This window comes from Streptomyces pseudoechinosporeus, assembly GCF_054783935.1.
This window is the reverse complement of sequence record NZ_BAAGPS010000069.1, coordinates 1-85,246: the sequence shown is the minus strand read 5'-3', so window position 1 is coordinate 85,246 and position 85,246 is coordinate 1. Positions and strand designations below refer to the sequence as shown.

Below are 85,246 nucleotides of genomic sequence, written 5' to 3'. Positions count from 1 at the left end.
GCCGGTGCGTCGTATGCCCGTCGCTTAGGTTCTGTCTCAGGCCACCAGGACCGTGTACCAGCAAAGGGCCGTATGCCCCGCCTGCGACGGGCTGACGCACCGGCCCACGGCCCCGACCCACCCACCGGACCCAAAGGGGCGCAGGGAACGACGCGAGCAACCACCCACAACCGACCGGCAGCCGACAACGAACCCACCCGCCCAACCGCCGGAGGCAACCCGTATGACCACCCGTCCGCAGGCCGGAAACGGCGAGGGCCCGTCCGCCGCGGCGGCCCGGCTCACCGGTCGCCCGGTCACCGGTGAGCGCCGACTGTCCGGCGCACTCGCCGAAGTCACCCTGGACGGTGGACAGTTGGTGGTGGTCAAGCGCGGTGACGCCCCGGACGCGGTACGGGCCGAGGCCGCGGGGCTGCACTGGCTGACAGACGCCGGCACGGTCCGCATCCCGGCCGTGCACGGCCACGACGGGCGCTGGCTGGTGACCGACCGCGTCCCGTCCGGGCGCCCGAGCGCGCAGGCCGCGGTCCGGTTCGGCCGCGACCTGGCCGCCCTGCACGCCACGGGCGCGCCCGAGTTCGGTGCCCCACCACCCGGCGGCCCCGAGGACGCGTACATCGGCCTCGCCCCGATGCGCAACGTCCCCGGCACCGACTGGCCACGCTGGTACGCCGAGCACCGCGTGCTGCCGTATCTGCGCCGAGCGGTCGACGACGGCACGCTGCACCGGGCCGAGGCGACCGTAGTCGAGCGCGTCTGTGAGCGACTGCCCGAACTTGCCGGCCCCGCCGAGCCGCCCGCCCGACTGCACGGCGACTTGTGGAACGGCAACGTGCTGTGGGGCGCCGACGGACACGCCTGGCTGATCGACCCGGCCGCGCACGGCGGCCACCGGGAAACCGACCTGGCCATGCTCCACCTGTTCGGCTGCCCCCATCTGGACCGAGTGCTGGACGGCTACCAGGACGCGGCGCCGCTCGCCGACGGCTGGACGGACCGCGTGGGCCTGCACCAGCTCTTCCCCCTGCTCGTACACGCCGTACTGTTCGGCCGCGGCTACGCCGAGCAGGCCCTCGCGGCGGCCAGGTCGACCCTGGCGGGGTGACCGGCCACCGCCTGCATCAGGCCGACCAGGATCATGTACGAGACCCCGGTCAGCCGGCCGCCTGGCTGCTGTCCCGGAGGTCGCCCCAGCCGTGCCAGCGGTCGATCTCGATCCAGGCACTGACCCGGGCGCGGGACCGTTGCGGATACGGGCGCCCGCCGTAGTGCCGGGACAACCGGTCGATGTCGGCCAGGCCCTCGTCGTCGTGCATCTCCATCACCCGGCCGATGAGCGTGATGTGTGTGTACCAGTTGCCCTCGTCGAGCACCGTCAGCGTGACGCGGGGATCGTTGCGCAGATGGTCGAGCCGCTTGCGGCCCTCGTCCATGTTGACCAGCACTCGCCCGTCGTCCCAGAGGTACCAGGTGGCCGTGGACACCGGCTGCCCGTCGGACCGCACTGTGGCGATGACAGCCGGGTTGGGCTTCTTCAGCATCTCGACGGCGGCCCCGGGGAGTGGCGGCTTCGACATGAGCTCTCCTCTGCTTTCTTCGGCGTAGCGATCTTCGCGTTCCTCATATGGTGCACGGCCACGTGATGCCGATCCACGGGCTGCGGCCCCACGCTGCCACCACGTTTGCCTCCCGCGCAGGGGGAACGCGTCACGGTGACGGAGCCAGGAGAGGAGCCGATCATGAGTAGTGCAGCCGGACTGCGGGTCGTCGTCACCGGTGCCACCGGGAACGTGGGCACCAGCGTGATGCGTCTTCTGAGCGAGGATCCGCAGGTGGACTCTGTACTCGGCATCGCGCGCAGGCTGCCCGACGGGCCGTCGGTGCCGTCGGCCGAGTGGGCCGCGGTGGATCTGACGGCCGAATCCGAGTTGACCAAGCGCTTCGAGGGAGCCGACGCCGTCGTCCACCTGGCCTGGAAGCTCCAGCCCGCCCGGGACCCGGCGGTCACCTGGCGCACCAATGTGCTCGGTAGCGTCAAGGTGTTCCACGCGGCGGCCGCGGCCAATGTGCCCGCGCTGGTGTACGCCTCCTCGGTGGGCGCCTACTCGCCGGGCCCGAGGGAGCGTGCCGTGGACGAGTCCTGGCCGACGCACGGCTGGCCGGAAGCGGCGTACTGCCGTGAAAAGGCCTATGTGGAGCGCGTGTTGGACACCTTCGAGTACGAGCGGCCGGAGACCCGCGTCGTCCGTATGCGGCCCGCCTTCCTCTTCAAGGAGGAGTCGGGGAGCCAGCAGCGCCGTCTGTTCGCCGGGCGCTTCAAGCCCGGTCCGCTGGCCCGGCCCGAGCTCCTTCCCGTGCTGCCCGACGTCCGCGGTCTGCGCGTACAGGCGCTGCACACCGAGGACGCGGCTCAGGCGTACCGGCTCGCCGTGACGAGCGATGTCCGTGGCGCGTTCAACCTGGCGGCCGAACCGCCGCTGGACGCCGAGGTGTTGGGTGAGCTGTTCCACTCCCGGCTGGTGCGGATGCCCCGCAAGGCGGCGCGTTCCGCGCTCGCCGCGGCCTGGGGCCTGCACCTGGTGCCCGCCTCGCCGCAGCTGTTCGACGCGGTGCTGCGGCTGCCCCTCATGGACTGCACCCGGGCCCGCCACGAACTGGGCTGGCGGCCGCAGTACACCGCGATCCAGGCGGTCGAGGAAGTCCTGCAGGGCATGCGCGAGGGCGCCGGCGAGGAGACCGCTCCGCTGGCCGGCCAGAAGGTCGGCTGACCCGGCCCGCCGGCGGGTGAGCCTCGCGAAGGCGGGTACTCGGCGAGCGCCCGGGGCGACGACGAGCAGCCCACGACCGAGCAGCCGACGAGCATCGGTGAAGGGAGCGCACGATGAGGGCCGTGACCTGGCAGGGCAAGCGCGAGGTACGGGTGGAGACCGTGCCCGTCCCGGAGATCGAGGAACCGACGGACGCGATCGTACGCATCACCTCCAGCGGACTTTGCGGTTCCGACCTGCATCTGTACGAGGTGCTCACCCCGTTCATGACACCAGGGGACATCCTCGGGCACGAGCCCATCGGCGTGGTCGAGGAGGTGGGCTCCGCGGTGAAGGGGCTGAAGCCCGGCGACCGGGTCGTCGTGCCCTTCCAGATCGCCTGCGGGCACTGCTGGATGTGCGGCGCCGGGCTGCCGACGCAGTGCGAGACCACCCAGGTGCACGACTCGGGCATGGGCGCGGCGCTGTTCGGCTACACCAGGCTGTACGGCGGCGTGCCGGGCGCCCAGGCCGAGTATCTGCGGGTCCCGCAGGCCCAGTTCGGGCCGATCAAGGTACCGGACGGGCCGCCCGACGACCGCTACGTCTATCTCTCGGACGTCCTGCCGACGGCCTGGCAGGCCGTGCAGTACGCCGACATCCCGCCCGGCGGCTCCGTCGCCGTCCTCGGCCTCGGACCGATCGGCGACATGTGCTGCAGGATCGCCCGGCTCCAGCGGGCCGAGATCGTCATGGGTGTCGACCTGGTGTCGGAGCGGCTGCGCCGGGCGCGCGAGCGGGGCGTGGAGACGTACGACCTGCGGCGGTACGAGGGACGCAAGGAACTCATCGAGGAGATCCGCGACCGGACCGACGGCCGTGGCCCCGACGCCGTGATCGACGCCGTGGGAACGGAGGCCCACGGCAGCCCCGTCGGACGGACCGCCCAGCAGATGTCCTCGATGCTGCCCCGCGCCTGGGCCGCCCGGCTCGCCGAACGGGCCGGCACCGACCGGCTGGCCGCGCTTCTCACCGCCATCGAGCTGGTGCGACGCGGCGGCACGATCTCGCTGAGCGGTGTCTACGGCGGCATGGCCTCGCCGCTGCCGCTGATGACGATGTTCGACAAGCAGATCCAGCTGCGGATGGGCCAGGCGAACGTACGGCGCTGGGTCGACGACATCCTGCCGCTGCTCACCGACGAGGACCCCCTCGGAGTCGACGGCTTCGCCACCCACCGGCTCCCGCTGGAGGAGGCCCCGCACGCTTACGAGATCTTCCAGCGCAAGCAAGAGGAAGCGGTGAAGATCCTCTTCCAGCCGTGAACCCAGCCGTGAATCAGGGAGCCGGGCGGTAGATCAGGACGGCTGATCAGGACGCCGCCGAGCGTACGAGCCAGTCGTACGCGGCGCGCGCCGTGAACTCGCTCTGGCCGTCGCGCAACAGCAACCCGGCCGTGGCGAACGCCGGGTCGTCGGCCTGCGCGGCCAGGTACGGGACCGCGATGCAGCGCATCCCGGCCGCGTGCGCCGCCGCCGCGCCCGGAGCGGCGTCCTCGAGGACCACGCAGTCCGCCGGGGCCGCGCCCAGCCGGCGTGCCGCCTCCAGGAAGACGTCGGGAGCGGGTTTGCCCCGGGCGACCTCGTCGGCCGAGACGACGGTGCGCAGCGAGGCGTCCAGGCCCGTGCCCGCCAGGATCGCCTCGATGGCCTCCCGCGTGGAACCCGAGGCTACGGCCATACGTACGCCCTCGGCGGCCAGCAGCTCGACGAACTTCCGCATCTCCGGATAGACGTGCGTGGCGGTGCGGGCCAGCGCCAGATAGCGCCGGTTCTTCTGCGCGAGCAGTACGTCCCGCGGGGCCTCGATGGCGTACCGCTCCTTCCAGAGCGCGACCGTCTCCGCGGTGCTGATGCCGACGTACCCCTCGAAGTCCGTCCAGGTGAAGTCGGTGACGCCGTGCTCGGCGAGGGTCTGCCGTCCTGCCTCGTAGTAGTTGGGCTCGCTGTCCACGAGCGTGCCGTCGAGATCGAAGATGACCGCGGTGCCGCCGAGAGAGCTCATGGCCTCCAGGATGCCAAGGGCGGGTTATCGGCTGTTGAACTGTTCTCGGCCGCCGATCGGTCTTTTGGCGTCGCCGGTCACTTCCTGGCCGCGCGTCCGACCGCCGCCACGAGCGGCAGCAGCCGGTGCGGCACGCGCTCGCGCAGCGCCACCTCCGTACGCGTGCGGACGACGCCCGGCAGGCTGATCAGCGCCTGGATCACATCCTCCAGATGGGCGTTGTCGCGCGCGACGACCCGGGTCAGCAGGTCACCACCGCCGGTGATCGAGAACGCCTCGATGATCTCCGGTACGGCGGCCAGGGCGTCGCCCACGTCGTCGAGATGGCCCTGGGTGACCTCGATGTGCACGAAGGCGAGCACGGGGTGGCCGAGCGCGGCGGGGGAGAGCGAGGGGCCCGTGCCGGTGATCACGCCGTCCCGTTCCATGCGGTCGAGCCGGGCCTGGAGCGTGCCGCGGGCGATGCCGAGGATGCGGGCGTACTCGCGCACGCTGGTGCGCGGTTGCTCCAGGAAGAGCCGCAGGATCCGGGTGTCGAGTTCGTCCACGGCCATGGTCCGTTGGCTTCCCTGTGGTCTTGGCTGATCGCTCCCGACTGTACCAATGGCCCAGCCGACCACGAGCCTGTTGAGCCACTGTCCTTCTCTTGCTTACCTTGTCGGTATACATGGCGCCGCGAAGCGCCGGACGGCAAGGAAGCCGGATCCGGACCCGCGGCGCCATTCCCATGTGAAAGAAAAGAGGGGGCGGGCTGCCGACGGTGAAGAAGATGTTCATGGCTCCGGATCCGGGCCTGGTACGGCTGCGGGTCTCGCTGCGGGCGGTGCTCGGCGTCGGCCTCGCGGTGACCGCCTGCGAACTCGCCGGGCTGTCGCTGCCCGCCTCGATCACGGGCGGGCTCGCTGCGCTTCTCGCGCTGTTCACGGTCGGCGATGCGACCGTGCGCGGCCAGGCGGTTACCACCGCTCTGCTGCCCGTCGTCGGCTTCCCCGTGCTGGCCCTCGCGACCCTGCTGCACTCGGTGCCGGCCGTGCGCGACGCGAGCTGGCTCGCCGTGGTCTTCTGCGGGGTGTACGCCCGACGCTGGGGGCCGCGTGGTCACGCGCTCGGCATCTTCGCGTTCATGACCTTCTTCATCACACAGTTCCTGCACGCCGTACCCGGTCAACTGCCGCAGCTGTACGCCGCGATGGCGCTGTCGCTGGCCGCCTCCTCGGCCGTGCGCTTCGGCGCGTGGTGCATCGAGCGACGCACCCCGCCGTCGGCGGTTCCCGCCCCGCTCGACGGCCGCGGGCTCGCCCGGCCGACCACCCGGCAGGCCTTCCAGGCCACGGCCGCCTGCGCCTTCGCGATGGCGGCGGGCCAGCTCCTGTCGCATGAGCGCTGGTACTGGGCCGTCGGCACCGCCTGGTGGATCTTCGTCAACACGGCCTCGCGTGGCGAGACGCTGGTACGCGGCTTCCGACGCCTCGTCGGCACGGTCACCGGAATCGCTGCCGGCCTGCTGATCGCCGTACCGCTGCACGGCGCCCCGACGCCCACGGCACTGATCGTCGCCGTGTGCGTGTGGGGCATCTTCTACACCGCGGCGCTCTCGTACAGCTGGATGATGTTCTTCGTAGTGTCAACCGGGCGGATCGCGGCGGTACCGGGCCAGGGGCGTGTTTACGCAGATCAGGCGCGGTTTTCTCAGTGTCGCTTGATGCGCGGGTGTGGGCATCTTCGACAGTCTGTGGGCGGACTGATGCTGACCCATTGCTGACTTTCCTGACTGTGTGTCAGTTTCGTGGGTTGATCGTTTTGGGTGTCAGGGAGATGTCGTGTTGAAGAGGGTGTTCGTTGCGCCGGATCCGGGGCGGCTGCGGTTGCGCAGTGCTGCGCGGGGTGTCCTGGGTGTCGGTCTGGCGGTGACGGTGTCGGACCTGGCCACGCAGTCGCTGCCGGCGGCGATCGCTGGTGGGCTTGCCGCGCTGCTTGCTTTGCTCACGGTGGCCGATGTGTCGGTGCGGGGGCAGGCGGTCACGACGGCGCTGTTGCCGGTGGCGGGTGTCCCGGTGCTGGCTCTCGCGGCTGTATTGCATGATTTCCCGTGGGTGCGGGACGCTGCGTTCGTCGCCGTTCTTGGTGCGGGGATTTATGCCCGCAGGTGGGGGCCGCGGGGGAACGCTCTGGGGATATTCGCGTTCATGATGTTCTTCGCCGCGCAGTTCCTGCACGCGGTGCCGGGCCGGCTTCTGGAGCTTTATGCGGCGGTGGCCCTTTCCCTGCTGGCGTCTTCGGCGGTGCGCTTTGGGCTGTGGTGCTATGAGAGGCGGCTGTCGCCTGCTGCTGTTTCGGTGGTGGCGCCGGACGGTACGGGTTTTGCCCGGGTGACCACGCGCCAGGCGATCCAGGGGATGGCGGGCGGCGCCTTTGCCCTGCTGGTGGGACAGCTGGTGTCGCACGAGCGCTGGTATTGGGCTGTGGGCGCGGTGTGGTGGATCTTCGTGAACACCGCCTCGCGCGGCGAGACTCTGGTTCGGGGCTTCCGAAGGGTCCTGGGCACCGTCATCGGTATCGCCATCGGCCTGGTTCTCGCGGTTCCGCTGGATGGAGCTGGTGCTCCGACCGCGGGGCTCGTCGCGGTCTGCGTGTTCGGCATTTTCTATGCGGCCGCGGTGTCGTATACGTGGATGATGCTGGCGGTGACGGTGATGGCGGGCCTGCTGTATGGGCTGCTGGGGGTGCTCGATCCGGGTCTGCTTGTTCTGCGTGTGATGGAGACAGGGGTGGGGGCGCTCGGCGCGGCGCTCGCTGTGCTGTTGGTGCTGCCGGTGACCACGCATGCCACCACCGATGCGTGGATCCAGCGCGCGTTGCACTGTGTCCATGCCTGCACTTCTGAGGCTGCCGCCCGCCTGGCCGGGTCCCCGGCCGCAGACCCGGCCCGGTATGTCGCTGAGCTGGAACTACTGTTGGGCCGGGTGCGGCTCTCGCTGGCCCCGCTGATACATCCGCTCACCCCGCTGCGGGCCCGCAAAGCGAGGGCCCGCCAGGTCATTGAGCTGCTTGACCAGTGCGCCCAGGAGGTGCGCGGCCTGGCATCGGTTGCTGCGGATCCTGATGCCTCCCACGACGCGAGGCTCGCTGCCGCCTGTTGGCGGGTGGAAGCGGCGGTGGAGGCACTGACCATGCCTGATGCGGTCCGGAGTGAGGTCGACGTGCCCGTTGCCGCAGTGCACCCTTCCGGTGGTGAGCTGGCTCTGGCTCATCTGCATGGTCTGGAGCAGGCGCTGAAAGCACTCGCAGTACCGTTGCGGTGACGCCGTGGCCCGTGGACGCATTGATGCCTGCCGGCTGCGGCGGGCACTGGCCGAAGTGCCACTGCCGCGGGCTGCCGACGGCCGACTGGTCCTGGCCGTCGACGTCACCTGCCGGCTGCGGCCCGACGCCAACACCTCACCGGACCAGGTCTTCGGTCTGGTCCGCGGCGTCACCTGAAGAAGATCTGTTCCCGGCGGCTCGCTGTCGAGGGTGAGGATGAGGCCGGTTTCCCGGTGGGCCTGTTGCTCGCCAACCTCGCCTTCCTGTTGAGCAGGCACACGCTCGATGACAATTGGGCCTGGCGTGTGCCGTTCCTGCTCAGTGCCGTCCTGATCGCCGTGGGCATCTTCATCCGGCTCAAGATCGACGAGTCGCCTCAGTTCGAGGAGCTCAAGGAGTCAGGCCAGGTCGTCAAGAACCGGCTGCTGGAAGTGATCAGGAAGGACTGGCGCAACGTCCTGCGCGCCTTCTGTCTGCGGATCACGGAGACCGCGGGGTACGCCGTCTCGGTCACCTTCGTCCTGTTCTACCTGGACGACGACGAAGCGCCCGACGTCTCCGGCACCACCAGTCTCACCGCCCTGGTGACCGCCGCGGTCCTCGGCGTCGCAGCGACCACGCTCTGGGCCCGCCTGTCGGACCGGGTCGGCCGCCGCCCGGTCTACCTCTTCGGCTGCGTCGTGAGCGTCCGAGGGAACGAGATGTTCGACCACGGCGAGGGGAAGCCGCCGGGCGTGGTGCCGGTGTGGCGGGTTGAACGAGCCGAAGTTGGTGGGCTGGGAAAAGCCGGGGGCTCTTCCCAGCGCCAGGAGACAGCCCAGCATCATCGATCGTTCGTCGGTGGTCGTCTCAACGCCCTTTCGTCATACGGCGGGTGGCACGGAAGGTGCCTGCCGTGGCGGTCTCGGTGGTTTTCGAAGCGAGCGCACTGTGAGCAAGGCAAAAACTGGCGGCCCGTATGGCTCGGTCGGCGACGCCTGCGACAACTGATGGAGTCGCCGATCGGAACACGACCGGCAGAGAGACCTGACGGAGTCCTACTGGTCGGCCTTCCGCCAGCGAGCGCGCAGAGTGAACGCCGCGCCCTTCGGTCGGCGTTCGCGGGTGAATACTCCCTTCTTGTTGCCGTCGACACGGAAGACACCGGGCGCCGTGGCGAAGTCGGCGAAGTTCCAGACCTGCTCGCCGACGACTGCGTCGACACGGTCGAACACCCGGTGATACACGTCGAGTAGTTCGGTCTGATACTCCTCGGTCCACGGGCTGGGTACGACGTTGCGCAGTCCGGGGTAAGCGTCCGCTCCGTACTCGGTGATGACGATGGGCTTGTCGTGCGCGGCCCACTGCCGCAGTTCCGCCTCCAACTCCGTCTCGGCCGCCGCCAGGTCGTTGGGGCCGAAGTACCAGCCGTAGTAACGGTTGAGGAGCACGACGTCGAACAGGTCGGTGACCACGCACTGGTCCGGTTTCCCCATGAGCGCGTTGACGTAGGCGACGGGCCGTGAGGGATCCAGCCGGCGTGCCTCGGCCGCCAGTGGTGCGAAGTAGTCGCGCGCCTCCGGTTGGACGTTGTCCGGCTCGTTGGCGATGGACCACAGCACGACACTCGGATGGTTCTTGTCGCGGGTCACGAGCTCCCTTACCGCCTGCAAGTGCGTCCGAAGGGTGCTCTCACCCACGGTGTCGGGCGAGAACGTGGACACCTTCCGACCGGAGCCGAAAACACCTCCCGCGATGTTCAGGTTCAGGCCGACGGCCGCCGTCTCGTCGATGACCACCACACCCTGTCGGTCCGCGTGGTCCAGGACCTCCTCGGCGTAGGGGTAGTGCGAGGTGCGGAACGAGTTCGCGCCGGTCCACTCCAGCAGGGCGAAGTCGTGCACCATCAGGATGTTGTCGTGACCCCTGCCGCGCACGGCGGCGTCCTCGTGTTTGCCGAAACCCTTGAAATAGAACGGGATTCCGTTGATCAGGAACTCCTTGCCCCGTACCTCCACAGTGCGCACGCCCACGGACTGCCGATAGCTGTCGACAAGGTCGTCGGAGTTGCTCCACAGCGTGGCCTCGAGTTCGTAGAGGTAGCCGTCGCCGGGCGCCCAGGGGTGCACGTCCGCGACCCTGAGGGTCCCCACCGCCCCGATGGCGGCATGGACCTCGGCCCCGGAGGCATCGCGCAGCGAGACCCGCACCTCGTGCTCCTCGGCCTGCGCGGTGCTGTCCACGCGGTAGGTGACGAGGCCGGTCGTGTCGTCGAAACCGGTGGTCACGGTGATGTCGGTGATGTGAACGGGGGGCGTGGTGTACAGCCACACGGGCCGGTGCAGGCCCGCGTAATTGAAGAAGTCATGGAAGTAGTGCTGCACACGGCGGCCGTCCGCGCGTTCCTCCACTCGGCCGGGTGGTATCGACTCCCAGGTCAGTTCGTTGTTGACCACGACGGTGACACGGTTTTCGGCACCCGGCCGCAAGTGCGCCGTGACGTCTGCCTCGAAGGGGGTGTAACCGCCTTCGTGCCGGACGACCTCCACATCGTTGACCCAGGCGGTCGCGCGATGCGTCGCAGCGTCGAAGCGGAGCACCGTCCGTTCCCCCGCCCACCGGGCAGGAACCCATACCTGCGTCTGGTACCAGACGTCGCCGACATGGTCACGGACGGTCGCGTCCGGGAAGATGTCGTTGTAGCTGGCGGGCACCGGGATGTCCACGGCGCCCGCGAGCTGCGAGCGCCACCAGCCCTCGGCACGGCCGATGCCCTCCGCGTCCAGGCGGAAGCTCCACAGGCCGCCCAGGGAGCGGCGTTCACGAGTGGGGCCGTCCTGAGGACGAAGCATGGTTGGTTCTCCTGTTCGTTGTGCGCGTGTCGACGCAGTGGTCGAGAAGGCAGGTCTGCGACGGTCGAAAGAGGGTTACTTGATGCCGGTGTTGGCGATGCCCTCGACGAAGTGCCGTTGCAGGGCGAGGAAGAGCAGGATGATCGGTGTGACGACTGTGACCGCCCCGGCCAGCAGCAGGCCGTAGTTGGTGCCGTTGGCTCCCACGGAGAAGAGGGCGAGAGCGACCGGCAGCGTGTAGTGGTCCTCGGTCTGTGCGATGACGAGCGGCCACAGGAAGTTGTTCCACTGCGCGAGGAAGGTGAGGATCGCCAGTGTCGCCAGCGCGGGCCGGGTCAGCGGAAGGATCACCCTGAGGAAGATCCGGGATTCGCCCGCACCGTCGAGGCGCGCCGCCTCGACGAGGGCGTCCGGGATGTCCCGGATGAACTGCCGCATGATGAACACGCCGAACGGTGTCACAAGGAAGGGCAGGATGAGCCCGAGGTAGGAGTTGCCCAGGCCCATGTTGCTGACGAGCACGAACAGTGGGACGAAGGTCGTGACGCCGGGGATGATCAGCATGGTGAGGACGAGGCCGAACAGCAGACGCTTCCCCGCGAACTCGATCTTCGCGAAGGCGTATCCGGCCATCGAGCAGAACAGCAGATTCCCCAAAACACAGGACACCGCTACGAGTGTGCTGTTCAGGAAGTACAGTCCGAAGTTCTGCTTCGACAGCAGTTGTTCGAAGTTGGCCAGGGTCGGGGACTGGGGAAGCCAGGCACTCGGGTGGGCGACGATCTCACCCGTGGGTTTCACCGAGCCTAGGAACATCCAGGCAAAGGGCGCCAGCGTCGCGAGGAGGCCCAGCACGAGGGCGCAGTAGAGAACGACACGAGTCGTAGGGACGCGCCGGGACGGACGCCGGTCACGGGAGGCCGGGTCTGTCGTTGCGGTGGTGGCCGGTCCTGTCGTTGTGGTGGTGGCGGTCATGTCAGGCCTTCGCTCGGAAGATGCGGAACTGCAGAAAGCTCAGCAGAGCGATCGCGGTGACCAGCACATAGGACGCGGCCGAGGCCAGTCCGTAATTCCCGAAGCCGAATTGCTCGTAGGCGTAGTAGCTGATCGATGTCGTGCTGTCCAAGGGGCCGCCGCTCGTCATGACGAACGGTTCCTCGAAGAACTGGAGGTAGCTGATGCTGAGCAGAACGGCGACGACCAGCGTGGTGGGCCTGAGCAGCGGCAGGGTCACGCTGCGGAAGGCGCGCCAGCGGGACGCGCCGTCAACAACGGCCGCCTCGTGTACTTCGGGAGGTATCGACTGCAGGCCCGCCAGGAAGATCACCATGGGGATGCCGAAGTGCCGCCAGACCGCCATGAGGATGAGGGCGGGCATGGACCAGTTCGGATCGTTCAGCCAGTCCGGACCCGAGATCCCCACGACGGACAGGACTGAGTTGATCATCCCGTCCGGCTTGTAGAGGTACCTCCATACGACCGCTATCGCCACAATGCTCGTCACGACCGGGGCGAAGTAGGCGACCCGGAAGAAGCCCTTCGCGCGCTGGATCCCGGAGTTGAGTGCGACGGCAATCGCGAGGGAGATCACCATCGTCAGAGGGATGCCCACGGCGACGAAATAGAGCGTGTTCAGAGCGGCGCGGACGAAGGTGGGATCGGCGAACAGCGCGGTGTAGTTCTCCAGGCCGACGAAGTTGACGCTGAAGGGCGTCGCCACGTCCCTGCTGGTGATGTCGGTGACGCTCATCGACAGGGACGAGAAGACCGGCCAGACGCCGAACGTGGCGAACAGCAGGACGAAGGGCGAGCAGAAGGCCCAGGCGACCAGTGTGCGCCGCAGGCGTCGGGAACCGCCCCTCGACCGCTGAGTGCTCTGCTTGGTGGAGGACCTCTCACGTGTGGGTTCCACGGAGGTGGTCGTGGTCATCGGGACTGTCCCGTTCCGATCGAGGACGCCTTCGCCTGGACCCGTTCCAGAGCGTCCTTCGGCGACGAGACACCCTTGGCCACCTTCTCGATCTCGGCATCGAGGACCGCCGTGACCTGCTTCCAGGTGGTGACGCTCGGGCCGGGCAGCGCGGTCTCCAACTGGGACTCGAAGACGGACAGCACCGGGTCCGACTTGAGCTTCCCCTCACTCCAGGCCGACTGCACGGCGGGCAGGTCTCCGGACAGTTCGTACCAGTCCTGCTGGACGTCGGGCCCGGAGAGCCACCGGATGAACTTCCAGGCACCGTCGCGGTTCTTCGCGTCCTTGAAGACCGTCCAGTGCCCACCCCCGATGTAGCTGGCGTTGGACTTCGGCCCCTTCGGGAGCGGGGCGATCCCCACCTTGTCCTTGACGAAGTCCGCTCCGCCCGCCTCCTTCAGCAGTGCCGTCTCCCAGGGGCCGGAGATGAGTGCGGCGGTGGAACCGTCGACGAACTGCGGCTCGATCTCCCCGAGGGCCACCGCCCCGTTGCGGGTCGAGGTCTTCGACGTGAAGAACGACTGGTAGAACTCCAGTCCCTTGAGCGCCTCGGGAGTGTCGAAGGTGAATTCGGTGCCGCTCTTGTTCATGAGATCCGCGCCGGCCTGCCACATGAAGGGCAGGACGCCCTGCCAGCTCGCCGCCACGCCGGTGGGCAGCGACAGGCCCCACTTCGAGCCTTCCTTCTGGAGGGCCTTGAGGAATGGGAGGTACTCCTGCCAGGTCTTCGGCGCGGACACTCCGGCAGCCTGTGCTAGGTCCTTGCGGTAGAAGAGGGAGCGTGTCTCCACATACCAGGGGACGCCGTACGTGCCTCCCTCGAAGGTGGTGCTCCGGGCGGCGCCGCTGTAGAAGGACGAGGTGTCGACGAGGCCGGCCGGTACCTGCTCGAGTCCGCCCGTCGAGGCGAAGTTCGTCAGGTCGGCGGCTCCGACGAGGGTGGCGTCCGGTGTGTCCTTGGAGGCGATCGCCGTTTCGACCTTCTTGGCGTAGTCCTGCCACGGGATGGCCGTGACCTTCACCTTCGCGTCCGGGTTGGCCTTCCGGAAGCGCGCGGCCAGCTCGGGCAGGTGCTCACCCTCGGTGCCCATGGCCCACACGTTGATCTCGCCCTTGGCCGGTGAGGTGTCGACGGGAGCGCTGGTGGCGCCCCCACTTCCTTGCGTATCGGACCGGCCGCAACCGATCAGGAGCAGTGCGGCGGTCAGTCCGCCGATGAGTGCTTTCGAGACATGTGAGGTGAACATCGTTGTCCGTCTCCTCTCCACCCGGTGGATGCGTGAGCGGCTCTACCGCACGCCGTGGTGTGGGTGAGCGAGACCGTACAGCGAAAACCGAACAGGTGCCATAGTTTCAGCAAGGGCAATGGTGGCGGACGGGTGGCCGGACACTGTTGCGCACCGCCACCCGGGTTCGGGGGCATGCTTAGGCTTGGGGCATGACCGAAGAGACGACGGCCCGTCCGGCCACCCGCCGAGGCCCCTACGCCAAGAGCGCACAGCGCAGGGCCGAGATCGTCGCTTCAGCGACTGCCGTGTTCGCGGCGCGCGGCTACCGCGGAGGGTCCCTGAGGGAGATCGCCAAACAGCTCGGCATGAGCCTGACCAGCGTCGTGCACCACTTCCCCAGCAAGAGCGCGCTCCTTGTGGCCGTCCTCGAGAACGCCGACTCCGCGAGCGGCGACTCCTTCGAGTCGGACAGCCGGGACAAGGGTGTGGCCTACGCGGTACTGCGGTATGTGCGCCGCAATCTGGAACGACAGGAGATGCTGCGGCTCCTCGCCCTGATGGCCGCGGAGGCGTCGGCTCCCGATCATCCGGCGCACGAGTGGTTCCGTGACAGGTACGAGCAGGTCGTCACCTTTCTCGCGACCGCGGTACGCAGGGACCAGGACGAGGGTCGTATCTCGAACAGGAGGCATCCCGAGCTGATCGCGGCGGCCCTTGTCGCGATGTGGGACGGGCTCCAGCTCCAGTGGCTCATCGACCCGCGGCGTGATCTCATAGCCGGGATATCGGCCGGGTTGGAGGATCTGTTGGGTGATCCTTCCGTCGGCAGCCGGCACCCGTAGCAGCACCTGGCGCCCTCCTGACCGGACATCACTGGCGGCGCCCGCCCGGGCTTCCGGCCTGCCGGGTGCGGAAATGCGACGCAAGCCGCTCACTGCCTTGCTCAAGTGCGCCCGGCCCTGTCCACCTCGGCTCCCCACTCGGATGTGTACTGGTTGGCTTCGGTCTCCAACGTGGCGGCGATCGGTGCTCGAGTGGTCTTTCCGTATCTCTCAGGGCCTCTCAGGCAGGCTGCGAAGTTGTCATGTCCTGCGCGCCGATGACGGAGAGCAGGCTCAGCTGGGCCGCGCCCTCGGTGCCGGGTGCGGAGATTCGCTCGTCGTGACGACGTCGGTACATCTCCCGAGAACGCGCGGTTGGCTGACGCGGTGAGCACACCGCTCTGTTCGATCCGCACTGCGCAGGTTCAAACCCCCGGGATGATGCGGGCATCCGCAGGTCGATCAGATGGTGGTCAGACCTTGGAGTTTCTGCCGCAGTGATTCCTGGGAGTGCCGATCCATGATCTCGTAGGCCTGCTCGATGTCGAGGCGTCTCATGGCTGCCACAAGGTCCCGATGGTCCTTGATCTCGGCTTCCTCCGTGAGCCTGTTGCGGAGGCTGGGCACGAGATAGTGCATTCGGCGGACCTCGTCGCCCAGGTTGACCATCATGCGTTCGGCGCGCCGGTTTCCGGAGAGTGTGGCGATGTCGACGTGGAAGGCCGTCGCCGCGTTCAGCGCGGCCTCCGTGTCGGTCGCCGCCTCTTGGTCGTCGATGTGACGCTCCAGGGCGTCGAGTTGCTCGGGAGTGCTGCGCTTGGCGGCCTCGACCGCCAGCGTCGGCTCGATCATCTGGCGTAGGGCGAAGACCTCACGCACGTCCTCGAACCGAAGAGAGCGCACCAGGTAGCCCTTGCGGGGCAGGACCATGACCCAGCCCTCGTGGGCGAGAAGCCGCAGTGCCTCCCGGATGGGCGTCTTGGAGACCCCGTACTCCTCGGCGAGCTCCTGCTCGATGAGCAGACTCTCCGGACGTCGGCGGGCCTTGAGGATGTCCTCCTTGAGGAGGGCATGCGTCCGCTCGGTCAATGACAGGCGCATGTCGCGCGCCGAAGCCATGGAAGACCCTGTGTCTCTGCTGCTCACTGATGTGTGCCTCGCCTCTCGCCCGACGAGCCGACAGATCCTGCCGAGCTGAAAAATACCACGTCCTTGACAGTGATTCAGCCCACCAGCATACTCGGCGAACATCTAGAGAGTATCTCAGATATATCAGGCTCTTCAGCTGGCCTTTCGGGTGAGAAGCAGTGGTCGCGTGCCCAGCTACTCCGCAGCGGACGAGCCACGTGCATCACTCTGCGGAAGGGACGCCGCACGATGGCAAATCCGACACTCGACCTGTCTCGTTCCGGGCCGCTCCAGATCGCCGCGAGGCTCGATCGCCTCCCGGTGTCCCGATGGCACTGGAAGCTAGTTCTGCTGGTGGGCCTGGCGGCCTTCTTCGATTCCTACGAGATCTACATGAGCGGTGTCCTCGGCAGTGTGCTGGAGGAGCCGTGGCACCTGACCTCGTTCACCAAACCCCTGCTCGTGGGGGCACCGTTCTTCGGGATGATCTTCGGTGCGATCTTCCTCGGGATGGCCAGCGACCGCTTCGGGCGGCGGCAGATGTTCACCTACAACCTCGCCGCGTACTCGCTGCTCGCGCTCGCCTCGGCCTTCGCGGTCAACATCGAGATGCTCGTAGCTCTGCGTGTCGTCTCCGGCGTGTTCCTCGCCGCGGAGCTCATCCTCCTCGACACGTACCTGAGCGAGTTCCTGCCGGGAAAGGCCCGCGGTCGCCTGATCGCGGTCGCCTACGCGATCGGCTTCCTCGCCGCCCCGGTCGTCGCGGGCTTCGGCGGCCTGCTCATCGTCAAGGTCCATTTCCTGATGGACGGCTGGCGCTGGATGCTGGTCGGCGGTGGCATGGGAGGACTGCTGGTGTTCTGGCTGCGCCGCAACCTCCCCGAGTCCCCCCGGTGGCTCGCCGAGCGCAACCGCCCACAGGAAGCGGAGGCGATCGTCGCCGAGGTGGAGCGGACGGTGGAGTCGCAGACCGGCCGCAAGCTGCCCGAAGTCCAGGGCGTCGTCTACCGGCCGGTGAAGAAGATCCCGTTCAGCGCGATGTTCCGCCCGCCGTACGTGAGGCGCACCGTGATGATGTGGATCTTCCAGATCACCCAGACCGTGGGCCAGTACGGCTTCGCGTCGCTGGCGACCCTGATCCTGGTGAGCAAGGGATACGACATCCCGGACTCGCTGCTCTTCACGGCGCTGTCGTTCATCGGCGCACCGGTCGGTGCCCTGCTCGCGGTGCCGTTGGTCGAGCGCGTGGAAAGAAAGTTCCTGGTGATCGGCGGGCTTTCGCTCATCGGTGTGGCCGGCATCGTCTTCGGCAACTCGACCAACAGCGCGGTCATCGTCATTGCCGGCGTGACGATCACCATCTGCAACAGCGTCGTCTCGAGCGCGTGGCACGTCTACCAGGCCGAACTGTTCCCCACGCAGGTGCGCAGCACCGCCGGCGGGGTGGCGTACTCGTTCTCGCGGCTCACGGCGGGACTGCTTCCGTTCGGTGCGTTGGCCATCCTCGACCGCTTCGGGCCCGTCGAGGTCTTTGCGGCGGCCGCCGTGATCATCACGATCACGTGCCTCGATCTGGCGATTCTGGGTCCGCGAACGAACGGCCTGAGCTTGGAGGACGTGACGGGGAGCGGAGAGGGGACGTCGGCCGATCCCGTACCGCAGCCCGCGGCCGATGTGGCCCGCGCCGGAATCGATGTGGCTCCCGACCGGTCCTGACGCGGCTGTGGCATCCGGGCTCCGGGCTCACATGAAAGGACTGACGGCAGATGGCCCAAACGGCGGCCGACAAGATCTGGAACGCGCACATCGTCCGGTCGAACGATGACGGACAGGATCTCGTCTACATCGATCTCCACCTCCTGCACGAGGCCAACACGCCACAGGCGTTCGCCGGACTGCGAGAGCAGAACCGCAGGGTCCGCCGACCTGAACTCACCCTCGGCACCGAAGACCACGTCACACCCACGGTCGGCGGCCCGGACATCTCCGGCGGTGTCGCCGAGAGGTACCTGACCCATATGCGGCGCAACTGCCATGACTTCGGCATCGAGTTGTTCAGCCTCGGTCACGAATCCCGGGGCATCGCCCATGTGATCGGACCGGAGCTGGGACTTTCCCAGCCGGGGACGACGATTGTCTGCTGCGACTCGCACACCACGACGCACGGGGCCATGGGCGCGCTGGCCTTCGGAATCGGGACGAGTCAGGTGGAGCACGTACTGGCGACGCAGACGCTGCCGATGCGGCGGATGAAGAACATGCGGGTCACCGTCGACGGCGTGCTGCCGACCGGCGTGAGCGCCAAGGACCTCGTACTGGCCATGATCCGCCGGATCGGCACAGCCGGAGGCCAGGGGCACGTCATCGAGTACCAGGGACAGGCCATCCGGTCGATGTCCATGGAGGCCCGGATGACCCTGTGCAACATGAGCATCGAGGCCGGCGCACGGGCCGGGCTCGTGACAGCGGACGACGTGACCTTCGAGTACCTCCGCGGCCGGCCGCACGTTCCCCAGGGGGCCGCCTTCGACGAGGAGGTGGAGTACTGGAAGACGTTCGTCAGCGACGAGGACGCGGTCTTCGACAAGGAGGTCCGTCTCGATGCCTCCGCGCTCTCGCCGCACGTGACCTGGGGTACGAACCCGTCCCAGACCGTGGGGTTGGCCGAGGTCGTTCCCTCGCCGTCGGAGTTCGCCGATCCGGTCGAGCGGCTCGCCGCGGAGCGGGCGGTCGCCTACATGGACCTGACGCCCGGGACACCGATGAAGACGGTGCCGATCGACGCGGTGTTCATCGGGTCGTGCACCAACGGCCGCATCGAAGACCTCAGGAAGGTCGCCGAGGTCTGGAAAGGCCGGCGGGTCGCTCCGGACGTTCAGGTCTATCTGGTACCCGGCTCGGAGGGCGTGCGTCGCCAGGCGGTCGAGGAGGGACTCGACCGCACGTTCGAGGCGGCGGGCGTCCAGCTGCGCAGCCCGGGCTGCTCGATGTGCGTGTCCGTCAACGGTGAACGCCTCGCCGCCGGGCAACGCACGGCATCGACGAATAACCGGAACTTCGAGGGACGTCAGGGGCCAGGTGTGCGCACGCACGTCGTCTCGCCCTCCGTGGCGGCGGCCAGCGCCGTACTGGGCCGCCTCGCCGAACCGAATGACTTGGAGGACCGGACATGAAGCCGCTGCGCACCCATGTCGGCACGGCTGTGCCTCTTCGCAGATCCAACGTCGACACCGACCAGATCTACCCCGCGCAACTCGCGCTCAACGGCAGCCTGACGAGGACCGGGCACGCCGCGGCCCTCATGGGCGAGTGGCGCAAGGAGCCGGACTTCGTGCTCAACAGGCCCGAGTACGAGGGTGCCTCGATCCTCGTCGCCGGTCCGGACTTCGGGACCGGCTCATCCCGTGAGTGGGCCGTATGGGCCCTGGTCGACTACGGCTTCCGCGTCATCCTGTCCCCGCGCTTCGGCGACATCTTCCGCGGGAACGCCGCCAACAACGGGCTGGTCGCAGCCACCCTGCCCGAGCCCGCGATCGAAGCACTGTGGGAGCAGGCGGAGGCCGAGCCGCAGATCCCCCTGACCGTCGACCTCGAAGGCCGGACCGTCTCCGCCAACGACCACCGATTCGCGTTCGAGTACCCGGACGACTTCCGATGGCGTGTCATGAACGGCGTCGACGAGATCGAGCTGACGCTGCGGCACAGCGACGACATCACCGCGTACGAAGCTCGCCGCCGCCCTTCGCTGCCGAAGGCCCGCGGACCGGAGGCCGTGGCATGACCGCCGTTCCCGACATCGTTCGCCGCAGACTGACCGGGCGAGTGCCCGACGACCGGATCAGGACGGTGGACGTACCGCGACACGACACCGCCGAAGCCGCGAAGCTCCTGGACCTCCCGGACCTGGCCTCGGCCGTGGCCGACGCCCTCGACGAGCTCGGCGTCGGTGCCGTGCTGACCACCGACGCGCTGGCGCCGCTGGCACCGGACATGCGGGTCTGCGGTCCCGCCGTCACCCTGCGGTACATCCGGGTGAACGCCGATCCCGCGGTCGTCCGGTCCGCCGGGAGCCGACTGGTCGTCGGCGACCGTGACCTTTACGGAGTGGCCCGTCCCGGGGATGTGGCGGTCGTCGACTGCGGCGGCAACCGTGACTGGGCACTCCTGGGCGGGCTCTCGGCCCAGTGGGCGCTGAAGGCCGGTCTGGCCGGCTGCCTCGTCGACGGAGCCGTTCGTGACTCCGCGACGATCGTCGGCACCGGTCTGCCGGTCTGGAGCGCGAACCGGTCCCCACGGGCGGCCCGCCACCGCGTGGACGCCGTGTCGATCAACGACGTGGTGAGCGTGGCCGGTGCGTCCGTCCGGCCCGGCGACTACATCGTCGCGGACGCCGACGGAGTCTGCGTGGTGCCGTTCGAGCACCTGCCGGCCGTCGCCGATGCCTGCGTCACCGCTCAGGCCGCGGAGGACGCTCTCGTCGACGTGATCCGCTCCAGCGCCGGCCTCGAAGAACTCGTACGGCGCACCAGCACCCGGCACACCCCCGAATGACCCCGCCCCCCAGCCTCGAAGGTGATCCCGCATGAACGTCTCCCTGGACGACCGGTACCGGCTCGACGAAGGAGCCATCTACCTCTCGGGCATCCAGGCACTGGTTCGGACGGTCCGTGACCGTGCGAGGCTCGATCGACGCGACGGCCGGTCCACCGCGTCGTTCATCTCCGGATACGAGGGCTCGCCGCTGGCCGGATTCGACCTCGAACTGGCCCGGCGCAAGAAGATGCTGGACGAGTTCGCCGTGGTGCACCGGCCCGGGGTCAACGAGGAACTCGCCGCCACGTCGGTGATGGGCTCGCAACTGGCCTCGCATGTCGGCACGTTGACGCACGGCGGGGTGACCGGCTACTGGTACGGAAAGTCACCCGGCCTCGACCGCGCCTCCGACGCGATCCGCCATGCCAACCTGATCGGCACCGATCCCCGCGGCGGAGCGGTGGCAATCGTCGGTGACGACCCCGCGGGCAAGTCCTCGTCGCTGGCCTGCTCCTCCGAGATGGCACTGGCCGACCTCTCGATCCCGACCCTGTACCCCGCAGACGCCCAGGAGGTACTGGACTTCGGCCTCCACGCGCCGTATCTGTCCCGTTTCACCGGCCTGTGGTCGGGACTGAAGATCGTGACCGCGGTGGCCGACGGCTCGTGCACCGCGACCGTCCACCCCGAGCGCGTCCTGCCCACGTACGGGGACCTGCCCGAGAGCGCCTTCCACCCCGACGCCAAGCTGGTCGGCGGGAACCTGCTGCGGCTGGAGCGGAGCATGTTCTCCGAGCGCCTGCCGAGGGCGTTCGAGTACGCCCGGCTCAACCAGCTCGACCGTATCGTCACCCGGTCGTCCAGGGACCGTATCGGCATCGTGGCCGCCGGCAAGACGTACCTCGACGTCCGTGAGGCGCTGGACGCACTGGGGCTCGACGACGCCGCGCTGACCCGATACGGCATCCGCCTGCTGAAGATCGGCATGATCTGGCCGATCGACCCCCAGGTGATCAAAGAGTTCAGCGAGGGACTCGACGAGGTGATCGTCGTCGAGGAGAAACGCCCCTTCCTGGAGAACGCGATCAAGGAGATCCTGTACGGCGTCCCGCGAGCACCGCTCGTGATCGGCAAGGCAGACCCCGACGGGCGGGAGCTGGTCAGCCCGGTAGGAGAGCTCGACACCGATCAGGTCGCCGGTGCCCTCGGCCGACGTCTGGGCGAGGTGCACGGAATCGAGCCGGCGCGGGCCTGGAAGCACCGGCCGGTCACCAACCGGACCGCACTGCCCCTCCTCACCCGGACGCCTTACTTCTGCTCCGGCTGCCCGCACAACTCCTCCACCAAGGTTCCCGAGGACACGCTCGTGGGTGCGGGCATCGGCTGCCACGGCATGGTGCTGATCATGGACGAAAAGCAGGCCGGTGACGTCATAGGCCTGACCCAGATGGGCGGCGAAGGGGCGCAGTGGCTGGGCATGGCGCCCTTCCTGGCCGAGAACCACTTCATCCAGAACCTCGGCGACGGCACGTTCACCCACTCCGGGAGCCTGGCGATCCGGGCCGCGGTCGCCTCCGGGGAGAACATCACCTTCAAGCTGCTCTACAACTCCACCGTCGCGATGACCGGTGGGCAGGATCCGGCCGGAGCCCTGGCCCTGGACCAGGTGGCACGGCTGCTGCTCGCCGAGGGCGTGTCCAAGGTGGTCATCACGACCGAGGACAAGGATCGCGTGCCGCGTCGGCGCCTGCCCGCGGGGGTGGCGGTCCACGAACGAGGTGACATCGTCTCCCTTCAGCGGGAACTCGCGAAGGTGCCCGGCGTGACGGTGCTCGTGCACGACCAGGAGTGCGCCGCCGAGAAGCGCCGCAAGCGCAAGCGCGGCCTCGTCCCGACGCCGTCCACGCGGGTCGTGATCAACGAGCGCGTCTGTGAAGGCTGCGGTGACTGTGGCGAGAAGTCCAACTGCATGTCCGTGCACCCGGTCGAGACCGAGTTCGGCCGCAAGACCCGTATCCACCAGTCGTCGTGCAACCTCGACTACTCCTGTCTCGCGGGGGACTGCCCCTCGTTTGTGACGGTGACACCAGGCACGGTCAAGGCCGAGCGGAAGGCTCTCGCGGACCTGGAACCGGACGCAATCCCCGCGGCCGCCATCCAGGTTGATCCCGACGACTTCACGATGCGCGTCACCGGGATCGGCGGGACCGGGGTGGTCACCGTCGCGCAGATCATCGCCACCGCCGCGGTCATCGACGGCCACGCGGTCCGCAGCCTCGACCAGACCGGCCTGGCCCAGAAGGGCGGCGCCGTGGTGTCCGACCTCAAGTTCACCGCCACGCGGTCGGAAGCCTCTTCCAAGCTCCGCGCCGGCTCCTGCGACCTGTACCTGATCTGCGACACGCTCGTCGGGACCGATCCGGTCAACCTCAAGGCGGCGTCGGCCGACAAGACGGTGGCCGTGCTGTCGACCGCTCAGATACCCACCGGGCGCATGGTCGTCGACACCTCCATCCGTTTCGCCGAGCAGAGCGCCATCCGCAGCGCCGTCGACCGCACGGTGGCCCGCACCGTGTCCCTCGACGCCGACCGCCTGGCCCAGGAGCTCTTCGGAAGCGAGCAGTACGCCAACATGATCCTGGTCGGCGCGGCGTTCCAGCTCGGCCGGCTCCCCGTCACCGCGGAGGCACTTGAGCACGCCATCACGCTCAACGGTGCCGCGGCGGCCACCAACATCCAGGCCTTTCGCCGGGGACGCCAGGCCGTGGCGGACCCCGACACCCTCCAGGCCGTTCTCGCGCAGGACGACGCACCGCCCGCGGTCATACCGACTCCCTCCGGTGACGCGGCACGCCTGGTGGCCATGGTGCGGGCGACGGACGGCTCACGGCTCTCCGATCTCGTCTCGCGTCGCACCGCTGAACTCTTCGCCTACCAGGATCTGGCGTACGCGCAGGAGTACGTCACCTTCGTGGAGAAGGTGCGCACCGCCGAAGAGGCCACGGTCCCGGGGTCCACCGAACTGGCCGAGGCGGTGGCGACCTACCTGTACAAGCTGATGGCCTACAAGGACGAATACGAGGTCGCCCGGCTCATCCTCGACGAGACGTTCGACGCCTCCGTCCGGCACGAGTTCGGCCCCGACGCGGCGTATCAGGTCAAACTGCACCCGCCGTTGCTGCGCGCGATGGGGCTCAAGCGGAAAATCTCGTTCGGCGCGAAGGCCCGTCCGATGTTCCGCCTGCTGTACGCCGCGCGGCGCCTCCGCGGCTCTCGGCTGGACGTCTTCGGCCATCACCCGGTGCGCCGTATGGAGCGCGAACTCATCGCGCAGTACCGGCGAGAGGTCGAAGAACTGCTGCCCCGGCTCAGCCCTCTCACCCTCACGTCCGCCGCCAAAATCGCCTCACTCCCCGACATGGTCAGGGGCTACGAGCAGATCAAGGTGCAGAACGTACACCGCTACCGGGAGGAACTCACGCGGCTGCGCGACGAGTTCGGGGAGAGCCACCGACTCGACACGCTCGACAAGACGGCGAGCGGGTCGCCGGATCGGTGAACCAAGGCCTGGTACCTCCGGTTTCTGACGAAGGCTGAAGGGCGTGGAGGTAGGGAATCCCGAGAGCGATGCCGCGCCCGTGACACTCGATCTGGCCGACCTTGGTCAAGGGTGGACAGGGCGTACCCATGGCTCACCAGGTCGTGGCGGCTGAGCGGACCACTGACCACGTGTCGTTTTCGTGGGCGTAGTCCATGGTCATGTGCAGCCGCCAGTTCGCGCGGGTGCCGTACACCGTTGCATCGGTGATGAAGCGGCCGGAGACGCGGGCTGTGTTGCCCTTGACCGCGACAGCCACGCTCTTCTCCTCGATCCGGTGGTAGAGGAACTGGTCGGCACGCATCTGCGACAGCCACTCGTCCTTGGGCTGCACGTAGCCGGTGACGTGGGTGAGGGTGCAGCCGTCGGCGAGCAGGTTGTCCAGGGCGTCGGTATTGCCGTCGAGCATTGCTCGCAGGAAGGCGCGGAAAGCCGTGGTGACTTCGTCGTGGGCGCTCTGGTCGGGGGACGGTTGCACGGTGGCTCCTGTTGTTTTGACAGGTCGGTTGGGATCTGCGGCACGTCGGCCGGGGATCCCGGTTTGAGGAAGTGCAGGATGTGGCGCTTCCCCGCGAGCGACGGCCGGATCTTGTTGCTTCATGTGTCCTGTTGTCAGGAGGCAGACTCGGTGCGTAGGGCCGCCAGACCCGTCAGCAGCCACAGGGCTTTCCGGGACGTCGAGCCGGGCTCGGCGTGATAGACGACGAGAGTTTGGTCCGTGTCGCCGTGTAACCCCATGGCTTCGAAGGACAGGGTGAGTCCGCCCATCACCGGGTGCCGTAGCCGCTGGACGCCGTGGCCCCTGCGGCGCACGTCGTGCCGGGCCCACAGTCGTCGGAAGTCGTTGCTCTTCTCCGCCAACTCGCCGATCAGAGCAGCGAGTTCCGTGTCCTCCGGGTGTGTGCCCGCGTCCACGCGCAGGATGCTGACGATGTCCAGCATCTTGGCTTCCAGGTCGGCGAAACGGTCACGTGCGGTGGGGGAGAGGAAGACCAGCCGGGACAGGTTGCGCTCGCTGGGCGGGAGCCGGGACCAGTCGCCGAACACGGTGGTGGCGAGTGTGTTCCAGCCCAGGATGTCCAGGCGTCGGCCGCAGACGTACGCGGGGACCCCGTCGAGCGCGTCGAGCAGTTGCTGGACGCCGGGCCGCAGCCGCTGCCTCTGGGGCACGGCGTCCCGTTTCCCGTGGGGTTCCGGCCGGGCAAGGCGAAACAGATGCGCGTGCTCGTCTCCGCTCAGGCGCAGGGCGCGGGCGACGGCGTCCAGCACCTCGGGTGACATGGTGCCGCCGTGCCCCTGTTCCAAACGGGTGTAGTAAGCGAAGGACACGCCTGCCAGCTGCGCAAGCTCCTCGCGGCGCAGTCCCGGGACTCGGCGTCGCCCGGATGACGGCAACCCCACGTCCTCGGGTCTGAGCCGGGCCCGGCGGGACCGGAGGAATTCCCGTAGTTCGGAGCGCCGGTCCAGTCCGGGATCGGAACCCTCGCCGACGGGGGTACGCGACGGCGGCTGTGCGCTGCTGGGCGTTACGTGAGAAGGCATGTGGTCATGAGTTTTCGATGGGCTGCCTGTCGGGCGGGAGTCTCGGCGCGTGCTCGGACTCGGCCGCGGCCAGGTCGAGCAGAGCCAGCGCGTCGTGTTCGGGTGTGCCGGGCTCGGCGTAGTACACGACCATGCAATGGTCCGGGGAGCCCTGCACTTGCAGGGTTTGGTAGCCCAAGGTCAGGTCGCCGACCTCGGGATGGTGGAAGGTCTTGCGCCCGTAGGTGTGGCCCTTGACGTCGTAGCGCTCCCACATGCGTGCGAACTCGGGGCTTTTGAGCAGGAGTTCGCCGACCAGTTGCGTCAGGTCGGGTGCGTCCGGCTCCATGCCGGCCAGGGCGCGCAGTCCGTTGACGCAGGTGCGGACCTGGTGGTGCCAGTCGTCGAACAGGCCTCGGGCGGCGGGGTGCAAGAAGACATAGCGGGCGATGTTGCGCTGCTTGGCCGGCCAGTCGTCCATGCCGGGGAGCAACCGCAGCCCTCCCGGGTTGTACGCCAGCACGTCGCCGGTGCGGCTGAACACGTGCGCGGGGTAGGGGCGCATGCTCTCCAGCAGCAGCTTGACGCCGGGCCGCACGGTGCGGTTGGGCGCCGATGGCGGCTGGGGGGTCGAGCGGGCGGCGAGGGCGGCAAGAGCGCGCAGGTGATCGCGCTCGTCCTCCTCCAGCTTCAGTGAGCGTGCGAGGGCGTCGATCACGGACGGGCTGGGCCGGGTCTCCGTGCCGCGCTCCAGGCGTGCGTAGTAGTCGATGCTGATGCCGGCGAGCGTGGCCAGCTCCTCCCGGCGCAGTCCGGGAGTGCGGCGCCGCCCGCCGCCGGCCACCAGGCCGACCTCTTCGGGCGTCAGCCGGGCACGGCAGGCGCGCAGGAAGCGCCCCAGCTCCGTACCGCGGGTGCCGCCGCTGTGCTGCTCACGATCCATGTGTTCAAAGTGTGGGGATGCCGCGACCAGGGCGGAAGGCGTGTGGGGTGCCCTGCCACAGCACCGAACGTGGCTCCAGGGCACAGCCCGGCCTGCCACATCTCGCCGCCCGCCCGCACCCTTGACGAGCGTGGAAGAGGGCCTTGCCCGCGCGGCCGACAGTGTGGTCTCCGCTCTGAGGTGTCCGGCGCTTCCCTTCGTGCCATCCGTCACAGAAACTGAGCAATTCACCATGTCAGCAAGTCACACTCCCGCCGGTGCGCCGGTGTCCGATCCGCGGCGCTGGAAAGCGTTGACGGTCATCGCGATAGCCCAGCTGATGGTCGTGCTGGACGCGACCGTCGTGAACATCGCGTTGCCGCACGCCCAGGCGGACCTGAACATCTCGGACGGCAACCGGCAGTGGGTGATCACCGCTTACAGCCTCGCGTTCGGCGGTCTGCTGCTGTTGGGCGGACGGATCGGTGACCTGTGGGGCCGCAAGCGGGCTTTCGTCGTCGGCCTGGTCGGCTTCGCCCTGGCCTCCGCGCTCGGTGGCGCCGCCGTCAACCTCGGCATGCTGCTCGCCTCCCGCGCCCTCCAGGGCGTCTTCGGCGCACTGCTCGCCCCCGCCGCGTTGTCCCTGCTCACCGTGGCGTTCACCGAAGCCAGGGAGCGCACCAAGGCGTTCGGGATCTTCGGCGCCATCGCCGCGGCAGGCGGTGCGGTCGGCCTGCTCCTGGGCGGTGTGCTCACCGAGTACATCAACTGGCGCTGGTGCATGTACGTCAACATCGTCTTCGCCGTCGTGGCCGCGATCGGTGCCACCGTCTACATCAGCGACCGGGGGGACCAGCGCAACCGCGACCGGCTCGACGTCGTGGGAACCCTGCTGGCCACCGTCGGACTCGTCGCTCTGGTCTACGGCTTCGCCCGGGCGGAGGAGGACGGCTGGGGCTCCGGTCTCACCATCGGCATGTTCATCGCCGCGGTCGTGCTGCTCGCCGCCTTCGCACTGGTCGAGTCCCGGGTCAAGGCACCCCTCCTGCCGCTTCGCGTGATCACGGACCGCAACCGTGGCGGCGCCTACCTCTCCATGGGTCTGGCCATGATCGGCATGTTCGGCCAGCTCCTGTTCCTGACCTACTTCCTGCAGCTGAACAAGGGCTACTCGCCGGTCCTGTGCGGGATCGCCTTCCTGCCGCTGGTCGTCTGCCTGGTCATCGGGTCCACCCAGATCGGCACCCGCCTGGTCAACCGCGTCCCGGCCCGCTTCCTGATGGGGCCCGGCTTCCTGCTGGCCGCCATCGGCATGCTGCTGCTGACCCAGCTGGAGGTGGACAGCTCCTTCGCCACTCATGTCCTGCCCTCCGAGATCCTGCTCGGTCTGGGCATGGGTACGGCCTCGATGCCCGGCATGAGCCTGGCCACCTCCCGCATCCGGCCGCAGGACGCGGGTGTCGCCTCCGCGATGGTCAACGTCTCGCAGCAGGTCGGCGGCTCCATCGGCACCGCGCTGCTGAACACCGTCGCCGCCAGCGCCACCAGCGGCTGGATCGCCGCACGCGCGTTCTCCGGTGCCGTCCCCGAGGCGGCCGCCCAGCAGGCCGCCGTCCACGGTTACGCCGTGGCCTTCGGCTGGGGCACCGCCATCATGGCGCTGGCCGCGCTGATCGCCTTCGTCCTCGTCAACGGCGGCCGCAGCAGGGCCGACTCCTCCGGCGAGGCCGCGCAGCAGGTCGAGATCCCGGTGATCGCGCACTGACGGTGCGCCCCGGGCCTGCTCTCGGTCCCTTTCAAGCCACTTTCCCTTTCCCTCACCCACAGCAGTCGCCCACCGAACCGTACGGAGCGGCAACCGTGCACCACATCACGCGGCACTTGGACGAGGTCTCCAGGTCAACAGCCCACGGCAGACCGGAAGTTGAAAGCAGCCGGTTCAGCTTCGACGCCATCGGCACCGACTGGCAGATCGACACCGACGAGCCGTTGAGCGGGAGTCTGCGCCACCGGGTCCTGGACCGCATCCAACGTTTCGACGCCACGTACTCGCGCTTCCGTCCCGACTCGCTGGTGTCCCGGATCGCGGCCGCTCCGGCCGGGGGCCGGTTCGAGTTCGCGGAGGACTCACTCGCCCTGTTCGACCTCTACGACCGTCTCGTCACCGTGACCGGCGGTGCCGTTGACCCGCTCGTTGGCCGTGATCTCGAACTCCTCGGATACGACGCCTCGTACTCCCTGACACCCGTCCCGGAGACGGTCAGGGCCGAGGAGCGCGCCCGGGGCCGGGCGACCTGGGCAGCGGACGTCGTGCGGGACGGCAGAGAAATCATCACCCGGCGGGCGGTCGTGATCGACGTGGGTGCGGTCGGCAAGGGCTACCTGGTCGACATCGTTGCCGAGATCCTCCGGGAGGACGGGATCGCCCGGTTCGTCATCGACGCGAGCGGCGATCTGCGTCATGCCGGCGAACGCGCCATCCGAGTCGGCCTCGCGCATCCATTCGACCCGCAGCTCGTGATCGGCGTGGCCAGCCTGCGGGGGCGTGCACTGTGCGCGTCCGGGGTCAGCGCACGCGCCTGGGGCGAAGGGCTGCACCACCTGCTCGACGCGCGCACCGGTCGCCCGGCCCGGAAGGTGGTCGCCAGCTGGGTCGTGGCCGACGACGCCGCTGTCGCCGACGGGCTGGCGACGGCGCTGTTCTTCACCGAGGCGCGCCGACTCGCGCAGAGCTTCGACTTCGCCTACGTGCTCATGTACGCCAGCGGCCACGCGGAGATCTCGCGGAACTTCGACGGCGAGCTGTTCACCTGAGCGGCGCCCCCGGACTTCGTACCGAAGACCACGACAAGAAGACCGACGGTCATGACAAGAAGGAGGAACATGACGGCCCTGAGCAAGAAGGTCACCGCCGCGATCGGGATCTCCCTCTCCGCGGCCATCACGGGATGCGCCTCGACGGACGCGGACGGCACGAGTTCACCGTCCGCTTCCAACACCGGGGCGGAGCGCAGTTCCTCGACCTACGCGGACGGCGAGTTCGAGGCCGAGGGCTGGTACGGGAACCTTCCCTCGAGCATCGGGGTGACCGTAACGCTCGCAGACGACAGGATCACCGCCGTCACGGTCACACCCCGTGCCACGGACGAGACCTCGCTCGCCCTGCAGAAGCGCTTCGCCGCCGCGGTGCCCAGACTCGTCGTCGGCAAGGACATCGACAGCGTGCGCCTGGACCGCGTGGCCGGGAACAGCGGTACCCCGAAGGGCTTCAACGACGCTCTGGCGCAAATCAAGGCAGAAGCATCCGGCTGACCGTCGGCCGCAGGTATCACTTGCGCATGCGGCTGATTCCGCCGACCGCGGGCACGAGGGTGTTCAGGCCAAGTCCGCGACCATCCTCGGCAGATCGAGGGTGGTTCGGATGCCGGGCGGTGCCGCGCACACCAAAGGCACGGCGTTGACGACGATGTGGGCGCTGTAGCCGGGCGAGACGGCGGCGTAGTTCTCGGACGGGACACGGATGTCGATGTCGAGGGGGGCGTCACCCTCGACAACGACGTGCCAGCCGGTGTCGCGCACCTGCCCTTTCCAGTCCTGCTCGAGGTCCTGGGTGAGGTACCAGGTGGGCCGGACCACCATGAACGGCTTGCCGTCCCGCCAGCCGGTGACCTCGAACCGCCACGCGGCGACCGTGCCGGCCTCGACGGTCGTCGTGCCGACCTTCACCGGCTTCGCCGCCGTGCCCACCGTTCCTGTCGCGGTGACCTCGTCGAGAGGCACCGAAAGACCGTCGGCGAGCTGGCGCAGCGAGGTGCCGAAACCCTCCTGCAGGCCGGCTGCCACCTGCGTGAGGTCCATCGCCGCGGGATCGCCGCCGAACATCCAGGAGAGCAGCTCCGGCGAGTTGCGCGTCGTCATGTCGGCGAACTCCTCGATCGTCAGGCGATCGAGCCGGCGCTGGAGGGCGGTCACCGCGAGCGGGAAGACCTCAGTGATCCAGCCCGGGCTCGAACCCGTGGCGTGGAGCGATGTACCGCCGCGCTCGCAAGCGGCCTCGATCCGCTGCCGTACGTCGGGGTCGAGGCCGGCCGGGTAATGGAAGTCGGTGACGCTCGTGACGACGTTTGCGCCCGACTCGAGGAGTCGGCAGATCTCGTCGATCCTGACCGCCTCGAGCACCGGCATGTACAACACGCAGTCCGGCTTGGCGGCGAGAATGTCGTCGATGCTGCCGGTGGCACGGACGCCGGTCGGCTCCATGCCGCACAGTTCACCGGCGTCGCGACCGACCTTCGCGTCGGCGTACACGTACACGCCGACCAGGTCGTACCGCGGGTGCTCGATGACGCATCGCAGGGCGTGTGCCCCGGTGTGACCGGTCGCCCATTGAGCGACTCGGTAGCGCCCGGGCGGTGTCTTGTCGGGTTGCTGATCAGACACTTCTCTCCCTCTTGTGAGTCGTGCGGCGGGCAGGCACCGCCGGAGGCTTCCAGGCGCGCTGTCCACCGGGGCCGAGGCCGGGGCACGGGCTGCTTTGTGCGCCATGACCGTGGGCGGGCCTCGACAGGTCGGATACGGCTCTCGTCAGCCGAGTTCGGCCAGACGTCGCGCTGCGGGTGCGGCGCGGTCCTCGATCCAGCGGGCGGCTCCGGCGAGCGGAACGGAGGCGATCACAGTTTCGATGCCGAGCTGGGCGTAGTCGGTCATCTCCTTGGCGAATGCGTCGAAGTCGCCGTCACGGACCGCGTCCCCGGAGTACAGGGCCGTCTTTCGGATCCGCGCGTAGTCCCGGCCCACGTCGTCGCAGTGGCGGCGCAGCACCTCCAGCTTGTGCGCGACCTCGGCGTGAGTGAGCGAGGTGAGGTTGCAGGCGTCCGCGTACTGGGCGACCAGCCTCAGGGTCTTCTTCTCGCCGCTTCCGCCGATCATGATCTCCGGGTGCGGGGCACTCACCGGCGGTGGCACGCACACCGTCTCGGCCAGCTGGTAGTGCCTGCCCTCGAACGGCCTGTTGTCCTGCGGGTCCCACATCTGCAGGCAGATCCGCAGGGTCTCCTCCAGCCGTTCGAACCGCTCGGCCGTCGGTGGGAAGGGCACGCCGAGGCCGAGGTGTTCGCGTTCGTACCAGGCCGCGCCGATGCCGAGGGTGGCGCGGCCACCGGAGAGGTGGTCGAGGGTGGTGACGATCTTGGCCAGCAGGCCGGGGTGACGGTAGGTCACCCCGGTGACCAGAGCGCCGAGTTGCACGGTGGAGGTGTGCGCGGCGAGGTGGCCGAGCGTGGTGTAGCACTCCAGCATGGCGCTCTCGGCGCCGCCCAGTACCTCCATCTGGAAGTAGTGGTCCATCACCGACAGCCGGCCCACCCCCGCCGCCTCGGCGGCGGCCCCGACCGCGGCCAGCTCCGCCCCCAGCCCACCGTGCCTCTTCAGGTCGCCCGCGGGATCGTCGAATCCCACGATGTTGATGCCCAGTCGCATGTCAGCCTCCTCGCCGCAGACCCTGGTCCGCGTCTCGCGCTTCAGTCCCGGCTGAGGGTCGCGCGGGCGTCGCCCGCGGAGCGCCGGACGGCGGTGTCGGTGAGTTCTCTCACCTTGGAGGCGGGCACCGGGACGACCGAGGTCTCGAGGAACCAGTGCCACTTCTCCTCGTCGGTCAGCCCCTCGGGCTGTGCCGGCAGGTACGGCTGGACGTAGACGGGAGTGCCCGGCTCGCTGCGCCAGCTGTCGGCCAGGGTGCCGATGTCCACGGCGTCGTAGCCCAGCGCGTCCAGCAGCTCGGCGACCTGGGTCTTGGCGGCCGGGTCGTCACCGGCGATGGGCAGGGCGCTGCGGTCGTCGGCGCCGGCGGGCCGGGCGGCGCGGAACAGGCGCACGTAGTCGATGCTGTTGAACGCCTTGACCACCCGGGAGTCGGCCAGGTGCCGCTGCACCAGGGCGCTGGAGGTCTGCTCGCCCGCGTCCAGCTCGGCGATCCGGGCGTCGCGCTCGGGGTAGTAGTTCATGGTGTCGATCACGGTCTTGCCCGCCAGGGCGGCGGCGGGGAGCTGCGCGTAGACCTTCAGCGGGACGGTCGCCACCACCAGGTCGCCGGCCTGCGCGGCCTCGGCAGGTGTGGCCGCGCGCGCGTGCTCGCCGAGTTCGGCGACGAGGTCGGCGAGGGTCTCCGGGCCGCGTGAGTTGCTCAGTACGACATTCAGGCCTGCGGCGACGGCTAAGCGAGCCAGCGCACTGCCGATGTTGCCGGCGCCGATGAGTCCGAGGGTCTTGGTCATGGGGTCATGTCTCCGGTCAGTGGACATAGGTGATTGGGAAAGGTGCATGGGGTCCATGAAGGGACCAGGTGGCGGAGCCGCAGCACCGGCTGTCAGCCGCGCAGGCTCATGCCGCCGTCGATCGACCAGGCCTGGCCGCTGATCCAGGCCGCGTCGTCGGAGAAGAGGAAGGCGGCGGCGCCGGCCAGGTCGGCGGGCTCGCCGAGGCGGGGGCTGCGGGCGTACTCCATCGCCATGGCCTGCAACTGCTGGTCGTTCTGCTCCTGTTGGGTCTCGCCCATGACCAGGCCGGGGGCGACCACGTTGCAGCGGATGCCCTCCTTGCCCCAGCGGGAGGCGATGTGGCGGGTCAGCGCGTTGATCCCGGCCTTGGAGGCGGCGTACGCGGGTCGTGTGGGCTCGCCGCCCCAGGCCGCGCCGGAGGAGGTGTTGACGATGACGCCGCCGCCCTGGCCCAGCAGGTGCGGGAGGACCGCCCGGCAGGCCAGGGCGTAGCCGAGTAGGTTCACGTCATGCGTGCGCCGCCACACCGCCGGGTCCATCTCCAGCAGGTCGACGTCACGGCCCAGGGTGGCGGCGGAGAGGTCCGCGCCGACGTTGAAGAGCCCGTCGACACCGCCGAACTCGGCGACGGTCCGGTAGACCAGCTCCTGGATCGAGGTCTCGTCGGCGAGGTCGAACTCGACGGCGATCGCGGTACCGCCCGCTTCGGTGATGCCCTTGGCAGTGGCTTCGGCTCCAGCGAGATTGATGTCGCCGACGACGACCGAGGCCCCCTCCTCGGCGAGCCGCTCGGCCGTGGCCGCACCGATGCCGGTCGCGCCCCGGCAATGACGATCCTCTTGTCCTGCAGACCCCTCATGACTCTCTCCCTTGCTGAGCTGAAGCGCCACTCTTGCGTTAATCGATGCAGTATGACACTCAGTTTCAATACAGGGACTGTAGCTCATCGTTGCGAGTCGAGGTCAAGGGAGAGGTAGGATCGAGAAGTGAATGGAGCAGTACGTACGAACACGAGAGACATCGCGCGGGCCGCCATCCGATTCGAGCTGGCCCAGGTGGCCTTCGACCTGTTCCGCCGCGAGGGCTTCGACAACGTCACCGTCAATGACCTGGCCGCGGCCGCGGGAGTGTCCCGCAGCACCTTCCTGCGCTACTTCGGCACCAAGGAGGACGCCGTCCTCGGCGCCGTCGACGCCCAGGGTGAACAGGTCGCCGATGCTCTACGCGCCCGGCCTGCCGACGAGGGCGACTGGACGGCACTGCGGCGCGCGCTGGACACCGTCACCGAACTCCATCGCCGGGACCCGGACGGCGCACTCGCGATGTCCCAGCTGATCATGCGCACGCCCGCGCTGGGCGCCCGCACACTGGAGAAGCAGAACGGCTGGCGCCCCGCCATCGCCCAGGCACTCGCCGAGCGCGCCGATCCCTCGTGGCCCACGCTCCTGGTTCCGTCGGTACGCGCCGCCGCCGCAGTGGACTGCCTGAACGTCGCCGTCGATGGCTGGACCGCCTCTGACGGCCGCCTCGACCTCGACGCCCTGCTCGACGAGGCCTTCGCCGCATTCGCGCCAGGGTAGGCACGTGTTCGCCGCCTGCTCGACGGAATCGGCCGCGTCCGGGCTGCCATCGGGTACGTCGCCGGGTTCGGGGGTCGAGACAGCCAGGGCAACTGCAGATCTCCATCCCGTGAAACTGGGTGTCATACTGGCACCTGGTAGACCAAGCTGGCATTGAGGTCGGAGTACGGGATGGGGGCGCGGGTGGAAGTGGCAGCCGGGCGCGCAAAGACCCGTGACATCGCCCGGGCCGCCGTACGGGCCGAACTGGCCCAGGTGGCGTTGGACCTGTTCCTGCGCGAGGGATTCGACAAGGTCACGCTGGATGACCTGGCCGCCGCGGCAGGGGTGTCCCGCAGTACCTTTCTGCGGTACTTCGGCAGCAAGGAAGAAGCGGTTCTCAGCGTCTTCGACGCGCACGGCAGGCAGGTCGCCGACGCCGTACGCGCCCGCCCGGCCGACGAAGACGACTGGACGGCGCTGCGTCACGGGTTGGACGTCGCCATCGAGCACTACCGTCAGGACCCGGCCCGAGCCCTGACGATGACCCGGCTCGTCCTCGACACGCCCGCCCTGTGCACCCGGCAGCTGGAGAAGCAGCGCGGCTGGTGGCCTGCCCTGGCCAACGCCCTTGTCGAGCGCGCCGGTTCCCCGCAGCCGCTGACGCCAGCCATCTCCGTGAAGGCCGCCGCCGCGCTGGACTGTCTCAACATCGCTCTCGACCACTGGACCGCCTCCGACGGCCGTCTCGACCTCGTCGACCTTCTGGACCAGGCATTCGCCGCGCTCAGCCCTCGCTGATGCGCTGAAGTCCGGGCCGGCCAAGGCCTTGGGGAGACCGGCCGCACTGCAGCGTCACGGTCACCTTCCGCGCAGCGGTTTCCACGACTGACCTCTTCCGCAACGCCCGCCTGCCCTCACTGGGTGGCCCAACGGGTGCGAATTCTCGTGTGCGCCACGGGCTGCTGCCTCCCCCCACAAGCCGCCGGCCCGGACTCGAGCGGCTCCGGCAGCCTGCCACCGCGTCATACAACTGATAACCAGACCCTTACCAGACTCCAACTTACGAGTTTGCACTTGAGTTGCTAACATGACACTCAGTTCCATATGTGGAGCGTGAGCTGGTTCCCCCAACGCAAGCTGGAGTTTGTGATGTCGACCCTTCTGAACGGCAAGATCGCACTGGTCACCGGATCCACCAGCGGTATCGGCCGCGCCATCGCCGACGTACTGGCCGACCGTGGCGTCCATGTCATCGTCTCCGGACGCAGCACCGAGCGCGGCGCCCAAGCCGTCGCCGAGATCCGGAAGGCGGGGGGCAAGGCCGACTTCGTACAGGCCGATCTGTCGTCTGCGGACAGCACGCGGGCCCTGGCCCAGCAGGCGCGATCGGTCACCGGCCGGATCGACATCCTCGTCAACAACGCGGGCGTGTTCCCCGAGGGCGCCACCGCCGACACGACGGAAGAGGTCTTCGACGCGGTGTACAACACCAACGTCAAGGCGCCGCTCTTCCTGGTCGCCGAACTCGTTCCGGGCATGGTCGAGCGCGGCGGCGGCGCGGTCGTGAACATCAGCTCGTTCGTCGCGGACAGGGCCGCTTGGGACCGCGTCGCCTACTCCTCCAGCAAGGCCGCTCTGAACAACCTCACCAAGGCGTGGGCGAAGCAGTACGGCCCGTCAGGCGTGCGCGTGAACTCGGTCGCCCCCGGCCCAGTCCTGTCTGAAGAGATTCAGGCCGCGGCTGCCGGTGACCCCAGGACCGCCGCCGCCGTGGAGCATCTTCCCGCCCGCCGTTTCGGCCTGCCGCGCGAGATCGCCGAAGCCGTCGCATACCTCGCCTCTGACGACGCAGCCTTCGTTCATGGCGCGTTCCTGAATGTCGACGGAGGCGCAGTCCTGGTCTGAATCAGCGCCAGGCGGCCTGCGCCGCCGCTCGCGTCTGGTTGCCGGCATCCGCAGCAGGTACTGCTGCGGATGCCGGCTTCGCCAGTTCAGGAGGTCCGGCCGCAGTTCAGTGCGGCGGGGTCGATCCTTCCGCGCTGCACCTTCGCTTCGTGGGGCTCGGTGAGACCGGCGTTGGTGACGTAGAGCCGGTTTCCGCGTACCGCGGTGGAGGTGGGGGAGGCGAGGCCGTCCTTGGACATCAGGCCGGTTTCGGTGGTCCCGTCGGGGTGGACGACCGCGACCTGGTTGAGGCCGTTCTGCGCGGCGAACACCACGTCGGAGCGGTCGTTGAGGAAGTTGAAGTCGTCCACCCCGGTGAGGCTGCTGGTGACGGTGTGGATCCGGCCGGGGGCGCCGGTGGCGGTGACCGGGATTCGCAGCAGGGTGCTCTTCGCGAGGTTGGAGACCCAGACGGCGCCCTTGTGGAAGCGGAGACCGTTCGCACCGTAGGGCGCGGACGAGTTTGCCGCGAGGGCGGGACCGGTCAGCCAGGCCGTCGCCTTTCCGCCGGAGGACGGGACGGTCCAGACGGTGGCCTTGCTGCTGTCGGCCGCGTACAGGGTGAGTCCGGTCGGGTCGAGGGCCAGGCCGTTGGGGAGTCCGTCGGTGGGCAGGGCGGCGATGCGGCGCGGGGTGCCGCCGGGGGGCAGTTTCCATACGCCGGCCCGGGAGGCGTCGGAGGAGGCCACGTTGTAGTAGATGCTGCCGTTGCGGTCGCGGGTGTTGCCGGTGAAGGTGTCGCCTTGCTGCCCGGCGACGATCACTTTGCTGCGCCCGGACGGGGCGATGCGCACCAGTGCCGGGCGCTGGCCCGCCACGCTGCCCAGCATGGAGACGGTCAGCGAGTTGTCCGGGTTGGCGGTGATGTTCTCCGGGGAGTCGCCGGCGGTGAAGTCGAAGGTGGCCAGGGTCTTCAGGCCGGTGACGGCCGGCTTCGGGGACGTCTCTTGGGACGTCTGTTCCGTTGCCGCGGACGCGTATGGCGCCGAGACGAGGACGGCCGCCGTCGCGGCGATCGCCGTCGCGCGTCTGAACCGCTTCTTCGGGGAGGTCGCGGTGGGTACTGCTGCGGAGATTTCCATGTGGTTGCTCAGCACTTTTCTTGAAGGGCGCAGATGTGGTTGCGCGTGAGGTGGGACATGAGGGGATGGGGCGGGTCAGTCGCTCAACTCGGCCCCGGACAGGCGTACTTCCTCAAGGTCGAGGTAGGCCTGCACCTGGCGCAGCACGGTGTCGTCGATGTGGTGCTCGTCGCGAAGTCGGACGACGGTGGCGCGTTTGCAGGCGAGGAGGGCGAGGCACAGCGCGGTGTAGTCCTCCTTGTGGCGCAGGACCGCGGCGTTGTCGGCGGCGGCGCCGTCGTTGTCGTCGGCGCGTACGACGCGCAGGTGGGTTTCGTACTCGCGGCGCGTCCACTCGGCGACCTCCGGAGCGGTGCCGAGGTCGGCGGCCACGTCCGGCAGCGCCTTGAGGGCCTCCTCGGCGGCGGTGGTCTCGGCGAGGGAGCGCTCCTCTTCGGCAGAGGCGTCGTGGGGCAGCCGGGCCCAGCGGACCACGCGCGGCAGGAGCAGGCCCTGCACCACGAGGGTCAGCATGATGACACCGGAGGTCACGAAGACGATCACGTCGCGGTCGGGGAAGGGTGCGCCCGAGTCGAGGGTCTCCGGTACCGACAGCGCCACGGCCAGCGACACCGCGCCCCGGAATCCGGTGACCCCGCCGACCACCCGGGCCCGGTGGCTCATCCGGCGCAGCCGCTGCTGCGGACGGCGGTCCAGCAGGCGGATCAGGTACACGGCGCCGAACTGGAAGGCGAAGCGCACGGCCACGAGCACCACGGACACGACCCCGACGGTGGTCAGGGCGTGGGTGAGGTCGTCGCTGGTCAGGTTGCGGACGGCGGACTGTGCCTCCAGGCCGACGAGGACGAACAGGGAGGCGTTGAGCAGGAATGTGGACAGCGACCAGAACGCCTGCCCCTGGCGCCGCGCCGCCGCCCCGGCCAGGCGTGGGCCGACCTGGCTCATGATCAGGCCGGCCACCACGACGGCCAGGACGCCGGAGGCCTCGATCTCCTCGGCGAGGAGGAACGCGGTGAAGGGCGTGCCGATCGTGACCACGTTGCCCAGCAGGGGGTCGTCCAGGCGGCGGCGCAGTTGGATGCCGAGCCAGGCGGTCAGCGCTCCGGCCGCGGCCCCGCCGACGTAAGCCAGCAGGAAGAGCCACCCAACGTGCGGCACGCTGAAATGCTCCTCGCCGACGGTGATGCCGACGGCCAGTCCGTAGACGACCAGGGCTGTGCCGTCGTTGATCAGGCTTTCGGCGCGGAGCAGGGTGATGCTGCGGCGGGGCAGGATGCGGGCGAGGACGGCGACCGTCGTGGCGTCGGTGGGTGCGACGGCGGCGCCGAGGACCCATGCCGGTCCCCATGGCAGCCCCAGGGCGTGCGCGACGGCTGCCACGGCCCAGGCGGTGAGGATGACCAGCGCGGTGCTCATCAGCATGATGCCGCGCAGGTCCTGCCGGATCCCGCGCAGGGAGGTGGTCAGGCTCTCCCAGTACAGGAGCGCCGGGAGGAACAGCAGCAGCATCGCCTCCGGCGGCAGATGCACTTCCCGCAGTGCCGGTACGAATCCCAGCAACGCCCCCGCCGCCAGTAGCAGGATGGGCGGGGCGATACGGAGGCGGTCTCCTGCGACCTGGCACACGAGCACGGTCGCGCACAGGACCACGACGAGTTCGAGACCGAGCACGTTTCATCTCCTGGACAGGTGGTGCGAGCGCGGCGGGAGGCCGCCCTAGTTTTTCTCGGCTCTGGTGCGGGCCGCTTCGAGAATCCGGGCGGGCTCAGCGCGGCACGAGCCGCATCGTCGTGGAGGACGCCTCGGGGCTCGTGATGGCCTTGATGATCTCCTTGGCGTAGTGGCCGTACTTGCTGCGGTACATACGGACATACGGATGTGGTCCTCGCTGCGGGTGGTGGCTTTCGAAGTCACGGTGACCAGCGCCGTCATGCTTGGCAGGCAGGCGGGCGCGCAGCCCTCGGAGATCGTCAGCCCGTACGCCGTGAGCACCCCGCGGACCTGGGGACATCCGTGAGCCCTCAGCTTGACGGGTGGACTCGCCGGGTGACAGACCGCGCTGTGCCAGGCAGTGGTGTTCAGTGCTGTGACAGGGCACCCCTCGACGTCGCGCGCAGGGCCACACTGGTCCCTGGGCTGCCACACTGAACGACATGGCACGTGAGCAGCACAGCGGTGGTAGCGGTGGCACCGAGCTGGGACGCTTCCTGCGAGCCCGCCGCACCCGGGTGACGCCCGGCGACGTCGGTCTGCCTGCCGCCTCCGGACTGCGCCGTACGCCCGGGCTGCGACGCGAGGAACTGGCCACCCTCGCCGGCATCAGCATTGACTACTACGCACGCCTAGAGCGCGGAACCGAGACCCGTCCCAGCCCGTCCGTGATCGACGCCCTTGCCCGCGCTCTGCGCCTGGGGGAGGCCGAGCACAAGCACCTGCGGGAACTGGCCGCGATCGCCGACGGGGCCGGGGCCACGTCGGCGACGGTGCCCAGCCGGTCCGTACCTCCGGGCACCGAACTGATCCTGGAGAGCCTGCGGCCCAATCCCGCCTACGTGGTCGGCCGCACCTTCGAACTGCTCGCCGCCAACCCCGGCGGACTTCGGCTGTTCGCCGGGATCGAGGACTGGCAGGGCGAGCAGCGCAACCTGGCGCGCTACGTCTTCCTCCACCCCGCGGCCCGCGCCCTGTTCGGCGACTGGGACAACGCGGTCCGCAGCGTCGTCGCATGGCTGCGCGGCCTGGCCGGCATCGAGCCGGACGCGCCCGACCTCGCTCTCATCGTCGACGAACTCCTGAGCAAGAGCCCCGAGTTCGCACGCATGTGGGAGCGCTACGACGTCAAGGGAAACACCAGCGGCCGCCATACGTACCACCACCCCGACGTCGGCGAACTCGCCCTCGGCTACCAGGGCATGACGCTGAACGGCACCGCCAGCCAGCACCTGGTCGTCTTCTACGCCGAGCCCGACACACCCGAGTACGACGCGATGGTCCTCCTCGACAAGGCCGCGCAGGACAAGGCCTCAAAACCGTCGACGTCGCCTGCCCAGTAGCGAACCGGCGAACCGGCGAACCCAGAACATCAAGCACGCCATCGCCTCAGGCGTTGGCTTGAACTGGCTGCTACTGCCAGACGTAGGCACGGGAGTCGTACGCAAAGTACTCCCTGGCGACTCTCCGCCACCCGGCACAGGCTGGACCCCGCGCCGAGATCACAGCCGTAACCGCGGCCCTGTCCCGCATCTCGGCTCACTGCCGGAACGTAGAGGGCCACCCCACAACATGCCTTCGCGGAGGGCTTCCGGCGATGACCCACGTCCGCCGGGTACCGACGGACGGGCGCCTGAGCGCCTGCCGCAAAGCGTCGCCGGACGGTCGTGGCGTACCAGCCCGAGACGGCCGATCCTCCGCCGCATCCCCCCAAAGCGAGAGAGTGCGTATGACCACCGAACTCCCGGACTCACCCATCGAACTGTCCGAAGGGCCCGCGCCGGTGCCCACACGGCGCACCTTCATCGCGTCGACAGCCGCCGTCGGTGGTGTGGTCGCGGCGGGTGGCCTGACCGCGGGATCGGCGCTGACCGACCAGAAATCGCCGGCCGCCGAGGCCCCGCCCAGCGGCCGGCTCTCGCTCACCGTCAACGGCGAGCGGCGCACGATCACGATCGACAACCGGACCTCGCTGCTGGACCTGCTGCGGGAGCACTTCGGGCTGACCGGTTCCAAGAAGGGCTGCAACGCTGGTGCCTGCGGGGCTTGCACAGTCCTGGTCGACGGACAGCGGGTCAACTCCTGTCTGACGCTGGCGGTGCGCCTGGAGGGCGCCGAGGTCACCACGATCGAGGGACTCGCGGGCGGCGACCGACTGCACCCGCTGCAGGCGGCGTTCGTCGAGCAGGACGCGTTCCAGTGCGGGTTCTGCACGCCGGGCCAGATCATGTCCGGCGTCGGCTGTATCGAGGAGGGTCACACGGACTCCGCCGAGGAGATCCGGGAGTGGATGAGCGGCAACATCTGCCGATGCGGTTGTTACGTCAAGATCGTCAAGGCGGTCGACCAGGCCGCCCACGGGAAATGAGGCCCGGCCCCCATGCACCCCTTCTCCTTCACCAAGGCCACCGACACCCGTGAGGCACTCAACACAGGCCGCAGTGGCGGCCGTTACATCGCCGGCGGCACCACCCTGGTCGACCTGATGCGCGAGACCGTCGAACGCCCCGACACGCTCGTCGACATCACCGGTCTGCCGCTGCGCGAGGTCAGGGTCACCGAGCGCGGGGGCCTGCGCATCGGCGCTCTCGTGCGGATGGCCGAGGCCGCCGCCCACCCCAAGGTCCGCACCACCTACCCCGTGATCTCGGAAGCGCTGGAGCTGAGTGCTTCCGCCCAGTTGCGGAACATGGCCACCATCGGCGGGAACATCATGCAGCGCACCCGCTGCACCTACTTCCGTGACGTGAGCGCCGACTGCAACAAGCGCGAGCCCGGCTCGGGCTGCGCGGCGCGGGAAGGCTTCAACCGCACCCACGCGATCCTCGGCACATCGGAGTCCTGCGTGGCCACGCATCCCTCCGATGTGGCGGTGGCGTTCGCGGCGCTGGAGGCGCGGGTGCATCTGCTGGGCCCGGACGGGGAGCGTCATGTCCCCTTCGCCGACTTCCTGCTGAAGCCCGGCAGCACCCCGAATCGTGAACAGGCCCTGCGCCGGGGTGAGTTGATCACCGCCGTGGAGATTCCTGCTCTTCCGCGCCCGCTGAAGTCCGGCTATCTGAAGGTGCGCGACCGGCAGTCGTACGAGTTCGCCCTGACCTCCGCGGCGGTCGCGCTGCACGTACGCGGCGGGGTGATCCGGGATGCGTACGTCGCCGCCGGAGGCGTGGGCACCGTGCCCTGGAAACTGCCCGCCGTCGAGGAACACCTCGTCGGCGAGCGCCCCTCGGACCGGCTGTGGGCCGAGGCCGCGAAGAAGGCCTCCGAAGGGGCCAACCCGCTCCAACACAACCGTTTCAAGGTCGAGTTGCTCCAGCGCACCGTCGAACGCCAGCTGCGCATCATGGGAGGCACCAAGTGAGCCCGCAGCCGCAGGCAGCCGTCGGAGCGCCGCTGTCCCGGGTGGACGGACGGCTCAAGGTCACCGGCAAGGCACAGTACGCCGCCGACTTCGACCCCGACGGCGTTGTGCACGCGGTCTGCGTCGACAGCACCGTCGCCCTCGGACGGATCACCGGCATCGACACCCGCGCCGCCGAAGCCCAGCCCGGCGTACTGACGGTGATCAGCCACCTCAACGCACCCACGCTGGAGTACCGCGACAACCCCGGGGGATACAACCCGCCCGGCAGGCGGCTGCGCGCCTTCCAGGACGACCAGATCTTCTTCCACGGTCAGCCGGTCGCCGTGGTCGTAGCCACCACGCTGGAGGTCGCGCAGCACGCCGCGGACCTGGTGGAAGTCGAGTACGACTCGCGGAAGCCCACGACCGACATGAGCGGCAGCCCGGCCGGTGGCGAGCCCCTGAATTACGCCCGGGGCGACGCGGAGGCGGCGCTGGGCTCCGCGGCCGTACGGATGGAGGCGACGTACCGGCTCGCCCGTAATCACCACAACGCGATGGAGCCGCACGCCACCGTCGCCCGCTGGGACGGCGACCGGCTCACCGTCTGGGACAAGACCCAGTGGGTGCAGGGCACCCGCAACGAACTCGCCGCCGTGTTCGGCATCCCGCAGAACTCGGTGCGGGTCATCTCGCCGTTCGTCGGCGGCGCGTTCGGCAACGCGTCGAGGGTCTGGCCGCAGACCACCATCGCGGCAGTCGCCGCCCGCGAGACGGGACGTCCGGTCAAGCTCGCGCTGACCCGTGAGCAACTCTACTTCCACGTGGGCTACCGACCGACGTACGAGTACCAGGTACAGATGGGCAGCGACCGGCGCGGGCGCGTGACCGCGATGATCCACGACCTGAGGTCGGAGACCTCGCGTTACGAGACGCACGGAGAGCCCATCCTGACGCTCGGGCAGATGCTCTACAACACGCCCAACGTCCGTATGACGCACCGGTCCGTGCCGCTGGACGTGAACACCCCGACCTGGATGCGCGGCCCCGGCTACGCCACCGCCTCCTACGCCGTCGAGTCCGCGATGGACGAGCTCGCGTACGAGGTGGGCGTCGACCCGATCGAGCTGAGGCTGCGCAACGAACCGGAGGAGGACCCGTCCGACGGGCTGCCGTTCTCCACCCGACGGCTGCGCGAGTGCCTCGCCACCGGGGCCCGCGAGTTCGGCTGGAACCGCCGTGATCCCCGGCCGCGTTCCACCCGTGACGGCGACTTGCTGATCGGCATGGGTATGGCCGCCGGCGCCTACCACACCCGGCGGGACCCGGCCGAGGCCTTGGTCCGGCTGGACGCCGACGGCACCGCGCTGGTGCAGTCCGCGGCCAGTGACATGGGTCCGGGTACGTACACCTCGATGACCCAGGTCGCGGCCGACGCCCTCGGCCTGACGATGCGCAACGTGACCTTCCGGCTCGGCGACTCCCTCATGCCACCGGCCCCTCTGCAGGGCGGTTCGAAGACCATGGCCAGCGTCGGCTCCGCCGTTCAGGACGGTTGCGACAAGCTGCGGCGGCAGGCGATCACGCTGGCCGTCGAGGACGAGGGATCGCCGCTGTACGGCGTCGACGCCGCCGATGTCGTCGTACGGGGTGGTCGGCTGCACGTGAGGAACAACCCCGCGCGCGGGGAGACTTATCGGCAGCTCCTGGCCCGCAACAACCGCACCCGCCTCGAAGCGAACGGGTCCTACGCGCCCGGCGAAGAAGTGGAACGGTTCTCCACCCATGCCTACGCGGCGACGTTCGCCGAGGTCGCCGTGGACGCCCGGCTGGGCCTGGTCCGGGTGCGGCGCATGCTCGGCGTCTACGACGTGGGCCGGATCATCAGCCCCAAGCTCGCCGACAGCCAGGCACTCGGCGCCATGGTCGGCGGCATCGGCACAGCCCTGCTCGAGCACACGGTCACCGACCACCGCGACGGCCGGATCGTCAACGCCAACCTCGCCGACTACCTCGTCCCCGTCAACGCCGACATCCCCGACCTGCGAGCCATCTACCTCGAAGGGGAGGATGCCGAGGCCGACCCGCTCGGCGTCAAGGGCCTCGGAGAGGTCGTACAGGTCGGCGTGGCACCCGCCGTGGCCAACGCCGTGTTCCACGCCACCGGGCGCCGGGTCCGCGAACTGCCCATCACCGCCGAGGCGATGCTCTGAGCCTCGGCCCGATACGAGCCCCCGGGCGGCCGGTTTCGTGGTGAGACGGCCGCCCGGGGTGCTCCCCGATCCGTTGTCCCTCACGGAGACCTCCATGCTGAACATCGCGGACACGCTGGACGACTGGTGCCGCGCGGCCCGTCCCTTCGCTCTCGCCACCGTCGTCCAAGTCAGCGGCAGCGCACCCCTGCAGCCCGGCACCGCGCTCGCCGTGGACGCGGATGGCAATGCGGTCGGCAGCGTCTCCGGAGGCTGCGTGGAGGGAGCCGTCTACGAACTGTGCCGCCAGGTCCTGACCGACTCCGGCGCCCCCGCACGGGCCCGGTTCGGCTACTCCGACGACGACGCCTTCGCCGTGGGCCTGACCTGCGGCGGCGAGATCGACGTACTGGTGCAGCGGGTGGACCCTGTCGACCAGCACCACCTCGCCGTCGCCTTCGACGAGGTACGGCGAGGCCAACCCGCCGCCGTGGCACAGGTGGTGGACGGGCCGGACGAACTCCTCGGCCGCAGCCTGTGTGTTCTCGGTGACGGCAGTGCGTACGACGGATCCCTGGGCGGTGCGCGTGAGGACCGGGCGGTGGCGGCCCAGGCTCGCGCTCTGCTGCGGGCGGGACGCACCGGGCTGGTCGAGGTCGGCGGGGACGCCGACACCTGCCCAGAGAAGTTGTCCGTGCTCGTCCACACCCATGCGTCCCGTCCTCGCATGCTGGTCTTCGGCGCGGTCGACTTCGCGGCCGCCCTCAGTCAGGCCGGGGGCTTCCTGGGCTACCGGGTCACCGTGTGCGACGCCCGCCCGGTCTTCGCCACCGCCTCCCGCTTCCCGTACGCCGACGAGGTGGTCGTCGACTGGCCGCACCGTTACCTGGCAAGCACCGAGGTGGACGCCCGTACCGCCGTATGCGTGCTCACCCACGACGCCAAGTTCGACATCCCGCTCCTGCGCCTGGCGCTGAGCCTGCCCGTCGGTTACGTGGGTGCAATGGGCTCACGGCGTACGCATGACCACCGCCTGGGTCTGCTGCGGGAGGCGGGCGTACCCGAGACGCACCTGGCCCGTCTCCACTCACCGATCGGCCTGGACCTCGGTGCCCGCACCCCCGAGGAGACGGCCGTCTCCATCACCGCGGAAATCATCGCCCATGCCCACACCGGCACCGGTCTGCCTCTCTCCCACGGCACCGGTCCCATCCACGAGCCCATTGCCGCGAGGGGTGCCCTGGCAGGTCACTGAACACCGCTACAGGGCACAGCCCGGTCTGCCACATCGCGGCGCCGCGAAGCAGGCTGAATGCTCGTAGGAGATCCCTTCCTCGGCAAAGCCCCCTTTTTAGATCACAGGAGACAGACGATGGACAAGGACGTAGCGGTCATCATCGGCGCGGGCGGCATCGGCCTGGCGATCGCCCGGCGTGTGGGCATCGGCCGCATCGTGCTGCTCGCCGACTACAGCGAGAAGGCGCTGGGCGTCGCCGCCGAGCAGCTTCGCGGCGCGGGCCACGACGTGTCCACCCACGTCGTCGACGTGTCCCAGCCCGACGCGGTGGCTGCCCTCGCCGACGCGGCCGCGGAGCTGGGCCCCGTCACGCAGGTCGTGCACAGCGCCGGCGTCTCGCCCGTACAGGGCACCACGGAACAGGTCCTGCACGTCGACCTGCTTGGCACCGCGCTGGTCCTCGACGAGTTCGCCCGCGTCATCGCGCCCGGCGGTGCCGGCGTCGTCATCTCCAGCATGGCCGGGCATATGGCCGGCGCGTACCCGTACGACACCGAGCACGCGCTGGCGAGCACCCCCGCCACTGAGCTGCTCGCCCTGCCGTTCCTGGCCCCCGAGAAGGTGGGCGACTCCGGCGCTGCCTACGCCCTGTCCAAGCGGGGCAACGCGCTGCGCGTGCAGGCCGCCGCCGTCGAGTGGGGCAAGCACGGCGCCCGCATCAACTGCATCAGCCCCGGCATCATCTCCACCCCTCTGGCCCAGGACGAGATGTCCGGCCCCGGTGGCGAGGGGTACCGGCAGATGATCGAGACGTCGGCGGCCGGACGCATCGGCACCCCCGACGACGTCGCCGAGGCGGCGGCCTTCCTGCTCGGGAGCCAGGCAGGCTTCATCACCGGGTCCGACCTTCTGGCCGACGGCGGTGTGATCGCGGCGCTGCGGGCTGCGCAGGTGTGGCCCGTGGGCCGGGCGCAGGCCTGACGCACCTGACGCACCGTCGGCACTGGGCCTGCGCGAGCGCGGGTCCGCCCGGATCAGCAACCAACCGTGGCACCCGCAGGGGCGGGGCGCGCGTTGCGCCCGCCCAGCCCGCCCCATTCCACCGCTCCCTGAGCCGCACCACCATCCGCGCCATCGAGAGGAACCTCGCCGTGCCCCGTCCCACTCCGAAAACGCCCTGGGCCGCGGCCTGCGCCGCCGCTGTACTGATGCTCGCGGGCTGCACATCGGGGAGCTCGGGCGGCGAGGAGGACCCCGCTTCGTCCGCCGGGACGGACAACGCGGGCTCGGGTTCCTCACGCGTGCGAGTCCTGCGGACCGTGACGCAGGAACTGAACACCCCCTGGGGCATGGCCGCGCTGCCGGACGGCGACCTGCTGGTCTCCTCCCGAGACGACGGCACGATCACCCGTGTCGACGCGGCCAACGGCCGGAAGACCGAGGCCGGCACCGTGCAGGGAGCGCAGGACCTGCCGGGCGAGGGCGGCCTGCTCGGGCTCGCCGTCTCCCCGGACTTCGCCTCCGACCGCCTGGTGTACGCCTACCTCACAACGGCCTCGGACAACCGCATCGTCCGCATGCGGTACGACACCTCGCGCCCGCAAGGTGAGCAACTGAGCCGTCCGGAGACGGTGTTGGAGTCAATTCCCACCGGGACGTACCACAACGGCGGCCGGATCACCTTCGGCCCGGACGGCATGCTCTATGCCAGCACCGGCGAGACGTGGGACAAGCCGATCGCCCAGGACCGGGACTCGCTCGGAGGCAAGATCCTGCGCATGACCCCCGAGGGCCGGCCCGCTCGCGGCAACCCCGAGCCCGACTCACTCGTGTACTCCTCCGGCCACCGCAACCCGCAGGGCCTGGCCTTCGACGACGACGGGCGGCTCTGGGCATCGGAGTTCGGCCAGGACAACTGGGACGAGCTGAACCTGATCCGGCCCGGCCGCAACTACGGCTGGCCGGAGGTCGAGGGCAGAAGCGACCGGGCGGGCTTCACCAATCCAGTGGCGCAGTGGACTCCCGCCGAGGCCTCACCCAGCGGCATCGCCTACGCCGAGGACGCGATCTGGATGGCAAGCCTGCGGGGCGAACGCCTGTGGCGCATCCCGCTGGACGGCTCCAGGGCCGCGGGCGAGCCGTCAGCCGCACTTGAGGGCTCGTACGGCAGGCTGCGCACGGTGGTTGCGGCGGGCGGCGACAGGGTGTGGCTGGTCACCAGCAACACGGACGGCAAGGGCTCGCCGGAGGACAGCGACGACCGGATCCTGCTGCTCCGGGTGTCCTGACGGCCCACCAGGGCGGGCACATCGGGTCCGCTCCCCGACCGGCCAGATCAGCCGAGACCTGTTGCGCGCCTCAGGCGACAGACGTGCAGTCGCTGGATACGGATGTCACTCGTCCCTAGTGGAGTACGCGCAGGTTCAGCCGGAGTCCTGACATCCCGGAAACGGCCATCTCCGGCCTGCGGCGCGAGGAAGTGGCACTGCTCTCAGGGATCAGCGTGGGCTACTACGACCGCATCGAGCAAGGGCGTGCCCGGGCATCCACGCCAATCCTGGCACGCATCGCACAGGCCCTGCGGCTGGACCACGAACAGCGCGCGCACCTCTTCGAACTCACCGGAAAAGCAGGCACGTGTTCCGGTGAAAGCGCCGCGCCGACGGTGAAACCTCAGCTGCGGTGGATGCTGGACGACCTCACCACGGCTCCCGCCCTCGTCATGGGGCGCCGTACGGACATTCTGGCGTGGAACGAACGGGCCGCCGCGCTCTTCATCGACTTCGAGCAACTGCCCTCGAAGGAACGGAACTTCGCCCGGCTGGTGTTCACCGATCCTGCGATGCGCACGCTGTACCGGGACTGGGCGGACATCGCCCGCGCCGTAGTGGCCCGCCTGCGAGGGGAGGCGGCGCGCCGGCCGGACGACCCGCGTCTGGCCCTGCTCGTGGGTGAACTGTCGGTGCGCGACGAGGACTTCCGGCGGTGGTGGGCGGACGACCGCGTGACGGGAAAGTGGACCGGCGCCCAGCACCTGCATCACCCCACCGTCGGCGACCTCACCCTTCGGTGGGACGCGCTCACCGGCACCGCCGACCGCGATCAGCAGCTTGTCGTGTGGATGGCCGAGCCCGGCACGCCGTCCCATGACGCGCTCCGGCTCCTCGGTCTGTGAACCGCGGACGACGCGGAGCGGCTGACGCCGGACAGCGCACGGTGACGCCGGTGTTCAGGGCTGGCGGGGCGGGTGTCAGCCCTCCGTTCCGGCACTCCGAACAGCCCCTCTTACTGAGGAATCCCAGCGGTGCCAGGGGCTGAAGTTCTCGTCGTGCCCGGCAGCGGGCCGTCAGGCGCCGGCGAGTGCCCTGATGGCTTCGAGGTCGTCGCGGACCCTCTGCGGCTCCTTCTCCAGCGGCATGTTGGCCTCGTCCCGGGCAGCGTCCAGAGCGCCGGGCGCGTCCTGGTCCAGTGCGGCGAACAGCGGGCCCATGTCGCTGGGGGCCGGGCCCTGTTCTGCGACCAGTTCGAAGGTGCGGCGCTCCGCCTCGGGGGCGGTGAGGGCCGCCACCAGGACCTGGGCGATCTGCGCGCGGGAGATGACGCCGTCGGCGGGACTGCTGGAGCGCCGCGTATCCCCCTGGAGGAATACGGGGCGGTGCTGGTCGGGGCCGTTCATGTCGAACCAGCCCGGCCGCACGATCGTGTACGGGAGGCCGCTGGCGCGGACCAGGCGCTCGGAGCGGCGCTTCCAGTCGAGCAGGTGGCCGTAGATGGGATTGCGTGAGGTGAGGCCGATGGAGGTCATCAGCGCGATACGGGGCCGCTGACCGTCGAGAGCCACCAGGATGTTGCGGACTCCGGCGTAGTCGACGCTCTCCGGCGAGGAGTGGGCGGTGCCGTCGGATCCGAGGGTCAGCACGATGGCGTCGACGCCGACGACGGCCTTGGACAGGGTCTCGGGCCGGGTGACGTCGGCGACGGCGATCTGTGCCTCGCCGGGGAGCTGTCGGCCGGCTTTGGCGGCGTCACGTACCAGTGCGCGGGTGGTGTGCCCGCGGGCAATCGACTCGGCCACGACGAGCCGTCCGATGCTGCCCGTCGCGCCGACGACCAGTACGGTCATGGGTGCGGTCGTCATGATTCCTCCGTCTGCTGAGCTGGTGCGGGGTGTGGTTGGTGTGGGGGTGTTCCGCGTCCTGCGCGGATAAATGGGTCAGACGAAGGAGCTCTGTCCGGGCTCCTGGTCCGCCGTCAGGGGATCGTCAGTTCCCCGGCGCGCAGTGCGGCGGTCACGCCGCCGTCCATGAGGAGGTCCGCGCCGGTGATGAAACCGGCCTGGCGACCGAGGAGGAAGGCTGCGGTGTCGGCGACCTCGTCGGAGGTGCCGAAGCGTCCGGCGGCCGACACCTTGCGGACCTGTTCGAACCACTCGCCGCGGGGTCCGGACAGTTCGTCCAGCGCCAGTGGCGTGATGATGACGCCGGGGCTGACGGCGTTGACGCGAGCTCCGCGCTTGCCCCAGGCCACGGCGGCGGTCTGCACCCGCAGCGAGTTGGCCCGCTTGGAGAGCGCGTAGGCGTGGACGGTGGAACCCACTTGGTCGGGCTGGAGGAACGGCAGCGCGAGCAGCTGCGAGGTCTCGGTGGTGGCCAGCGCGCGCTCGATCTCCGGCGCGTAGGGGCTCTCCCGGTGCCCGGCCATGCTGGCGATCACGAGGCCGGCGCCACCGGGGGCGATGACCCGGGCGAACGCGTCCAGGACGAACGCGGTGCCCAGCAGGTCGACGTGCAGGATCCGCTCGATGGTGGCCTGGGTGGGAGAGACACCGGCGGTGTGCACCACCTGGGTCACCGGCCCGAGAGCGGCGGCCGCGTCGGCGAGCGCCTCGACCGCACCCTGCTCGAAGACATCGGTGACGCGGGTCGTCACGTCGTACCCCTCGCCGCTCAGTCGTTCGGCGGCGGTGGCCGCCTGCTCACTGTGGTCGGCGAGCAGAACGGTCCGCCCGGCACCGACACGGCGAGCGATCGCGAGGCCGATGCTGCCGGAGCCGATGACGACGACTACTTCTTGCGTATTCCTGCTCATGACTCCACGTTTCCCTTGGGCCTTCATGGCGGCTGACCGGCGCCGGAACCCTTGCCTGGCGCCGTTCCGGGTGAGGCCGCAGGCCACGCAGGTGGTGACAGGACCTCTGAGCCGTGCCAACCGCTCCTGCGGCACCTGAGTCCAGCCTGCGGAAGGGCGGACCAAGATGGCAGGCCGCGCTGTGCCGGGGAGCGCCGTTCGGGGGAGCGACAGGGCCCCCCACAGTGATCGCCGGCGCCCTCCCCCACAGCGTTTCTCTCAGGACGCAGAGGAGGCGGCGTCCGAGGAGGTGTCGCGTGGTGCTGTGCGTGTGGCGGGCTCCTGGCCGAGCAGGTCCAACAGGGCCACGGCGTCGTGCTCCGGGGTGGCGGGTTCGGCGTAATAGGCGACCAGACGGTGGCCGGGTGTGCCTTCCAGGAGGAGGGACTGATAGCCGAGGGTGAGGTCGCCGACCTCGGGGTGGTGGAAGGTCTTGCGGCCCTGTGCGCGGCCCTTGACGTCGTAGCGCTCCCACAGGCGCGCGAAGTCCGGGCTCTTGAGCAGGAGTTCGCCCACGAGCTGGGCCAGGTCGGGGGCGTCGGGGTCGGTGCCGGCCAGCGCCCGCAGGCGCGCCACGCAGCCGCGGACCTGGTGGTGCCAGTCCTCGAACAGGTCGCGCGCGGCGGGGTGCAGGAAGACGTAGCGCGCGATGTTGCGCTGCTTCGCCGGCCACTCCTCGATCCCCGCTAGCAGCCGCAGGCCCGCGGGGTTGGTTGCCAGGATGTCGTTGCTGCGGCTGACCACGTAGGCCGGGCCGGGGCGCAGGTTCTCCAGCAGGAGCTTTACGCCGGGCCGCACCGTACGGCTGGGCGCGGCTGGGGGTGCCCCCTCTGGGGGAGGTTCCGGCGCCGAGCGCGCGGCTACGGTCGCGAGACTGCGCAGGTGCTCGTGCTCCTCCTCTCCCAGCTGCAGGGCACGGGCCAGCGCGTCCACGACGGACGGGCTCGGCCGGGTTTCCTTGCCCCGCTCCAGGCGGGCGTAGTAATCGATGCTGATACCGGCCAGGGTGGCCAGCTCCTCACGGCGCAGCCCAGGCGTACGACGCACCCCGGAGCCCGCTGCCAGGCCGACGTCCTCGGGCGTCACCCGGGCCCGGCGGGCACGCAGGAAGCGTCCCAGCTCGGTGCCGTTGTGCTGCTCACTCTTCATACCGTTCAGTCTGCTGGCCCCACGGCCGCTCTGGCATATGCGTGGGGGGCCCTGTCACACCCCGGAACGCCACTCCCCGGCACAGCGCGGCCTGCCACCGGGCGCCCGTGACCGTCACGCTGGAGAAAGCTGAAGATCAATTTCCTGTGATCTCCGGTACCGGCGACACCGACCCGGCGGGCACCCGCCACACGGAGCACACCATGAAGCACACCAAGCTGGGCAGCCTGGACGTCTCCCGGATCGGCATGGGCGCCATGCCGATCAACGCCCTCTACACGGGCGCCAACGCGGACAACGAGGAAGGCATCCGCGCCATCCACCGAGCCCTCGACCTGGGCGTCACCCTCATCGACACGGCCGAGGCGTACGGCCCGTTCCTCAACGAGGAGCTGGTGGGCAAGGCTCTGAAGGACCGCCGTGACCAGGTCGTCCTGGCGACGAAGTTCGGTTTCGTCTCGCACACGGGGCGTGACGCCGGTCTCGACAGCAGCCCGGAGAACGTGAAGCTCGCGGTGGAGGGCTCCCTCAAGCGACTGGGCACCGACTACGTCGACCTGCTCTACCAGCACCGCGTCGACCCCACCGTGCCGATCGAGGAGACCGTCGGTGCCATGGCCGAACTGGTCACCGAGGGCAAGGTCCGTGCGCTCGGCCTGTCCGAGGCCGGCCCCGGCACCATCCGCCGCGCCCACGCCACCCACCCCCTCGCCGCCGTGCAGACCGAGTACTCCCTGTGGTTCCGCGAGCCGGAGCAGGAGATCTTCCCCGTCACGCGCGAGCTGGGCATCGGCTTCGTGCCGTGGGCCCCGCTCGGACACGGCTTCCTCGCCAACGGCTTCCGTACGACCGACTGGTTCGACCCCGAGGTCGACCTGCGCGCGACCATGCCGCGCTTCAACGACCCCGCGCTCTTCCGGCAGAACCTGCGCGTCGCCGACGAGGTCAAGGCCATCGCCGACGAGGCCGGCGTCACGCCGGGCCAGCTGTGCCTGGCGTGGCTGCTCGCCCAGGGCGACGACATCGTCCCGATCCCCGGCACCCGGCGTGTGGCCCACGTCGAGGAGAACACCGCGGCCCACGGCATCGAGCTGCCCGCTGCCGTGCTGAGCAGGCTCGACCGGCTCACCCCGGCCATCGGTGACCGCCTCGGCAAGGACCACATGGACATGATCGACCACAACTGACCCGGGCCCGCCGAGAGCACGGTCATCAAAGGAGCACCACCCATGGCGGAGGAACCGACTCCCGCCCAGAAACTGATCGGCGACTTCGCGCCGAAGCTCGTCGAGCAAGTCCGTCACCGTGATCGGTGACGGCGCGGTCGGACTGTGCGCGGTGCTGGCCGCCAAGCGGCTCGGGGCCGAGGAGATCATCCTCATGGGCCGCCACAAGGACCGCACCGACCTCGGCCGGGACTTCGGCGCCACCGATGTCGTCCCCGAGCGCGGCGAAGAAGGCGTCGAGCGCGTGAGGGAGCTGACCGGAGGCGACGGCACCCACGCGGTCGTCGAGGCCGTCGGCACCGAACAGACCATGGACAACGCGCTCGGCATCGTCCGCCACGGCGGTGTCGTCAGCCGCCTCGGCGTCGCCCAGTACTCCTCCATCCCGCTGGGCTTCGACGCGATGATGGGCAACCTCACCGTCACCGGCGGCGCCGCCCCCGCCCGCGCCTACATCGAGGAACTGCTGCCCGACATCCTCGACGGCTCGGTCGAGCCGGGCCGGGTCTTCAACCACACCGTCAGCATCGATGGCATCCCCGACGGCTACCGCGCGATGGCCGACCGCACAGCGCTGAAGGTCCTCGTCCAGCCGTGAACCACCCCCGCACCGAAGGAACATCATGACCACACCCGCACCCCTGCTGAAGCTCAACAACGGCGTCGAGATGCCCGCCCTCGGCCTCGGTGTCTACCAGAGCCCGCCGGAGGAGACCGTTCCGGCCGTCGAGGCCGCCCTCAAGGACGGCTACCGCCTGATCGACACCGCAGCCGCCTACGGCAACGAGACGAAGGTCGGCGAGGGCATCCGTCGCTCCGGCGTCGACCGCGACGACGTCTTCGTCACCACCAAGCTGTGGCTGGACGACTACGGCTACGACTCCGCCCTGCGCGCCTTCGACACCAGCCTCGCCAACCTCGGCCTGGAGTACCTGGACCTGTACCTTCTGCACCAGCCGGTCCCGCTGGAGCCGGAGCCGTGGGTGGCCGCGTACAAGGCCGCCGAGAAGCTGCTGGCCGACGGACGGGTGCGGGCGATCGGCGTCTCCAACCACACACCCGGGCTGCTGCGCACGCTCATGGACAGCACCGAGGTGGTGCCCGCCGTCAACCAGGTCGAGCTGCACCCGTACTTCATCCAGCGCGAACTGCGCGAGGTGCACGAGAAGTTGGGCATCACCACCCAGGCGTGGTCGCCGATCGGCGGCATCACCCGCTACTGGCAACACGCCCCGAACGGCGGCCGAAGCGCCCTGGAGGAGCCAGTCGTCACCGATCTCGCCGCCAAGTACGGCAAGACGGCGGCCCAGGTGGTGCTGCGCTGGCACATCGAGCACGGCCTGTGCGCGATCCCGAAGTCGGTCAAGGCCCACCGCATCGCGGAGAACTTCGACGTCTTCGACTTCTCCCTCACTCCGGAAGAGGTCACCGCGATCGACGCCCTCGACACCGGACTGCGCAGCGGCCCCGACCCGGAGAGCATCCGGCTCGACACCTTCGGCCGCCGCACTCGCTGAACACGGGCCCGCTACGAGGACGTCGGCGACTTCTCGGCCACGGCCATGTCTAGCAGGACCAGCCTGTCGTGGTCAGGGGTGCCCGGTTCGGCGAAGTAGGCGATGAACCGCTGGCCGGGCGTTCCCTCGATCTGCATCGACTGGTAGCCGGGCGTGATGTCACCGACCTCGGGGTGGTGGAAGGTCTTGCTGCCGTGGGTGTGCCAGCGCACGTCGTAGCGCTCCCACAGGTCGGCGAACTCCTCGCTCTTGGAGTGGAGTTCACCGACCAGCTCGGCCAGGTCCGGCGCGTCCGGCTCGATGCCGGCCAGGGCGCGCAGGCGGCCCACACAGGCGCGGATCTGCTCGTCCCAGTCACTGAAGAGTGTCTGCGCCTGCGGATGGAGGAAGACGTAGCGCACCACATTCCGCTGGCTCTCGGGCCAGTCGCCCATGCCCGCGAACAGCCGCAGCCCGCTCGGGTTGCAGGCGATGATGTCCATCGTCCGGCTGACCACGTACGCCGGGCAGGGCCGCTGGTTGTCCAGGAGCAAGTGCACACCGGAGCGTACGGACCGGCCCGCCTCGCCCGGGGGCGCCGCCACGGTGCTGCGCGCGGCGCAGGCGACGAGGTCGCGCAGGTGCTCGTGCTCGGCCTTGTCCAGTCGCAGGGCACGGGCGAGGGCGTCGACGACGGACGGGCTGGGGTTGGTCTCCTTGCCGCGTTCCAGGCGCGAGTAGTAGTCGATGCTGACTCCCGCCAGGGTGGCCAGCTCCTCGCGGCGCAGGCCGGGGGTGCGGCGCAGGCCGGGACCGATCGGCACCCCCGCTTCCTCCGGGGTCACCCGGGTGCGGTGGGCGCGCAGGAAGCGTCCCAGTTCACTGCCGTTGCTGCCGCCCTGTTGCTCACGTGCCATGCGCCCAGTGTGGCAGGCCACCTGTTGCAAGTCTGTGCCCGGGACGAGCAGAACGTGGGGGGCCCTGTCACACCCCGGAACACCGCTCCCCGGCACAACACGGCCTGCCGCCGCTCGCGCGGGCCGAGCAGGCTGGACCCCGCCAGGGAAAACCATCTGTCCACCGCGCTCACAGGAGAGACATCCGTGTCCAGTCCCGTCGCGTCCACCCGGTCATCGGCCGGCACCGAGAACAGCCGTGCAGACGGTACCGGCGCCCGCTGGGCGCTGGCGGCCGCGCTGCTCGGCTTCTTCGTGATGACGCTCGACGCCCTGATCGTCAACGTCGCGCTGCCCGAGATCGGCCGAGACTTCGACAGCGGCATCACCGGGCTGCAGTGGGTGGTCGACGGCTACACGCTGATGTTCGCCGCACTGCTCCTGTCGGCGGGGTCCGTGACCGACCGGATCGGCGCGCGACAGGCGTTCGGGGCGGGGCTCGTGGTGTTCACCGCCGCCTCGGCGGCCTGCGGCTTCGCACCGAACCTGGGTGTGCTGGTCGTGGCCCGGCTGGTGCAGGGTGCGGGCGCCGCGGTGATCGTGCCGGCCTCGCTGGCGCTGATCCGCGAGGCGTTCCCCGACTCCGCGCAGCGGGCGCGGGCGATCTCGGTGTGGGCGATGGGCGGCTCGGTGGGTGCCGCGGCGGGCCCGGTACTGGGCGGCGTGCTCAGTGAGATCAGCTGGCGGATGATCTTCTTCGTCAACCTGCCGGTGGGCGTGCTGGCCCTGTTTCTGCTGGCCCACACTCTCCGCTCCCCGCGCCGCGCGGACACCCCGTTCGACTGGACCGGCCAGCTCACCGCGGTGGCGGCCATGGGCGGTCTGACGTACGCCGCGATCGAGGCCGGCGCGGTCGGGCTGACCGCTCCCCGGGTCCTGGTGGCATTGCTGGTCGCCGTGGTCGCGGGCGCGGCCTTCCTCATGGCGCAGGCCCGTGGCCAGAACCCGATGGTGCCGCTGCCGCTGCTCCGCGAGCGCACGATGGCGATCTCAGCGTCGATCGGCTTCGCCCTCAACGTCGGCTTCTACGGCATGATCTTCCTGCTCAGCCTGTACCTCCAGCAGGAGCACGGCCTGTCGCCGCTGGCCACCGGGCTGGCCTTCCTGCCGATGACCCTGCTGACCGCCTTCGTCAGCCCCACGGCCGCCTGGTGCGCCCGGAAGTTCGGCCCGCGCATGCCCATCATCACCGGGCAGCTCGCCATGACGGCGGGCCTCGTACTGCTCTGTGTCCCGCAGGCGTCGGCGCCCACCTGGCTGATGGTGCTGCTGATGATCCCGGTCGGCACGGGCGGCGGCCTCGCCGTACCGGCCGTGACCTCACTCCTCCTCGACCGCGTCCCGGCCGAGCGCGCCGGCACCGCCAGCGGCGTCCTGAACACCGCCCGCCAGATCGGCGGCGCCCTGGCCGTGGCCGTGTTCGGCGCCCTGGTGGCCCAGCACGCGACCTTCTTCCACGGACTGCGCACCAGCCTGCTGACCGCCGCCGGCTTGGTCCTCCTCACCACCGCGGCCAGCCTGCTGCTCAGGCCCGCCCCGCAGCGGTGACCACCCGCTGAACATCACGCAAGGAGCACCACCCATGACCACCACCACGACCTGGACGGACGACGAACTCGACCGCATCGAGCACGCCGAGGAACTGGACATCGCGTCCCTGCACTCCAGCGGCACGCTGAGCAGTTGGCGCACCATCTGGGTGGTCCGCGTCGGCGACGAGATCTACGTCCGGTCCGTCCACGGGCCCGGCTCCGACTGGTACCGCGGCACTCGCGGCCGCCACGAGGGTTGCATCGAGGCCGGGGGTGTCACCAAGGACGTCGCCTTCCTCGACCTCGCCGACGAGACCGACGCAGACGAGATCAACGAAGTCGTCGACGCCGCCTACCGCCGCAAGTACGGGCACTACGCCCCGTCCATCATCCAGGCCATCACCAGCGACACGGCGAGCTCCACGACCATGCGGCTCGACCCCCGCTGAATTAACGGCCTCCCGCAGACTCCGGCGACCGGCTCCGGCCGCGCCGCCGGTCATCAAGAAAACCCAACCCCCACAGGAGAACTGTGCTTACCGCAAACGCGTACGCCGCCACGTCCGCGACCGAACCGCTCTCCCCGATGATGATCGAGCGGCGCGAGGTCGGCCCGCGTGACGTCCTTATCGACATCAAGTACTGCGGCATCTGCCACTCCGACATCCACCACGCCCGCAGTGAGTGGGGCGAGCAGGTCTACCCGGTCGTGCCCGGCCACGAGATCGCCGGTGTGGTCGCCGAGATCGGCTCCGAGGTCACCAAGTACGCCGTCGGCGACAAGGTCGGCGTCGGCTGCCTGGTCGACTCCTGCCGCGAGTGTGACTACTGCCAGGCTGGGCGCGAGCAGTTCTGCGTCAAGGATGGCGGCACCCTCACCTTCGGCGACACCGACAAGTACGGCCAGTTCACGCAGGGCGGCTACTCCACGCGCATGACGGTGGACCAGGACTTCGTCCTGAAGCTGCCCGACAGCGTGGACCTGGCCAACGCGGCCCCGCTGCTGTGCGCCGGCATCACCACCTACTCGCCGCTCAAGCGCTTCGGCGCCGGTCCCGGCAAGAAGGTCGCCGTCATCGGCTTCGGCGGGCTCGGCCATATGGCCGTCAAGTTCGCCAACGCCCTGGGCGCCGAGGTCACTGTGCTCTCGCAGTCGCTCAAGAAGCAGGATGACGGCAAGAAGCTCGGCGCCGACCACTACTACGCCACGAGCGACCCGGAGACCTTCGAGAAGCTGGCCGGCACGTTCGACCTCATCATCAACACGGTCAGCGCCAAGATCGACTTGGACGCCTTCCTCGGCCTGCTGGCCGTCGATGGTGCCCTGGTCAACGTCGGCGCCCCGGCCGAGCCGCTGTCGGTCAACGTCTTCTCCCTGCTGATGAAGGGCCGCACCTTCGCCGGCTCCCTCATCGGCGGGCTGCCGGAGACCCAGGAGATGCTCGACTTCGCCGGCGAGCACGGCATCGGCGCCGAGGTCGAGGTCATCGGCGCCGAACAGATCAACGAGGCGTACGACCGCGTCCTCGCCTCCGACGTCCGCTACCGCTTCGTCATCGACACCACGACGCTGGCCTGAACCACGGCCCGCGCCTGAAAGCACCCGTACGGGGGCTGTTCCCCCGACGCCCCCGTACGGGGCCCTCCCGGAAACGGACACTCCATGACCACCATCGCCATCGTCGGAGCGGGACCCGGCCTCGGCGCCGCTGTCGCCCGCCGCTTCGGCCGCGAGGGCCACGAGGTCGCGCTCATCGCCCGCGATCAGGCCAGGCTCGACGCCCTCGCCGCCAACCTGGCCGACGAGGACGTCACGGCGCGCGGCTTCTCCGCCGACGTGCACGACACCAAGTCCCTCCAGGCCGCGCTGGATGCGGCGCACACCACACTCGGGCCGATCGAGATCCTGCAGTACAGCCCCGTTCCCCGTGCCGACTTCATGCAGCCGGTGCTTCGGACCACAGCCGCGGACCTGACCGGGCCCGTCGAGTTCTCCGTCTACGGGCCGGTCACCGCCGTACAGCATGTGCTGCCCGACATGCGCGCCCTCGGCCGCGGCACGATCCTGTTCGTCAACGGCGGCACCGCGGCGATCCCGCACCCCGACCGGGCGGGCACGTCCATCGCGTTCGCCGCCGAGAGCGCATACGGTCATCTGCTGCACGACACGCTCGCCGCCGAGGGCATCCACGTCGGCCAGCTGATCATTCCCGGTGCGATCATCCCGGGGCACCACCGGAAGGACCCTGCCGTGCTGGCGGACACGCTGTGGTCCCTGCACGTCGACCGCCACGGCTTCCGTCGCTACGCCGACGACCTCGATTCCTGAACATCCCTGAACCGACGGGAAAGACACCGTGCTTGGCCTCGAACTCATCGTGGTCCTGGGCCTTGCCCTCCTGCTCGGGGAAGGCATCGGCCACCGACTGCGCATCGCACCGCCCGTGCTGCTGCTCGTCATCGGCGCGCTGCTGGGCTTCGTCCCGGCGCTGCGTGAGGTCCACATGCCGCCTGAGGCCGTGCTGCTGCTGTTCCTGCCGGCGCTGCTGTACTGGGAGAGCCTGACGACCTCGCTCCGCCAGATCCGCAGCGACCTGCGCGGCATCGTCCTGATGGGCACCACCCTGGTGATCGTCACAGCGGGTGCCGTCGCTGTCGTAGCCCATGCGCTGGGGTTGGACTGGGGCCCGGCCTGGGTGCTGGGCGCCGCGGTCGCCCCTACTGACGCCACCGCCGTCGGTGTCCTCGCCAAGTCCCTGCCCCGCCGCAACGTCACCCTGCTGCGTGCCGAGAGCCTGATCAACGACGGCACCGCGCTCGTGGTCTACGGCCTCGCGGTGGGCATCACGGTCGGCGAGGAACATCTGACGTTCCCCCACGTCACGTGGCTGTTCCTGGTCTCTTACATCGGCGGTGCCGCCGCCGGCGCGCTCACGGCCTGGCTCGGCATCCAGGTGCGCCGCCGCTTCCACGATCCGCTGATGGGCAACGTGGCGGTCGTCATCACACCGTTCACGGCGTTCCTCCTGGCCGAGCTGATCCATGCCTCGGGGGTCCTCGCCGTCGTCGTGGCCGGGCTGATCATGAGTCAGGCGTCCCCCCGACTGGTCGGGGCTGCGACGCGTCGCCAGGGCGAGGAGTTCTGGACTCTGTCGACCTTCGTCCTCAACGGCGCCCTGTTCGTCCTGGTCGGTCTTGAGGCGCAGTCAGCCGTGCGCGGTCTGCACGGGAACGACCTCACCCATGCGCTGATCGCGGTCGGCGCCGTCTCGGCCGTGCTCGTGGGAGCACGGTTTGCCTTCCTGTTCACGGCGGTCCATCTGATCCGCCTGGTCGACCGCCGCCCGCAGCAGCGGCTGCGCCGGATGAACTACCGCGCCCGTGTGGTCAGTTCCCTGTCCGGTTTCCGCGGTGCCGTGTCCCTGGCGGTGGCACTGTCGGTGCCGACCGCGCTGGACTCGGGCGCGCCGTTCCCGGACCGCGACACGATCGTCTTCGTCACTTCGGGCGTCATCGTTACCACGCTGGTGGTGCAGGGCCTGCTGCTTCCCGTGGTGGTCCGCTGGGCCCGCCTGCCCCGCGACACCTCGGTCGACGAGGAGCTGTTCCTCGCGGAGACCACCGCCACGGAGGAGGCCCTCAAGTCGCTTCCCCAGGTGGCCGAGGAACTCGGCACCGACGCGGCCGTCACGGAGCGCATGCGCCACGAGTACGAGACCCACCTGCAGGTTCTGCGAGCGAGCGGCGGAGAGGCCGACGACGAGGAGGCGCTGCGCCACGACCGGCACTACACCGCGCTGCGCCTCGAACTCCTCGCCCACAAACGCGCCACCGTCCTGCGGCTGCGCGACGAGCACGAGATCGACGACACCGTGCTGCGCCAGGTCCAGCGGCGCCTCGACATCGAGGAGGTACGACTGTCCCGGCAGCAGTCGGCCGAGTGACCCTCCCGGTCACCGTGCCGCCTGGGCCCTGATCTGGTCGAGGGCGTCGTTGAACCCGTCGGGCGTGCCGCTGGAGCCCGCCAGCCGGGAGACGCGCACCTCGTCGATGTTCCGGCCGACGACGACGTCCGGGACGGCCTCGGCGAAACGTTCCTGGTAGTCGAGCGAGGTGGGGATCGTGGCGTTCGGGGTCACCTCGGCATCGGTGATGACATCGTCGTCGAGGGTGACCGTCACGTCGATGCTGGAGGGCAGGCCCCCGTACCACCCTGTCGCACGGTACGTGCCGTCGGCGTAGCCGGAGTTCCGGGCGGACACCGACGGGGACGAGGAGGCCGTGGCCCGCCGCGTGCCCGCCCCGTCCTGGTCCTCGTCCGCGGCGGAGCAGCCGCCGACGGCCGCGGAGACGGAGGCTCCGAGCAGCGTCGCGGTCGCGATCTTCCTGTGCAGGGCTGACATGGCTCGTCGTGCTCCTTCGGTTGCGCTGGTCATGCTGTCTGCTGCTGCGCCCGGCGGCCCGTGAACACTTCACCGGGGAAGTCCCGCGACACCTCGACATGCCTGTCGGCGTGCATCCGCACGTACGCGAAGGGGAAGTCGTGGGCGAGCGTGTGTCCTTCGGTGAAGAACAGCGCGGTCGCCAGTCCGTCGGCGACCGCGGCCTCGTCGGCGACGGCCCACGTGGCGACGACGCCCCTGACCGGCCGACCCGTGCGGGCATCGACCACGTGATGCAGCCCTTCGCCCCAGGCGCGCCGGTTGACCGCTGACGCGCACAGCGCCCGGCCCTTCAGATCCGCCACTCCGATGACGAGCCGCGGATCGAATGGGTGCTCAAGACCGACCCGGATGGTCGGCCCGCCCTCGTGCCGTAGATCGCCGCCGCCGTCCACGACGAACCGCTCAATGCCGGCGCCTCGCAGGACGTCCGCGACCAGATCGACGAGGTAGCCCTTCCCGGCCGCGCCGACGTCGATCACGAGCGGACGCCGGGTGACGACGAGCGCGCCGTCCCGGACGACATCGGCGGCCCAGGTCTCCTGGCCCCGGGCGCTCTCCTGGGCCCGGATCGTCGCCGGAGCGGGCGTGAGCGAGTAAGCGGGGTCGTATCCGAGCAGCTCCAGATCGCGGCCCACGAGGGGATCGACGGCGCCCGAAGTGGCCGCGGCAAGACGGTCGTACAGGTCGAACAGGGCCAGGGAATCGTCCGGGAACTCGAACCGGCCGCCGTGCGGTGCGGCGGCGATCCGGGAGACCAGTGAGTCCGGCCGGAATCGGGAGTACGTGGCGTCGAACCGGCGGATCCGCTCCAGGACGTCCGCGCGGACGCCCTCGGTGAGGGGCTCGTCCGTCTCGATGCTCCACCGGGTGCCGATGGCGTCGAAGGTGACGCGTTGCACAGCCACTGTCCGTACCTCTCACCCGTCTGAAGGCCGGGCTCGGGCCTTTGGCGTCCACGGTGCCGCGCACGGCCGGTGCGAGGGAGACCGTGTGGTGCCGGGGAGCGCCGTTCCAGGGTGTGGCAGGGCCTGTCTCACGCCGCTCATCTGCGCTATCCATCAGACGGTGCTCGCGACGGGCATGGGAGAAAGGGCACGGCCAGTGAGGAACACAGGCAGTGCGGAGCACGCTCCGCAGGCCGGGGCACGCACCGTACTGGTCGGCAGTCGGGTGACCACGTTCGAGCTCTTCTTCGACCTCGTGTACGTCATCACCCTCACCCGCGTCACCCAGTACATGGCCCAGGAGCACAGCGGTCTCGGCGTGCTCCACGGCGTGCTGCTTCTGGCTCTGGTCTGGTTCTCGTGGTCCGCGTACGCCTGGCTGGGCAACCAGGCCCGGGCCGACCTCAGCGTCGTACGGCTGGGGATGACACTCGCCATGGCCGGGGTCTTCGTGATCGCGCTGACCGTCCCGGAGGCGTGGGACGACTCCCCAGGTGGGTTGTACGGGCCGCTGGTGCTGCCCTGTGCCTACCTGCTCGTGCGCAGCGTGCACCTCGTCATCTACGCGCACCTGGCGCGCGGCGACCGGGGGCTGCTGCGGCAGATCGCCGTGTCGTGGCCGCCGGTGCTGACCGGCTCCGCCCTTCTCATCGTCGGCGCGGCGATCGGCGGCCGATGGCAGACGACGCTGTATGCGGCGGCGATCGTGGTGGACTGGGGCGGCGTCTACCTCACGTCGCGGCGGGGCAGTTGGCGCATCCACAGCGCGCCGTACTTCACCGAGCGGCATCAGCTGTTCGTCATCATCGCGATCGGCGAGTCACTCATCGCCATGGCCGCCGGCGCCACGGACCGTCCGATCGGCGTGCCTCTGCTGGCAGCCGGCGTTCTGGGCGTGGCGGCGGCAGCGGGCCTGTGGTGGCTGTACTTCGACGTGGTGAGCCTGCTGGTGGAGCACCGGCTGGTCGAGACACGGGGGCGGGCCCGCCTCAGCCTGGCGGTCAACGCCTACGGCTACGCCCACTTCCCCATCGCGGCGGGCATCGTGCTGACCGCGCTCGGCGTCGAGGGCGTCGTGGCCTACGCCGACAGCGGCAAGGGACTGGGCGGCTTCTACGCCGGCGTACTGTGCGGCGGAGCCGCCACGTATCTCGCCGGTCTGCTGCTCTTCGGCCGTATCTCCGCCGGGGTGTGGGGCCCGTTCCGCCTGGCCGCTCTGTGCCTGCTGCTCGCCTGGCTCCCGGCGGCGGTCGTGCTGCCGCCGCTGGCCGGGCTGTCCGGCGTCGTGGTGCTGCTGGCCGCAGTGGCCGCCTGCGAGACCTGGTGGTACGCGGAACTGCGCCGGAGCGTGCGCCCGGAACAGGGGTCAAACGCCCCAGTCTGACAGTGCCGTGCCCCGTGGGACAGATGGGAGAGGGGCTCTGTCATACCCCGGCTCACCGCTCCCCGGCATGGCACGGCCTGTCACATGTCCACCGGGCCCAGCATGCTGCAGCAAGACCGCAATCTCCCCCCCCCCCATCGAGAGAGTGGGCATGACTGCCGAGCCCTCCGCATCAGATGTGTTTCCCCCCACCCAGCCCCCGTCCGCACCGACTCGCCGGACCTTCATCGCGACGACCTCCGTGGCCGGCGGTGTCCTCGCGGCGGGCGGTCTGGCCGCAGGTACGTCGCTGCTCGGTGCCGAGGCGGCCGCGGCCGCCTCGGCACCACCCGGCAGCCGTGTCACCTTGACCGTCAACGGCCGTCGGCACACCGTCATGGTGGACAACCGGACGTCGCTGCTCGACCTGATACGCGAGCACCTGGGATTGACCGGCTCCAAGAAGGGCTGCAACGCCGGTGCCTGCGGTGCCTGCACGGTCCTGGTCGACGGACGCCGGGTCAACTCCTGCCTGACGCTCGCGATTCGCCTGAACGGCGCTGTGGTCACCACGATCGAGGGCCTGGCCAACGGCGACGAACTGCACCCGCTCCAGCAGGCGTTCATCGACCAGGACGCCTTCCAGTGCGGCTACTGCACCCCGGGCCAGATCATGTCCGGCGTCGGCTGCATCCAGGAGGGCCACACTGGCTCCGAGGACGAGATCCGGGAGTGGATGAGCGGCAACATCTGCCGCTGCGGCTGTTACGTGAAGATCGTGCGCGCGGTCGAGCAGACCGCCGCCGACGGGAAGTAAGGGGCCACCCGCCATGTATCCCTTCACGTATACGAAGGCCGCCGACACCCGCGAGGCACTCGGCGCCGGGCAACGCGGCGGACGCTACATCGCCGGCGGCACCACCCTGGTCGACCTCATGCGGGAGACCGTCGAGCGTCCCGGCACGCTGGTCGACATCGGCGGACTGCCGTTGCGCGAGGTCAGAGTCACCGAGCGCGGCGGCCTGCGCATCGGCGCGCTAGTGACGATGGCCGAAGCCGCCACGCACCCCAAGGTCCGCATCGCCTACCCCGTCGTCTCCCAGGCACTGGAGCTGAGCGCCTCCGCCCAGCTGCGGAACATGGCGACGATCGGCGGCAACATCATGCAGCGCACCCGGTGCACGTACTTCCGCGACGTCACGGCCGCCTGCAACAAGCGTGAGCCCGGCTCGGGTTGCGCCGCGCTGGAGGGCTTCAACCGCACCCACGCCATCCTCGGCACCTCCGACTCCTGCGTGGCCACCCACCCCTCCGACGTCGCCGTGGCCTTCGCGGCACTGGAGGCGCGGGTGCACCTCCTCGGCCCGGACGGCGAGCGCACCGTCCCCTTCACCGACTTCCTGCTCAAGCCGGGAAGCACCCCGAACCGCGAACAAGCGCTGCGACAAGGCGAGTTGATCACCGCCGTCGAGATCCCGGCCCACGCGCGGCCGCTCGCGTCCGGCTACCTGAAGGTCCGGGACCGGCAGTCCTACGAGTTCGCGCTGACCTCGGCGGCCGTCGCACTGCACATCCGCCGCGGGGTGATCCGCCAGGCGAAGGTCGCCGCCGGAGGCGTGGGCACCGTGCCCTGGAAGCTGCCTGCCGTCGAGCAAGCCCTCATCGGTGAGCGGCCCTCAGGCCGGCTCTGGGCCGAGGCCGCCGGCCACGCGGCGGACGGCGCCCGCCCGCTCCAGCACAACCGCTTCAAGGTCGAGCTGCTCAAACGCACCGTCGAACGCCAGCTGCGCATCGTAGGAGACATCACATGAGCCCCCAGCCGCAGGCAGCAGTCGGCGCGCCGCTCTCCCGCGTGGACGGGCGGCTGAAGGTGACCGGCCAGGCGAAGTACGCCGCCGATCAGGAGCCCGAGGGAGTGGTGCACGCCGTCGTGGTCGACAGCGGCGTCGCCCGTGGCCGGATCGCCGGCATCGACACCCGCGCCGCCGAAGCCCAGCAGGGCGTACTGAAGGTGATCCACCACCGCAACGCCCCCAAGCTGCCCTACCGGGACAACCCGGGCTCGCTGAACCTTCCGGGTGAGCGGCTGCGCGTCTTTCAGGACGACCAGGTCCGCTTCCACGGCCAGCCGGTCGCCGTCGTCGTGGCCGCCACCTTGGAAGCCGCCCAGCACGCGGCGAGCCTGGTGAGCATCGACTACGACAGCGAGCGGCCCGCCACCGACCTCTCCGAAGCACCGGCGGCAGGCGAGCCCAGGACCTACGCGCGCGGCGACGCGGAGGCGGCCCTGCGATCCGCTCCCGTACGGCTGGAGATGACGTATCGGCCGGCCCGCAACCACCACAACGCGATGGAGCTCCACGCCACCATCGCCCGCTGGGACGGCGACCGGCTGACGCTGTGGGACAAGACCCAGTGGGTGCGGAGCCCCCGTGACGAACTCGCCGCGAACTTCGGCATTCCGGCGGAGAACATCCGTGTCATCTCCCCCTTCGTCGGCGGCGCGTTCGGCAACGCCGCGCGGGCCTGGCCGCACATCACCATCGCGGCCCTCGCCGCCCGCGAGACGGGACGCCCGGTCAAGCTCGTCCTGACACGCAGGCAGCTCTACTTCGGAGTGGGCTACCGGCCGTCGTACGAGTACACGGTGCGCCTCGGCAGCGACCGCCGAGGCCGGCTCACCGCCATGACCCACGACCTGCGCGCCGAGACGTCGAGGTACGAGACGTTCGCCGAGCGCGGCGTCATCGCTCCGGGCCAGATGCTGTACACCACGCCCAACGTCAGCCAGACACACCGTACGGTGCCGCTGGACGTGAACACCCCGACCCCGATGCGCGGCCCCGGCTACACCACCGCCGCCTTCGCCGTCGAGAGCGCCATGGACGAGCTCGCCCACGAACTCGGCATCGACCCCATCGAGCTGCGGCAGCGCAACGAACCCGACAGCGACCAGTCCAACGGGCGGCCGTTCTCCACCCGGCGGCTGCGCGAGTGCTACACCATCGGCGCCCGCGAGTTCGGCTGGAGCCGTCGCGACCCCAGGCCCCGCTCGACCCGCGACGGCGACTGGCTGATCGGCACCGGCATGGCGACCGCGCTCTACGACACCCTACGGGGCGCGGGCCAGGCCCGGGTGCGGCTGGACGCCGACGGCACCGCGCTGATCGAGTCCGCGACCAGCGACATGGGCCCCGGCACCTACACCTCCATGACCCAGGTCGCCGCCGACGCCCTCGGCCTCGCGGTCCGCAACGTGACCTTCCGGCTCGGCGACACCGCCATGCCCGAGGCCCCGATCCACGGCGGCTCGCAGACCATGGCCAGCGTGGGAACCATCGTCCAGGACGGTTGTGACAAGCTGCGCCGGCAGGCGGTCGAACTCGCCGTCCAGGACTCGCGATCACCGTTGTACGGCATCGACGCGGAGGACGTGGTGGTGCGCGGCGGCCGGATGCATGTGCGGGACAACCCCGCCCGCGGGGAGACGTACCGGCAGCTACTCACCCGCAACGACCGTGCTCACCTGGAGGCGATGGGCTCCTGGACCCCGGGGCAGTCCCGGTCCTCCATGTACGCCTACGGGGCGGTGTTCGCCGAGGTCGGCGTGGACGCCCGACTGGGCCTGGTGCGAGTACGGCGAATGCTCGGCGTCTTCGACGCGGGCCGCATCATCAGCCCCAAGCTCGCCGACAGCCAGGCCCTGGGCGCCATGGTCGGCGGCATCGGCACGGCCCTGCTGGAACACACGGTCACCGACCACCGCGACGGCCGGATCGTCAACGCCAACCTCGCCGACTACCTGGTCCCGGTCAACGCCGACGTCCCCGACATGAAGGCGATCTACGTCGACGGGCGCGACGACGAGGCCGACCCCATCGGCGTCAAGGGCCTCGGCGAGGTCGTCCTGGTCGGTGTGGCGCCCGCCCTCGCCAACGCCGTCTTCCACGCCACGGGCCGACGGGTGCGCGAGCTGCCCATCACCGCCGAGTCCCTGCTGTGACCAGCGTCGGGCGGCGGCTCCACGCACCACCGCCCGACGGTCCCGAGCCGCCGTCCTTCCTGGCTGGAGACGCCCTCCCGTGCTGAACATCGCGGACACGCTGCACACCTGGTGCCGCGCCGCCCGCCCCTTCGCCCTCGCCACCGTGGTCCAGGTCAGCGGCAGCGCACCGCTGCCCGTCGGCACCGCGCTGGCCGTCGACGCCGACGGCAACGCGGTCGGCAGCGTGTCCGGAGGATGCGTGGAGGGCGCCGTGTACGAGCTGTGCCAACAGATCCTCAAGTCCGGCGAACCGCCGACCCGGGCGCGGTTCGGCTACTCAGACGACGACGCCTTCGCCGTGGGCCTGACCTGCGGCGGCGAACTCGACGTCCTGGTGCAACGAATCGACCCCGCCGGTCTGCCCCACCTCACCGCGGGCCTGGAAGAGGTGGCACTCGGCCGACCCGTCGCCCTCGCCCAGATCATCGACGGGCCAGAAGAACTCCTCGGCCGCACCCTCTGCGTCACCGGCGACGGCAGCGCGCTCGACGGAACCCTGGGACGCGCGGACTGGGACCGGGCGGTGGCGGCGCAGGCCCGCGCACTACTGCGCCCGGGCCGTACCGGTCGGGTGGAGGTCGGCGGGGAGGCGACGACATGCCCGCAGACACTGTCCGTACTCGTCCACACCCACGCGTCCCGCCCCCGGATGCTGATCTTCGGCGCGGTCGACTTCGCCGGCGCGCTCAGCGAGATCGGCCGTTTCCTCGGCTACCGGGTCACGGTGTGCGACGCCCGCCCTGTCTTCGCGACCGCCGCCCGCTTCCCGCACGCCGACGACGTGGTGGCCGACTGGCCGCACCGCTACCTCGCCGCCGCCACCGACGTGGACGCCCGTACCGTCGTCTGCGTCCTCACCCACGACGCCAAGTTCGATGTCCCCCTGTTGCGTCTGGCGCTGAGCCTGCCCGTGGGCTACGTGGGCGCGATGGGCTCACGACGCACCCATGCCCACCGCCTGGAACTACTGCGGGAGGCCGGTGTACCGCAGGAGTACCTCGCCCGCCTGCGCTCCCCGATCGGCCTCGACCTCGGCGCCCGCACGCCGGAAGAGACGGCCCTCTCCATCGCGGCAGAGATCACCGCCCACGCGCATCAGGGCTCGGGAACGCCTCTGACCTTGAGCACGGGTCCCATCCATACCCGAGAGTGAGTGCCTGCGGGATCATCGGGGGTCCGTCCCTGACCCGGGACGACCGGGAGTGCCCTGGCGGATCGCTCACAGCAAAGGTGAGGGACCGTCCGGGGTCGTCAGGAGCGCCAGATGGGCGAGGTCTCCGGGCGGAGGTGTCGTCACCGACCACAGCGGCGGCGGAGATCCGTCGGCCACCGCGGCCGGTGCGTCGGTCAGACTCATCCGCTCGCGCAGACGGCCGTAGAAGTCCATTGGCCCGAGCCGTACGGCCCGCAGTCGACGCGGCGCGGCGTAGACCCCGATCCAGTCCCCCGGATCGAGCACGCCCCGCAGCTGACCGTCGATGCTGACCGCGGCCTGCCCCGAGCGTTCCAGGACGCGCAGCCCGATCGGCTCGTCGGGGGCTGTGATGATGGAGCGGTTGAAGGCCATGTGCGGAGCCACCGGCGTGAAGACGAGGGCCTCCGCGCGGGGCGAGACGACGGGTCCGCCGGCGGCGAAGCTGTAGGCGGTCGAGCCGGTCGGTGTGGCGACCAGCAGGGCGTCGGCGGAGTAGGAGGCCAGGAGGCGGCCGGAGACGTAGACGCCGACCGAGACCTGGCGGTCTCTGGCCAGCTTCTCCAGGACGATGTCGTTGAGCGCGGTGACGTCCAGCGGGATGCCCCACTCGTCGTCGACCTCGCAGTCGGGGCGCACCTGGGGAGGCGGCAGGAGTGGCCCACGGCCGTACCGCACCCATGGCTCCATGCCCTCCGGTACCTCCAGGCGGCGGGAGGCCCGCAGGGCGAGCAGCATGCGGCTGTCGATCCGGATCCGGTCCTCGCGCACCGCGTCCAGTGCCGCCCGCACCTCGGCGGCCGACACCTCCGTGAGGAAACCCACCCGGCCCAGGTCGACCCCCAGGACCAGGGCGTCGTTCTCCGCGGCCAGCCGGGCACCGCGCAGGAAGGTGCCGTCCCCGCCCAGAGTGACGACGAGGTCAGGGTCGCCCGCGGCCTCGGCCTCCTCGCGGGCGCCGCGCCGCCCGCCGTCGTGCCATACGTCGATGTCCGTGCACCGCACGGCGTGCTCCTCGCACCACGCGCGGACCACGCCGGCCGCCTCCACGGCCTCCGTGCGCCCGCCGTGCACGACCAGGCCGAGCCGGTCCACTGTCACATCCGCCTCCGGAAGGTCCCGGTCACCAGGTCGTGGCCACGGTGCGGACCGTGGCCCAGGTGTCGCCCTTGTGGGCGTAGTCGGTGGTGAGTTGCAGCCGCCAGTCGGCGCGGGTGCCGTACACGGTCGCGTCCGTGACGGTCTGGGCGACGAGGCGAGCCGTGTCGCCCTCGATGTCGAGTGTCGTCTTCTTCTCGTCGATCGTGTGGTAGACGAAACGGCCCTGCCGCATCTGGGCCAGCCATTCGGCTTTCGGCTGCACATAGCCGGTCATGTGGGTGAGGGTGAAGTCGTCGTCGAGCAGGTCGTCGAGCGCCGCGGTGTCTCCCTCGTCCATGGCGTCCAGATAGGCGCAGTGAGCGTCGAAGATCTCCTCGCGGGCTCTCTGGTCGGCTGACGGCTGCACGGTGGCTCCTGACGTGGGTGCGGTCCTGTCGGCGGACGCGGACAGTGCGGGGGCTGATGTGGGTGTCGACGACGGCGTGCAGGAGACCGCCGACACAGCCAGGGCCGCCGCCGCCAGACCTGTCCATCCCCAGGATCGCTTCATCGGCCCGGCTCCGCGTTCTCCAGCGGCCATCGGTGACCAGGCCGTCGGCCTCGGCACGACCCCAGCTTCCGGGCTCGTAGGCGACCGGCTTCCCGTCGGGGCCGAGCAGCTCCCCGACGATGCGCTAGGACGACGCCGTCGGCGGCGGTGTTCTCCCCGACCCGCTCGACCCGCTCGACGCGCTTGGTGCCGGGGATGGGGGCGATGTCGTCGCCCTGGGCGAGCAGCCAGGCCAGAGCCACCTGCGTCGGCGTGGCGCCCACCTCGTCGGCCAGGCGCAGGTTGCGCTGGAAGTTCTCGCCCGTGAAGCGCGGGTTGTTCTTGCGCCAGTCGGTGTCGTCGAAGTCGTCGGTCGAGCGGATCTGCCCGGTGAGGAAGCCGTGGCCCAGTGGCGAGTAGAGCACGAACCCGATGCTCAGTTCCCGCAGCAGTGGCAGTACCTCCAGCTCGGGGTCACGGGTCCACAGGGAGTACTCCGACTGCAGAGCCGTGACCGGGTGGACGGCGTGGGCGCGCCGGATCGTCTCCATGCCCGCCTCGGACAGCCCGATGTGGCGGACCTTGCCCTCGGCGACCAGCTCGGCCAGGGTCCCGACGGTGTCCTCGATGGGGGTGTCGGGGTCGACGCGGTGCTGGTAGTAGAGGTCTATGCAGTCGGTGCCGAGGCGCCTCAGGGAACCCTCGACGGCGATGCGGATGTTCGCCGGGCTGCTGTCGACGCCTTCACGGCCCGTGTGCGACATGAAGCCGAACTTCGTGGCCAGCACGACCCCGTCGCGACGCCCCTTCAGCGCCCGGCCGACGAGCTCCTCTTTGGTGAAGGGCCCGTAGACCTCGGCGGTGTCGATGAAGGTGACGCCCAGGTCGAGCGCCCTGTGGATCGTACGGATCGATTCCGCGTCATCCGTGCCCGCCCCGGTATAGGCGTGGGACATCGACATCGCGCTCAGACCGATGCGGGAGACCTCCAGATCGCCCAGCTTGATGTACTTCATCGTCCGCTTCGTGTGTCTCGGATTCCTGGGCACACCCGCGGATGCCCTGTGCTGGAGCGCCTGATCTTCGAGCTACAAGGCAGCCTGCTGCGGTCGCTCGCCGTGTGGGAGACCGCACCGTTCCGGGGAGTGGTGTTCCGGGGTGTGACAGGGCCCCCAGGGCCACCCCCAGACCGGAAGTGCCCGCCCTGCAGAAAGATGGGTGCAGAGCGGGCACGTGGTTCCAGCTGAACGTCACCATCACCGCCGCAACTGTCCTACTAACCGCTGGCCGGTCAGCCGGTCAGCGGGGCGGTGCTTCGACGCCCGTCAGCGCGAGGGACGCTGCCGGAAGCCGGTCACCGTGGATGGTGATCTGCGCGACGGCGGCGTTGAGCTCCTGGAGTTCGTCGGGGCTGAACCTGACTTCTTCCGCGCCGATGTTCTCCAGGAGGTGGGACAGCCGGGTGGTGCTGGGTATCGGCACGATCCACGGCTTCTGGGCCAGCAGCCAGGCGAGGTCGATCTGGGCGGGCGTGGCGCCCTTGCGTACGGCCCACTCCTGGAGGAGCTGGACGAGTGGCATGTTGGCGGCCAGGTTGTCCCGGCTGTTGCGGGGCATCGCGGTCCGGCGGTCTCCCTCTGTGAACGGGAAGTACGGACTCATCGCGCCGGTCGTGAAGCCCATGCCCAGGGGCGCCCAGCACACGAAGCCGATGCCGAGTTCCTCGCAGAGCGGCAGGACCTGCTCCTCCGGTCCGCGCCACAGCATGGAGTACTCGTTCTGGATCGCGGTGAGCGGCAGGACCGCGTGGGCCCGGCGGATGGTCCCCAGGCCCGGCTCGGACAGGCCCCAATGCCGCACTTTGCCCTGAGCGACGAGGTCCTTCACCGTGTCCGCGACGTCCTCGATCGGGACGGTGGGATCCACCCGGTGCTGGTAGAGCAGGTCGATGTGGTCTGTCCGCAGGCGCCTCAGTATGCCGTCGACGACCTGCCGGATGCGCTCGGGACGGCTGTTCAAGCCGGTGTTCGCTCCGGTGTCCGGGTCGATGTTCCAGCCGAACTTGGACGCGATCACCACGTCGTCGCGAACGGGCCGGAGGGCCTCGCCGAGGATCCGTTCCGACTCGAACGGTCCGTACGCCTCGGCCGTGTCGAAGAACGTCACTCCCTGGTCGAAGGCTGTCCGGATGAGGGCGACCATGTCCTTGCGGCTGGTAACGGGGCCGTAGAGGTTGCCCGGCATGGTCTGGGTGCCGAGGCCGATGCTGGAAACCTTCAGGGACCCGGGCCCGGACCCGAGCCGACGGTGACCAGTCTGCGTGATGGCCGCGGTCACCGGGTTGCGACGGCCGACGGGGCCCTTGGTGCCGGTCTCGGACGATGCGGTTTGCGCCTGTGCCAGTGTGGCCGGCGCGGCCACCACCGAGGTGGCTGCCAGCCCGGCCGCACCCATCAGGAAGCCGCGACGGCCGCGGTCGGTCGAGTTGCCGTTCGGCGTGCTGTCCTGTTCGTGCATGCGTTACATCCCTCATGTTCGTCGCTTCGTCCGGCGGTATCGGCTCACCACGTCCGTGGATTCGGACGACGCCCCGGCTTGTCCGGTGAGGGGCGCGTCCTGTGGTGCCGATGTTGCCGGGCGGTCAGTAAAACTCAAGCAGAGCGCCCGCCGGGGTGGGAGGCCGTGCTGTTCCACGCCGTGCCAGTGCCCCCCAAAAACCGGGCAAAGATCCCTTTTGGCCGGGCTCGGCCCGGACCGCGGGACCGCAACTGGCGGGCGTCATGAAATCCCGAGACTGTCGAGCCAATCGCTCACCTCCGCCTCGGCATTGTCCATATCGTCTCGTGAGATCGTGAACGCATTACTGATCACAGTGGAATCAGTAAGCTTTTCGGTGACAATTTCAACAGTTCCCGACAGGCGGCTTCCGCCATGGGTGGTGAATAGAATGATGTTCTTTTTGCTGAAATCGTGCTGTTCAAGGAATGTGTGCACCGGCATCGGCAGGCTGTACCACCAGATCGGATAGCCGATGAACACGGTGTCATATTCTTCAAGGTTCGGTATCAGGGCTTTGAGTTTCGGCCTTTCGTCGTCTTCTTGCTGTTTTAGCGCGAGATCTGACAGTGTTTTGTGATCGAGGGGCAACTCTTCCGCTGTCTCGATGCGAAATACCTCGGCGCCCGTGCTCTCCTCGATGATTTGAGCGACGTATTGGGTGTTCCCGAGAACCTTGCCATCAACGACATGAGTGCTATTCTGCTCGTTCTCCGTCATGTTGTTCGGGTCATCGGTTTCCGGCATCGAAAAATAGGCGACCAAAGTGCGTGAATTATCCAATGGCGGGACGGTTTTCGAGGCTTCGGAACCGCCGAGTGCCTCGCCTGCCCCTCTTATTATTGAACAGCCCGCGGTTCCGGCTCCCGCCAGTGCGACGGTGGTCAGCGCAAGAAATTTTCGGCGCGTGGTGCTTGTCATCTCAGTGAACTCCGTTTCGTCGGCATGGGCGATTTCCTGGGGCCACGTGGAACTGTGGTCGCATCGACTACATGGTGAGGCGTTCCTGGTGTATTCGCCGTGCAGAGACGCCGATGCGCCGCAGCAGGCGCTGGTTCGCCAGCACGGCGGGGTTCGGACCCACAATGAAGAACGCGCCCTTCGCGACTGCCTCCGCGGACAGCGTGCGGGCGAGATCTTCACGACGGAACCGGCCCACACTGATGGTGACCCGCATACGGCTACCGAACGCGGCCTGGTACTCCTCGAGCACGTCGCGGTAATAGGCATCTTCTGCGCTGCGTACGGCCCACAGCAGATGAATCCTCCGCGTGGTGTGGTGAGCTGCTGCCAGGCTGAGCAGCGGCGCCACACCCGCGCCCATCCCGACGAGCACGAGCGGAGCCTCGCGGTCCCGCCCCTGGATGATCGATTCGAAGCGACCGAATGGCCCCTCCAGGCGGACGCGGGTTCCCACTTCGACATTGTCGAGGCGCCGGGTGAAGTCTCCGTGCTGCCGAATCGTGAAGGCCAGGGTCTTCTGGTTGTCGTCGGTCACCGAGAAGGGGTGCCATTCCCTACTCACAGAAGACGACCCCTCGAAGCTGAGGAAGAAGAAGTCACCCGGCTGCAGGGCCGCCGCTTTGCTGTCGAGGCCCACCGACACCCTGCGGGTCGCCCCACCGCGCGTTTCGTTGCTGATGACGGTCCCCATCAGATACGTGTCGGGCGCGATCCATTTCTTCCAGACATAGATGCCGAGCGCCATCACTGTGTACAGATCGAAAAGCACCATGAACGCGAAGTACTGATTCACTCTCACGAGCAGGTGGGCGTGCAGCCAGATCATCGCCACGATCACCAGGTTGAGTCGATGAATCCACACGGAGAGCCGGCGGCGGAGGACGGTCTCCAGAAGTCCCTTGACCTTCAGCAGCAGTCTCGACCTGTCGACGAACCACCCACTCATGAAGAACATTGAGTAACACAGCACTGCGAGCGCTCCATAGAACCCCCAATCCCCCAGAACTCGAGCCAGGTGGCTCGGGGAGTAGGAGTTGTCACGGTGCACATATACCGCGGCGATTGCCAGTACGCCGAGTGCTCCATGCAGGCCGTAGATGGCCGGAAGTCCCACGAAACGGTGCAGCCAGGCCGGCCTCACGCTGAGCACGATGGACAACAGCCACCATGTATAGGCAATCAGGCCGAGGAAGACATAGAACTTCAGGAGGTTGGGTTCAGTGGCCACGAACTCGTAGGTGAGAATCAGCGGGAGCGGAAACACCACCGCGAAGCTCCAGAACAGCAGCTTGTGTAGCATCGTCACGACTCCACCCGGGCTGTCCGGTCCGACTCGCTCGACCGTTGTCCGACCTCAGGCGTTCCGGCATCGCCCACAAGGGAAAAACCTTGCCTGCCCGTGTCTCGCACATTTTGCAGATTGACGTAAATGAGTGTTGCCATAGTCAGGGCAGCAACAGCGATCAGGGCAATCGCTTTGCATTTCGGATTCACGTGCAAGCCCTTTTCGGCGAGGGCAACTTGGAGGTCTTACTCATCGAGTTCTCTTCCTGTTTTCCTTGTGTGGATTGCCTGACCGCAGACCCGTTGCGATGTCGATGACCGTCGGCGGTCTCAGTGCGAGCGCAACGCGCACGCGGGCAGGGCGCGACGACCCCAGACCCGTGTCGGTACGTCGGCCCTTGCCGGCCGATCAGGAGAAAAAGATGGGCAGGCGCGGAACATAGGGTGCTTCAAGAGCGTCGACTTCGTCGTCGGTCAGCTCGATGTCGAGCGCCGCGACGGCGTCGGCCAGGTGGTGCGGCTTGGTGGCGCCCACGATCGGGGACGAGATCACTGGGTTCTTGAGCACCCAGGCCAGCGCGATCTGCGCCATGGACACCCCGCGCTCCTCGGCGATCTTCTGCACCGCGTCGACGATGGCCTTGTCGCTGTCGAGGAAGAGCGGCCGGCCGTTCATGTCGACCTGGCGGTCCTCCTCCGACCTGCGCGTCGTACCCTGCTCGCCCCAGGGGCGGGTCACCTTTCCCCCGGCGAGCGGGCTCCACGGGATACTGCCCACGCCCTGGTCTGCGAGCAGGCCGAACATCTCCCGCTCCTCCTCGCGGTGGATCACGCTGTAGTGGTCCTGCATGGACACGAACTTCGTCCAGCCGTTCGCCTCCGCGGCGTGCTGCAGTTTCGCGAACTGCCACGCCCACATCGAGGAGGCGCCGATGTAGCGGGCCTTGCCCGCCTTGACCACGTCGTGCAGCGCTTCCATCGTCTCTTCGACCGGTGTCTCGGGGTCGAAGCGGTGGATCTGGTACAGGTCGACGTAGTCGGTGTCCAGGCGCCGCAGCGAGGCGTCGATCTGCTCCATGACGGCCTTGCGCGAGAGGCCCGCGCCGCCCGGCCCCTGGTGCATGGGCTGGAACAGTTTCGTGGCGAGGACGATGTCGTCGCGCTGGGTGTACTTCCGCAGAGCGCGTCCGACGATCTCCTCGGAGGTGCCTAGGCCGTAGATGTTGGCGGTGTCCCAGAACGTGATGCCGAGTTCGACGGTCTGCCGGAAGATCGGCTCGGCCGCCGTGTCGTCGAGCACCCATGGCATCCGTTTCGCGGGGTCGCCGAAGCTCATGCAACCGAGCGCGATACGGCTGACTTTCAGGCCCGAGGTTCCCAGACGCGTGTACTCCATGACCAACTTCCTCTGACTGATCTGTAGGGCTGTTTGTGGGGCAGATCTGTTGCGCTGATCTGTTGTGCTGATCTGTCGTGGTGCTTGGGCCGACGCCGGCTCAGTAGTAGCGGCCGCCCTGCGGGGTGGGCAGGGCATCGAGTTCGGCGAGATCGTCGGCGCTGAGCCGCACGTCGGCCGCGCCGGCGTTGTCCAGCAAGTACTTGGGCGTCTTGGTGCCGGGGATCGGGACGACGTACTCGCCCTGGGCCAGCACCCACGCCAACGCCACCTGCGCCGGTGTGACACCGATGCGCTCGGCGATCTCGCGGACCTTGTCGGCGATGGCGCGGTTGATCGCCAGGGCGTCGTCCTGGAAGCGGGCCAGGCCGCGCCGGAAGTCCTCCTGCGGCAGGTCGTCGAACGACGTGAACCGACCGGTGAGGAAGCCCTTGCCCAGCGGTGAGTACGGCACGAAGGCGATGCCCTGCTCCTCGCAGTACGGCAGCACCTCGCTCATCCAGTCCCTCGTCCACAGCGACAGCTCGGACTGCACCGCCGTGACCGGGTGCACGGACTGGGCCCGCCTGATCTGCTCGACGCTCACCTCGGACAGACCGATCGCGCGGGCCTTGCCCGCCTCCACGGCTTCCGCCAGCGCGCCCACGCTCTCCTCGATCGGCACATCCGGGTCGACGCGGTGCAGGTAATAGAGGTCCACGTGGTCCGTGCCCAGACGCCCGAGGCTGTCATCGATCGAACGACGAATGTGCTCCGGGCGGCCGTCGACGCCGGTGACCGCACCGTCCTTGCCCAGCACGCCGACCTTGGTGGCCAGTACGGCGCGCTCGCGGTGGCCGTCCGCCAGGGTGCGCCCGATCAACTGCTCGTTCGTGTAAGGGCCGTACACGTCGGAGGTGTCCAGCAGGGTCATCCCCAGGTCGAGGGACTGATGGATCACCGAAACCATCTCGGCCTCGTCGCGCGGGGTCGCCTGGTCGTAGCTGAAGCTCATGCCCATGCAGCCCAGGCCGACGACGCCGACCTGGGGTCCCTTGGTACCGAGGGTGGTGGTGCGCATGCTGTTCGTCCTTTCGGTCTTCGGTGGTTCGGACCGGGGTTCGGTGCGCGGGCGACGCACCGGCCGGGGTGAGTGCTGTGTCAGTCCGCGAACCCGGTACGCGATGCTCCGATCCGTGACGCGTGCGCCGAGTCGGACGCCGCCAGATCAAGCAGGATCATCGCGTCGTACTCGGCGCTGCCAGGCTCGGCGTGGTACACGACCAGCCGGTGGCCGGGGGTGCCTTCCAGCTGCATCGACTGGTAGCCGAGGGTGAGGTCGCCGACGTCCGGGTGGTGGAACGTCTTGCGGCCATAGGAGTGGCCGCGGACGTCGTAGCGTTCCCACAGGCGGGCGAACTCCGGGCTCTTGAGCAGGAGTTCACCGGCGAGCTGGGTGAGGTCGGGGGCGTCCGGGTCGGTGCCGGCCAGGGCCCGCAGGCGGGCTACGCAGCCGCGGACCTGGTTGCCCCAGTCGTCGAAGAGGTCGCGGGCGGTGGGGTGGAGGAAGACGTAGCGCGCGATGTTGCGCTGTCTCGCGGGCCAGTCCTCCATCCCGGCGAGCAGTCGCAGTCCGCCCGGATTCCAGGCCAGTACGTCGCCCGTGCGGCTGACCACGTGCGCGGGCTGGGGCCGCATGGCCTCCAGCAGGAGCTTTACTCCGGGCCGAACGGAGCGGGTGGGGGCGGTGGGCCGTTCCGGAGAGGTACGCGCGGCATGCGCGGCCAGGCTGCGCAGGTGGTCGTGCTCCGGCTCTTCCAGCCGGAGGGCGCGGGCGAGGGAGTCGACGACGGACGGGCTGGGGTGGGTCTCCTTGCCGCGCTCCAGCCGGGTGAAGTAGTCGATGCTGATCCCGGCCAGGGTGGCCAGTTCCTCCCGGCGCAGTCCAGGTGTACGACGCGCGCCGGTACCGGGTGGTAGGCCGACCTCCTCGGGGGTCACCTGGGCCCGTCGGGCGCGCAGGTAGCGCCCCAGCTCGGTGCCGCTGCTGTACCGCTCACGATCCATGTCTTCCGAGTGTGGGGACGACACGACTTGGGCGGAAGGCGGATGGGGTGCCCTGTCACGGCACTGAACAGCACTCCGGGCTACAGCGCGGTCTGCCACATGGCGAGCCAGAGGCGCAGGCTTGACGTTCATAGAACATCTCCGTTCCCGGCAGCCGCGCACCACGACGATCCAGCTCGTGACCGCGCTCGGCCGGGCGGTGGACGACCTCGGCGCGCCGGAGGTGCTCGTCTACACCGCTGACCACCGAGTGACGGCGCGTCCCACGACTTCGAGGCGGCGCGCCGTCCGCTCGCAGGCGGTTCGCGTGCCCCGCCCGGCCTCACCTCCCGCCATAGCGGCGCCTGTTCGGTGCGTCTGTCAGTCGTAGTCCTCGATCCGCCATTCGTCGTGCCAGTCCACGAAGGCCATTTCTCCCTCGAAGCGCAGGGGCAGCCAGACGTAGTCCGCGATGGAAGTGTCGGAGTCGAGCAGTTCCGGGGGGAGGGCGGCAGGGGTGTCGGAGGCGTCCTCCGTGGTGTCGCCGGAGTAGCGCCTGCGCATTTCTTCCTGGATCGGCTCGGCCAGCTCGGGTGCCAGGTGGGGCAGCCACCTGTCGGCCAGGGCGATGTAGAGGTCCTTCTTGTGCGGATGCTTGAACACCGAGCTGATCTGGGAGCGGTACGACGTCCCGGAGGCGTCCTGGGGATGCGGGTCCCCCAGCACGGTCCACGGGCCGTGGAAGGTCCGCGCGACGGCCACCTCCGACGGGTTGGGGGCGTAGCCGGTGGTGCCCGAAGTGATCAAGTAGTGCAGCCCGTTGCGTGTGAAGTGCGCCGGTGCCTCACGGACGTACGGCGGGTGCGGGTGGGGGAAGTGGGTGGAGTAGTAGCCGGTGACGTTCGTGTAGTCGTCGGTCAGGTCGGCGCAGATCAGCTCGCTGTGCACGCGCTCGAAGTAGTAGTACGCCTTGCCGTCGTCGGGATGGACGGCGAGGTCGAAGTCGCCGGCGTTCATTCCGAGCGGGCGCAGCCCCGTGCGGACGACGCGGTAGGGGCCGAGGAAGTCGTCGGCGACGAGGACGGTGCTGGTCTGGGTGTTCCCCTCGCCCATGATCTTGATCCAGCACACGTACTGCTTGGTGGCGGCGTTGAAGACGATGTGAGGGCGGTCGACCTGCTGGGCCGGGTGGAGGGGGGAGTTCGGGTTGCCCGGCTCGGGCGGGATGATCAGCCCGCGGTCCTCCCAGTTGTAGAGGTCGGTGGAGGCGTAGCAGCGGATTCCCCAGTGCCAGATTCCGCTGCCGGGCTTCGTCCGCTCCTTGTTCTCGCCGTACCAGTAGAAGGTGCCGTCGACGTACGTGATCGACCCGCCGTGCGCCTGGATGCGGTGGCCGGCTGTGTCGTACCAGACCTGGCCCGGGCGTATGGACGACTGGGGCGATGGCGGTGTGGTCGTCACTTCGAACTCCCCTGCACGGTGTCGAGTGCGTCGACGAGCTGCCAGACGGACCGGGCTCGGGCGTAGGCCGCGTACCGGGAGATGTTCGGGTTGGCCACGAACCAGGACTCCGGCGTGGCGAAGGCATGGCCCTTGGTCGTGGCGCCGTCGTCGTAGATCCGGTTCGCCACGGCTTCGCTCATCTGCAGGGCCTTGGCGATGAGTTTCCCGTCGCCGGTCGCGCGGCCGATGTGCACGGCGGCCGCCGTCGCCATCCAGGTCGTGCCGGGCCACACGTCGGCGATCTCCGGGACGAAACGGCCGGTGCCAGGCTGGGCGTAGTCCATCGGGTACGGCTTCAGGTTCTCGTCGAGGATGATCGGCGGGCCTACGGGAACGCCGTTGGCGTCCTTGGGCGCCAGGAAGGCGTCCAGGGTGTTGTGCCAGTGCTGGCGGGCACGCCGCAGGTCGATCAGATCCGGCAGACCGAGCTGGGAGGCGACGCACTGGGCGTAGAACGCGTCCAGGAAGGCCGCGTCCTTCGGCAGTACCGGCTTCTTGGCGCCGAAGATGTCGCCGGTCCGTCCGTCGATGCCGCCGGTGCCGTCGCAGTAGCGGTAGCGCCCGGTCTTGGGGTTCCAGAAGATCTCCTCGAACTCCTCCTTCGCCGCCGCGAGTTCGGTGTCGATCTCTTTCTGGACCGCGGGCGTGGCCTCGGGAACGCCGAGGGCCCTGGCCTTGGGAGTGAGCGTCGACAGGATCTGCAGCGAGAGCAGATACAGCTGGCAGTTGTAGATGCCGTGCCCGTTGACCAGGAGCTGGTCGTAGGTGCTCGGCGGGTTGTTCGACGGCGGGTCAGCCGGGAGGTGGGAGCCGGGCGGGCGGAAGAACTGTGAGTGCTTCAGCGTCCGCAGCATCTGGGGATACCCGTAGGTCAACAGGCTCCTGTCGCCGGTCTCCTGGTACAGCGCGTACACCCGGTAGATGAGCTTGTGGAAGCAGTCCCGGAACGCATCGCCGCCCGCGGGATCGAAGAGCTTGCCGAGGTCGTCGGTGCCTGGAGGCGGTGCGCCGAAGACGGGTTCGGACGTTGCCGATGGGGCGCCCTGGTTGGCTCCGGTCGCGTTGATGAACGGACCTGTGTCGAACATGATCTGCTGGGGCACCCGCCCCCACCGGTCCTGCTTGGTCAGCTGCAACCAGGCGCGCAGGCGCCCGAGTTCGATGTTGGGGAACAGCTTCGTGTACAGCAGGTACCCGAAGCTGTCGACGTCCATCTCGTTGGCCGGTGCGCCGCCGCTTCCGGCGTCGATGGTGTAGAAGAGGTGGGTGCCGGGGATCTCCGCGCCCAGGCGAGGCCCGCCGGGAGCGGGAGTTATGGTATTTCTGACCAGGCCCGCCTCCCAGAACGAAGCGTTGAAGACCATCCCGAACAGCTCGTTCAGGGCCGCCTTCCGCAGCCACACCGGGTACTTCGGGTTCTCGGCGATCGGCTTCCACCACGCCTCGACAGCGGCGAGGGAGTCGTCGCGCCGTGCCAGCTCGCGCTTGGCGATGGTGAAGGCCTGCTTGAAGGGATACGAGTTCGGGACGTAGCCGTTGGTGGCCGTCGAGGTGGCGCCGAGGAACTCGGTGTAGCGGCGCATCCAGACGGCCCGGCCGCTGGGTGCGGCGTCGTAGTACACCTGGGGGAAGTCCCAGGACAGGGCGTACCGGACGGTGGTCTTCTGGCCCGGCCGCAGCTGCACGGTCACGGCGACGGCGCCCGCCGAATCCGAGTCGTCCAGGGCACTGTTCGGCAGCCTGCCCGTGGAGGAGAACGGCTCGTAGATGTCGCTCCCGTCGCCTGCCCCGTTCCACGAAGTGACGTACGTCAGTTTCTGGCCGGTGGCCGGCAGGGCGGCGATGGTCCACTCCGACTTGTAGGAGTCGGGCGTGTTCGTCCGGTGGTCCGAGCCCAGCGTCACGCCGGCGACACCCGACCGGGCGTCGGTGTCGAAGCGGCTGTAGAGCCCGGTGCGCGTCGTGCCCGACGGATGCGGAGAGGCGTTGGGGAAGGTGAACATCACCGAGAGGTCGACCGTCTTCGTGGTGGGGTTCGCCAGTTCCACGTCGAAGAAGGCCACCGGCATGGAGGTGCGTTCGTCCTCGCCGGCCACGATCGGCGACCAGAACCGCATGGACACCTGTGACCGGAACACGTTGTAAGAGGTCCAGCCGAACGGGTACAGCGCGGCATAGGTGCCGTCGCCGGGGTTCAGCTGGTTCCACTGCGGAAGAACCCCGGCGAAATCCCGCTGCGGAGCGATGTGGTCGTGCCGCGTGGCGAGGGTCTTGGCGGTCGGGCCGCCCGAGGCACCCGTGACCTGCTCACGGACGTGGAAGGCCGCCTGGGGCAGCGTGCGCATGTCCCACCAGTCCGACGCCTGTGAACCGCCCATGCTCCATGGCCCGAACGTCCCGAACAGGTTGTAGTGGAACGAGCCGGCGCCGACTCCGCCGAGCGGGATGCCCAGACCGGGCACGCTCATGCCGCCCGCGGATCCGCGCAGGCCCGAGGATTCGCCGGTGCGGCACTCCGGGTCGGCCCCCGCCTCGCAGGGGCCATCCGGTGCGAGGCCCCAGTCGCGGACGTACGCCGCCTCCGGCACCCTCGCCGCGTTCAGAGGTGACGCGTGGGCGCTCGGGGTCGAGGGAAGGGCCGGCAATCCACCGAACTCGCCTGCGGCGACGAGCCCGGCCACGGAGAGCGCGCCCGCGCCCCCGCGCAGGAAAGCCCTGCGCGGGAAGCCTCCGCCCTCGCGTGTCGTGTTCGGTTCGGACCTGTCCTGCGGCTCCATGGCAGTCCTTTCGGGGGTACTGGTGGGGGGAATGCGTCCAGGGGTGGGTGATGCGTATAGGGGAGTGGGTGGTGCGTGTACTCAGAGGGCGGTATGTGAGTTGATAAGCGATTTGCCGTCACCTGAACGGATGAGGCTGCGGTATCCCAGGCGGTCGACGGGCTCGGCCGTGCTGGGCTGAACACCGTGAGCGAGCGCAAGCCCTACAAGACCGACCTGTCCGACGAGCAGTGGACGCTGATCGAGCCGGTGATCGCCGCGTGGAAGGCCGCGCACCCATCGGTCAGCGGCCACCGGGGCCGGTACAAGATGCGGGAGATCGTCAACGCGCTCCTCTACCAGGGCCGCACCGGCTGCCAGTGGGACCTGCTTCCGCACGACCTGCCGCCACGCGGCGCGGTGATGTACTACTTCACCAAGTGGCGCGACGACGGCACCGACCAGACCATCCACGACCTGCTGCGCTGGCAGGTGCGGGAGAAGGCGCGGCGGAAGGCGGACCCGAGCCTGGTGGTGCTCGACACCCAGAGCGTGCACGCGGCGGCCGGGGTGCCCGCGGAGTCGACGGGGCGTGATGCGGCAAAAAAAGTACCGGGCCGCAAGCGCGGCCTGGCCGTTGACGTGTTGGGCCTGGTGATCGCGGTGGTGGTGCTCGCCGCGTCCGTGCACGACAACGCCGCCGGCATCGCGCTGCTGGACAAGGTCACCGCCGACACCGACACCGTTCAGAAGGCCCTGGTCGACCAGGGCTTCAAGAACGCCGTCGTCGCGCACGGGGAGAAGGTGGGCATCGAGGTGGAGATCGTCGAGCGCAACCCGGCCCAGACCGGGTTCGTGCCGATCCCTAAACGGTGGATCGTGGAACGCGCCTACGGGATCTTGATGCTGCATCGCAGGCTGGTGCGCGACTACGAGCACCTGCCGCGCAGTTCGGAGTCGAGGGTGTACTGGGCGATGACCGCGGTGATACTGCGCCGGCTGACCGGGGCCACCGCAGCGGCCTGGCGCAGCGCATGACCGGCGGGGAGCTGACCCTCGGGGCGGTGCTGGCGCGGCTGGAGGAGCGGGAGGGGGAGATCGCCGCGCAGGCCGAGACGACGAGGGAGCAGATCGCGCAGCTGACCGCACGGCTGGACGAACTCGGCCGGGCCGCCGAGGAGGTCCGGATCACCCGCAAGACGCTGCTGGAGCTGCCCGATCCGCCGCCGCCCGCGCCGCCGGTCCCGCAGCTGCCGGACCATCCGGCCTACCAGCAGATCATGGCGGTGTTTGCCGCGGCCGACGCGCCGCTGCGGGCGCGGCAGGTGTGCGAGGCGATGGACCTGGAGATCGCGCCCAACAACATCAACAACACCCGCCTGAAGCTCAAGCGGCTGACCGAGCGCGGAATCCTGGTCGAGACCGAACAGGGCTTGTTCACCCAGCCGCGGCCGTAGCCGCCCGGCGACGTCGCGGCCAGCCCGCTCACCCCTCCCGAGAGCGCGAACCGCACATCAACTCACGTACCGCCCTCTGAGTCCGGACGCCATCAAGACGCCGACAGAAGCAAGTGCGGCGATTCTGTTCATGTTTCCCACTGCTGTTCGTCCTTCGGCCAAGCGGCGACCGTGCTAGTGGATCTTG

At 69.3% G+C, this 85,246-nt stretch carries 72 protein-coding genes and 4 pseudogenes; 42 read left to right on the top strand and 34 right to left on the bottom strand.

Annotation, left to right across the window (positions count from 1 at the left end; translation table 11 throughout):
- Positions 1-223: 223 nt before the first annotated feature.
- Complete coding sequence (locus ACYVO6_RS41280) at positions 224-1,105, top strand: fructosamine kinase family protein (protein ID WP_461070671.1); 882 nt, start codon at positions 224-226, stop codon at positions 1,103-1,105.
- 49 nt (positions 1,106-1,154) lie between these two features.
- Here ACYVO6_RS41280 and ACYVO6_RS41275 read toward each other — a convergent pair whose 3' ends face one another.
- Positions 1,155-1,577 (bottom strand): PPOX class F420-dependent oxidoreductase, encoded by a 423-nt coding sequence (locus ACYVO6_RS41275; protein ID WP_461070669.1) that lies wholly within the window; start codon positions 1,575-1,577, stop codon positions 1,155-1,157.
- A gap of 162 nt (positions 1,578-1,739) precedes the next feature.
- Here ACYVO6_RS41275 and ACYVO6_RS41270 point away from each other — a divergent pair, with 162 nt between their 5' ends.
- On the top strand, positions 1,740-2,768 hold the full coding sequence (locus ACYVO6_RS41270) for an NAD-dependent epimerase/dehydratase family protein (RefSeq protein ID WP_461070667.1): 1,029 nt from the start codon (positions 1,740-1,742) through the stop codon (positions 2,766-2,768).
- 113 nt (positions 2,769-2,881) lie between these two features.
- Complete coding sequence (locus ACYVO6_RS41265) at positions 2,882-4,072, top strand: zinc-dependent alcohol dehydrogenase (RefSeq protein WP_461070665.1); 1,191 nt, start codon at positions 2,882-2,884, stop codon at positions 4,070-4,072.
- A gap of 46 nt (positions 4,073-4,118) precedes the next feature.
- Here ACYVO6_RS41265 and ACYVO6_RS41260 read toward each other — a convergent pair whose 3' ends face one another.
- The gene (locus tag ACYVO6_RS41260) at positions 4,119-4,811 is read right to left on the bottom strand and encodes an HAD family hydrolase (RefSeq protein ID WP_461070663.1); all 693 of its coding nucleotides are present in this window, start codon (positions 4,809-4,811) and stop codon (positions 4,119-4,121) included.
- A 77-nt stretch (positions 4,812-4,888) separates the two neighbouring features.
- Positions 4,889-5,365 carry an Lrp/AsnC family transcriptional regulator gene (locus ACYVO6_RS41255; RefSeq protein ID WP_461070661.1) on the bottom strand — a complete coding sequence of 159 codons (477 nt, stop codon included), beginning with the start codon at positions 5,363-5,365 and terminating at the stop codon, positions 4,889-4,891.
- 215 nt (positions 5,366-5,580) lie between these two features.
- Here ACYVO6_RS41255 and ACYVO6_RS41250 point away from each other — a divergent pair.
- From ACYVO6_RS41250 to ACYVO6_RS41235, 4 genes and pseudogenes are all read left to right on the top strand, one after another.
- Positions 5,581-6,432: pseudogene (locus ACYVO6_RS41250) on the top strand (FUSC family protein); the annotation flags it as partial.
- A gap of 199 nt (positions 6,433-6,631) precedes the next feature.
- Positions 6,632-8,113 (top strand): FUSC family protein, encoded by a 1,482-nt coding sequence (locus ACYVO6_RS41245; protein ID WP_461070660.1) that lies wholly within the window; start codon positions 6,632-6,634, stop codon positions 8,111-8,113.
- A 1-nt stretch (position 8,114) separates the two neighbouring features.
- Positions 8,115-8,264: pseudogene (locus ACYVO6_RS41240) on the top strand (transposase); the annotation flags it as partial.
- A gap of 83 nt (positions 8,265-8,347) precedes the next feature.
- Positions 8,348-8,785: pseudogene (locus ACYVO6_RS41235) on the top strand (MFS transporter); the annotation flags it as partial.
- Between the two features lie 366 nt (positions 8,786-9,151).
- On the opposite strand, the gene uidA reads toward ACYVO6_RS41235, so the two are convergent.
- The 4 genes from uidA to ACYVO6_RS41215 form a co-directional block, all read right to left on the bottom strand.
- Positions 9,152-10,945 (bottom strand): beta-glucuronidase, encoded by a 1,794-nt coding sequence (gene uidA, locus ACYVO6_RS41230; protein WP_461070658.1) that lies wholly within the window; start codon positions 10,943-10,945, stop codon positions 9,152-9,154.
- A gap of 75 nt (positions 10,946-11,020) precedes the next feature.
- Positions 11,021-11,920, bottom strand: coding sequence for a carbohydrate ABC transporter permease (locus ACYVO6_RS41225; RefSeq protein WP_461070656.1), 900 nt, complete (start codon positions 11,918-11,920; stop codon positions 11,021-11,023).
- A 1-nt stretch (position 11,921) separates the two neighbouring features.
- Positions 11,922-12,875 carry a carbohydrate ABC transporter permease gene (locus ACYVO6_RS41220; protein ID WP_461070654.1) on the bottom strand — a complete coding sequence of 318 codons (954 nt, stop codon included), beginning with the start codon at positions 12,873-12,875 and terminating at the stop codon, positions 11,922-11,924.
- On the bottom strand, positions 12,872-14,164 hold the full coding sequence (locus tag ACYVO6_RS41215; protein WP_461070652.1) for a sugar ABC transporter substrate-binding protein: 1,293 nt from the start codon (positions 14,162-14,164) through the stop codon (positions 12,872-12,874). Before ACYVO6_RS41215 ends, ACYVO6_RS41220 begins: the two co-directional genes overlap by 4 nt.
- Before the next feature lie 191 nt (positions 14,165-14,355).
- Here ACYVO6_RS41215 and ACYVO6_RS41210 point away from each other — a divergent pair, with 191 nt between their 5' ends.
- On the top strand, positions 14,356-14,988 hold the full coding sequence (locus ACYVO6_RS41210; RefSeq protein WP_461070650.1) for a TetR/AcrR family transcriptional regulator: 633 nt from the start codon (positions 14,356-14,358) through the stop codon (positions 14,986-14,988).
- A gap of 441 nt (positions 14,989-15,429) precedes the next feature.
- Here the strand turns inward: ACYVO6_RS41210 and ACYVO6_RS41205 are convergent, their stop codons facing one another.
- Complete coding sequence (locus ACYVO6_RS41205; protein ID WP_461070648.1) at positions 15,430-16,086, bottom strand: GntR family transcriptional regulator; 657 nt, start codon at positions 16,084-16,086, stop codon at positions 15,430-15,432.
- A gap of 258 nt (positions 16,087-16,344) precedes the next feature.
- Between ACYVO6_RS41205 and ACYVO6_RS41200 the strand changes: the two genes are divergently transcribed.
- The 5 genes from ACYVO6_RS41200 to ACYVO6_RS41180 are packed head-to-tail and all read left to right on the top strand — an operon-like array spanning position 16,345 to position 24,187.
- A complete protein-coding gene (locus ACYVO6_RS41200) occupies positions 16,345-17,811 on the top strand; it encodes an MFS transporter (protein ID WP_461070646.1) in 1,467 nt (488 codons plus the stop codon).
- Between the two features lie 50 nt (positions 17,812-17,861).
- Entirely contained in the window at positions 17,862-19,268 is a 1,407-nt protein-coding gene (leuC, locus tag ACYVO6_RS41195) for a 3-isopropylmalate dehydratase large subunit (RefSeq protein ID WP_461070644.1), read from the top strand.
- On the top strand, positions 19,265-19,876 hold the full coding sequence (gene leuD / locus ACYVO6_RS41190; protein ID WP_461070642.1) for a 3-isopropylmalate dehydratase small subunit: 612 nt from the start codon (positions 19,265-19,267) through the stop codon (positions 19,874-19,876). Before leuC ends, leuD begins: the two co-directional genes overlap by 4 nt.
- The gene (locus ACYVO6_RS41185; RefSeq protein ID WP_461070640.1) at positions 19,873-20,646 is read left to right on the top strand and encodes an RraA family protein; all 774 of its coding nucleotides are present in this window, start codon (positions 19,873-19,875) and stop codon (positions 20,644-20,646) included. The genes leuD and ACYVO6_RS41185 overlap by 4 nt, the downstream gene beginning before the upstream one ends.
- Positions 20,647-20,677: 31 nt before the next feature.
- Positions 20,678-24,187, top strand: coding sequence for an indolepyruvate ferredoxin oxidoreductase family protein (locus ACYVO6_RS41180; protein ID WP_461070638.1), 3,510 nt, complete (start codon positions 20,678-20,680; stop codon positions 24,185-24,187).
- Positions 24,188-24,320: 133 nt separating this feature from the next.
- Here the strand turns inward: ACYVO6_RS41180 and ACYVO6_RS41175 are convergent, their stop codons facing one another.
- The 3 genes from ACYVO6_RS41175 to ACYVO6_RS41165 all read right to left on the bottom strand — a co-directional run bounded on the left by ACYVO6_RS41175 (position 24,321) and on the right by ACYVO6_RS41165 (position 26,690).
- Entirely contained in the window at positions 24,321-24,704 is a 384-nt protein-coding gene (locus ACYVO6_RS41175) for a nuclear transport factor 2 family protein (protein WP_461070636.1), read from the bottom strand.
- Positions 24,705-24,838: 134 nt separating this feature from the next.
- A complete protein-coding gene (locus ACYVO6_RS41170) occupies positions 24,839-25,768 on the bottom strand; it encodes a helix-turn-helix domain-containing protein (protein WP_461070634.1) in 930 nt (309 codons plus the stop codon).
- A 4-nt stretch (positions 25,769-25,772) separates the two neighbouring features.
- Complete coding sequence (locus tag ACYVO6_RS41165) at positions 25,773-26,690, bottom strand: helix-turn-helix transcriptional regulator (RefSeq protein WP_461070632.1); 918 nt, start codon at positions 26,688-26,690, stop codon at positions 25,773-25,775.
- Positions 26,691-26,922: 232 nt separating this feature from the next.
- Between ACYVO6_RS41165 and ACYVO6_RS41160 the strand changes: the two genes are divergently transcribed.
- The 3 genes from ACYVO6_RS41160 (at position 26,923) to ACYVO6_RS41150 (ending at position 29,981) form a co-directional block, all read left to right on the top strand.
- The gene (locus ACYVO6_RS41160) at positions 26,923-28,434 is read left to right on the top strand and encodes an MFS transporter (RefSeq protein ID WP_461070630.1); all 1,512 of its coding nucleotides are present in this window, start codon (positions 26,923-26,925) and stop codon (positions 28,432-28,434) included.
- 95 nt (positions 28,435-28,529) lie between these two features.
- Entirely contained in the window at positions 28,530-29,483 is a 954-nt protein-coding gene (locus ACYVO6_RS41155) for an FAD:protein FMN transferase (RefSeq protein ID WP_461070628.1), read from the top strand.
- A gap of 69 nt (positions 29,484-29,552) precedes the next feature.
- Positions 29,553-29,981, top strand: a complete 429-nt coding sequence (locus ACYVO6_RS41150; RefSeq protein WP_461070626.1) for a hypothetical protein — start codon at positions 29,553-29,555, stop codon at positions 29,979-29,981.
- Positions 29,982-30,044: 63 nt separating this feature from the next.
- Here the strand turns inward: ACYVO6_RS41150 and ACYVO6_RS41145 are convergent, their stop codons facing one another.
- The 4 genes from ACYVO6_RS41145 to ACYVO6_RS41130 all read right to left on the bottom strand — a co-directional run bounded on the left by ACYVO6_RS41145 (position 30,045) and on the right by ACYVO6_RS41130 (position 33,834).
- Positions 30,045-31,109, bottom strand: a complete 1,065-nt coding sequence (locus ACYVO6_RS41145; protein WP_461070624.1) for an NAD(P)H-dependent amine dehydrogenase family protein — start codon at positions 31,107-31,109, stop codon at positions 30,045-30,047.
- 144 nt (positions 31,110-31,253) lie between these two features.
- On the bottom strand, positions 31,254-32,147 hold the full coding sequence (locus tag ACYVO6_RS41140) for an LLM class F420-dependent oxidoreductase (RefSeq protein WP_461070622.1): 894 nt from the start codon (positions 32,145-32,147) through the stop codon (positions 31,254-31,256).
- 41 nt (positions 32,148-32,188) lie between these two features.
- Positions 32,189-32,941 (bottom strand): NADPH-dependent F420 reductase, encoded by a 753-nt coding sequence (locus tag ACYVO6_RS41135; RefSeq protein ID WP_461070620.1) that lies wholly within the window; start codon positions 32,939-32,941, stop codon positions 32,189-32,191.
- 92 nt (positions 32,942-33,033) lie between these two features.
- Complete coding sequence (locus ACYVO6_RS41130) at positions 33,034-33,834, bottom strand: SDR family NAD(P)-dependent oxidoreductase (protein ID WP_461070618.1); 801 nt, start codon at positions 33,832-33,834, stop codon at positions 33,034-33,036.
- Between the two features lie 96 nt (positions 33,835-33,930).
- On the opposite strand from ACYVO6_RS41130, the gene ACYVO6_RS41125 reads away from it, so the two are divergent.
- The 3 genes from ACYVO6_RS41125 to ACYVO6_RS41115 all read left to right on the top strand — a co-directional run bounded on the left by ACYVO6_RS41125 (position 33,931) and on the right by ACYVO6_RS41115 (position 36,411).
- Positions 33,931-34,524: a TetR family transcriptional regulator gene (locus tag ACYVO6_RS41125; protein ID WP_461070616.1), complete on the top strand. Its 594-nt coding sequence runs from the start codon at positions 33,931-33,933 to the stop codon at positions 34,522-34,524.
- A gap of 183 nt (positions 34,525-34,707) precedes the next feature.
- A complete protein-coding gene (locus ACYVO6_RS41120; RefSeq protein WP_461070614.1) occupies positions 34,708-35,304 on the top strand; it encodes a TetR family transcriptional regulator in 597 nt (198 codons plus the stop codon).
- A gap of 351 nt (positions 35,305-35,655) precedes the next feature.
- A complete protein-coding gene (locus ACYVO6_RS41115; RefSeq protein WP_461070612.1) occupies positions 35,656-36,411 on the top strand; it encodes an SDR family NAD(P)-dependent oxidoreductase in 756 nt (251 codons plus the stop codon).
- An 86-nt stretch (positions 36,412-36,497) separates the two neighbouring features.
- Here ACYVO6_RS41115 and ACYVO6_RS41110 read toward each other — a convergent pair whose 3' ends face one another.
- Both ACYVO6_RS41110 and ACYVO6_RS41105 read right to left on the bottom strand, forming a co-directional pair.
- Positions 36,498-37,532 (bottom strand): SMP-30/gluconolactonase/LRE family protein, encoded by a 1,035-nt coding sequence (locus ACYVO6_RS41110; protein ID WP_461070610.1) that lies wholly within the window; start codon positions 37,530-37,532, stop codon positions 36,498-36,500.
- A gap of 75 nt (positions 37,533-37,607) precedes the next feature.
- Positions 37,608-39,203 (bottom strand): Na+/H+ antiporter, encoded by a 1,596-nt coding sequence (locus ACYVO6_RS41105; RefSeq protein ID WP_461070608.1) that lies wholly within the window; start codon positions 39,201-39,203, stop codon positions 37,608-37,610.
- A gap of 482 nt (positions 39,204-39,685) precedes the next feature.
- Here ACYVO6_RS41105 and ACYVO6_RS41100 point away from each other — a divergent pair, with 482 nt between their 5' ends.
- From ACYVO6_RS41100 to ACYVO6_RS41065, 8 genes are all read left to right on the top strand, one after another.
- Positions 39,686-40,585, top strand: coding sequence for a helix-turn-helix transcriptional regulator (locus ACYVO6_RS41100; RefSeq protein WP_461070606.1), 900 nt, complete (start codon positions 39,686-39,688; stop codon positions 40,583-40,585).
- A 386-nt stretch (positions 40,586-40,971) separates the two neighbouring features.
- On the top strand, positions 40,972-41,610 hold the full coding sequence (locus ACYVO6_RS41095; protein ID WP_461070604.1) for a (2Fe-2S)-binding protein: 639 nt from the start codon (positions 40,972-40,974) through the stop codon (positions 41,608-41,610).
- A gap of 12 nt (positions 41,611-41,622) precedes the next feature.
- The gene (locus ACYVO6_RS41090; RefSeq protein ID WP_461070602.1) at positions 41,623-42,603 is read left to right on the top strand and encodes an FAD binding domain-containing protein; all 981 of its coding nucleotides are present in this window, start codon (positions 41,623-41,625) and stop codon (positions 42,601-42,603) included.
- Complete coding sequence (locus tag ACYVO6_RS41085; RefSeq protein ID WP_461070600.1) at positions 42,600-44,798, top strand: xanthine dehydrogenase family protein molybdopterin-binding subunit; 2,199 nt, start codon at positions 42,600-42,602, stop codon at positions 44,796-44,798. The genes ACYVO6_RS41090 and ACYVO6_RS41085 overlap by 4 nt, the downstream gene beginning before the upstream one ends.
- Before the next feature lie 94 nt (positions 44,799-44,892).
- A complete protein-coding gene (locus tag ACYVO6_RS41080) occupies positions 44,893-46,032 on the top strand; it encodes an XdhC family protein (protein WP_461070598.1) in 1,140 nt (379 codons plus the stop codon).
- 117 nt (positions 46,033-46,149) lie between these two features.
- Positions 46,150-46,995, top strand: coding sequence for an SDR family oxidoreductase (locus tag ACYVO6_RS41075; RefSeq protein ID WP_461070596.1), 846 nt, complete (start codon positions 46,150-46,152; stop codon positions 46,993-46,995).
- Between the two features lie 227 nt (positions 46,996-47,222).
- The gene (locus ACYVO6_RS41070; RefSeq protein WP_461070677.1) at positions 47,223-48,302 is read left to right on the top strand and encodes a PQQ-dependent sugar dehydrogenase; all 1,080 of its coding nucleotides are present in this window, start codon (positions 47,223-47,225) and stop codon (positions 48,300-48,302) included.
- A 152-nt stretch (positions 48,303-48,454) separates the two neighbouring features.
- Positions 48,455-49,189: a helix-turn-helix domain-containing protein gene (locus tag ACYVO6_RS41065; RefSeq protein ID WP_461070675.1), complete on the top strand. Its 735-nt coding sequence runs from the start codon at positions 48,455-48,457 to the stop codon at positions 49,187-49,189.
- 171 nt (positions 49,190-49,360) lie between these two features.
- Here the strand turns inward: ACYVO6_RS41065 and ACYVO6_RS41060 are convergent, their stop codons facing one another.
- The 3 genes from ACYVO6_RS41060 to ACYVO6_RS41050 all read right to left on the bottom strand — a co-directional run bounded on the left by ACYVO6_RS41060 (position 49,361) and on the right by ACYVO6_RS41050 (position 52,290).
- Positions 49,361-50,152, bottom strand: a complete 792-nt coding sequence (locus tag ACYVO6_RS41060) for an SDR family oxidoreductase (RefSeq protein WP_461070594.1) — start codon at positions 50,150-50,152, stop codon at positions 49,361-49,363.
- 113 nt (positions 50,153-50,265) lie between these two features.
- The gene (locus ACYVO6_RS41055; RefSeq protein WP_461070592.1) at positions 50,266-51,102 is read right to left on the bottom strand and encodes an SDR family oxidoreductase; all 837 of its coding nucleotides are present in this window, start codon (positions 51,100-51,102) and stop codon (positions 50,266-50,268) included.
- Between the two features lie 258 nt (positions 51,103-51,360).
- On the bottom strand, positions 51,361-52,290 hold the full coding sequence (locus ACYVO6_RS41050; protein ID WP_461070590.1) for a helix-turn-helix transcriptional regulator: 930 nt from the start codon (positions 52,288-52,290) through the stop codon (positions 51,361-51,363).
- A 203-nt stretch (positions 52,291-52,493) separates the two neighbouring features.
- Here ACYVO6_RS41050 and ACYVO6_RS41045 point away from each other — a divergent pair, with 203 nt between their 5' ends.
- The 3 genes and pseudogenes from ACYVO6_RS41045 to ACYVO6_RS41035 all read left to right on the top strand — a co-directional run bounded on the left by ACYVO6_RS41045 (position 52,494) and on the right by ACYVO6_RS41035 (position 55,033).
- Positions 52,494-53,477 carry an aldo/keto reductase gene (locus ACYVO6_RS41045; RefSeq protein ID WP_461070673.1) on the top strand — a complete coding sequence of 328 codons (984 nt, stop codon included), beginning with the start codon at positions 52,494-52,496 and terminating at the stop codon, positions 53,475-53,477.
- Positions 53,478-53,586: 109 nt separating this feature from the next.
- Positions 53,587-54,114: pseudogene (locus tag ACYVO6_RS41040) on the top strand (zinc-binding dehydrogenase); the annotation flags it as partial.
- 25 nt (positions 54,115-54,139) lie between these two features.
- Complete coding sequence (locus ACYVO6_RS41035; protein ID WP_461070588.1) at positions 54,140-55,033, top strand: aldo/keto reductase; 894 nt, start codon at positions 54,140-54,142, stop codon at positions 55,031-55,033.
- A gap of 11 nt (positions 55,034-55,044) precedes the next feature.
- Here the strand turns inward: ACYVO6_RS41035 and ACYVO6_RS41030 are convergent, their stop codons facing one another.
- Entirely contained in the window at positions 55,045-55,929 is an 885-nt protein-coding gene (locus tag ACYVO6_RS41030; protein WP_461070586.1) for a helix-turn-helix transcriptional regulator, read from the bottom strand.
- 186 nt (positions 55,930-56,115) lie between these two features.
- Between ACYVO6_RS41030 and ACYVO6_RS41025 the strand changes: the two genes are divergently transcribed.
- From ACYVO6_RS41025 to ACYVO6_RS41005, 5 genes are all read left to right on the top strand, one after another.
- On the top strand, positions 56,116-57,516 hold the full coding sequence (locus tag ACYVO6_RS41025) for an MFS transporter (protein ID WP_461070584.1): 1,401 nt from the start codon (positions 56,116-56,118) through the stop codon (positions 57,514-57,516).
- A 34-nt stretch (positions 57,517-57,550) separates the two neighbouring features.
- Positions 57,551-57,949: a DUF2255 family protein gene (locus tag ACYVO6_RS41020; RefSeq protein WP_461070582.1), complete on the top strand. Its 399-nt coding sequence runs from the start codon at positions 57,551-57,553 to the stop codon at positions 57,947-57,949.
- 83 nt (positions 57,950-58,032) lie between these two features.
- Positions 58,033-59,079 carry an NAD(P)-dependent alcohol dehydrogenase gene (locus tag ACYVO6_RS41015; protein ID WP_461070580.1) on the top strand — a complete coding sequence of 349 codons (1,047 nt, stop codon included), beginning with the start codon at positions 58,033-58,035 and terminating at the stop codon, positions 59,077-59,079.
- An 84-nt stretch (positions 59,080-59,163) separates the two neighbouring features.
- The gene (locus tag ACYVO6_RS41010; protein WP_461070578.1) at positions 59,164-59,829 is read left to right on the top strand and encodes an SDR family NAD(P)-dependent oxidoreductase; all 666 of its coding nucleotides are present in this window, start codon (positions 59,164-59,166) and stop codon (positions 59,827-59,829) included.
- 28 nt (positions 59,830-59,857) lie between these two features.
- Complete coding sequence (locus ACYVO6_RS41005; RefSeq protein ID WP_461070576.1) at positions 59,858-61,444, top strand: Na+/H+ antiporter; 1,587 nt, start codon at positions 59,858-59,860, stop codon at positions 61,442-61,444.
- A gap of 9 nt (positions 61,445-61,453) precedes the next feature.
- On the opposite strand, the gene ACYVO6_RS41000 is transcribed toward ACYVO6_RS41005, so the two are convergent.
- The gene (locus ACYVO6_RS41000; RefSeq protein WP_461070574.1) at positions 61,454-61,903 is read right to left on the bottom strand and encodes a hypothetical protein; all 450 of its coding nucleotides are present in this window, start codon (positions 61,901-61,903) and stop codon (positions 61,454-61,456) included.
- A 29-nt stretch (positions 61,904-61,932) separates the two neighbouring features.
- On the bottom strand, positions 61,933-62,850 hold the full coding sequence (locus ACYVO6_RS40995; protein ID WP_461070572.1) for an FAD:protein FMN transferase: 918 nt from the start codon (positions 62,848-62,850) through the stop codon (positions 61,933-61,935).
- Between the two features lie 196 nt (positions 62,851-63,046).
- On the opposite strand from ACYVO6_RS40995, the gene ACYVO6_RS40990 reads away from it, so the two are divergent.
- The 5 genes from ACYVO6_RS40990 to ACYVO6_RS40970 all read left to right on the top strand — a co-directional run bounded on the left by ACYVO6_RS40990 (position 63,047) and on the right by ACYVO6_RS40970 (position 69,450).
- Entirely contained in the window at positions 63,047-64,273 is a 1,227-nt protein-coding gene (locus ACYVO6_RS40990) for a low temperature requirement protein A (protein WP_461070570.1), read from the top strand.
- A gap of 151 nt (positions 64,274-64,424) precedes the next feature.
- Positions 64,425-65,069, top strand: a complete 645-nt coding sequence (locus tag ACYVO6_RS40985) for a (2Fe-2S)-binding protein (protein ID WP_461070568.1) — start codon at positions 64,425-64,427, stop codon at positions 65,067-65,069.
- A 13-nt stretch (positions 65,070-65,082) separates the two neighbouring features.
- Complete coding sequence (locus ACYVO6_RS40980) at positions 65,083-66,063, top strand: FAD binding domain-containing protein (protein WP_461070566.1); 981 nt, start codon at positions 65,083-65,085, stop codon at positions 66,061-66,063.
- Positions 66,060-68,255, top strand: a complete 2,196-nt coding sequence (locus ACYVO6_RS40975) for a xanthine dehydrogenase family protein molybdopterin-binding subunit (protein WP_461070564.1) — start codon at positions 66,060-66,062, stop codon at positions 68,253-68,255. Before ACYVO6_RS40980 ends, ACYVO6_RS40975 begins: the two co-directional genes overlap by 4 nt.
- Positions 68,256-68,334: 79 nt before the next feature.
- Positions 68,335-69,450: an XdhC family protein gene (locus ACYVO6_RS40970; protein ID WP_461070562.1), complete on the top strand. Its 1,116-nt coding sequence runs from the start codon at positions 68,335-68,337 to the stop codon at positions 69,448-69,450.
- A gap of 66 nt (positions 69,451-69,516) precedes the next feature.
- On the opposite strand, the gene ACYVO6_RS40965 is transcribed toward ACYVO6_RS40970, so the two are convergent.
- The 11 genes from ACYVO6_RS40965 to ACYVO6_RS40915 form a co-directional block, all read right to left on the bottom strand.
- Positions 69,517-70,590, bottom strand: coding sequence for an NAD(+)/NADH kinase (locus ACYVO6_RS40965; RefSeq protein WP_461070560.1), 1,074 nt, complete (start codon positions 70,588-70,590; stop codon positions 69,517-69,519).
- Positions 70,591-70,612: 22 nt separating this feature from the next.
- Positions 70,613-70,996, bottom strand: a complete 384-nt coding sequence (locus ACYVO6_RS40960) for a nuclear transport factor 2 family protein (protein ID WP_461070558.1) — start codon at positions 70,994-70,996, stop codon at positions 70,613-70,615.
- A 140-nt stretch (positions 70,997-71,136) separates the two neighbouring features.
- The gene (locus ACYVO6_RS40955; RefSeq protein ID WP_461070556.1) at positions 71,137-72,135 is read right to left on the bottom strand and encodes an aldo/keto reductase; all 999 of its coding nucleotides are present in this window, start codon (positions 72,133-72,135) and stop codon (positions 71,137-71,139) included.
- Between the two features lie 283 nt (positions 72,136-72,418).
- Positions 72,419-73,636, bottom strand: coding sequence for an aldo/keto reductase (locus ACYVO6_RS40950; protein ID WP_461070554.1), 1,218 nt, complete (start codon positions 73,634-73,636; stop codon positions 72,419-72,421).
- A gap of 261 nt (positions 73,637-73,897) precedes the next feature.
- The gene (locus tag ACYVO6_RS40945) at positions 73,898-74,596 is read right to left on the bottom strand and encodes a flavodoxin (RefSeq protein WP_461070552.1); all 699 of its coding nucleotides are present in this window, start codon (positions 74,594-74,596) and stop codon (positions 73,898-73,900) included.
- Between the two features lie 67 nt (positions 74,597-74,663).
- Complete coding sequence (locus ACYVO6_RS40940; protein WP_461070550.1) at positions 74,664-75,938, bottom strand: FAD-binding oxidoreductase; 1,275 nt, start codon at positions 75,936-75,938, stop codon at positions 74,664-74,666.
- A 393-nt stretch (positions 75,939-76,331) separates the two neighbouring features.
- Positions 76,332-77,318, bottom strand: a complete 987-nt coding sequence (locus ACYVO6_RS40935) for an aldo/keto reductase (protein WP_461070548.1) — start codon at positions 77,316-77,318, stop codon at positions 76,332-76,334.
- 100 nt (positions 77,319-77,418) lie between these two features.
- Positions 77,419-78,378: an aldo/keto reductase gene (locus tag ACYVO6_RS40930; RefSeq protein WP_461070546.1), complete on the bottom strand. Its 960-nt coding sequence runs from the start codon at positions 78,376-78,378 to the stop codon at positions 77,419-77,421.
- 80 nt (positions 78,379-78,458) lie between these two features.
- Positions 78,459-79,364, bottom strand: coding sequence for a helix-turn-helix transcriptional regulator (locus tag ACYVO6_RS40925; RefSeq protein WP_461070544.1), 906 nt, complete (start codon positions 79,362-79,364; stop codon positions 78,459-78,461).
- Between the two features lie 360 nt (positions 79,365-79,724).
- The gene (locus ACYVO6_RS40920; RefSeq protein ID WP_461070542.1) at positions 79,725-80,804 is read right to left on the bottom strand and encodes a family 43 glycosylhydrolase; all 1,080 of its coding nucleotides are present in this window, start codon (positions 80,802-80,804) and stop codon (positions 79,725-79,727) included.
- Entirely contained in the window at positions 80,801-83,623 is a 2,823-nt protein-coding gene (locus ACYVO6_RS40915; protein ID WP_461070540.1) for a GH116 family glycosyl-hydrolase, read from the bottom strand. The genes ACYVO6_RS40920 and ACYVO6_RS40915 overlap by 4 nt, the downstream gene beginning before the upstream one ends.
- A 186-nt stretch (positions 83,624-83,809) precedes the next feature.
- Here ACYVO6_RS40915 and ACYVO6_RS40910 point away from each other — a divergent pair, with 186 nt between their 5' ends.
- Together ACYVO6_RS40910 and ACYVO6_RS40905 are read left to right on the top strand one after the other, a co-directional pair.
- Positions 83,810-84,640 carry an IS5 family transposase gene (locus tag ACYVO6_RS40910; protein ID WP_461070538.1) on the top strand — a complete coding sequence of 277 codons (831 nt, stop codon included), beginning with the start codon at positions 83,810-83,812 and terminating at the stop codon, positions 84,638-84,640.
- Entirely contained in the window at positions 84,637-85,059 is a 423-nt protein-coding gene (locus tag ACYVO6_RS40905) for a hypothetical protein (RefSeq protein WP_461070536.1), read from the top strand. The genes ACYVO6_RS40910 and ACYVO6_RS40905 overlap by 4 nt, the downstream gene beginning before the upstream one ends.
- The last annotated feature ends 187 nt before the right edge of the window (positions 85,060-85,246 follow it).

What these genes read in the sequence shown, in the direction of transcription:
- ACYVO6_RS41280 (WP_461070671.1), top strand. Translation starts at nt 224, where the DNA reads ATGACCACCCGTCCGCAGGCCGGAAACGGCGAGGGCCCGTCCGCCGCG.
- ACYVO6_RS41275 (WP_461070669.1), bottom strand. Translation starts at nt 1,577, where the DNA reads ATGTCGAAGCCGCCACTCCCCGGGGCCGCCGTCGAGATGCTGAAGAAG.
- ACYVO6_RS41270 (WP_461070667.1), top strand. Translation starts at nt 1,740, where the DNA reads ATGAGTAGTGCAGCCGGACTGCGGGTCGTCGTCACCGGTGCCACCGGG.
- ACYVO6_RS41265 (WP_461070665.1), top strand. Translation starts at nt 2,882, where the DNA reads ATGAGGGCCGTGACCTGGCAGGGCAAGCGCGAGGTACGGGTGGAGACC.
- ACYVO6_RS41260 (WP_461070663.1), bottom strand. Translation starts at nt 4,811, where the DNA reads ATGAGCTCTCTCGGCGGCACCGCGGTCATCTTCGATCTCGACGGCACG.
- ACYVO6_RS41255 (WP_461070661.1), bottom strand. Translation starts at nt 5,365, where the DNA reads ATGGCCGTGGACGAACTCGACACCCGGATCCTGCGGCTCTTCCTGGAG.
- uidA (WP_461070658.1), bottom strand. Translation starts at nt 10,945, where the DNA reads ATGCTTCGTCCTCAGGACGGCCCCACTCGTGAACGCCGCTCCCTGGGC.
- ACYVO6_RS41225 (WP_461070656.1), bottom strand. Translation starts at nt 11,920, where the DNA reads ATGACCGCCACCACCACAACGACAGGACCGGCCACCACCGCAACGACA.
- ACYVO6_RS41220 (WP_461070654.1), bottom strand. Translation starts at nt 12,875, where the DNA reads ATGACCACGACCACCTCCGTGGAACCCACACGTGAGAGGTCCTCCACC.
- ACYVO6_RS41215 (WP_461070652.1), bottom strand. Translation starts at nt 14,164, where the DNA reads ATGTTCACCTCACATGTCTCGAAAGCACTCATCGGCGGACTGACCGCC.
- ACYVO6_RS41210 (WP_461070650.1), top strand. Translation starts at nt 14,356, where the DNA reads ATGACCGAAGAGACGACGGCCCGTCCGGCCACCCGCCGAGGCCCCTAC.
- ACYVO6_RS41205 (WP_461070648.1), bottom strand. Translation starts at nt 16,086, where the DNA reads ATGGCTTCGGCGCGCGACATGCGCCTGTCATTGACCGAGCGGACGCAT.
- ACYVO6_RS41200 (WP_461070646.1), top strand. Translation starts at nt 16,345, where the DNA reads ATGGCAAATCCGACACTCGACCTGTCTCGTTCCGGGCCGCTCCAGATC.
- leuC (WP_461070644.1), top strand. Translation starts at nt 17,862, where the DNA reads ATGGCCCAAACGGCGGCCGACAAGATCTGGAACGCGCACATCGTCCGG.
- leuD (WP_461070642.1), top strand. Translation starts at nt 19,265, where the DNA reads ATGAAGCCGCTGCGCACCCATGTCGGCACGGCTGTGCCTCTTCGCAGA.
- ACYVO6_RS41185 (WP_461070640.1), top strand. Translation starts at nt 19,873, where the DNA reads ATGACCGCCGTTCCCGACATCGTTCGCCGCAGACTGACCGGGCGAGTG.
- ACYVO6_RS41180 (WP_461070638.1), top strand. Translation starts at nt 20,678, where the DNA reads ATGAACGTCTCCCTGGACGACCGGTACCGGCTCGACGAAGGAGCCATC.
- ACYVO6_RS41170 (WP_461070634.1), bottom strand. Translation starts at nt 25,768, where the DNA reads ATGCCTTCTCACGTAACGCCCAGCAGCGCACAGCCGCCGTCGCGTACC.
- ACYVO6_RS41165 (WP_461070632.1), bottom strand. Translation starts at nt 26,690, where the DNA reads ATGGATCGTGAGCAGCACAGCGGCGGCACCCGCGGTACGGAGCTGGGG.
- ACYVO6_RS41160 (WP_461070630.1), top strand. Translation starts at nt 26,923, where the DNA reads ATGTCAGCAAGTCACACTCCCGCCGGTGCGCCGGTGTCCGATCCGCGG.
- ACYVO6_RS41150 (WP_461070626.1), top strand. Translation starts at nt 29,553, where the DNA reads ATGACGGCCCTGAGCAAGAAGGTCACCGCCGCGATCGGGATCTCCCTC.
- ACYVO6_RS41140 (WP_461070622.1), bottom strand. Translation starts at nt 32,147, where the DNA reads ATGCGACTGGGCATCAACATCGTGGGATTCGACGATCCCGCGGGCGAC.
- ACYVO6_RS41135 (WP_461070620.1), bottom strand. Translation starts at nt 32,941, where the DNA reads ATGACCAAGACCCTCGGACTCATCGGCGCCGGCAACATCGGCAGTGCG.
- ACYVO6_RS41115 (WP_461070612.1), top strand. Translation starts at nt 35,656, where the DNA reads ATGTCGACCCTTCTGAACGGCAAGATCGCACTGGTCACCGGATCCACC.
- ACYVO6_RS41110 (WP_461070610.1), bottom strand. Translation starts at nt 37,532, where the DNA reads ATGGAAATCTCCGCAGCAGTACCCACCGCGACCTCCCCGAAGAAGCGG.
- ACYVO6_RS41100 (WP_461070606.1), top strand. Translation starts at nt 39,686, where the DNA reads ATGGCACGTGAGCAGCACAGCGGTGGTAGCGGTGGCACCGAGCTGGGA.
- ACYVO6_RS41095 (WP_461070604.1), top strand. Translation starts at nt 40,972, where the DNA reads ATGACCACCGAACTCCCGGACTCACCCATCGAACTGTCCGAAGGGCCC.
- ACYVO6_RS41090 (WP_461070602.1), top strand. Translation starts at nt 41,623, where the DNA reads ATGCACCCCTTCTCCTTCACCAAGGCCACCGACACCCGTGAGGCACTC.
- ACYVO6_RS41080 (WP_461070598.1), top strand. Translation starts at nt 44,893, where the DNA reads ATGCTGAACATCGCGGACACGCTGGACGACTGGTGCCGCGCGGCCCGT.
- ACYVO6_RS41075 (WP_461070596.1), top strand. Translation starts at nt 46,150, where the DNA reads ATGGACAAGGACGTAGCGGTCATCATCGGCGCGGGCGGCATCGGCCTG.
- ACYVO6_RS41070 (WP_461070677.1), top strand. Translation starts at nt 47,223, where the DNA reads ATGCTCGCGGGCTGCACATCGGGGAGCTCGGGCGGCGAGGAGGACCCC.
- ACYVO6_RS41060 (WP_461070594.1), bottom strand. Translation starts at nt 50,152, where the DNA reads ATGACGACCGCACCCATGACCGTACTGGTCGTCGGCGCGACGGGCAGC.
- ACYVO6_RS41055 (WP_461070592.1), bottom strand. Translation starts at nt 51,102, where the DNA reads ATGAGCAGGAATACGCAAGAAGTAGTCGTCGTCATCGGCTCCGGCAGC.
- ACYVO6_RS41050 (WP_461070590.1), bottom strand. Translation starts at nt 52,290, where the DNA reads ATGAAGAGTGAGCAGCACAACGGCACCGAGCTGGGACGCTTCCTGCGT.
- ACYVO6_RS41045 (WP_461070673.1), top strand. Translation starts at nt 52,494, where the DNA reads ATGAAGCACACCAAGCTGGGCAGCCTGGACGTCTCCCGGATCGGCATG.
- ACYVO6_RS41035 (WP_461070588.1), top strand. Translation starts at nt 54,140, where the DNA reads ATGACCACACCCGCACCCCTGCTGAAGCTCAACAACGGCGTCGAGATG.
- ACYVO6_RS41030 (WP_461070586.1), bottom strand. Translation starts at nt 55,929, where the DNA reads ATGGCACGTGAGCAACAGGGCGGCAGCAACGGCAGTGAACTGGGACGC.
- ACYVO6_RS41020 (WP_461070582.1), top strand. Translation starts at nt 57,551, where the DNA reads ATGACCACCACCACGACCTGGACGGACGACGAACTCGACCGCATCGAG.
- ACYVO6_RS41010 (WP_461070578.1), top strand. Translation starts at nt 59,164, where the DNA reads ATGACCACCATCGCCATCGTCGGAGCGGGACCCGGCCTCGGCGCCGCT.
- ACYVO6_RS41000 (WP_461070574.1), bottom strand. Translation starts at nt 61,903, where the DNA reads ATGTCAGCCCTGCACAGGAAGATCGCGACCGCGACGCTGCTCGGAGCC.
- ACYVO6_RS40985 (WP_461070568.1), top strand. Translation starts at nt 64,425, where the DNA reads ATGACTGCCGAGCCCTCCGCATCAGATGTGTTTCCCCCCACCCAGCCC.
- ACYVO6_RS40980 (WP_461070566.1), top strand. Translation starts at nt 65,083, where the DNA reads ATGTATCCCTTCACGTATACGAAGGCCGCCGACACCCGCGAGGCACTC.
- ACYVO6_RS40975 (WP_461070564.1), top strand. Translation starts at nt 66,060, where the DNA reads ATGAGCCCCCAGCCGCAGGCAGCAGTCGGCGCGCCGCTCTCCCGCGTG.
- ACYVO6_RS40955 (WP_461070556.1), bottom strand. Translation starts at nt 72,135, where the DNA reads ATGAAGTACATCAAGCTGGGCGATCTGGAGGTCTCCCGCATCGGTCTG.
- ACYVO6_RS40950 (WP_461070554.1), bottom strand. Translation starts at nt 73,636, where the DNA reads ATGCACGAACAGGACAGCACGCCGAACGGCAACTCGACCGACCGCGGC.
- ACYVO6_RS40945 (WP_461070552.1), bottom strand. Translation starts at nt 74,596, where the DNA reads ATGACAAGCACCACGCGCCGAAAATTTCTTGCGCTGACCACCGTCGCA.
- ACYVO6_RS40940 (WP_461070550.1), bottom strand. Translation starts at nt 75,938, where the DNA reads ATGCTACACAAGCTGCTGTTCTGGAGCTTCGCGGTGGTGTTTCCGCTC.
- ACYVO6_RS40935 (WP_461070548.1), bottom strand. Translation starts at nt 77,318, where the DNA reads ATGGAGTACACGCGTCTGGGAACCTCGGGCCTGAAAGTCAGCCGTATC.
- ACYVO6_RS40930 (WP_461070546.1), bottom strand. Translation starts at nt 78,378, where the DNA reads ATGCGCACCACCACCCTCGGTACCAAGGGACCCCAGGTCGGCGTCGTC.
- ACYVO6_RS40925 (WP_461070544.1), bottom strand. Translation starts at nt 79,364, where the DNA reads ATGGATCGTGAGCGGTACAGCAGCGGCACCGAGCTGGGGCGCTACCTG.
- ACYVO6_RS40915 (WP_461070540.1), bottom strand. Translation starts at nt 83,623, where the DNA reads ATGGAGCCGCAGGACAGGTCCGAACCGAACACGACACGCGAGGGCGGA.
- ACYVO6_RS40905 (WP_461070536.1), top strand. Translation starts at nt 84,637, where the DNA reads ATGACCGGCGGGGAGCTGACCCTCGGGGCGGTGCTGGCGCGGCTGGAG.